This is a genomic window from Haloferula rosea (genome assembly GCF_016595525.1).
GTDB classification, from domain to species: Bacteria; Verrucomicrobiota; Verrucomicrobiia; order Verrucomicrobiales; family Akkermansiaceae; genus Haloferula; species Haloferula rosea.
The window spans coordinates 1-113,866 of sequence record NZ_JAENII010000005.1 but is presented as its reverse complement, the minus strand read 5'-3'; the positions used below and the strand labels follow the sequence as shown (position 1 = coordinate 113,866).

Sequence of the window (113,866 nt, the reverse complement as noted above, 5' to 3'; positions counted from 1 at the left end):
GGCAGGACGGCAATACTTCCACAACACCAAGATCGCGACTCCTGAATTCCGCGTAACGGGTCACTTGAACGATGGAGACCCGCTCCAACAGATGGAGGAACTGGCATTCATGTATGGCCTCATGCTCTACACCAAAGGCAGCACGGTCTACGCACTGAGCCCCGCTCAAATGAGCCAGCTGCCAAGCTCGGAGTTTACCTATCAACTTCGCTATCTCCGCCCCACTGACATGGAGCAGATCAAGGACCTCATCAAACCGGTCCTCAGCCCGGGCACGGGCATCGTGAACTTCGAACCCAAGACCAACACCGTCATCATCATCGACACCGCCCACCGGATCGAACAGGCACGCGGACTCCTTCAGAAGATCGACCAACCCAAGGGTCAGATCATCGTCGAAACCAAGATCCTTCGGGTGAACAGCTCTGTTGCTGAACGCACGGGTATCGACTGGTCCGCATCGCTCGGCGAAACCGGCACAACCATTGAAATCGCCAAGAGCCTCAACTCGCTGTTCGGCATCGGCGACGAGTTCACCGATGTCCCCAATGCTGCCAGCGCCATCGGCTACTCCTTTGATCCCACTGCTAGTCTCGTACTGAGCCCGGTGCAGCTTCAGGGTGTCCTTCGCGCTCTCGCCGAAGGAAACACCACCACCCAGATCTCGAACCCGACCCTCATCACCGAGGACAACGAACAGGGCACCATTTCCATCATTGACCGCGTTCCCATCATCACCACCACCAACCAGGGAACCGGTGACGTCTCCAGTGTCAGTGAAGAAGTCCGCTACAAGATTGACGCCGAGGATCCAAGCATCAGTGAGAACCCCGACAAACACCGCGAGATCGGCATCTCGATGGTTGTCACTCCCACGCTGCTTCCGGACGGAACCGTCCGCATGAAACTTCGTCCACGGTCCGCGCAGATCGTGGAAGAAATCAAGAGTGCCCAGACCGGCAACGTCTACCCGCGTGTCACGGAATCGATGATCGAGTCGATGTCCCGCGTTCCGGACGGCTTCTCGCTCGTGATCGGAGGATTCTATGGTGAAGTCGAAAAGGACGGAGGCAACAAGGTGCCGATCCTCGGAGACGTCCCGCTGCTGAACTTCTTCTTCAAGAGCCAGGAAACGACCAAGGAACAGGCCAGCCTTGTTTTCATCGTGACCCCTACTTCTTACGACCCGACAAGCCGGAGTTCCACCGGGCGCCTTTCGAACAAGATTCAGAACAATCTGAATCTGACCCGCGACCACGATTGGGTCGACCCGACCAACCCGGGCCCTGCCCACAAGGCGAACTTCCGCCGGGGAATCCGTGGACTGAAACCCGAGGAAGCCCCCTACTACCCGACCGAGCAGGAGCTTCAGGGAACGACCACCACTCCGATGAGCACTTCGAAGAACAGCCCTGCTCCTGTCAGCACTTCCACCTACTCGGACGACAAGCCCCGCTTCAGCCGCGCTCGCCGCCGCTGAAAGGCCCATCCCAAGAACTCCATGAGTAGCTCGATACCATTCGCGGCCGAAGCCAACGCCCCCAAGTCAGGGGACGAGATCGATGCATGCCTTCAGGAATGCCTTGAGAAAACCATCAAGGCATACACCGCATCAGGTCTGGCTACGACCGAGGAAATCGAGCGACTCAGGGTTCGCTTCAAGCAGAAGGTAGAGGCGGATCAACCTGCTGACCTCGTCGAAATCCTCGCCCGACTTCAGGGTACGGAAGAGGAGCGCATGGGGATTGAGGTCGCTCGCATTTCGCACGGCATCGCCAGCGTGATCACTCCTTCCCCCCCTCTGATTCCCTTCGCGGGCAAACTGATCGCCCCATCCGCCTTTTACGAAGCCTACACCCAGTTGCACGAACTCTCCAAGGCGCTGCTCTCACCGGTGATCTTCGCTGAAGACACGGACGCCATCGGCACGGGTGGGCTGAATCCCATCGCGTCGCTCATCATGTCGGACCGGATTCTCCAAGCGGTCAATCGCCGCTTCGCCATCCGACCCTTCGTCACCGCGGTTCGACTCGACTACGAGAGCTGGAACTTCCTTGGCCGCAAACACTACGGACTATGATCGACTTTGATGGCATGACCTTCAACGACATGATCAGCGGCCGCATCATGCAGGCGCTGGCAAGTCACGATCCACAATACGGTGAACTTCCCCACGATCAGGTCGGAAACCGGGTAACCCGCAACTGCTTCATGGCGGCGGTCGCCCAAATCAACGGCCTTCCCTTCTTTCCGAAGGTCGCTGAGTTCTGTGATGCATCACTGCACACCTATTGCGACCCGACCGCCCTGACACGCGGCTTCTTCAGCCCGATTTGCACTTCCGGTGACAAACTCATTGTTGCCATCGCGAATCCTTGGAGCCCACTCGCCGACGAATACCTCGCTCCGCGTTTTCCCGACCTTGAGATCGTCAAAATCGTCACGCTGGCGTCCGAAATCAGCCGCGCCATCGAATCGGTCGCGTCGAACTCAGGCCCCAGCCGATCCGACCTCGAAGCCATCGACGTTGAGGACAACGACGTTGAGGACAACGAGGACGAGATCCGGGACTTCGACGTCACCACCGACTACTCCGAGCCGATGGCGCAGTTGGTCGCCACCATCATGGCGGACGCCGTCAAGACCCGGGCTTCGGACATCCACTTCAAGGTCGAGAAGGAAGTGTTCTACTACACCTTCCGGGTCGATGGCGACCTGCAGCAGAAGGTCGAGATCCCGATGAAGCTGAAGGACCGGCTCGACGCCTTCCTTCTCAACCTCATGAAGCTGCCGACCGAGATCCGGAATACCACACCGGGCATCTCCGGACGTTTCACGATCTCCTATTTCCACCGGCCGATCGATATCCGTTTCGAACGCCACCGGACCTACCGCGGCTACCACGTCACCATGCGTCTCCTCGACAAGGGGCACATCAACGTGACGCTTGGCAAGGGCACCCTCGCCTTCGACGAAGAGACCCTATTCGAACTCTACAAGGTCATGAAGGTTCCCGCGGGGATCATCGTGATGAGTGGTCCCACCGGTTCGGGCAAGTCGACGACCCTGAACGCCATTCTTCGTGAACTCAATCGCCCGGAGGTCAACATCCTCACCCTCGAGAACCCGGTGGAGGATGAGGTGGCCGGAATCACCCACTGCGACTTGAAGAGCGCGGCTGAGTTCAAGCCGATGATCAGCTCGTTCATGCGGAGTGACCCCGATATCATCCTCATGGGTGAGGTGCGGGACATCGAATCCGCCGAACTCGCCATTGAAGCGGCGGTTACCGGTCACAAGGTCCTCACCACGATCCACACCCCGCGGGCTTCCCAGATCATCGAACGTTTCGAGCAGTTGGGAATCGAACGCTGGAAGATCGCTCAAACACTCAAGGCGGCGTGCGCCCAGCGTTTGATCAAAGTGCTCTGCCCCTACTGCAAGGAGCAGCAGAGCGGTGTCAGCGAGAAAGACCGCCGCGTCTTCTGCCTCGACGAAAGTTGGTCGACCATCCCCGTTTTCACTGCCGCCCAGGAAGGGTGCGCGGAGTGCCGGAACACCGGCTACAGCGGACGTACGGCGATTCTCGAGATCATCCCGATCACACCCAAGGTTTCCGACCAGTTGTCGAAGGGCGAAATCTCACCTTATGAGCTGGAAGTGAAGATCCAGGAAGAAGGAGTCCTGCCCAATCTCCGGAAGAGCGGCCTCCGCCTGCTCAAGGAAGGAAAGACCGACCTCGCCGCGGTCTCCAAGGTAATCGACATGACCTACTCAGATGACTAGCGCCACTGCCACCGCCAAACCAAGCTCCCCTGCTGCCAAGTCCCTCGCCCAAAAAGGGAAAGGAAAGGATGCGCCCAAGCAGTTCACCCTCTTTGGAGTTGGGAAGACCAAGCAGTTCAAGAAGAAGGAACTGATTGGAGTTTTCCGTGGTCTTGGCTCAATGCTCCGCGCTCAGATCAACACCGCCGACGCACTCAAGTACTACAGCCAAGGACTCCCGAACAAGGTGATGGTCGATACCCTGACCCAGATTCGGGAAGATATCGCTTCGGGTATCAATGTCCACGAGGCATTCCGTAGAACCGGACGGTTCAACGACATGGTCATCGGCCTGATCCAGGCGGGCTCCGATGCAGGACAGTTGCACCAGGCATTCGGCGCGCTTGCCGGCAGATTCACCAGCGAGCTCTACTTCACGAAAGCAATGCGCAAGGCCACCATGATGCCTGCGGTCGTCATCTCGGTCCTGACCGGCGCATTCATTGTCTCCCAAGTCAAGATCGTGCCCCAGGTGGAAGACATGCTCGGATCGGTCAATCAGGAACCGGACGGACTCACCGCCATTTCTTTCGCAGTCTCCCACACGACCCAGAAGATCTGGCCTGTTGTTGTGGCCATCATCCTCGGATTGATTGTCGTGATCTGGCAGTCCTCGAAGATCCGCAACATGATCCTTGGCCTCGCCATGTCGAAATGGCGGCTCCTGCGCCTCCTGATCATGAGCCTCCGGCAAATGACCTTCCTCTCCACCATCAAACTCCTCCACTCGAACGGAATCAACCTGGCAAAATCGATCCGGGTTTCGGCCAATAGCGTGAAAGGCACGCCGTTCTACAAGGAACTCCGCGATGCGGCGGACAAGTACGAGAACTCCGGTGTCCCGCTCTCGACCGCATTCTCGAAATACACCTCGGTCGACACCCAGGTGGTCCACATGATGTCGATCGGTGAAAAGTCGGCCTCCTTGGACAGCCAGTTGGAAATGCTCACCACCATGTATGAGGAGGACGCGGAGACCCACATGGCCACCTTTACGGCCACCGTCAATTTCTTGGTGCTGCTGATCGCTGTCGGTCTGATTGCCGCCGTCTTCATCGGCACATTCCTTCCAATCTTCCTCATGGGTCCGAAGATGATGAACGCCGGAGTCTGACCCACTCCCCCTCCAAACCAAACCGCCGTCATGCAACTCACACGCTTCGATCGTTGGCTGCGCGAGAAGTTCGTGCATGAAACCCACATCTACTCCCTTCGCCCGCCGGAGTTCATTCCGACCGGCATTCAGGCGGAAGACCTGCCCGAAAAACCCGGCACCCGATTCCGCCACCGCTATGTGGCGCGGGACACCAAATCGGCCATGGCGGTCATCGACAGTCTCAAGGAACATAACCAGATGTTCACGACCCGAGTCGTCGACCGCAAAGCTTGGTATGTCCGCTATCTGGCGCCGGAAGGCAAATCCGTGACCTGGTGGTGCGCTTGGTTGGTTCTCTTCATCATTGGGGCATTCACGGTTGGCACAGCACTCCGATCACTGTGGCTGAACCCCACATTTCGCGAGAACTTCGACGATGCAATTCGGGTTCTTCAAGGCTAATTCCTTAAGATTTCCTGCTTTTAAGGTTCTATAAATCAAACTAGTATTCCACCTGTCCATGAATTTGCCCCGCCAAAGTTCCCAATGCCGTCCCCCAGGCTTCACGCTTGTTGAGATGTCCTTGGTGATCTTCCTGCTCGTCGCGTTGATGACCACGGGGCTCTACTTCTCGACCGCCGTCGGCGACTGGAAACTCGGGCGATCCGCATCCGAAACACTCCGTTCGGTCTATGTCGCCCAACGCACCTATCTGGCCGACCATCCGACTACTCCGGTCACTTCCCTGACGGAATCCGATCTCCGCCCCTATCTCCCCAACAACGCTTCGACCTTCCCCAAAGTGGCCGGTCTCGACGGCGTCGAACGGTCGATCAACGTCAAAGTCTCCCCCCCAGTCATTCTCAATGGTAGCAACGGGATCTATGATCCTTCCGGCAACCCGAACGATTCACTCTGGGACGTGGGCGAATGAAGGCACTCTTGGTCACAGTTCTGATCGGCAGCCTTGTATCACTCGATGCATTGGCGGCCGAGTTCCGCCACATCGGGGATTTCATCATCCGCTCCAGAGTGAAGGTGTCCGCGGGACAAACCATCCCGACGACGATCAAGCCCCTGCGCCTGAGTGCGTTCACAGACGGCATCAGCGTCCGAATCTCTACGGAAGGCGTCGTAGATCAGGCCAGCGAATATCAGATCTACCGGTCCGACGGCATCGGCCGCCAGAGGAGCTCCGGAGGGGCGCTTGAAGTGGTACCCGGCGTTCAGGCCACATCAAAAAAGGGAGGCGTGTTCCGCCAACTCCGTCTGACTGCTGACACTCTGACCATCACCACCTTTCCCGGGGTTTCCAATCAAACCATCATCACCTACGCGGTGGTTGCCCCTCCACCCAAGGCAGTCCCGGCGCCGAAGCCAACAGAACCGGATCCAACGGCCAAACTGGCACCCTGAACCACTCATGCGTCCTCTGCCTACCAATCCCGAACCTCTGCAGACTTCCCGCCCCGAAGGGAAGCGGATCGGTTCGGCCCGCACACTCGAACTCGGACCGACCGCACCCGCGACCAATCAGCGCAGAAACTCCTGCGCCAGTCAGAAAGCCTATCCCTGGCTACTTCTCACCAGCACGGCCATGGCTGCCGTCTTCTGTGGACTCTACATCACGAAGCCGGTCATTCAGGCCGCTCCGCTTCCTCCGATTGGATTCGCCGTGGAGCCCCAACAACCGGCAGCCAAAGAAGCGGACGCCCCCGAGAAGATCGCCGCAGTACCGGCGGACACGTTGCCAGGTGATTCCATCAATCGCCCCGCCGCCGTCGAACCTCAGGCCCTAACCACCTCAAGCGTCTCAGGATTCGAGGAAACCAACCTGCGTATCCAACACGTTCTGGGTGCCACGGGACCGGCGGGAGAAGATCTCGGAAGAATCACGCTTGAAGTCCCCGTGCTCTACCAAAGTGGAGGTATCCGCTGGACCCGTGAAGACGTCTCCAAGGCGCGCTCACTGCTTGCCCGGATCGATGAATACCAACTCAAGTCACGGGAGCTTCGCGACGAAGCCGTCCACCTGATCTCCGAGTGGGACGCCCTCATCATCAAGTCCATTCCTGAGTCCACCCTGCGTGCGGATAGCCCGACCCTCCCCGAGAATCAGGGAGTCGGAACCGCCACCAACGCCCCGCTCAAGTCCACCGAAGCCATCGAGATCGACGCCCGATGAAATCGCTTTTCCCATACATCATCCTCGCCGGCGCACTGAGCGCTCAAGACATCGCTCCCAAGGATGCCGAGCGTGATCCGGTACTCAGCGCCCTCCTCGAGGACAGCGAGTTCATCGAGGTCGAGGACGTCCAGCTGGACACCGCGGAAGCGGAACCGGTTCTGGTGACCGGTCAGGCACCCGAAGATGCCGAAGTGGTCGAAACGAATGCCACGGCAGAGACGGACCCGGAGGAATCCAAAGGAGTTCGGGTGGAGGTCGAGGGAGGTTCCACCACCTCCACCTTCAAAGCAGAGCAGATCCGACTCGTTGCCCCATTCCCCGCCAAACCTCTGACTTCGCCACCATCCGGCTGGGAACTCGAACACCCCAAGGATGCCCCTCCGCTCTCCGAGAAGGTCCTCCTCGCCAACGGCAGTGAACTCGTTTTGTCCATCCGGCCCCATGTGCTCGTGCCCGCAGCGGATGGCTCAAGCATCTTTGCCCTCTCGGAACCTGGTTTCGACGCAGCGGAAGGCTACGCTCAGACCCAAACGATCGGAGCGGTCCTTGCTGACTCGATTCACCAACTCGACGAACAGAGCCGCCGACTCGGTTCTGCATCCCGTCGCCTTTCCGAGCTTCTCGATTCGCTTCCCCACCACGTCCCAACCGATTCAGCGTCCACCACACCCGACCCATGAAACCTGCCATCGTACCGATCGTCTGTGGGGCTGCCCTTGCCATCATGGCGGGCGCCGCAACCACTCATTTTGCTTCTGTCCAGCAGATCATCCAGCTGGCTGGAAACCCGACTCCTGCATCCATCGCCCCTCTTGCCCAGCCAGGCGATACGGAGGCGATGATCGCCCGACTGCAGCAGGAGAACCAATCACTTCAGGGAACCCTGGCAAACTCCCGGGCGATCCTCTCGGCAAGCACACAAGGTCAGCATGCTCCTCAAGCCGCACCGACGACCAAGACCGAACAGCTTCTCGCCGAACTCGTGTCGATGAACCGCGAGCTTCGCAATCAGGTGGCTGAGACCAACCGCGATTTGATGGAGCTCCAGTTCCGTGTCGACACCCATTCGGAGCAGTTCCGACCACTCAATGTGACCGAGCAGTCCTACAGTGACCCACTCGGACCACCCGAGTATGACACGTCCATTGGAGTGCTTCCTCCGATGGACATGCAATAGGCAGATCCAAACACGGGCTCCGACAATTTCAGCTTCATTGGCAGCCTGACCAGGCACGCTGGCGCCCGCGATCCACCGGGATTGTCCCTTGAAAGGAACGACCGACTCACGTGGATCCAGAGCGCGTGGGACAAGGTTCTTCCAATCCCGGACGGGATGCAGGAAGGTCCTCGGCCATGAACGACATCGAGGCCATCCACAAGACCCTCCTCGGCTTCCCGGAGACCACGGAAGAAACACCGTTCGGCCCCGAAGTGCTCGTCTACAAGGTCGCAGGGAAAATGTTCGCGACCATGAGCCCTGATGAATTCCCCGTCCGCATGAACCTGAAATGTGATCCAGAGAGAGCGGTGGAGCTCCGCGATGAGCATCCGGCCATTCTCCCGGGCTATCACATGAACAAGAAGCACTGGAACACCCTCGTCCTTGATGGAACACTGCCCGATACCCTGGTGAGCGAGCTCATTGGACACTCCTTCGATTGCGTCTTCCGGGAACTCCCCGCCCGCACCAGAAACAGGCTCAAACCGGACGAATGATTGACGAATCGATCCAATCAATCCTCTCCTGGAAACCGCCCCCACTTTATGAGTTGCCATGCCATGGGACACCGCGCAAAAGCGCGACCCATGAACTCATCCGATTCGCACCTGCGACCCTTGTTTGAACCAGCACCCCCAACCGGGCGATGATGACGAATACTCGGGCGGACAAGGCTTGCCGCAGTATGCCTTCCATGCTCAGCGAGGGCATCGACTTCGCGCGTCTTGATCAGGCCCAATCCCGGTTCACCGAAGCCTCGAAGTCGTTCCTCGGATACCCCACCAACCTCAAGTTTGACTATTCCGACCTCGCTCCGTTCCTCGCATTCGCACTCAACAACGTCGGCGACCCCTTTCAAAGCAGCCACACCCAACTGAACACGCTCGATTTCGAACGTGAAGTCATCGACGCCTTCGCTTGGATGACCGGAGCCGATGAAGACGACTACTGGGGTTACGTGACGTCCGGAGGCACGGAAGGCAACATGTATGGTCTCTACCTTGCCCGGGAACTCCACCCCGAGGGAATGGTATATTTCTCCGAGCACACCCACTACAGCGTCCCGAAGATCCTCCGCCTGCAACATACGCCGAGCATCATGCTCAAGGCGCAGAACAATGGTGAGATGGACTACGACGACCTGCGGGAATCCCTCAAGATCAACCGGCACCGGCCACCGATCATCTTCGCGAATATCGGCACCACCATGACCGGGGCGATCGACAACCTCGACCGCATTCAGGACATCCTCAAGGATCTCGCCATCCCACGAAGCTACATCCACGCCGACGCGGCACTTCATGGCATGGGTCTCGCCTTCATGGAGAATCCTCCACCGTGGAACTTCAAGGCAGGCATCGACAGTATTTCAGTCAGCGGCCACAAGTGGCTTGGCTGCCCGCTTCCATGCGGAATGGCGATGGCACGGCGCCAACATGTCGACCGCATTGCAAGGGCCGTCGAATACGTCGGAGTGAACGACACCACCATCACGGGCTCGCGAAATGCCCATGCCCCACTGATGTTGTGGTATGCCCTGCGCAAACTGGGTGAGCCCGGCCTCCGGGCCACGGTCACCGCAAGCCTGCGGATATCCGACTACGCCATCGCCGCATTCAAAGCCCGGGGAGTCTCGGCATGGCGCAATGAGAACTCCCCCATTGTCGTGTTTCCCCGCCCCTCCCACGACCTCATCAAGCGATGGTCGCTGGCTCCGGACCGCGAAATCGCCCACATTGTCTGCCTCGCCCACGTCGAAGAACAAACCATCGATCGGTTTGTAACCGACTACTGTGCTGACATGAATCGCAACCATTCCTGATCCCATGAAAAAAATCATGCTCCCCCTCGCCAACCAGCCCGGACAGTTGGCCGTTCTCACCAGACTGTTAGGCGATGGCGGTGTCGACATTCGTTCACTCGATGCCGATCAGGCGGAAGGCCAGGACTTCGGGATCATCCGGATCGTGGTCGATCGCTATGACGAAGCACTGCAACTTCTCCGTGACGCAGGCTACGCTCCGGTCACCGAGGATGCGTTGCTGATCCGCGCCCCGGATGAACCCGGATCGCTCGCCCGCGTCGCCGCCCGGTTCTCGGATGCAGGCATCAACGTGAAGAGCCTGCATATCCTCCACCGACAAGAGGGTGAGTCCCTTGTCAGCCTCGTGACGGATGACAACGAACTAGCCCGCGATACCGTGGCAGACCTGCTTGTCGATCAGCACCCCTGATTCATCGAACGCCATGGGATGCCTCCACACCTCCATCCGCGGCCCGGTCCTGACCGTGGTCGGACTCCTCGCCTGCCCCTTGTGGTCGGAAGACACCTCTCCTCAAACCCGGCCTGACCGGGAAACTCGTGGAGCAAGTGCCTTCCACCTCCAGATCATCCACCAAGAACCACTCGACGGCGAGTTGATGGATTTCCTCCCAAAGCTATCCAAGGAAATCACGACCCGCCCACCGTCTGCGAACCTGACCATCGAAATGGTCGATCTCAGCAGTTCGGATTCCCAAGACCCATCGGCCATCCCGCACATCGGCCAGGTCCGATTCTGGCCTGCGGCGATGCTTCACCCGCCCGCCAGCTGGGACGGAGCCACACCTTGGGTCTTTGGAGCAAGCAAGGGCACGGTCGAGCGGATCATGCACTCCCCCGTCCGCCAGAGGATTTCCGATGAACTGATGAGAGGAGCCCCGGCCGTATGGTGTCTTGTCGAATCCGGAGACAACACGGCGGACGCACAGGCGCTCGAATTGCTGCAGGCCTCCATGGACAAGGTCAACGCTGCACGCACAGAGGCAGGCGAGTCATCAGAATTCCTGATCGAGCGCGTGCGACGTGACGACCCAGCGGAGACGACATTCCTCAAGATCCTGATGGGGCCTGACCGACGCCCCATTACGGGCCCCCTTTTCGTACCTGTCTTCGGCCACGGCCGGACGACCGGGCCGCTGCCCGCTTCTGTCACGACCCACGAACGACTTCGCACTGCCTGCGATGCCTTGGTCGACTCCACCCAGGAAACGAAAGCCTACGACTTGCTCTTCGCCACGAACTGGGATGCACCAGAAGAGAAAAAACCCGATAGCTCATCATCACTTTCCGAGGAGGCACCAAGCCAAACGGAAACTCCATCACCTCCCCAAGCCGCCGGTCCGTCCGTTTCACGGGGCTGGATTGCCGCGCTGGTCGGTGGTGGCATCCTGCTGCTCGGCGTCCTGTCGATCGCCAGCCTGAAATTCAGATCCTGAAGACCGGCACCGGCTGTTAGCGGGGCAGGAGTTCCACCGATGCGCGCGGAACCCACGCATGACTCCCGTCGGGAAGAATCGCTTCGACCCAATCACCACGCCGTCCGCCACGCCGGAACTCCAAACCTTGATGAAGGGCGGTTTCGTAGGCTGGTTGATATCCATACCCTGGACCCTTCCTTCCCTGAACCTCCTCGACCACGATCACTCCATCCTCCTGATCGAGAATGACCATTGTTAGAAGAGAGCTGCCGAAAACACCAAGGAGTGACCACAAGATCACTCCGGCAACCTTGATGCCTTTCCAGCGAAAGCGAAGTCGCACCAGCAGAAGTAGCCACAGGCACACCCACAGCAGCGCCACGGTGGCAAGCTGCCATCTCAGGGGCCAGGACAGCGGCCAGCGCAACCATCCCGGCGCCGGCGCCGGCGGGACCACGTCCACACACAGCGCCCTCGCAGCCGCCAGGCTCTCCTGCAGTTCCTCGTCGAAGGGTCGATGAATCCCGGCCCTCCGGTAGGCGGCAATCGCACGTCCGACCTCCCCCGCCTTGAACCACGCGTTTCCCGCGTTGGTCCATGCCAATCCCTCAAGCCGATGGCCATTCGCACATTGCTCAAAGGCCAGCGCCGCCTGGACAAAAACAGGCCGGGCATCGCCGTCCACCGGCATCTCAATCGCCTGACCAAACAACTTTTCCGCATCATCCCAATCCCCACCATGAACCTGACCAAGGCCGCCTACCGCGAGAAAAAAGAGGAGCCCGACGAGCAACTGACGCTGCACCCGTGAAGCCAGGGAAACCCAATCCCGTTCACGCATCGGAGCATCATCCGAACCGCCGTAGCGCTTCAGGTCCGCTTCTTCAAAGGCCGACGAAACATCAGCCACCAAATCTTCATCCGCGCCTCCGCCTCGCAGCACCCCGACCACTTCGTCTCCCGTCATCGCCTCGCCATCCCGGTCGAGAAGTTCGGCGACATACTCACGGAACATATCCAGACCGGGCCGCTTCCGGAACTTCCGCAAGGCCGCAACCCGGCGGGCATGAGCCGGATCGAGCGATCGCCTTCTCCACTCGATGACCCGGGGGCGTAAAAGGAGGAAAAGCAGAGGCCCGAACAACACCCAAAGCCAGAAGCCACCGACCAGGATGGAAATCAACGTATCGAATAGCTCGTTCATCAATCCTGATCGCTTGTTCGCCCAGACCCCGCCGGATTCGGCGACCAGCACATTGGCCGCCCCCGGAATCGAACGCACATCAAAATGCGCCCCGTTCTCGCCGGAACGGATCGTCACTGGAATCGGATCGGTATTCAACAACCGATAGCGACCCGACTGCGGATCAAAGACCTGGAACTCCAGTGGAGGCACCGCCTTCACCGCTGTGGTGAGAGCCCGGAAGCGGGTCGTGAACTCGCGACCATCCACCTGCCATCTCGTGGCGGTATCAGGACTCACCCAGAAATGGTTTCGCAGACCGCGCTGACTTCCGAAGGAAGGGATCTCCAACAAAGCTCCGTCCACATCCGAGAACACCCGCACCCGAAGGCTCATCACCTGACCCACTTCGGCCGCCGTGGGCTGGACCTCAGTCTCGATACGCACCGGTTCAAACAAGCCACTGAAGCTTTCCAAGCGCCCTTCCTCAGGGAGCGGCAGCACCTTGATCTCGTGAGCCTCTGAGCGACAGTAGATGCGCTCGTAGCGCACATCGTCACCGGGAAGTTCAAACAGGCTGTTGTTGAAGTAAGAAGCGTAGTTGGTGAAATCCGACCACTTCTCGAGCACCCTCGCACATTCAAGTTTCGCCGGCTCCAAACTCAGGGTTCCGGACTCAGAAAAGCGCAGGTAGAGGGAAAACCGAATCACACCCACGGATCGCTCCGACCCACCCGACTCATCCCCGACAGGTGCTTTCCTGGCGATCACGCGTCGTCCACCGACCGGCAGGCCGATCTGCTCGTCATCCGGATAAGTTGGCCGGGGGACCACGACTTCAATCCGCGGATCATTGAAGAAGGATGGATGCAAGCGAAGCCCCCGCAGCGCCCCGAGCCGGAGGTCGCTCCGCCATTCGATGTCCACGCGCAGCGGTTGACCGACATAGATCTCGCGACACTCGGGATTCAGGCTGAGTGACATCTCGTCGGTTTCAACCGGTTCGGAGATGGCAATCTGCTTCTGGGGTGACTGCACCACTTCCTCACCCATCAGGAACGGGATCGAAGGGATGGTCAGCAAGCCGACCCGCCGTGGCACCCAGAGCATGTTCACCCGGTAGGCGCCCGAATCATCACCCGGGGAGTCCACCACCACATCCACCAGCTGGAAATCCCCACCCTCATCCGGCCACTCGACTTCGGGCTCCTCCTTGCCCGGGAGCTGGAACGAGGTCTCCACCGTTTCCCCCACAAACCAGCTCTTGCCGAGCACCTTCATGACCGGTTCGACAGGCTCCACGTCCGCAAAGGCGTGGCAGATCAGGAAAGCAACCATGCAGAGAACCCTCATCACCAATCTCTTTTCACCTCCCCGGCATTCGCCTTCGCCCGCTGCTGCTGACGAAACTGCTGATTTCCAATCTCCTCCTTCAGAATCTCCTCCGCACTCAAGTTCGGAAGAGGAAGCGGCTGGGTCGAGTTCCCCGCACTGAAGTCCCCGTCCATCGCCATCGAGCTTGGATCACCTTCGCCTTCGGCCGACTCATCCCAGTCTTCGTAGTCGCCCTCGTCCTCATACTCTCCATCCTCGGACTCATCCGAGCTGCTGTTGGCGAGCAGCGAAAGCACTTCCTCGATCAGTTCAATGCACCTTCGTTGCAAAGGTTGGGTCGCCGGCCAGGCTTCCCATGCCCGGAGCCCGTCCTCGACGGTCAGCTGAGCGTTCACCGCCTGCGACATGAGCTTCACCGGTTGTACGAGCACCCCGGGAGCTCCGGGAACCGCCAGCTGGATTTCCAGTTCCTTGAGCTCATTGGAGATCGATTCCGCCTCGATGCGCAAATTTTTCTGCCGCAAGCTGGCCTGGCGCGCACGGTCCACTGCATCAGCGGGCACCGGTGCCGCGGCCGCATTTCCCCTCCCCCTCGCCGGGGGCCCTTGGGCCCGTGTATCGGCCAGCAAGTTCTGCTGCCCTTCCAGCAGCTTCTCAAGTCGTTCGATCAATGCTGCCAGCGCCTCCTGGATCTCTTGATCCTGTCGTTCCTCCTCGGCGACCTCGGCTTCGATCCCCGCCACCAGCACCGCGGCCTCATCCAAGCGCATGGCCGCCCGCTGCAGCCCCGGGTCCAACCGAATGGCATCAAGGAAATCTCCCTGCACCTGCCGCGCCATCTCCAACCGCTGCCGCGCTGGCAAGCCGGCGTCCTTCTCAAGCTGCAGCGTCAGCGCCAAGGCCCGGTTGAATGCAAGCACGCCAAGCTGTCTCGGAGTCAGTCCATCCTGAGCCGCCAGTTCTCCGAGGATCGGAACCGCCTCGCCCGGTCGCCCGAGATCCATGAGCCGGACCGCTTCGGAAAACTCTCCTGGAACGGCTTCATCCCCTCGGACCTGCGGAGTGGAAAGCAGAAGTGCGGCCATGCCTCCGACCAACGCACCCCGGCCCCGCCATTCAGGCAGGAGCAGCAGGATCAATCCGATCGGCATGAGCCAGTAGGCGCCCTCTCGGTAAACCACGAAATCATCATCTCCGATCCGACCTTCGGTCGGTTTCCCTTCACTGAAACCACGATACACATCACCCAGATGAAACGGCGAAGTGCCGGCCCCGAAATACTGCCCACCTCGTACCAACCCGCACAATTGACGAAGCGACTCATCCTCCAGCTTCGTCCTCACCACCTCACCCTCATGTTCGAGATAAGCGGCTTTTCCCTCATCATCCAGCACAGGAATCCTGGCTGCCACGTCCGCGTCGCCCAGACCCACGACCAGCAGCTCGACCCCATGCTGGTTCAGCAGCTCAGCGACCTTGTCCATTCCCGGTCCATGGTCACCTCCGTCGGTCAGCACGATCATGTCCTGAAAACCCCGGCGTTCATCACTGAACACCTGATCGACCACCTTCTCCACCGCAGACTGGAGAAAGCTTCCACCGAAGTCGACCGACCTCGGTTGAGCCTGATCAACCATGAAGCGAACGAACTTCGAGTCCCTCGTCAGAGGACAAGCGATGTTCGAGCTGCCGGCGTATACCACCAACCCCGCTCGCTCGGAGTCGAGCGAGGCAAGGCAATCGCGGATGCCCTGCTTGGCGCTCTCAAGGCGGGATGGATGCACATCCTCCGCCAACATGCTCCGCGACACATCCAGCACGAACACGACGTCACGCCCGGCGGTCGAGACCGACTGACGAACCGGAGCGTAACCGGGCCTTGCCAGTGCCAGCACCAGGCAAACCATGGCCAGCCCGCGCAAGCGTGCGGAGATCGCCGAACCAGCGACCGGACCCGCCCCCAGAGCAGAGCGAACCGCCTCCTTCTCGACGGAAGAGCGTCGCTCAAGCAAATACAGCGGAACCAACCCCACCAGAAGGAGGAGCATCCATGGCCACTGGAAAACGAAGTACGACATGTTCAGGGGACGATTCTCAGCCAGGTGGTCTCCACCACGATCAAGACGACGAACGAAGCCAGCGCCACGGAAAGAGGAAGCCAGAACCACTCGGCCACGATCTGATGGGTTCGTGTTTCAATGCGGGTGGTTTCAAGCTCGTCGATCTCCTCATAAACCGACAACAGGGACTCATAGTCGCCGGCCTGGCGGAACAAACCACCCGTTTCCTCGCTGATCCGCTCAAGCACCTGCTCCGCGGCCGTGAGTTCAGGGGCCATCCCACCTTCGGTCGCCTCGTCCTGACCGAGACTGATCACATAGACCCGACATCCCCACTCCTTGGCCAAAGCCGCGGACTCCAATGGAAGATGATGGCCCGAATTGTTCTCACCGTCGGTGAGCAGCACGATAACGCGGCTCTTGAGTTCGCCACCGAGCGACGTGGAATCATCGGCTTCCAGTTCATCCAGGCGTTTCAGTCGGGCCGCTGCCAGAGCCAGGGCATCCCCGTATGCCGTGCCATCCTCATTCGGGCGGTCCTGGATCTCGAGGTCGCGGATGATTTGCACCAGTGCCGAGTGCCCGGATGTCAGCGGACTTCGGGTATCCGGGTAGCGGGCGAAGGTGATCAATCCAATCAAGTCGTGGGGCCGCCCACCGAGCCGATCACCGTCTCCGGCCACGAAGCGTTCCACGATCTCCTTGGCGACCTCCATGCGGGTCATCCGCTCACCATCAGGCCGATCGACCCGGAAATCCATGCTACTGGAAATGTCGACCAACAACTCGATGGCGATCCCCTCCGTCGACTCGAAACTCCGGGTGCTCCCTGCCTGGGGCCGGGCGATCGCCACCACCAACATGGAGAAGCCCACCAACTTGAGCACCGTGAGAAGCGGAAGAAATCGGGCTCGCCCCTCGCCCAGCCCGGGCCAGAGGTCGGTGGACGCCAAGGTGATCGACTGGTGGCTTCGTTTGCGCAGCAGCAGCCAGCCGATCACGGGGATCAACACCAGCACCCAAGGTTGGTTCAAGCTCATCGAGCCACCTCCTTGTCGAGTTGGCCGAGCAGGCTTTCCACATCCAGACTGCGGGCATACGCCGCCTTCTCCAATGCCTGCCGCAAAGACGGCGAACAGCTCTCCCCATGGCGTAGGAGATACCCCTGCAACTCACTCCGCGTCACCTCACCACGACGGACCTTGCTCACGAAATCCACCTCGGATGCTGCCGAAGCCACTTCATCCACTCCGCTCCCTTCCGGCCTTTTCTTCAGCCACCAGAAACCGACCGCAAGGACAAGACCTACTAGCCCGACAATGATTGCCCACCGAGGCACCGTGGACTCGGACTCCTCATCCGGCCAAGCCTCGGGCTCGTTGCTGGTGGCAGCGATCGGAAAGGGCAAAACCACCAAGGAAACATCCTGCAAAGCCACGGACCGGGAGTCTTTCCCGTCCTCGGTACGGACCGCCACCCCCTTGAGATCCACCTTCCCCGATCGCACGGCCTGCAACACCCACCGTTCCCCGCTCACATAAAGATCGTCTTCGTTCTTTCTGACCGGGATCTCCTCGCGAGCGACCAGTCTCAGCATCGCATGCCTCGGCACGCTCCACTCCACCTTCTCGGGAACATCGCCGGTCTGGGTCAACTCGAGCACCACCAGCCCCCCCGGCTTCGTCTCCTCCGTGTCGAAGGCGGCATCAAAGCGCGCCCCCAAGGACTCTGGACAGGCCAGAGTGAGAAGCACGGAAGCCAGCAGACCCAGCGCCTTCATCACCCGCCGGTTTCCTCCGCGACCCTCCTTTGCCGCGAATGGAAAAAGTCCAAGAGCGCCGAAACCGCATCCTCGCCGACCGCTGTCTCGAGCAGGTCCACGCCTCGGGCCATCAACTGTTCCTGTAGTATTTCCCTCCGCGGTGCCCCGGCACGGCCTGCATGCATCGCACGGAAATCGACCACCCGCTCCCGACCGTCCTCAGCATCCCTGATCCGGACCAGACCCCGCCGTGGCGGATCGATTTCATGAGGGTCGAGCACATTGACCGCCACCAGATCATGCTGCCATGCCAGCACCTGAAGGTCATCGAGGTAATCATCGGCCAGAAAGTCCGAAATCACGAACGCCACCGACGGTTTCCCCGCCAGCTGCCCGAGCGTACTCAGCGCCAATCCAAGGTTCGTCCCCTGCCCCTTGGCTTCCACCGTAAGCAGGGCTTCCATGATCCGCCGCGCATGAAGGCGCCCCTTCGCAGGCCGGATGATCTGCTCGATCCGGTCGCTGAAAAGCACCAGTCCCACCCGGTCGTGGTTTCCCACCGCCGACAGGGCGATCATCGATGCGAGTTCTGCAATCATCTCCCGCTTCGCCCCGCCCGCCGTGCTGATGACCGATGCCGAAATATCCACCAACAGGTGGAAGCACTGCTCACGCTCCTCGATGAAGCGCTTCACATGAGGCACCCCGGTCCGCGCAGTGACCTTCCAGTCCATGCTGCGAACGTCATCTCCGGGTTCATAAACCCGGACATCCTCAAACTCGATCCCCTTCCCCTTGAACACCGAGCGATAGGCACCGGCCAGGAAGTGTTCGACCGGACGCCGACACCGCCACTCCAACCGGTCCAACCGCTGATCGATATCATCCATCACTCAATGGGCACTTTGCCGAGAATCTGCTGGATCAATGCATCCGAGCCGAGGCCTTCCGCTTCTGCCCGATAGGAGATTGCCAGACGGTGACGGAGAATGTCCGGAGCCACCGACTTCACGTCCTGCGGCGTCACGTAGTCGCGCCGCCTCAGCATCGCCTCTCCCCGCGCCGCCAGCGAAAGGTAGATCGTCGCACGTGGCGACGCCCCGAAACGGACATAGCGGTCGATCTCCAGTCCGTAGTTCGACGGATTCCGCGTCGCATCGACCAATCGGAGAATGTAGCGCTCCACCGCTTCATCGATGTAGATCTCGTCCAGCAGGGCACGCATCTCCACCACCTCGTCGAGGTTCACCATCGGCTCGACGTCCAGCACCGGTTTGGAACGGGCCATCCGCCGCATGACTTCGTGTTCTTCATCCATCGTCGGGTAACCGACCTTCAGCTTGAACATGAACCGGTCGACCTGCGCTTCCGGCAATGCATAGGTGCCTTCCTGCTCGATCGGGTTCTGCGTCGCCAGAACGAGAAACGGATGAGGTAACGGAAAGGTCTCCTTCCCTAGTGTGACCTGCTTCTCCTGCATCGCCTCGAGCAGCGAACTCTGCACCTTCGCCGGTGCGCGGTTCACCTCGTCGGCGAGCACGATGTTGGCAAAAACCGGCCCCTTCTCCGGAGTAAACTCATGACTCTTCGGGTCGTACACCAGGGTTCCAGTCAGATCACTCGGCAGCAGGTCCGGGGTGAACTGAATCCTGCTGAAGCTCGCGTGAAGCACCTGAGCCAGAGTATTCACCGTCAAAGTCTTGGCCACTCCCGGCACCCCCTCGATCAGGACGTGTCCACCGCACAGCAAGGCCAACAACAGTCGATCGACCAATGACTCCTGGCCAACCACAACCTCGGCGAGCCGTTCACGGATTCCTTGCAGCTTCTGGCAGGTCTGGTCGATTCGTTCTTGCATGGCAATGGACTGGGTCAGGCCGCGGCCGACGCCGCATGGTAGGAGGAATGCCCCCACCGGTCAAAACCAGCAGTGGTCATCTTCACCCGGGCCCGACAGCGGAGCCAATCAACGGGATCCCATGATCGAATCTCTCACGAATTCCCGCCCCATCCGGGAAAATCCACGATGACGGGAGAGTGGTCCGATCCCATGGCAGGTCCGACCCGTCGATCCACCGGAACACCCAGGCCCCGGGAAAAGACATGGTCGATCGGGATCGCCAGCACTCCGGTGTGCCGCATCCAGGTGGCCTGATAGCCAAACCCCTCGCTGGTGTCCCGGAAACCTGCCTCGAACAGCGGTCGGAGCGCATGAGCCCAGCGGCTCGCATTCAGATCACCCACCAGAAGGACTGGATCCTCCGCCTCCACAGCCTGCTGAATGGCCGCTCGCAGACAGGCCCGGTTGAGAGCGGCAAGCCTCCGCCTCGTCGGCGGCATGGGGTGGGTGCCAACCACGGTCAAATGCCCGCCCGGAGTGAGCAAGCGCACCTTCACGATGGGTCCGTCCATTTGCAGTTGTCGGACTTCCTCGACGGGAAAGCGGGAGAGCAGGCAATACCCCCGATTGAGCAGCCCGCCCTCCTCCACCCGATGAGGGTAGCGCGAGTGCAGTTCACTCAACGACCGCAGCCAGCCATCATTGGTTTCGCACAGGTAGATCACATCGGCATCCACCTGACCCAGCCAGTCGATCACCGCAGCGTGGCCATCGTTCACCCCGAGCACGTTGTAAGTGACCACTCGAAGTTGTTGCTCCCCATCACCCGCGGGGCCTCCCCGATAAAGCGATCCGATTCTCCACGCGGGAGAAATCAGCAAAAACACGCAGACCAGCACACCTCGCCACGACTTCAGCAGGACAAACCCCGCTCCAAGGATCGCAGCAGCCACGGCATACTGGATCTGGTAGTGAACAAACAGTTCAGCCGCCCAATGAAAGCGGCCCAACCATCCGAGAACCAGACAGAGCGCAAGACCCAAGGCTGCGCACCCAAAGAGCCAGACCCATGCCGACCTCGCGGTCGACCGGGGCGCGGATTTCTCGTTCACCTCTCGTCAAGCCGTAGCCGCGCTCAGGGAGCGGGAGCTTCAAGCTCGGGTATTTCGATGGATTGAATCTCCATCGACTGTCGACGCATTTCATCGCCGACCGCAGCACTCGCCGAAGCGATCAGCACCCCGTAGAGAACTCCGACCAGGATTGCCAGGATCGTCCAGCCGACCATGAGCTTGGTGATGCCCCACTTCTTCGCGTGGATCCAGCCGATCACGAATCCACCCAGAGAGCAGAGAACGATGGAAAGGATTCCCATCAGTGGCTTCTCCTCCTTCTTGAAGGCAGTGACGACTTCGATAATCCAACAGACCAGAGCGCCAAGCCCGAGCAAGCCGGTTAGCGCCAGCAGGACCGGGCTGACGACGGCTTCAGGATTCATTGCGGGGTCGAAGGTGGGTTGCATATTGGTGTGGGGGTTGGATTGGATGCATCGACCTCCATCGGACGATGCTCACTACTGCTAGAGGAATCCCGGAACCGATACAAGCTCAAGCCGTCCGCTCCTTGTCGAGCTCCTCGAGAGCCTTGATCGTCCCTGCCACCGTCCCGAAGGTCGGAGCAAACATCCACCCGATGATGGGGATGAACATCAGAAGCATGTATCCCGCACCCAAACCGATCGACAAGGGGGTCCGGGCTTTCACGAATGCATCACTTTCCCTCAGGGTCAGCCCACGGTGCTCCAGCGGGAAATCCATCAGACCATACCCGAGGAATTTCGACTGGCTGACAAACATCCCCACCGCCGAAATCATGGACCCCACGACCGGGATGATGCCGCAGACCAGAAACAGCCCGTTGGCGATCAGCTCGCGGATGACATACAGCAGGTTGACCTTCGTGCTGCGCATCAGCGACTGACCGAAGGTCAACTCGGACTGGGCATACTCATCTCCCTTGACCGCCTTGACCGTCTCCTCGGCGATCTTGCCGAGAAATGGGGAGAGCACGATCAGAACAAGGTGCTTGTGAACAAAGATGAACCCAGCCAGCAGGATCAGGAATGTCAGCACCGCCATCGACACGGTGATCGTCTTGTCCAGCCAAGCGGTCTCAAGCTGGATCAAGCCATCCAACCAACCGGCAAGTCCATCCGCGGCCAGGTAGAAGCCGAAGAACAGGGTAACACTCATCAGCAGGCTGATGAATGCAGGAAGCATCTGATAGGGCCACAAACCGTGCCGGATCAACACACCGGGCACACGACGGTAGGCCGCCAACCCGGACACTGCTTCCGATACCGCCTTCATCAGGAAACCTTCTTCACGAAACAGGCTTTGAGCCCCACCGTCATGCCCTCCATCCTGCAGGTGATTTCGTGATCCCCATCGACCAGACGGATCGGCTTCGACTTGGTTCCCACCTTGAGGACCTGGGAACTCCCCTTGAGCTTCAGGTCCTTCACCATCGCGATCACATCACCATCCGCCAGCACGTTGCCGTGCGCATCCTTGACCACCCGCACCTCGTCCTTGGCCTCGGCTTCCCATTCGTGCCCGCAGGTCATGCATTCGTATTTGTCGGCATGCTCGAGGACATCGTCCATTTCACACAGGGGACATTTCAGTTCGCTCATTCCGGAAACCTGCACCCTGACACTTCCTCGTGGCAAGCCCCGCACCGCAAACCTGCTCTCATGGCCAGTTCGACGCCATGGCCTCACCGGCGATCCGGCTGGTCGTCCACGCTGCCTGGAAATTGAACCCACCGGTGACCCCGTCGATGTCGAGCACCTCACCCGCGAAGTAGAGGCCCGGCTCAATCCGGCTCTCCATCGTCTTGAAATTCACATCCCTCAGGTCCACCCCACCACAGGTCACGAACTCATCCTTGTTCATGCTCTTCCCGTGCACCTCGAAGCGGCCATCGACCAACTGCCGGGCCAACTCCCTCGCATGATCTTTGGTGAGATGAGGCCACGTTACCTCGGCGCTGCCCAGCACGCCCTCGACCAATCGTTTCCACAGGCGGGATGGCATCCCGAAGCACGCGTCATTGATGATCTTCCTGCGGGTCTCACCGCGCAGGCTCGAGAAATGCGACACCACTTCCTCGTAGCCCATTGAACCTGTCCAATTGACCTTCACCTCAAACCGGTAGTCCTGCTCAAGCAGCGTCCGCGCCCCCCACGCGGAGACCTTGAGAATCCCGGGACCGCTCAGCCCCCAATGCGTCACCAGCACCGGCCCTCTGGCACACAACTTGGTCCCCACAATCGACACCTCGGCATCCTTCACCGCCAGCCCCTGCAGGCCGTCGATGCGGGGATCCGCGATCTTGAAGGTGAAGAGCGAAGGTGCGGCCGTCTGCACCCGGTGGCCGAACTGCTCGGCCAAGTCCGCCCCGATCCGGTTTCTCGTCCCTCCCAGCGTGAGAAGCAACTGCTTCGATCGGATGACCTCATCGCTCGACGTCCGGATCACGAAGCTGCCATCGCCATCCTTCTCCACCGTCTTCACGCCGCATGAACGCCTGACCTCCACCCGGGCTTCCTCGGCGGCCCCGAGCAGGCAATCGATGATGCTCTGGGAACTGTCCGACTGCGGAAACATCCGCCCGTCCGACTCCGTTTTCAGCGGGACTCCCCTGCCCTCGAACCACTCCACCGTGTCGCTCGGACCCCAGCGGTGGAAGGGCCCGATCAATGGTTTCGATCCCCGCGGATAAAATTGGCTCAACTCCCGGGGATCAAAGCAGGCGTGGGTCACGTTGCAGCGACCCCCACCCGAAATCCTCACCTTTCCCAGCACCTCCCGGCTCTTCTCGAGGACCAACACCCGGGCTCCCGGGGACAGTTCGGCAAACGTGATGGCTCCGAAGAAGCCCGCTGCTCCGCCACCCGCCACCACGAGGTCGTAGCCCTTGGCCTGATTGTCCCTGTCCGGCATCGCACGGACCATGCGATGCCATCCCCCGACAATCCAGCCCTCATGATCGACCACTCGCCACCAATCCAGCCGCGGAAACAATTCGGCTTGTCGCGGCCCCATGCCGCCGCAAGCCTGCCGAATCCCCGACGACTCCCTAACACCCGCTGCCATCCCGGCGGTTTCCGCACCCCCTCCGATGCCGGGGCGGCAACCGACCAAGGCGTCGGCCCGCATCGCAAGCTTGGACATCCTGCGAGGCATGGCCGTGCTCGGCATCCTGCTCATGAACATCCAGTCGTTCGGGTTGGTGCAGGCAGCCTACGAGAATCCGTTTCATGCCGGCCCCCTGGACCCGGTCGACCACGCGGCGTGGTCACTCACCCACTACCTCGTGTCAGGACGGGCCATCAGCACCTTCGCCATGCTCTTCGGCGCCGGCATCATCCTGTCCACCCGCCGCGAGGACGAAGCCGGGCTTTCCAGTGCACCCAAGTTCTACAAGCGCTACGCCATCCTCGCTGGAATCGGACTGCTGCACGCCTACTTCCTCTGGTTCGGCGACATCCTGTTCAGCTACGCCATCACCGGGTTCATCGTTTACCTGATGCGACGGATCCGGGTATGGCTTCAAGTTGCCATCGGCCTCGTTTCCATCCTCGGCTCGATCCTGTTCAATACCTTCCTGTTCGAATTCCTCGGTCAGTTCCCGGATTCAGCCGATTACCTTGACGAGCTCTGGTATCCCGGACCCGAAGCCATCCAAGCGGAGATCGCAGCAGTCACCGGACCGTGGCAAGGGTGGTTCCTGCACAACGCCAAGACCGCGGCAGTCCTCCAGTTCTTTGCCTTGCCCTTCGGCCTCGCTCAGTTCTGCGGCGGCCTGATGCTCATCGGCATGGCCCTGCTTCGCACCGGATTCTTCGAGATGAAGTGGGCACCCATACACTACCTCACGGGCGCACTCACTGGAATCCTGACAGGCTTCCTGCTGACCCGATCCCCCGCCTCCATCGCAGCCATCAACGACGGACACCATTCCGCCTGGGCATACCTGTTAGGTGAATGCAGTGCTCCTCTCATGGCATTCGGCTTCATGTGCCTGGTGATTCGACTGCTCCAGAAGCAACACCCTCCACGATGGCTGGCATCCTTCGCGCCGGCGGGCCGCATGGCCCTGACCCTCTATCTTTCCCAATCGCTCATCGGCTACCTCCTTTTCACCGGGGCCGGGCTGGGGCTCTTCGAGAAGCTCGGTCATGCCGAACTCCTCGTCCTTGCCCTCGCCATCTTCGGGCTGCAAATGGCATTCGCCCATCTCTGGCTGAAGCGCTTCAAACTCGGCCCCCTCGAGTGGCTCTGGCGCCGCATGTCCTACGGCAAACTCCGAACCGCCTGAGCCCCCTACTTCGGCCGCGCCACGTAGATCCGGTGGCGGAATTGCTTCGACCGTTCGTGCGGCTTCGTCTTGGTCTCCTCCACGTGGAACCCGGCCTTCATGAGTGACTTCACGAACTTCGGCATTGGTGCGCCGAGCCAGTAGGCGAGGCATCCACCCGGGTTCAGGGAGCCCTTCAACTTGGCGAGAAACGACTGGGTGTAGAGCTTGCTGTTGTCCTCCGTGATGAGCATCTCAGGGGTGTCATCGATATCGATGAGGATGGCGTCGTAGCGATCCTCCGGACGCTTCGGCAGGCAGTCGTAGAGGTCCGCCAGATGGACGTGGGTCCTCGGGTCATCCATGAGCGGACCATTGTGCTCGGCGAGGAAGGTCCGATTCCACTCGATGATTTCGGGAACCAACTCGGCGACGTCGACGTGAGCCGGACGACCCACCACCTCCAGCACCCGTTTCAGGGTGAACCCCATGCCGAGACCACCAATCAGCACCCTCGGACAGGCGGGACGCTTCGGCGCCCCTTCCGCAATCGCCTGACAACCCAGATCCGCCAATTGCTGCTCGGAGTACGTCAGCGACGTGCTCATCAGCTCCAGACCGTTGTACTTCAGATAGAACCGGCCGTCATGTCGGTGGAGCGAATACAGGGTACCATCGTCCAATCGGACCTCGGCGAGTTGCACATACGGCTTCATGCGGCGACCATTGCCGAAACCACGGGACAAACAAGGCCAACCCGCCCGCTGGCCGCTTCCGTCCTCCAGCCTTGATTCCCCACGCACCTTCCGCAAACATGGTTCATGCTCACTACCACGCGGATTCTCCTGACTTCGACCGCCCTGCTGACCTGCGCGTCGGCCGAACCCGTGATCAAGAAGGAGATCCGGATCGAGAACGACAAGAAGGTCGAATACATGTTCATCGACGGCATCAAGGTCCACGAGACGGACCCCGCCAAACAACCGCAACCCAAGGTCGTCACCCCTCCGCCCTACGATGCGGAAAAGGCCAAGGCCCCGGCATCCGCCAAGGTGCTCTTCGATGGCTCCGCCGAGTCGATGGCGCAGTGGGTACCGACCAAGAAAGGCGACAAGGAATGGAAGCTCGTCGATGGCGCGATGGAGTCGGTCAAGGGCGCCGGCTACATTCAAACCAAGGAAGAGTTCGGATCCTGCCGCCTTCATCTCGAGTTCGCCACTCCCGCGAAGGTCAAGGGTGCCGGCCAGGGACGTGGCAACAGCGGGCTCTTCCTGATGGGCATCTATGAAGTCCAGATCCTGGATTCCTACGAGAACCAGACCTACCCCGATGGACAGTGCGGTGCGATCTACGGCCGGGCCGTCCCGAAGGTGAATGCAAGCCGCCCACCCGGAGAGTGGCAGACCTACGACATCACCTTCCACCGCCCCATCTTCGACAAGGATGGAAAGGTCACCCGCAAGGCACGCTTCACCGTCATCCACAACGGCGTGACCATCCATGATGACGTCGAACTCTCCGGCGGCACGGGCTGGCGTGGACCTCACTCGGTTTCCGAATACAAGGCCCACGGCGACAAGGGACCCATCGCCCTGCAGGACCACGGCAATCCGGTGAGATTCCGGAACATCTGGATCGAGGAGATCGAAGACTGAGTCCCTCTCCTCACCCAACCCATCATGGCCTTTGGAAGTCTCCTGACTCTGTTAGACGACATCGCGTCGATCCTTGACGACGTGTCGGTCATGACCAAGACGGCGGCATCGAAGACCGCCGGTGTGCTGGGTGACGACCTCGCCCTCAATGCGCAACAGGTCAGCGGCGTTGTCGCCAAGAGGGAGCTGCCCGTCGTCTGGGCCGTCGCCAAGGGATCCTTCGTCAACAAACTCATCCTCGTCCCGGTTGCACTCGGCATCAGCGCGGTGGCCCCGTGGTTGATCACACCTCTCCTGATGGTCGGCGGCACCTACCTGTGCTTCGAGGGCACCGAAAAGCTCATCCATCACTTCTTCCACCGCAGTAAGAAGATGCCGGAGCAGGTCGCGAAGGAACTCGCTGCCCCACCCGCCCCGGTTGACACGGAGAAGGCCAAAGTCAAGGGCGCCATTCGCACGGACTTCGTCCTATCCGCCGAAATCATCGCCATCACGCTGGGCATCGTCGCCGACTCGACCTTCTCCACCCAGCTCCTCGTCCTGTCCATCATCGCTGTCGTCATGACCGCCGGGGTCTATGGACTGGTCGCCGGGATCGTGAAGCTCGATGACCTCGGGCTTCATCTCAGCCAGAAAACCGGGGCCGCCTCCCGCTCCATGGGCCGCGGCATCCTGTGGTTCGCACCCTTCCTGATGAAGGGCCTGACCATCGTTGGCACGGCTGCCATGTTCCTCGTCGGTGGAGGCATCATTGCCCACGGTCTCCCTTGGCTGCATCACTCCATCGAAGGCATGGTCCACAAGATCGGGGCCATCGAAGATGTCGGCACCTTCCTCAGCGCCCTCTCCGAAGCCCTACTCAACGGAGTCGTCGGACTCGCCACCGGGGCCATCGCATGGCTGGTGGTCACGGGCGTGCAGAAGGCTCGCGGCAAAAGCCATTGAGTCCGGCCCCTGCGAAGAATGAGTCTGCACCCTTGACACCCATGAGGCGAAAGGTCGATGCATGGTGGCATGAAAACACCAATCCTGACCGGCTTTGCCTGCGTCGCCCTCACCTCCTTCGCCAGCGCCCTGGAGGCGAAGGCCTTCGAAGTGGCCCCGGTCCTTCAGGCATCCCAAATCCTGCCCGCCGAACTCCTTCAGGGCCCCCACCACCGGGTCCGTGAGATGGCGCCCAGCGATGGATACCTCACCCACTACACCATCGATTCCGACTTCGGCGTGTTCAAGTGCGTCGGCCGACGTCAACTCGAAGAGAGAGTCCAGGAACTCGGCGCCATCGCCAAGCTGGCCGCCGTCAGCAAGAGCGACCTCTTCGCCGATGGACTCAAGAAATCCGTCGAGGCACCGATTGATGCCGTGAAGAACATCGTCGACGACCCCCAGGAAGCCATCAAACAGGCACCGAAAACCGTCGGCCATTTTTTCAGCAAAGTGGGTGACTCGATCGGCAACGCCGCGCGCAAGGTCGGGCGTAAGATCGACGAGTCCGGTGAAGAAGAAACCAGCGAGGCACTTGCCGACACCGGACGCGGCATCGGCGAAGCCGCCAAGAGCGTTGCCGGGTTCGATCTCGCCAAGTTGGACACCGCCCGCCAACTCGGGGTCGACCCCTACTCGGATAACCAGCGCCTTCAGGACGAGATGGAAAAGGTCACCTGGGCCTTCTTCGCCGGCGGCCTTCCTCTTCGGGTCGGAGCCGCCGCGGCATCAGGAGGAGCCTCCGTCGCCCTGACAGCCACCAAGGCAGTGGGCCTTCCCGAGGACATCTACGACACCACGCCCGGCGAACTCAACCTGCGCGATCGCGAAGCGCTCGTCGCCATGGGAGTCTCGGAAACGGTGATCAATGAAGTGCTCCTCAACCCCGCCATGACCATCTCGCTTCGTCACTCGATCGTGGAGTCCTTGAAGAAACTGCCCGCCGGCCCCGCCAAGGCGGAGGTCATCGGCATCGCCCAAGGACTGGCGGAAGTCCGCCAGGTCGAGTTTCTCAACCAAGCGCTGGAAGAGCTCATCAAGCGGCACCGCCTCGCCCCCTATCAGGAACTCAAGGTCTTCGGTCGTCTCCCGGCCGGCATCACGGCGGATGGAGTCATGGAAGTTCCGGCACCGGTTGATGAAGTCTTCTGGACCGCCCAGGTCGCCGAGTTCGCAGGCCGACAGGACCTGGGCGCAGGCAAGCGTCGCCTTCTCCTCGGTGGTTCACTCAGCCCCGCCGCCAGCGCCGGCTTCCAATCGACCGGTTGGGAAGTGGTCGCCGTGCCTTGATAGCGCCATCCAGCCATGAGCCGAAGGAAGGCTCTTCCGCTTCCCTTCTCCCTGTGACCCCCGGGCTTGAACCCGGCGACCGTCACCAGCACCCTCCTCCGGTGCCCGAATCTCCGAATATCGCCATCATCGGCGGAGGCCCTGCAGGTCTTCGTGCGGCAGAAGCTTGTGCCGCTGGCGGTGCCAAAGTCACCGTGTTTGAAGGCAAGCGATCGGTGGGACGCAAACTCCTCGTGGCAGGCTACGGCGGGCTGAACATCACGCACGGGGAGGACCTCGATCAGTTCGTCACCCGCTACTCGGGCCCCGGCATGCCCGCCGAACATTTTGCCCGGATCATTCGCTCGTTCTCACCGACCGACCTGCGCAACTGGGCCGCCCAGCTCGGCATCGAAACCTTCGAGCAACGAACCGGACGCGTCTACCCGAAGGAAATGAAGGCCGCCCCCCTGCTGCGAAGGTGGGTGGAGAGACTCCGCAAACAAGGCGTCCTATTTCAGGTCAACCACACCCTCACCTCGCTCGATGCCAACGAGCAGGTCACGCTCCAGTTCAACCACGGTGATCCACTTGTCTTCGACGCCGCGATCCTCGCGCTGGGTGGTGCCTCGTGGTCGAAAACCGGGTCAGACGGCAAGTGGACCTCGCTCCTGCAAAGTCATGGCATCGTCATCACCCCGCTCCAACCCGCCAACTGCGGATGGGAAGTCGACTGGCCCGCGGAGCTCGTCGGCCGCATCGAAGGCCAACCGATGAAGAACCTCGCCGTGTCGGCCGGCCCGATCCGGATCCAGGGCGAGTTGATGCCCACCCGCTATGGCTTCGAGGGAGGCGCCATCTATCAACTTGGTCCGTTTCTTCGCGAGATGCCGGCACCGGTCATCGAGATCGACCTGAAGCCGGAGGTCCCCCTTGAGGGGCTGCTGCGCAAGATGGAGAGCGTGCGGAAGGACTTCCTCGACAATGCATGTGAGCGACTGAAGCTCACCCGCCACGCCGCGCTGATCCTCGATCATGTCGCCGGGCCCTTCGACAATGTGGACACCCTTTGCCGCGCCGTGAAGGGACTCGTCATCCCGCTCACCCGACCGCGGCCCATCGACGAGGCAATTTCCTCGGCGGGCGGCATCGCCTGGAGCGAGCTCGACGACTCCCTGCAGCTTCGCCGGCTTCCCGGCGTCTACGCATGCGGGGAAATGATCGACTGGGAAGCACCCACCGGAGGCTACCTCATTCAGGGATGCTTTGCCACGGCCACCCATGCCGCCCGCGGCGCCCTGAAGTTGGCCGATCAGGAGTGATGCGGGTTGCAATGCAGCGCTCACTGGCCGTTGATCTCGCCCGCATGTCCGCTCTCCTATCCGCCAACGAAATCCGGCTCGCCTACGGACCCCAGACCCTCCTCGATGGTGTCACCCTGGCCGTCTCGGCAGGAGAGAAGGTCGGACTGGTCGGCCGCAACGGATGCGGCAAGACCTCCCTGCTCAAGATCCTCGCCGAAGAGTCGGCCCCGGACTCGGGTGACATCTCTCGTCGCCGCCAGTTGCGGGTCGGATACCTTCCCCAGGAGTTCGAGTTGGATCCGACTCGATCCATCCACGAAAACATCGCCGCCGGAGCAGCCGATGTCGTCGAGGCCATCCGCAGATACGAGGAAGGCGACGGCAGCGAAGACGAGCTCGCGGAACTCCTCCACCTCATCGAGCATGCCGACGGCTGGAACCTCGATGCCCGGATCCAGTCCTTGGCCAACAAACTCGGCACCCCACCTCTCGAGTCCGAAACCGGCCCGCTCTCGGGTGGAGAAAAACGCCGCGTCGCCCTGTGCCGGGCGCTCGCATCCCAACCCGACCTGCTCCTGCTCGATGAGCCAACCAACCACCTCGATGCCGACTCCATCCGCTGGCTTGAGGACTTCCTCAAAACCTACACGGGCGCAGTAATCTTCGTCACCCACGACCGCTATTTCCTCGATGTCATCGCAACCCGCATCGTCGAGATCGATCACGGCACCGCCTTCTCCCACCCGGGCAACTACACCGCTTTCCTCGAGGCCAAGGCAATCCGCCAACAGATCGCCAGCCAGACGGAACGTCGACGCCAGCGCTTCCTGCGCGAAGAGCTCGAGTGGGTGCGGGCCGGCGTCAAGGCGCGCACCACCAAATCCCGCCATCGCCTCGACAAGTTCTACGAGATCGATGGGATCGAAGCCCCTCCCGAAGAGCGCGAGATGGACCTCCTCATCCCCCCGCCGCCGGAGTTGGGCAATACCGTCGTCGAACTCGAGAAAGCCGGCGTCAACGTCGGCAGCGAGCAGTCGCCCCGTTGGCTGTTCCGCAAGCTCGACCTCATACTCCGCCCTGGCCAATGCACGGGCATCGTCGGACGCAACGGCGTCGGCAAGACCACTCTCCTCAAGCTGTGCCTCGACCAGATCCAGCCCAGCGAAGGGAAAGCCACTCTCGGAAAGCGGGTGAAGGTGAACTACATCGACCAAACCCGCATGGTTCTCGATGGATCAGGATCGCTTCTCGATGAAGTCGCCGACGGCAACGAAAAGCTCCACTTCGGCAACGAACTCCTCGGAGCTCGTGCCTACCTTCGGCGCTTCCTTTTCTCCGATGACCGGATCAATGAACGGGTCGACCTCCTCTCCGGTGGCGAGCGTGCCCGGCTCATGCTCGCCAAGGTCCTGAAGACCGGCGGCAACCTCCTCGTCCTCGACGAACCCACCAACGACCTGGACCTCCCCTCGCTGCGCATGCTTGAGGAAGCCCTCGCAGACTTCCCCGGCAGCGTGCTGGTCGTCTCCCACGACCGCTACTTCCTCGACCGCGTCTGCGACCAAATCGTCGCCTTCGAGGACTCGGGCGTGCACATCACTCCGGGCAACTACTCGTATTACCTCGAGAAGCGGCAGCAGCGGGAGAACGCCGAGCGAATCCAAGCCGCAGCCGCCGCGCGCGACGCGGAAGCCCGCCGCAAGGCCACCCAGCCGCGCCAGGCAAAGCCGCGCAAGCTGACCCTCGCCGAGCGCAAGGAACTCAAAGGCATGGAAGAGCGCATCATGGAGGCCGAGGCCGAGGTCGAAGCCCTCGAAAGCAAACTCAACGACCCCGCATTCCAAGCGGAGAATTTCAACGAGGTCCCCAAGGTCGTCGAGGCACTGGACACCGCCAAAACCCGCGCCGCCGAACTCTACAATCGGTGGGAAACCCTCGAGGAACTGGCTGCGAACTCCTGACCCATCAGCACCGCAGCCAACGGAACAAAAACTACGACATCCACCGTAATTTAAGAAATCGCACTACCATCCGCTCGATCCATCTCCCGGCTCGGAAACCGCTTTCGACGCGCGATTCCGACACCCCGAGCGGGCCACAAGATAAAACAGAATTCCGAGCCCTGGAATGGTGATCAGGAAGAAGTTGACCACCCGACCAGGGAAATCGTCCTCATACCGACAAAGATAGACTCCGTAGAGGACACACGACGTGAGCTGCAGGAGAGCGATCAGCGTCAGAAGGGCTACCATTTCCATGACATCATCGGAATCACCCGGAAGTCAGCGCCCTCACTCCCCTTGCTTCTCGTTGATCACATCCGGTTTCACGATGTTTGCATCGAGGATCCGCGGCTGCCTGCCCGATAGCGACAGGGTGCCGTTGACGGTCACCCAATTCCCGCGGCGGAGCTTCAGCAACGACTCCCGCTCCTCCTCACCGAATACCGCCGTCACATTGAGCTGACTGTAGCTGCCACCGCCACCGCGATGACGAATGCCGTAGGTGATCACGAAATCGGCCACCAGTTCATCGCCCGGTCCAGAGCTCACATCCTCGAGTTTCATCGTCCATGCCACCGGGGCACCATCTGCCCGCTCGCGAAAGTTCTCCCTCGCCAATTCCGTGGCCGTCGTGTCGATGGTCGAAATCAGATAGTGGTCCCGTGAGACTGCATCACCCGGCTTCAGCGGCTCGAATACCGGCCAGTCCGACTCGTCGTAGAGCAGCCGTCCGTCCTCATCGAGAGAGGCAATGGCGGAATCCCGGATCGCAGCCGACTGGGCCATCGCGACCTTCTCCTCCACCTCCATCTTGCGCGCCGAGAACATCCAGTAGAAACCGAACACCGCGAGCACGATGACTCCGAGGATCAGCAAGCCCCCGATCAGCGCGGCGATCCCACACCCGGACATTTTCTTTTTCTTCTGCATGAGAACTAGAAGACACCCCACCCCGCAGATATGCCATTCCAAATTCGCCCGCGAATTCTCCCCCGGCCGGTTTTCGGCGTTTCATGTTCGGAAATCGATGCTCATCCTCGCCGCGTGCCGACCGTTTCGATCAAGACCGTTTCCTTCCACCCGTCCATCTGGCCGAAGATGATCGGCGAGGTGTCCCCCGACGCCAAACCCGGGGACCTCGTGGAGGTGCTCGACAAGCAGGGCGAGACCTTCGGTTGGGGATTCTTCAATCCCCGCTCAAACATGCCGCTGCGCATCGTCAGCCACGGCAAGGACCCGATCGACGAGGATTTCTTCATCGATGCCATCCGCGATGCCGCCGAACTTCGCAAAGGAATCTTCCACTTGGGCGAACACACCTCCGCATACCGCTGCATCCACGCCGATGCCGACCGCCTGCCCGGCCTGGTCGCGGATCGCTTCGGCGACATCCTTTCACTCGAAATCACCACCCTTGCCGCCTGGCAACGGCTCGACACCTGGATCCCCGCCCTGCACGAAGCCTTTGGCACCGAGCGCACCCACATCCAGATCGATCCGAAGCTCGCTCGGATCGAGTGCATCCCGACCAAACAGGCCCACCCCCTCGCCACTCCCGGGATCCGCAAAGTGAAGATCGATGAACATGGGGCCACCTTCGAAATCGACTTCGCCGAGGGCCACAAGACCGGCTTCTTCTGCGATCAGCGCGACAACCGACTGCGACTCGCCAAGCTGGCAAGCGGCAGGTCCATGCTCGATCTTTGCTGCTACTCAGGAGGCTTCAGCGTCCACGCCGCCAAGGCCGGAGCCAAGGAAATCCATGCGGTCGATCTCGACGAGAAGGCCATCGCCATGGCCCAACGCAATGCCAACCTCAACGGTACGCGCATCAAGTTCACCCACGCCGATGCCTTCACCTGGGCCCGAACCATGGTGGAGAACGGGCGCGAATGGGACCTCGTGCTCGCCGACCCTCCGAAGTTCGTGACCGGCAGGGACGACGAGAAAGGCCGTGGCAAATACCACGACCTCAACAAGCTCGCCGCCCAACTCGTTCGACCCGGGGGCTTCCTTGTCACCTGCTCATGCTCGGGCATGCTCAATGAGTTCGAGTTCGAGAAGCTCGTGACCACCGCCGTCCACAAGCTCGGTCGACGCCTGCAGATCTTCGACCGCACCGGCCCCGGACCCGATCACCCGACGCTCTCCAATTACCCCGAATCCCGCTACCTCAAGGTAATCTGGGCGCGCGTTTGGTAGACGTTCCAAGAAGTGCCATCATCGAGGCGCTCAGGAGCTCTCCCTGACGGCGAGCGTCACATCCTTGATGCCCGATTGCTGCGCCAATCGCACGAACCGTACGAAGGGTGCCGCGGGTCGATTAGCCGCCACCCGCATCATTCCCTCCCAGAACGGTTGGCCACCGGACTTTCTTGGGCCATGCGTCCACTAGCCTGAAAATTAGGAGCCACCACGGAATGCCCCACCCGAACGATTCATGAAATGTGGCCACCCAGCCCCCCGTAGAATCGCCCATCAGGAAACGTTTCCTTTACTACCCAGTCATCATGTCAATCTCTCGCCTTCTCGTCGTCCTCAGCGCGGCTCTCACTTTGGGGGCTACTGCCGCACCCGCTGGAGCCCCACTCGATGTGCGCAGCGCCGTCGAGGGAACCAAGCAATTCAAGATTACCGAAGCGGGGATGATCGAAATCACCGGCCCCCATTCGATCATCGTAACACCCAGCCAAGCCGCGAAAGGCCAGAACCTGGTACTCTCGATGGACTACTTCTGCGTCGGTGGGATGCCGACCTACGCCGTCCTCCCCGGGCCACCTTTTGAGCCGAGAACCGCCCGCTACCTCCCCGAGCTGACCCACAGCGAAGCATGGACCCCCTACGTGGCGCGCCTGAGCCAGCCCGGCAAACCCCTGCCAGCCGGCTGGAACGCGCTTCGGCTGGATCTCCCCCTCCCCGCAGGCCGGGTGCTCCAACTCCGGAACATGCAGATCCGTGCCGAGCGCCCCGGCGACTTCAAGGCCAAATCATCCCGGCCCTCTGCCTCTTCCGAACAAGCCCTCCGCGACTACCTGAACCTGGACTTCCCGGCGACCATCGAGTCCGTGGAATTGACCGAAAGCAGCGTGATCGTTCGCGGAAGCGCACCCGCAGGCGAAGGCGAGCTGATGCTTGCCGACATCCCCATGGATCTCCTGATCGAGGACCCCGCTTGCTTTGAAACACTCGTCGCCATCCAGACGGCCGACGACGGCCGGTTCGAAACCGAGCTACCCCGGAAACGCAAGAGATCGAACCGGGACTACGACCGACTGACGTCGCGCTGGCAACTGGTTCGCAAGAACGGGGAGCTCATCACCCCGGTTTCCCACGCACGCTACGCGGAAAAGGTCGCCTGCATCCGTCCCGGGCTCGCCGCTGAAAAACCGCGCCATAAGAAGGGCCTCGGCGGCTGGAGCCATGGACGACTGCCGAACGAACTCGAGGAACTCGACATCTCGGCCGTCACCGTGAACATCCTGGCTCACACCGTGCTGTCCCCCACTGCCGGCCCGAACACCCGACCCTTCCAGTGGCAAGGCCGGACCTACCACGCCAACGAACAGGTTCTGCAGCGCTACGACAGAACCCTCATCGAGGCCGCCAAACACAAGGCCGTCGTCTCCGGGGTGCTGCTCGTGTCCAATCCCGCTCGCGGAGGCAATGCCGTGGTCCGCAAGCTGGGCCACCCGGACGCCGTGAAGGAAGGCACCTACGCCCACCCCGACGTCGTTTCAGAAGAGGGCATCGGCATCTACGGCGCCATCATCCACCTGATGACCGAGCGCTGGACCCGCCCGGATGGCAAATACGGCCGCCTCCACCACTGGATCATCCACAACGAGGTCGACGCCGCATGGACGTGGACCAACGTCGGCGAGAAACCCGCCCTTGTCTTCATGGATCTCCATCAGCGCTCGATGCGGCTCGTGGATCTCATCTCCCGCCAGTACGACCCCCATAGTCGTCCATTCATTTCACTGACGCACCACTGGGCAAAGGCCGGCACGCCCCGCTTCTATGGCTCCAAGCAGATGCTCGATCTCCTCGCCACCTACTGCCGTGTCGAGGGCGACTTCCCGTGGGCCCTTGCCTACCACCCCTATCCCCAGAGTCTACGGGTTCCGACGACATGGAAGGACCATCAGGCAACCTTCGAATTCGAAACCGACAAGGTCACACCACACAACCTGGAAGTCCTCGATGCCTACATGAAGCTTCCACGCTTCCTCTATCAGGGACAAATTCGTCCAATCCACCTGACCGAGAACGGATTCAATTCACCGACCTACTCGGCCAAGGACCTGACCGAACAGGCGGCGGGCATGGCCTACGCGTGGAAGAAGATGGCGAAGATCGACTCCATCGAAGTCTGGCACTACCACAACTGGATCGACAACCGCCACGAAGGAGGACTCCGCATCGGTCTCCGCAAGTTCCCTGATTTCAAGGACGACCCTTACGGAAAGAAACCGATCTGGCACCTCTACAAGGCATTCGCCACCCCCCGTGAGGATGAAGTCGCCGCGCCCTACCTGAAAACCATCGGGATCGAGTCGTGGGATGCCGCCCACCACACGGGACCCATCCGCTGACTCATTGCGAGGCCTCCAGTTCCCTGAGCTTCTGCCACTCGTCGAGGAGACTGGAGTCCACCCCGCGCACCAGCTTCTCGAGAAAGGTTTCCATCTCCTCGACCTCCGGTGTCTTCGCCGCCGGCGGGACAGTTTGCGCCAGCACCTTCCACACCTCCGACAGGTGCCGTAGCAGGACCCCTTCACTGCGCTCCAGGCCGTAGCGTTTCACGTAGTCCTCGAAGCTCTCATGGCGCTCGACCATCTCCCGGGCAATCGACTTCGGCCGCACCCCGGCCTCCCGTGCCCATGGGTGCTCGATCACGAACTCGTTGTAGGTCGCATAGATGAATTCCTTCCCGGGTTTGGGGATCTCCACCTGTTCCAGCAACTCCATCCGCTCGTCGTACTCGACCCCATCCGCCTTGAGTTCCGCAAGCAACTCCCCCTTGGCCTTGTCCAGCTGCTTGCGGACCACGGCCGTCGGATCCTCAAGGATGGCTTCCACCAGTGACAACAGATTCACCGGATACTCCGCATCCTCCACCTCGAGCTGCGGGATCGCATCCAGCAACCACAGGCCCAGCGCCTGGTGCATCGAGAAATCCTCCTGCATGTCGATATGGAGCTCCACTTTCCATGGACCTTCCCGCTCCTCCTTCGGCACGATCGTCAGCACCCCACCCTGGACCAGCCCCTTGAAGAGGGCAAAGGCACGCCGTCGGTGATCGCGCTTCTTGCTCGGCGTCTCGTGGCACTCGTTGATCAGCCGCCGCATTTCCGCGCAGCCGTCGAGATCACGCCGCCCCAGCACTTCGAGCAGCATCCCGTGGCTCACCCGGAAACTCGATACCAGCTTCTCGGGCGGAGCGCTCTGGAGCTTGAGGTAGGTCTTCTCATCCCAGTTCACAAATCCCTTCTCCGGGGGCTTCTTTTTCATCGCCTTGCTCTTTTTTCCCTTCGCAGCCGCCTTCTCTTCGGCGCGCAGGTTCTCGATCACATGCTCCGGCGCCTGCGCCACGACATAGCCCACGTCATCAAATCCACGCCGCCCCGCACGCCCGCAGATCTGACGGAAATCACGCACCGCGAGAATCTTCGTACTCTCACCGCCGTACTTGAAGAGCTGGGTGAACACCACCGTGCGGATCGGCACATTCACCCCCACCCCGAGCGTATCCGTTCCGCAGATCACCTTGAGCAGCCCGCGCTGCGCCAGCTTCTCGACCAACACCCGGTACTTCGGCAGCAGACCGGCATGGTGGATACCCAGACCATGACGGAGCAATCGCTTCATCTCCTTCCCATATGGACTGCGGAAATCCGCATCCTCCAACACCTCGGCAATCTGCGCCTTCTCATCCTTGGTGCAGAAATTCCTGCTCGTCAGACGCTGTGCCGTCTCAGCGCAGGAACGCTGTGTGAAGTGGACCAGATAGATCGGTGCTTTTCCTCCCTCGGCCAGTTCCTCGACCTTCTCCTCCAGCACGGTCGTGCTGTAGTCGAACTCCAGCGGCACCGGACGCTCCTCCGATTTCACCAAGGCCGTCGGCAGACCGTTCAGTTCCGTCAGCCCACGCTCGAAGAAGATCGTCTCACCCAAGGTCGCCGACATCAGAAGAAACTGAGCTTGGGGCAAGGTCAGCAGGGGCACCTGCCACGCGACCCCCCGTTCACGGTCCGAGTAGTAGTGGAACTCGTCCATGATCACATCGTCGACCGCCGCCAACGCACCCTCGCGCAGCGCGAGGTTCGAAAGGATTTCCGCCGTACAACAGATCACCGGCGCATTCGGATTCACCGTCGCATCCCCCGTGATCATCCCCACCTTCTCCGCGCCGAAGGTCTTGCACAGGGACAGGAACTTCTCGTTGGCCAGCGCCTTGATCGGCACCGTGTAATAGGACCGACGCCCCTGGCACACGGCCCTGAATTGCTGCGCCAGCGCAACCAGTGACTTCCCCGATCCCGTCGGCGTGTTGAGGATCACGTTCTTCCCCGCATACAGCTCGAGAATCGCCTCCTCCTGATGGTCATACGGCTCGATCCCCGACTCGATCATGAAATCGAGGAACGCCCCGAGCACCTCATCGTTCGAGTCCCTGTCTGCCACCCTGTCTGGATCAAGTGCCGCCATGAGCTGCGGACCCTGACCCAGCTCAGCCGGTCTGCAAAGGGTTTACCCCCCAGACACCCCGCGCCCCCTCCACAATTGTCTTTGCCGATCGCACCTCCCCCAACTATGGGCTCCGCATGGAATTCACCAACGTCACCGCATCCGCCCTCGCGAACATCTACTTCGACGGAAAAGTCATCTCCCACGCCATCACCACCGCCTCCGGTGAAAAGAAGACCCTCGGCGTGATCCTCCCGGGCAGCTACCACTTCGGCACCGAAGCCGCCGAGCGCATGGACATCGTCGGCGGCCGTTGCACGGTCATCCTCGACGACAGCGAGGAAACCCTGAATGTGGAGTCAGGCTCCCACTTCGACGTTCCAGCCAACTCGGGCTTCACGATCAAGGTCGAGGACGAAGCCTGCCACTACGTCTGCTCGTTCCTGAGCTGAGCTGCCAAAAAAAAATTGGGGGACGGCGACCGGGCCCACTCAGGCCACATCCCACCGTCCCCCATCCCTCTCCTGTCGGAAATCCAATTCAGGCATCCAGCCTGAGGGCCGCCTTCTGCGCGGCACTCTTCGCTTCGCCCTTCTGTTCGTCGCTTGCGGCGGTCATCCGCATGCCCACCGGCTTGGAAACACCGAACTCCTCCATCGTCACCCCATACATCACATCCGCACGGTTCATCGTGCGCTTGGAGTGGGTCACGATGATGAACTGCGAGCTGCCGACGAAGCGGTCGAGCACCTTGACGAAGCGACCAATGTTCGACTCGTCCAGCGGCGCATCGAGCTCGTCGAGCACACAGAACGGACTCGGCTTGATCATGTAGATCGAGAACAACAGGGCGACCGCGGTCATCGATCGCTCACCACCCGAAAGCAGCGCGATGGATTGCAGCTTCTTGCCCGGCGGCTTGGCAATCACGTCGATGCCCGACTCGAGCGGATCGCTCTCGTCCACCAACTCGAGGTCCGCCTTGCCCTTCTCACCGAAGAGCTCCTTGAACATATCGCGGAAGTTCTTGCGAACCTGCGTGAAGGTCTCGGTGAAACGACGCTCGGTCTCTTCGTTGATGCGCTCGATGACCTGAAGCAGCTCTTCCTTCGAGGAAACGAGGTCTTCGTAGTTGGTCCGCACATCGTTGTGGCGGGCCTCGAGCTCCTCATATTCCTCGATGGCGTCCACATTCACAGGACCCATCGAGTCCAGGCGACGTTTCAAATCTGCCACGCAGGTTTCCACGAAGTCCCAATCCGGCTCCCCTTCCATCACGGGAGGCAACTCGATCTCGTCCGTCGCGGCGTCGACGACAGTCACCGACACGTCGTCTTCACCATCGTCCTCACCCTCGGAATCGGAACCCTGCACCACACGGGTCCGGCCCCGGCCGCTGCCATTCTTCTGAGCATCGATGCACACCAGCAGGGCGTGGGCATCCGGCTCGAACTTCTCAAGCTCAACGTCGTGGCGCTCCAGCACCGCGTTGACCAGGTTCTCCAGCCGCAGTTCGACCTTGGTGATCGCCACCTCTTCACGGCCCCGCTGCTCGGATGCCTTGGCATACTCCTTGCGCGCCTGCGAAAGAGCCCCTTCAGCAAGGTCGATGGCTTCCAGCAACTCGGCACGGCGGCCAGCGCGGGATTCCAACTCGGTTTCCAGATCCTCCGATTCAGCCCGGTGCGTTTCGATCTGTTCGGCCAACTCAGTGTTCTCCGAACCAGCACTCTCGATACGCTCGAGGAATGAGGCAATTTCGGTCTCGCGCCTGATCGAGATCTCGCGCAGCTCCGCCAGACGAGCCTCCATCGGCTGCTGTTGTTCCTCCTGCGCTTCCTTCGCCCGTCGTTCCACGGCAAGTGCCGTACGAATCTCGTTCAGCGTCTCCGCCAACTCGGCCTCATCGCGGATCGCACCCTCGAGTTCGGTCTGCAGACGGGACTGATCGGCCTCGCTGGCCTCCATCCGTTCGCGCGCCGATGCCAGCTCGGCCTCAAGCGTGCTGCGTCCCTCGGTGGCGGACTCTTCGCGCTCGGCCAGGTCACCCCGTTCCCAACGCACGCTCTCCAGCTTGTTCTCCACGCCTTCGACTTCGCGCTTCGCCAGCGACTGCTGTCCGTCCAGCGTCGACAGCTCCACCTTGTGGCGTTGCTGGCGCTCGCGAGCCACTTCCATGGCTTCCTGCAGTCGCACCAACTCCTCTTCGAGTTCCGTCACCCGGGCCTTCGCCTGTTCTTCCTGTTCGGTGAGAGCCTCAACCTCTCCTTCGAGCTCACGGACTTCGTTCTGGCGCTCGAGCACCGAGACATTGCCCTTGCCCGCGGCACCACCACGCACCACGCCTTCCGCACCCAGAAGCTCGCCGCCCTGGGTCGCAAAGGTCACACCCGGATGGTCGCCACGCAGCTTCAGCGCCGTACCCAGATCCGGCACCACGAGCACACGCTCGAGGAGATGTTCGATCACACTGCGCACGCCGTCATCGACCTTCACGCGGTCGAGCGCCCAACCGATGGCCCCCTCAGGAACTGCTTCCATCTGGGTGCCGCTGGAAGTCTCGACGAAATTCTTCGGCAGCACAGCCGCGTGCCCGAGTTTCTTCTCGGTGAGTCGATCGATCAGCGCTTCGGCCAGCGCCGAATCCTCGACCAGCACGGCCTGAAGGTGGGAGCCCAAGGCCGCTTCAATCGCTCGAGCGCTATTCTGCTCCGCATCGAGGAAGCCTGCCAGCACGCCGTGAATCCCCGGCTTGAAACGATCCGGTTCGTCCAGTCCGTCGAGCACCTTGCGGGTTCCGGCTTCAAATCCCTCGCCACTCGCCACGAGCTGGCGGAGCACCTCGAGACGCGATGCACGCTGGGTCAAGGTCCGGTGAGCTTCCGCAGCCGCAGTGCGCGCCGCATCGAGATCACCCCGATTGTGTTGATACTGACGCTCGGCGGATTGAAACGCCTCCTCCAGCTCCTCGGACTTCGCCGCCTGCTCCTCGAGCTGAGCCACGATTTGCTCGAACTGACTCCGCGCCTCTTCCAGCTCCACGCTGAGCCGCTCCTCCTCGTCGGCCAACTGCCGGGCCCGTTCGCGGCTGTTCTCCAGCTGGGCAAGCGAGCTTTCGATCTTCGCCTGCATCGATGCGATCATCGTCTGGGTGCGGTTCGCCTCCGAGCGCGCATCGCGAAGTTGCGCTTCGAGGTGACCCCGCTGCGAGCGCGCCTGATTGGTGCGCTCTTCCTGCTCACCCACCTGGATCTCCATTTCGGCGATCCGGCGAGCCAGCTGATCCAAGGCTTCGTTCGCAGCAACGAAGTCGAACTCCTGCTTCTCGAGCTTCTCCTTGGTCGCTTCGATCTCCTCGCGGTTCTGACTGACCCGACCCTCGAGTTCCGAACGGCGCTCGTTGTTGAAAGCCATGCGGCCTTCCGCACTGGCCAACAGGTTGCGGTGCTCATTGAGCTCCTGGCGCAACTCCGCCAGTTCCCCTTCGAAATTCCGTGCTGTTAGACGAGCATCAGCGACTGCTTCCTCCTTCGGCTCCATCAAGCGCTCCAACTCGCACTCGGTGGCCTCCAGTGATCGGATCGATGTCTTCAACTCGTCGCGCTCCGCGCCGAACTCCACATAACGCTTGTGCGCCAGATGGGTATCGAGCACCCGAACGTCTTCCGAAAGTGCCTTGTAGCGACGCGCCTTCGAGACCTGCCGCTTGAGCGAATTCATCCGGCGCTCCTGCTCGGCGAGCACATCGCTCACACGCAGAAGGTTCGCTTCCGTGTAGTCCAGCTTGCGCAGTGCGTCCTTTTTCTCCCGCTTGTACTTCGTGATGCCGGCCGCCTCCTCGAACACCGCCCGGCGTTCTTCCGGCTTCGACGAGAGGATCTGGTCAATCTGACCCTGCGCCATGATCGAGTAGGCTGTGCGGCCGATCCCGGTATCCATGAACAGGTTGTGAATGTCCTTCAAACGGCACAGCGTGCCATTGAGCCGATACTCCGATTTGCCGTCGCGGAACACCCGGCGCGTGATGGCGACTTCATTGTAGTCCACCCCGAGCGACTCCTCGCAGTCCGCCATGGTCAGAGTCACCTCGGCCATGCCGAGTGGCTTGCGTCGCTCCGTGCCGCTGAAAATCACGTCGGCCATTTCCCCGCCACGCAGTGCCTTGGCGGAGGTTTCGCCGAGCACCCAGCGGATCGCATCGACCACATTGGATTTGCCGCAGCCATTGGGACCGACAATGCCGGTTACGCCTTCGTGAAACTCCAGGTGCGTCTTGTCCGCAAAGGACTTGAAGCCATGGATATCGAGAGATTTTAGATACATCGACAGGAGGTGGGTTAGAGGTGAACCGGGAGGGATCCGGCAAAACCGCAGCCTAGGCGAGCCACCCGACGGGAAAAGCCTCGGAGCGCAAAAACACCACATGTGGTATCATTTTCCACATTAAGGCGCTTCATCTTGTGCTTAAGGGTAGTTAACAGAGCCAAAATATTCTGCACCTCAGTAGCCTTCGATACGCCCGTTTCCCTTGGAGTGGCGGGGTTTTTCGTCGCTTATTCGAGATCGGCCCTTGATTTGTCATACAGCCTCGTTGCATGACTCGGCCCAACCATGTCCGAGTTCCTCACCGTCTCCCGCGCCGACCACGACCGTCTAGTTTCCGCCGCCTACCGCCAACGCGGTTTTTCGGAGGATGAGTCGGCCGAAGGAGCCCGTCTTGCAGCCGAGGCCGCCCGCCACGGCATCCGCACCCACCACGCCCTGAAAGCCCTGCACCTCGACCATCTGTTCGGGTCCGCCGCCGGTGGCTGTGTCCCGAGTGCGGAAATCGAAGTGATCGACAGCCCGTTCAAGGCCTCCGAGACTTGGAACGCCAACCGCAAGCTCGGCCAGTCGGTCGCCTACCGCGCGATCGATCGCTGCATCGAGCTTGCCGATGAGTTCGGCATCGGCCAGGTCTCCGTCGACAACGCCTTCCACTACCTCTGGGGTGGCGGCTACGTCATGGCCGCCGCAGAACGCGGCTACATCGCCTACACGAACTGCACCTCGGCCCTCGCTGAAGTGGTTCCCTTCGGCGGCAAGTTCCCAACCCTCGGCACCAACCCCCACTCATGGGGCTTTCCTACGATGGATGCCGTAGGTTTCCCGCTGACCATCGACTGGGCCACCTCCACCGTGGCCATGGGGCGCGTGCAGGCACTCAAGCGCGAAGGCAAGGAGCTTCCTCCGGGCGCCGCCGTCGATGCCAACGGCAACCCGACCACCGATCCCAACGAAGTCGCCGCCCTCCTCCCCTTCGGTGCCCACAAGGGATACTCGATGTGCCTGCTCAACGAACTCTACGGCGCGCTGATCGGCGGTTCCCTGCCCACCATCCGCGGCCGCAAGGCCGAGGCTCCCGCCGACGAGAAAACCTCCACGACCTTCTACTTCCAGGTCATCCACCCGGACGCCATCTCCGGCGGCGATTTCGCCAAGGGACGCGACCAGAAGGCCAACCTCACGAAGGTGGTTCAGGACATCCTCGGCCACGGCAACGAAAAGTGCATCCTCCCCGGTCAATTCGAGGCGGAAGCACGCAAGCGCTCCGACGAGGCAGGCGGACTCCACTTCACCGCTGCCGAGCTGGCCGAGTTCAACGAGCTGGCCGCCGAGATCGGCGAGCAGGGCCTGACCGAAATTTGATCGGCATCCGGTCCGCCGCACCCCGTGTGGCGGACCAGCAGGCTGCAGGCCATCTGCCGACCACGGCGCCCTTCCCCTTGACCGCAGGCGTCCCAGAGACGAGCCTCCGGCACCCAGATGGCCACCGCACTCGACTTCAGCCCCATTGACGAAATCATCGCCGACATCGCCGCCGGACGGGCGGTGATCGTTGCCGACGACCCTGAGCGCGAGAACGAGGCCGATCTGGTCGCCGCCGCGTCCCTCTGCACCCCGGAGATCGTGTCCCTGATGGCCGTCCACGGCCGCGGCCTCATCTGCGCCCCGATCACGGCGGAGCGCGCCGAGGAACTCGACCTTCCCCCCATGACCCGCCGCAACCGCGAGGGCATGAAGACCGCCTTCACCATTTCGGTCGATGCCGCCACCGGCATCACCACCGGGATCTCCGCCGCGGACCGCGCCCGCTGCATTCAGATTCTCGCCAATCCGGAAAGCACCGCCAACGACCTCGTCCAACCCGGCCACGTCTTCCCCCTCCAAGCCATGCCGGGTGGAACACTGCGCCGGGCCGGCCACACCGAGGCCGCCATCGACCTCGCACGCCTCGCCGGACAACCACCCGCCGGCGTGATCTGCGAGATCATGAACGACGACGGCACCATGGCCCGCGTCGGCGAATTGGGAGACTTCCAGAAGACCCACCAGCTCAAGGCCTGCACCATCGCCCAGCTGATCGAATACCGCAGGAAGAAGGAGAAACTCGTCGAACGCGAAGAGACCATCAAGCTGCCCACCGATCATGGTGAGTTCGACTGTCACCTCTACCGGATCGAAACCGACGGCTCCCACCACCTTGCCCTCAGCCGGGGTGAGATTTCCAAGGATGAGCCGATCCTCGTCCGCGTGCACTCGGAATGCCTCACCGGCGATGTCTTCATGTCGAAGCGCTGCGACTGCGGTGGCCAGCTCGACGCCGCGCTTGAGAGGATCTCGAAAGAAGGCGGCGTGCTCCTTTACCTCCGCCAGGAAGGCCGCGGCATCGGACTCGCCGGGAAGATCCACGCCTACAAGCTTCAGGAGCAGGGCCTCGACACGATCGAGGCGAACGAAAAGCTCGGTTTCTCCGCCGACCTGCGCGACTACGGCATGGGCGCCCAGATCCTCCAGGATCTTGGAGTGGGGAAGATCCGACTGCTGACCAACAACCCGAAGAAGGTCGTCGGACTGGAAGGATACGGTCTGGAAATCGTCGAGCAGCTGCCCATCAGCCTGCCCTCGAACCCCCACAACGAGCGCTACCTCGAAACCAAGCGCGACCGCATGGGCCACAAGATTTGAACCGCGCTTGGCCCGCCTTGGAAAAACCCGGCAGCGAACTGCTGCCATCGGTTGACTTTTCCACCACCTCCGCCCATATCCACGAGCATGTCCACGGCGCTACCGCCCAAGCCCAGAATGATCGGACCCCGGGTCCGTGTCTGCATCGTTGCGGCCAAATACAACGAGCAGTTCGCCGATGCCCTCGTCGATAATGTTGTCGAGGAGATCGGTGAATTGATGCCATCGACCCGCATCGATTTGGTCCGCGTTCCGGGAGCTTTTGAAGTTCCCGTCGCCGCCGCCGCCGTGCTCCAACGCCAGAAACCCGCCTGCGTGATCGCCCTCGGCGTCATCCTCAAGGGCGCCACCGCCCACGCCGACCTGGTCGCGCGCTCGGTCACCGACGCCCTCCAGAACCTCGCGGTTTCCACCTGCGTTCCGGTCATCAATGAAGTCCTTCTCCTCGAAGACGAAAAGCAGGCCTACGCCCGCTGCATCGGTGCCAACCTGAATCGCGGCAAGGAAGCCGCGCGTGCCGCCGCCGCCATGGTCGATGTCTTCATGGAGCTCGACCGCACCATGCCGCTAGACGGAAGCACCCCAGTGAAATCCTGAGATGCCAAGTCGCCGGCAGATCCGCGAATCCGTGGTGCAATTCCTCTATTGCTCCGACCTCGAAGGCGGAGCATCCCCCGCGTCCCTGCGCGAGCCCTTCTGGCAGTTCATCACCGAGTCCGATCGCAAGGCACTCGTGCTCGCCACCTGGAAGACCATCCAGCACCTCAACCTCGGTCGGGAAAACCGCCACGCGGAGTATCTCAAGCGACTTCCCATCGCCCAAGCGGCACTCCGTTCATCCGAAGACCTGGAACCGACCGCCCGTCTGCTCGAGCGGATCACCGACCTCGAGGACCGCTGGACCGACGTCATCGTCAAGCTCTCCCGGCTCAACAAGGAGGGTGACGACGACGCCATCAGCCGCCGTTTCTCCGACAGCTTCGAGGATCTATTCAGCCTGAATCGCGACCTTACCGCAGCCCGCACGGAATTCATCCGCTCCACCGAGGACCTGCCCAAGCTGCGCCCGCAGCTGGAACCCATCCTCGGAAGCATCCACCGTCTCGAGCGCATCTCGGACCGCCTCCGCATGATCGAGCGACCGGAGGACTTCCCGGACCACGCGGAGCTCAAGAAGATCCGCGATTCGCGTGCCGACATGGAAGCGTTGCGGATCGAGACCGATCAGGTTGTCGACGCAGTGCTCAGCGAACGGGAAGCCATCGATGGGGCGCTGGAGCAGATCGTCGACAACTTCGCACCCGAGCGGATCGACCCGATTGACCGGGCCATCCTCCGCCTGGCCACCTGGGAAATCCGACACAATCCCAACGTGCCCAAGCCGGTCGCCATCAACGAGGCCATCGAATTGGCCAAGAAGTTCGGCACCACCGACTCCGGTCGCTTCGTCAACGGCATCCTCGACAAGGTCAGCGAGTAGCGGGAAGCCGGACGACTCCGGATTCTCCAGCGCCGCGACAGCTCCAAACTCGGGTGACTTTTCCATCCACGAGGGGGCATGATCTCTGCTAGACCCAATCCGCGACCATGCGAACCTACCCGACCCACTTCCAAGTCCGGACCCTCTGGAATGCTGCGACCGGCTTCTCGATCCTGGTGCTCGGAGCCCTGCTGACCGGCTTCATCTATCTGACCGGCTCGGTCCTCGGCTTCCTCCAACCCGTCGTCGTCCCTCTCGCCGTCGCCGGCATCGTCGCCTACCTGCTCGACCCTGTCGTCGTTTGGTTCCAGAAGCGCGGACTCTCGCGCATGCGCGCGGTCATCAGCACCTTCGGTCTGTTCACCCTGCTCGCAGCGATCCTGATCTCCATCATGATCCCCCTCGTCGGCTCCCAGATCGCCGAGTTCAGGCGCCAGAAGGCCAGCCAGGTGGAGAATGGAGAAAAGCGTTCGGCCGACCAGGCCGTCATCGACATCCTCATCAAGGAACGAAACACCCGACCATGGACCCAGCCCATGATCGACCCCCTGCTCTCCGCCCCGGACGATCTGGAGAATCCGAATGCCCTGCGCGGCGAGGAACTCAGCGACGCCCTTGACCTTGCGTTTGAGAACAAGGAACTGAAGAACCCCCACATCGAGATCTACCAGACCAAGCTCTGGAGCACCCTGCTCGGGTTTCAGGACGAAGTGCTCGGTTGGATCGAGGGCGGCACCACCAAGGTATTTGGCTACATCGGCCTGATCATCGGTTTCATGATGGTTCCCATCTACCTGTTCTTCTTCCTGAAGGAGAGCGCCGCCATCAAGGAGCACTGGCACGAATACGTCCCGCTCAAGGCCTCCCGCTTCAAGACAGAGCTGGTCGAGACGCTCACCGAGGTCAATGGCTACCTGATTTCCTTCTTCCGCGGCCAGGTGCTCGTGGCCTTCATCGACGGCATCTTCATCGCCATCGGTCTTTGGCTCTTCGGACTCCCCCTCAGCATGCTGATTGGCCTGCTGATGGCCATCGTCGGAATCATCCCCTTCGTGGGCAACATCATCACCCTGATTCCCGCATGCATCATCGCCTACTTCCATTTCTCAGTTCCTGAGAACCAGACTTTCCTCGGCGACAACCCATGGGCCTACGTGGCTGGCGTCGGCGTGATTTTCTTCATCGCCCAGCAGATCAATTCCATCATCACCGCACCCAAGATCGTTGGCGACTCGGTCGGGCTCCACCCGATGACCGTGATCTTCTCGATGATCTTCTGGTCGCTCATCCTCGGAGGCTTCGTCGGAGCACTGCTTGCCGTCCCACTGACGGCCGCCGTCAAGGTCCTCCTGCGCCGCTACTTCTGGGAACGCAAGATCAAGGCCGTCGACAAGATGCCCGACGACGAACTCACCGACAGCGGAGCCGAGGCCGAGCCCGCCTGACGCACTCCGGGAGATATTGCGACTTTTCAAATTTGTCGCGACACGGTGAATTCCTGCCGTGTCACACCTCCGTCGGATCACCGCTTGTGCCTTTGTCGCCCTGAGTAGCACGCTGCATTCCCAAATCCACGCCGACATCCAGATCTCCCAGGGGGGCAATCCGATCGGCACCGTCCGGGCACGCTTGGACTACGACAAGGCTCCACGCACCTGTGCGAATTTCATCGGACTTGCCACTGGTGAACGCGCGTGGATCGACGTCGAGACCAACGAGGTCATGGTGGACACCCCCTACTACGACGGACGCATCTTCCACCGCCTGGTCCACAATTTCGTCATTCAGGGGGGCTCATCGGATGGCAGCGGCTTCACAGGCTCGGGCTGCAACATTCAGGACGAGTTCCATCCGGATCTGAGACACTCCGGACGCTACATGCTGTCGATGGCGAAAAGCAGCTTTCCGGGCACCGGCAACTCCCAGTTTTTCATCACCCTGACCGCGACCCCATTTCTCGATGACAAGCACTCGGTCTTCGGTGAGATCATCGCAGGTCGGGACATCATCGATGGTTTCACCAACTCCTCGATCTACCCCACCGACGGCAGTGACAAGCCGATCACTCCCATCACGATGGACTCCGTGACCATCAGCGGGCCATCGCTGGCCGGCTTCGACCTCCACGACCCGGCGCTCGAGTTGCACACCATCCGTGCGGTCAACCCCATCCCCAGCAGGAACTCGGCCGCGAGCACCTTCGTCGTAACCTTCAACCGGCAAGCCAAGCACGACTACATCTACAGCTACTCCTTCGACCTGGCATCGTGGACGGCATTCCGGAACATCCTCAGTGCCGACACCTTTCCCGGCTACACCTTCACCACCACGGGACTGACCGCGAACCGGTTCTTCACCCGTCTGGCCGTGGTCGACTACTCGGCACTCGAGAACCCCGAGCCAGCGGTGCTCGGCACAGGTTCCACCATCACCTTCACCACGAGGTCGGGTTCAAGTCTGACACTGGCACCCGACGGCGCGGGTGGCGGGACCTGGACGGACAGCGACGGTGATTCAGGCGCCATGACATCCTTCTCCGTGACCGACCTGGCTCCCCAGACCGGTGACTTCATCAGCTCCGCCAGCCAAGCATTCTACCTCCCCCTGCTTCGGATCAACTTCGCGCTCGACGGAAGCGGTGGCCCCGCCAACCGAACCACCCACCAGCTCAACCTCGATTTCCGAAGCCCTCTCGCCGGATGGAGCGATGGACAGGGGTGGAATTCCATCCCTCAGATCGATGGCGTGAACTTCCTCCACGCCTTCAGCATCACTCCGGCCCCATGACACTCGGAGGGGAGATCCCCAGCCACTCCGGTTTCACCAAGTAGATGCAGTAGACGAAGTAGCCGACGACCATCACGCTTCCTTCGATCCGGTTCAGTCGCCGCCCACGCATCAGGAAGGGAACGAGGAGCAAGGTGAATCCACTCATCACGGCCAGATCCACCCAGTTCAGCACCTTCAGCGATATGGGCTTCACGGCCGAAGTGATGCCCATGACGACGAGGATATTGAAAAGGTTCGAGCCGATCAGATTTCCGGCAATCAGGTCAGTCTCCCCCCTCCTCGCCGCGGCAACCGTCGTCGCCAACTCCGGAAGTGAGGTGCCGATCGCCACCAGCGTCAATCCGATCACCACCTGAGGAACCCCGAATAGGGTCGCCAGTTCGACACCACTCGTCACCAAGCGGTCGGCTCCGAAAATCAACCCGAGCAGCCCGAGAATCACCCAGCCGACGCTCTTCATCGTCGAACTCGATACCGCCGCCGCGCCATCGATCGGTAAATCATGTGGAGCCGCCGGGTCGTCAGGATTGGCACGGGCGAGGCGAATGCTGACAACCACATAAACCACGATCGCCGAAGCCATGATCAACCCTTCCACCCGGGTGAGCTCGTAGTTCCAGATCATCCAGACGAATCCACCCGTCACCACCAGGAGAATGGGCAACTCACGCTTCACCACTTGGCTGTGAACCACGAAGGGCCGGATCAGGGCGGCCAGCCCCAGCAGGAGCGCGATATTGCAAACATTGGAACCCACAATGTTTCCGACCGCCAGGTCTGCCGCGGAGTCAGGCTGGAGGTTCGCCTTCAGGCTGACGATCAACTCCGGCGCGCTGGTCCCGAAGGCCACCACCGTCAGGCCCACGACCAGCGGCGTGATGCCCATCTTCACCGCCATCTCCGAGGCTCCCTTCACCAGCCAGTCCGCGCCGAACGACAGCAATGCAAGGCCGAGCACCAGCCAACCGAGGTGGGGTAACAAATCCATTCCCGGCAGACTGGCCTCTTTCCCCTGCTTGCCAACTGGAAATCCGCGTTCGTTTTCCAAACCCTCCTCCGCTATTCCCGTCACCCGCGCCTTTTTCTCTGGCATCCGCTTTCACCCCTCTGGTTTCTTCCCCGCATGTCTCGAACGCATCGCATCGCAGTCCTCGCCGGCGACGGCATCGGCCCGGAAGTCATGACCGAATCCCTCCGCGTGCTCGACGCCGTGGAGTCCAAATTCGGATTCACCACCGAACGCTCCGAGGCACTCGTCGGCGGCGCAGCCATCGACGATGGCGGCCACCCACTTCCGGACGCCACGATTTCCGCCTGCGAAGCCAGCGATGGCATCCTGTTCGGCTCGGTCGGTGGCCCGAAATGGGAAAACCTGCCGCCCGACACCCAGCCCGAGCGCGGCGCACTCCTCCCCCTGCGCAAGCACTTCGGCCTGTTCGCCAACCTGCGGCCCGGTGTTTGCCTTCCCTCACTCACCCACGCCTCCCCGGTGAAGAACGAGCTCATCCCGAACGGCTTCGACGTGCTCTGCGTCCGCGAGCTCACCGGAGGTGTCTACTTCGGTAGCCCGAAAGGTCGCGAGGAGCGCGATGGCGAAACCGTCGCCTTCGACACCATGATCTACAAGCGCAGCGAGATCGAGCGCATCCTCCATGTCGCCTTCACCGCCGCGATGGGTCGAGGAAAACGCCTCGTCTCCGTCGACAAGGCGAACGTGCTCGCCTCCTCCGTCCTCTGGCGTGAGGTCGCCACCGAAGTCGCCAAGGATTACCCGGAAGTCGAACTCGAGCACCTCTACGTCGACAACGCCGCCATGCAGCTTTGCCGCCGCCCGGATTCCTTCGACGTCCTGGTCACCGAGAACCTTTTCGGCGACATCCTATCCGACGAGATGGCCATGATCTCCGGCTCCCTCGGCATGCTCCCTTCCGCCTCCCTCGGGTCCAAGAAAGAAGGCAGCGACCTCTACTTCGGCATGTACGAACCATCCGGTGGCTCGGCCCCCGACATCGCCGGTCAGGGCATTGCCAACCCCATCGCCCAGATCCTCTCCGTCGCCATGCTCCTGCGCTTCTCGCTCGGCGAGGCCGACGCCGCCCAGGCCATCGAGGACGCCGTGGCCAAGGCCATCGACGACGGCTACCGCACCGGTGACATCGCAACCGGCGCAGCGAGCGAAAAAAAGGTCGGCACCAAGGAGATGGCCGATGCCATCCTCGCCAATCTCTGAAGACCCGGATCTGGGCCTTCGAGCCATTTCACCGACCCCCTGCAAACGCCCCACGTGTCCTCTTGGCCGTGGGGTTTTTGTTTGGGAAGTTGGGAATTTCAGGAGTTCCCGCCGACCCTCCGTCTCCACCCTTGCCCTCGCCGCGTCTCCGCTCCAAATTCCCCGCCAATGAGCGACGCCGACCACTCAGCCATTCCCGTCTGCATTGCAGGCACAGGTAGCTATCTTCCCGAGAAGATCCTGACGAATGCCGACCTTGAGAAGATCGTGGATACGGATGACGAATGGATCGTCACCCGCACCGGAATCCGCGAACGCCGCATCGCCGCCGACGGTGAATTCACCTCGCACATGGCAGCCAAGGCCGGCGAGAAGGCGCTCGAACAAGCAGGGATCGATGCCGCTGACGTCGAACTCATCATCGTCGCCACCATCACCCCCGACACCCTCACCCCGGCCACCGCCTGCTACGTCCAGCAGCACATCGGTGCCCAAGGAGCCGTCGCGTTCGACATCTCCGCCGCCTGCTCGGGTTTTCTCTATTCCATGAAGATCGCCAAGCGGCTCATCTCGGATGGAGCCTTTTCCAACGCCCTGATCATCGGCGCGGAGAAGCTGTCCTCATTCATCAACTGGGAAGACCGTACGACCTGCGTTCTGTTCGGCGACGGTGCCGGTGCCGCCGTCTTGCGCAAGGCCGGGCCGGACGACGGTGAGATTCTCGCCACGGAAATGGGGACCGACGGTCGTCAGACCCACCTTCTCAACATTCCCGGAGGTGGATCCGCCTGCCCGATCACCATCGAGAATGCCGACAAGCGCCTCGCCACCCTGGCCATGCTCGGCAAGGAAGTCTTCAAGCATGCCGTGACCCGGATGCGCCAATCCGCCGAAAAGGTCATCGAGAGATCCGGCCTCAAACCGGAAGACATCGCCCTCGTCGTTCCCCATCAGGCGAACCTGCGGATCATCGATGCCATCGCTGATCGGCTTTCGGTGCCGAAGGAACGCGTCTTCACCAACCTCCAGCACTACGGGAACACCTCGGCAGCCGCGGTTGCCATCGCACTGGATGAAGCCAACCGGACCGGAGCGATCAAAAAAGGCGATCACGTCGTGCTCGTCGTGTTTGGTGCCGGCCTGACCTGGGCCGCTGCGGCGGTCCGATGGTAGGTTCATGAAACAGCCGTCCCCGGGAACGTTAAGGAAAACGCCGATCCTCTTGCTCGGCTCCTCCATGGTGCTCGGCATCGGCTGCCTCATCATGCATACGCTCGGCATCCTCGGACTTTCCGAGGAATTCGGTGTGGCATTCAGCCCCAGTTCCCTCACGGAAATCTCGGCCAGACTGGCGGCAGGCCCCGCCATGACGACCCTCGTGGCCGGCATCCTGCTCATCCTTCACGTCGGCAGGAAACCGATGCCCAAGTGGCTCGCCCTCATCGGTGGACTGGGTGCGGCCTACTCGGTCAACGCCCTGCGTGGCGGCCTCGCCCACGATCTGGGCCACGTCGTTTTCAATCGCTGCGCCGGCAGCCCCTACGGAGCCATCGTTTTCTGGTCGAGCCTGGCATCCGCCACTTCCATCGCCCTCGCCACAGCGCTCTCGACTTCATTCCGACCCCATCCGTCCTCCGGATCCCGTCCCCTCTAGCCCCCAAGACTCCATCACCATGGCCACTTCCTATCGCACCACCCCGACCGAAACCAAGGGGATGCCCTCAGGCATTCCCTTCATCATTTCGAACGAAGCGGCCGAACGCTTTTCGTTCTACGGCATGAAGGCCGCTCTCGCGATCTTCCTCGCCAACTACCTCGTCGCCCTGGGCGGAGACAACCTGAACGAAGCGGCGGCCACCTCCTACGTCTCCTACTTCAACTCGGCCGTCTACCTCACCCCCATCCTCGGAGCCTTCCTCGCCGACCTTTTCTACGGAAAGTATCGTACCATCATCACCCTCTCCATCGTCTACTGCCTCGGCCACCTGAGTCTGGCCATGATGGGCGTCGGAGGCATGGTCGAGGTCTGGCTCCTCAGCGGACTCGGGCTCATCGCCCTCGGAGCAGGGGGCATCAAGCCCTGCGTCTCCGCCCACGTCGGAGATCAGTTCGGCAAGAGCAACCAGCACCTGCTCACCCGCATCTTCAACATTTTCTACTTCTCCATCAATGCCGGCGCGATCGTCTCCAACCTACTCATCCCATGGGTCCTGAAATGGTACGGACCCCACTGGGCGTTCGGCATCCCGGGAGTCCTCATGGCACTCGCCACCCTGTTCTTCTGGATGGGCCGACGACGTTTCATTCACGTCCCCGCCAACCCCGGCGAGTTCCTGCGTGAACTCTTCAGCGCCGAAGGTCTGAAAGCGGTCGGCAAGCTCACGCCGCTCTACCTCTTCGTCGCGATCTTCTGGTGCCTCTTCGACCAGACCGCCTCGAGTCTGGTGTTCCAGGCGGAGAAGATGGATCTGAACATCCTCGGCATCGAAGTCCTCCCGTCCCAGATCCAGGCCTTCAATCCCTTCCTGATCCTCATCTTCATCCCCCTCTTCACCCTCGTCATCTATCCGACGGTGAACCGCTTCATCAATTTCACCCCGCTCCGGAAGATCGGCACCGGACTCGCCCTGATGGTCGTCTCCTTCGCCGTGCTGGCCTGGGCCCAGGAAGCCATCGACCGCGGCGAGACTCCCAGCGTCGGCTGGCAGCTTCTCTCCTACCTCATCTTCACGGCCGCGGAGATCCTCATCTCCATCGTCTGCCTCGAATTCTCCTACACGCAGGCACCGCGACGCATCAAATCCCTCATCATGGCATTCTTCCTGGTCTCGGTATCGATCGGCAATGCCATCACCGGCCTGATCAATGGCTACATCCAGATTCCCGAACCCGCTCAAGCCCAGCTCGAAGCAGCAGTGGCCAAGCTTGAACCCGGATGGGAGCAGTCACCTCGAAGCATCGCCCTTCCCGGGTTCGACGGAGTAACCGGCACCGAAGACGATTTCATGGCCCGCCTGAAGAACGGCGAACTGGACGAGATCGAACTGCCCGTGGAGAACATCCTGAAGTCTCCTGCTGAGAAGGTCGAAGCACTCGTCCTTCAACGCATGGCTGCGACCGGAGAAAACGAAACTCTGGCCCCTTCCCCTGAACAGGTCGGCGACCTCGGCACGGATCCTTGGGGAAATCCGATCGAATACCGGATCATCAGTGCCAAGAAGCTCCAGGTCCGTAGCGCCGGCCCCGACAAGACCGCTGGCACCCAGTGGGATCAGGTGGCCGAACTAACCATCACCCCTCCCTCCGCTCCTCCCGCCAAGTCGTGGATGGACGCCTTCCGTCCATCCTCTCCATGGCTCGATCGCCATGGAGTCCAGAACCAGGATGAGGTTTCGGCCACCAAGATCAGCTACCAGGTCGGGGGAGGAACCCGGCTTGAAGGCGCAGCCTACTTCTGGTTCTTCACCAAACTGATGGCAGTCACCGCCATCCTGTTCATCCCGTTCGCATTCGTCTATCGTCCACGGACCTACATGCAGCACTGAGATCGAACTCCCCTCTCCCCATGTTGACCGACTCCCATTGTCACCTCGCCTCGCACAAATTCCCCGCAGACGAACTCCCCACCCTGATCGCCGATGCGATGGCGTCGGGCGTCACCCGCTTGGTCACATTGGCAACCTGCCTGGGAGACCTGGAAACGAATCTCTCGATCTGCCGGGACCACCCTTCCGTCAGGTCCTGCATCGGCATCCATCCATGCGATGTCCACGAGGCACCGGACGATGCCGTCGACCAACTCCGCTCCCACCTCACCGACCCCCGCGTTTGCGGCATCGGAGAGACGGGCCTGGATTACTTTCATCCCGCACCCGGGACATGGAGCGAGGAAACTTTTCGGGATCGGCAGAAGTTGATGCTCGATCAGCATTTCACGCTCGCTGCTGAAGCGGGCCTGAATGTGGTCATTCACACCCGCGATCGCACAGGTTCCGCCTCCTTTGAGGAGGCACTCGCCATTTACCGCAAGCACGCCCACCACGCCCGCGCGGTCTTCCACTGCTTCATCAGCACCCGGGAGAATGCCCGGCGGGTGATCGACCTCGGAGGACTGGTGTCCTTCGGTGGGGTCGCCACCTTCAAGAATGCGAAGGACGTGCTGGACGTCGCTGCCGACCTCCCGACCGGCACCTTCATGGTCGAGACCGACTCCCCCTACCTCGCCCCCCACCCACATCGCGGCAGCAGAAATGAACCGGCCTTGGTCAGGGTGGTCGCGGAGAAATTGGCCGAAGCCCGGGGCGAAACTGTCGCCGACCTTGCAGGGCACACCACCGCGACCGCGGAAGATTTCTTTCGGCTATCTTGAATAAATGGGCCCCTCTGCGGCGTTAGTGATTGCGATACGCGTTGAATCCATCTTTATCGGAGACGAACCTTCCACCCCTAGATCATCATGTTCAAACCTACCTACCTTCTCGGCTTGTCCGCCCTCATCATCTTCCCGTCCTGTGGGCTGGGTGGAGGCGACGAAGACTATGACACCTCGGACCCCTATGGTGTCCCTGATGCAGGCGGCTACGAGTCCGCCCCCTATCAGGATGTGAACCCGCCGGCATCCAATCCGACCTACGGTAGCGCGGCCTACGAAGAGACGGCACCCGCGACCGCCACACCGACCGCACCGACCCCTCCACCTGCCGTGGCCTCGACCCACACTGTGGCCAAAGGCGATACGCTCTGGGGCTTGAGCCGGAAATACAACGTCACCGTCGATGCCATCCGCGCCGCGAACGGCATGGCTGCGGACGACAACAACGTGCGCCTCGGCCAAACGATCAACATCCCGGCTCCCTGAGCTCGACCCCTCGGTCTCATGCGACGCCCCCTTCTGATCAGCCTGCTCGTTGCCGGATTCTTCGTCGCTCCCGCCTTCGGGCAGGACGAATCCCAGCTGCCGAGCAGGCTTGATCAGGCGCTGCAGGACATGCTTTCGGAACGGGAATCTCCCGGAGCGCTGGACGAACGCATCGAAGCAGCGCGGAAACTGGGTGCCACCGAACAGGCCATCCTCGAAGCACGCTTCCTCTATCACGTCGACCGACGCGAGGATGACAAGCTCGCCGCCATGCTTCCGGAACTCGAGGCGCAGGCAAAAAACTTCAAGCTCTCCGAATCCCAGATCTTTGCCGTCGAGGAAGACTGGTTCGCCATCCTCGAATACGTCCGCGCGATCAAGGCCCTCGAAGAAAAGGACCGCGACGGTTTCAAGAAGCACATCACCGAAGCTTTCTGGCTGAGCCCGCAACAGGGTGCCGCCTTCGCCCCACACATCGAACGCCTCCGTCTCGAAGAGGCCATGAAAAAGGTGAAGGTCGACTTCAGCCTCTCCGTGCAGGACCTCAACGGCGAGACCGCGCTACTGCAGTCCCTGGCCAAGGATCGGAAAGCCGTCCTCCTCCACTTCTTTTCTCCCTGGAGCCGCGAATGTGAGGAAAGTCTTCCGGACTTCACGGCGAGTGCCAAAGCATTGGAACAGGCGGGCATTGCGGTCGTCACCATCATTGGTGAATCCATGCCCGAGGCCATCGCCGACACCCGCGCCATCCTCGAAGCGACTCCCGGACTGACGGGAAGCTGGCTGATCGACCACGACACATCCCCACTCTCCCGGACACTTCGGATCCAGGCGGCACCGACCATGGTCCTCGTCGAACTGGACGGGACCATCCGCTTCAACGGACATCCGTCCGACCCGTCGTTGTGGTCGGAAGTCAAGGGCATCGCCCCCGGCTTCAAGCGTCCCGAAGTGGACGGTAACGGCCACTGATCGTTTTACGATAGACATCGTACTTTGAGCTTCCTCATTGGATTCCGGACTAACACCGGAGGTTCGTTTTCTTAACAAAGCTGAATTTGTTCTTGACGCGACATGCCACTATCAGCTTCATGATGCGTGTAATTTGAATTACACCCCCTCATGGCCAAGGCAACCCAACCCTCCAACCTCGAACTACAGGCACTCTCCGTGCTGTGGCACGAAGGTCCATCCACGGTAGGCGCAGTACTAGAAGCACTGCCCGACGGCAAAGACCGAGCCTACACCACGGTGCTCTCGGTGATGCAGAGCCTCGAACGAAAGAAGCTCGTCAAGCGGACACGGTTCGGACGGGCACACGTCTACGAAGCATCACACTCCCAGGAAGAGATCGCTGGCAAGGCGACATCCGATTTCCTGACCAACGCTTTCGGGGGCCGCCTGGCTGAGGCGATCCTCGCACTCCTCTCCGCCGGCAATCTCACACCGGAAGAGAAATCAAACATCGAACGCGAACTCAAACGACACAAAGCCATGGCTGCAAAGAAATCCACCAAGAAGGCCGCACGGAAAAAATCCGTGAAACGCGCCGCCAAAAAGGTGACCCGTAAAAAGGTCGCGAAGAAAAAGTCCGCCAAGAAGGCCACCAAGAAGAAGGTAGCCAAGAAAGCCGCCAAGAAAAAGGTAGCGAAGAAGGCGACGAAGAAAAAGACGGCAAAGAAAGCCGCCAAGAAGAAGTCAGCCAAGAAGGCTACCAAGAAAAAGGCAGCCAAGAAAGCCGCCAAGAAAAAGGTAGCGAAGAAGGCGTCGAAGAAGAAGGCAGCCAAGAAAAAGGTCGCCAAGAAAGCTTCGAAGAAAAAGGTCGCGAAGAAAAAGTCCGCCAAGAAGGCGACCAAGAAGCGCGCGCGCCGCAAGTAACATTTCCCAACCCCCCGCACCAGCTGCGTCACCAAGGTGATCGCCTGTGCGTGTTGAGTTGACGTTTTAAGAGGCGGAGGACCAGTTCCTCCGCCTCTTTTTCGTGCCCGGTCTTCCACTTTCATACAGCCCGATCCCAGCCTCAGACAGAGCGCTGCTTTTTCCGCGGAAAAAGCATTGCATCGATCCGGCCTGCTCCCTAATTTCCCGCACCTGCCCGGGGCACCTGCCTCATCAGGCCCTAAAGCGCGGTTAGCTCAGCGGTAGAGCACCTCCCTGACACGGAGGGGGTCACTGGTTCGATCCCAGTATCGCGCACCATTTCTCCGCGGCATTCACACTTCGATCCGCACCGATGCCCACCCTGCTTCCAACCGCAGACACGCTGTCGACCCTGCTGAGATTGATCGACGATGAAACCCCTGAGGTTCGGCAATCACTCGCAGAAGCGCTGGAAGTCTTTGAGGGTGATGTCAGCGAACTTCTCACCCAGACCTCCTACCCGGCCTCGGACGCAGACCTGAAGGTTCTCTCCGACCTCCTCCGCTCGGCACGCCGTGAACGCTTGCGCCGCGAATGGGTCGTCCCCTCCAATGGCATCAATGGGTTGGCCGATGACTGGGACCGAGTCGAGTCCCTGTTCCGGGTGCTCTCCGACTACCTCCACGACGGTACCACCGTCCGCCAACCTCTCGGCGATGCCTTGGACCTCCTCGCCGAGGAAACCGAGGCAATGACTGAAGGACGCAACACCATGGAGCTCTGTCAGTATCTGCTGAAGGGCAATCCATTGAAGTGCGAAACCCGGACTGACCTCCAACCCGAATTTCTCGACCTGGCGCGGGTGGCTGCCGGTGGAAGCACCTGCCCCCTTGGTGCGGGCGTGGTCATCCTGCTCGTCCTTCGTCGACTCCGCATCGAGGCGGACGGCTTGAGCCTTCCCGGCACCTTCTTCCTGAGGGTGGACGGACCGGATGGTCCGGTCATCCTGGATCCGGAACATGGGGGTGAGGTACTCCGCCCAAGGGACTTCGAACACCGCATCCGGCGTTACCCGAAGGAGATTCAGACCCTGTGCCGACGTGCTGCGACACCCGGTGAGCTCCTCGTGCGAACGACGGAGGAACTGGCGATGGCCCTCGCCTTCCGCGGCGACGGAGTTGATGGCGATTTGATGGAGGAGCTGGTGGAGAGCCTCGTTCCCGTCCCCTTCTGAATTGGCTTCAGACTTCTCCGTCCGGATACAGCTCGTGATACTTGATCGCCTCGACGGCGACTGCAGCAGCTGTTCCGAAAATCGTGTCTTCGGAAGCCGTCCGCGGGACCTGCGCCGCGGGTCGTGCCAGCCCCACCAGGAACTGCCCGTAGTTTCGGGCCCCACCGCAGTGCTGCAGCAACTTCATCGCGATGTGCGCCGAGTCGAGGTTCGGAAACACCAGCACGTCCGCTGATTTTCGGACCTTGGAGTCCGGAATCTTCACTTCAGCTGCCGCAGGATCGAGAGCCACATCCGCTTGAAGTTCACCTCGAATCATCAGATCCAACCCGGGGGCCAAGACCTTCTCACGGGCCAGTCCGACAGCCGCAGCCACCCGTTTCGAAGAATCACTTGGCGAAGAACCTTTGGTAGAGTGACTGAGGAAGGCCACCTGGGGCTGACGCCCGAGGAAGTGCTGCGCCAATCGCCCGGTCTCCACCGCGATCTGAGCCAACTCTTCCACCGAAGGCTCGGGAATGAGACCGCAGTCGGCGAGAAGAAGCAGCCCATCGCCACCGAAATGATCCAGATGCGGAGCGGACAGGACCGTGACCCCGAACATTTTCTGGATGCCCGGCATCGGCTTGATGGCCTGCTGGAGTGCCCGAAACAGCAAGGCGGGAACCGCCTGATTCCCGCCCACCAAGGCGTCGGCCTGACCATACTGGACCATCAGGGCTCCGAAGTAATGGGGCAATTTGACGAGCGCCGCAGCATCCACGTCACGCCCTTTCCGGTAGCGCTCGATCTTCGCATAGCGCCGACAGAACAAATCGAAGTCCGAGGATTTCTCCGGCTCGAGGACCTTCACGAACTGAAGACTCACCCCTTCCGCTTCCGCCAGCGCCACGATCCGCTCACGGGATCCAAGAAGGATGGGCACGACTGCTTCAAGCTTCACCAGGCGCTCGGCGACCCTCAACACGCGGATGTCCTCCCCTTCGGTGAAAACGACACGCTTGGGATGCCGCCGAAGCTTCTCCACAAGAGGGTCGATAAAACGGGCTGCAGCTTGAGCTTGGCTAGATTCGTCCATCGTCGAGAATGCCGCAGCGTCGTGCGACCATGCTGTATCCTATGTCGCCCGAGCTTCGACCCGCAACCCGAAACACGATCTTGCCTGCAGACTATCACACCCACACGCCGCTGTGCCAACACGCCGAGGGAGAACCCGAGGATTACGTCGATGCCGCGATCCGAGCCGGCTTGACCGAATACGGCATCTCGGATCACGCCCCGGCTCACCCCGAGCCCTTCGATGACTGGCGCATGTTGGAGGCTCAACTCCCCGATTACTTTGATTGGATCCAGCGAGCTGAGCGCCATGCGGCGGGACGTCTATCCATTCGCGCCGGCCTCGAATGCGATTGGTTGACCGGATGCGAAGGATGGATCGAATCCCTCGCCCAGCGATACCCATGGGACTATCTGATTGGATCGGTCCACTACCTCGACGACTGGGATTTCGACAACCCGGCCTGGCTGGGGCGTTGGGCCGAATGTGATGTGGAAGCGGTCTGGTCCCACTACTGGAAGAGCTACACCTCGATGGCCCGCAGTGGGCTGTTCGACATCCTGGGACACCCCGATCTCATCAAGAAGTTCTCGTACCGCCCCGAGGGCGATCTACGACGTTTCTACGAGCCGTGCATTGAGGCGATCGCGGACCAGGGCACCGCCATTGAGCTCAACACCGCAGGTCGCCACAAGCCATGCGCGGAGGCCTATCCCGAACCGTTGTTTCTCGAGCTCGCTGCCGCAGCCGGCATCCCCATGGTGATTTCCTCCGACGCCCATGCCCCGGACGAAGTGGCCCGCGACTTCCCCGAGGCCATCGCCATCGCCAAGAGCGCCGGCTATCGGGAAACGCAGTTGTTCGAGAAACGACAGCGCCGGGCTGAACCGCTGGCCTGAAACCCCGCGTATCCAAGAAACCCCGAAGTCTCCACTTCCACGGACTACTTCTTCTTCGCCTGGTTCAACGCCTGACTGAACCAATCGTTTCCGCCGGAAGAGGGACGCGCTTCACGACGATCGCGGCGCTGTGCCGGACGACGGTCGTGCCCACCGCCACCGCCTTGACCACGACGCGGGGTCCCGCCCCCGAGATCCGGAGCCGACTTCATCGAGAGTGAGATCCGATTGCGCGCCATATCGACCTCCATGACCGTGACGTTCACCTTCTGACCGACCTTCACCACATCATTGGGATCCGAAACGAACTGGTCCGAGAGCTGGCTGATGTGAACGAGACCGTCCTGGTGGACCCCGACGTCGACGAATGCCCCGAACGCGGTGACGTTGGTCACGATCCCGGGAAGCTTCAGCCCTTGGGTCAAATCGGATGGTTTCTCAATGCCTTCGGCAAACGAGAAGACCTCGAAGGCTTTCCGCGGATCGCGGCCCGGCTTGTCCAGCTCGGCCATGATGTCCTTGAGCGTCGGCAGCCCGACCTCGTCATCGGCATACTGTCGGAGATCGATCTTCTTCCGGCGCGCCGGGTCCCGCATCAACTCATCGACACCACAGCCCAGGTCCGAGGCCATGCGCTCGACCAGGGAGTACCGTTCCGGGTGCACGGCGGAAGCATCCAGCGGGTTCGCCGCTTCGCGAATCCTGAGGAACCCGGCCGCCTGTTCGAATGCCTTCTCTCCCAATCGAGAGACCTCCTTCAGCTGCGCCCGTGACTCAAACGGGCCGTTCTTCGATCGCCACTCGACGATGTTCGCCGCCAGACTGTCATTCAGCCCCGAAACATAGGCCAGCAGCTGCTTGGAAGCGGTATTCAGCTCGACACCCACCCCGTTCACGCAGCTTTCCACGGTATCATCCAGACTCCGCTTCAAGGCGCGCTGGTCGACATCGTGCTGGTATTGTCCCACACCGATCGCCTTGGGGTCGATCTTGACCAGCTCGGCCAATGGATCCATCAGCCGGCGACCGATGCTGACCGCGCCACGCACGGTGACATCCTCATTGGGGAATTCCTCACGTGCCGCCTCGGACGCAGAATACACTGATGCCCCACTCTCATTGACCATGAGAACGGGAATCGAAGCAGGCAGTTTGAGCTTCCGCACGAAGGTCTCGGTCTCACGGCTCGCGGTGCCATTGCCGATCGCCACCGCCTCGATGCGATATTTCTTGATCAATCCCGCCAGCTCAACCGCCGCTTCGTACTGCTGCGAACTCGAGCCTGCGGTCGCGTGCAGCACGGTATGATGCAACAACTGCCCTTGGGCATCGAGCACCACCGTCTTGCACCCCGTCCGGAATGCCGGATCAATGGCCAGCGTTCTCTTGCGGCCGAGCGGCGAGGCAAGCAGCAGCTCGCGCAGGTTGTCCGCAAACACCTGGATGGCAGTCTCGTCCGCAGCCTTCTTCCCCTTCAGACGCATCTCGGTCTCCATCGAAGGCATCAGCAACCTCTTGCACCCGTCTTCGACGGCCATCCTCACCTGCTCGGCAGCACCACCAGCTCCCTTGACCCAATCGCCCACCGCCGGGGTAGCCACCCGTTCGAGCGGCACCTCGATCCGCATGATGAGGAAGCCTTCCTTCTCGCCACGGCGAATCGCCATCATGCGGTGGGAAGGAATGGCCTTGAGGGGTTCACTCCATTCGAAGTAGTCGCGGAACCGAGCCGCCTCCTTGTCCTCATCCTTGCCATACATGACACGGGATGAAACGACGGCCTCCTCCTCGTAGATCGTCCGCGTTCGTCCGCGGAGGTCCGCATCATCAGCGACCTGCTCAGCGATGATGTCACGGGCACCTGCAAGCGCCTCATCCTTGTCATTGACCTCCTTCGCCGCATCCACGAACTCAGCAGCTTTCTCCGACGGATCCGCATCCTGATTCTCAAGCAACCAGACGGACAAGGGCTCCAGGCCCTTCTCCCTGGCTTTCGTCGCCCTTGTTTGTCGCTTCGGGCGATAGGGCGCGAAAACATCCTCAAGGGCACTCATCGTCTTCGCCGCGAGCACCTTCTTCTTCAGCTCGGGAGAAAGCAGATTCCGTTCTTCGAGCGACTTGAGGATCGAACCCCGACGGGTATCGAGCTCCGCCAGCTGCACCATCCGGTCGCGAACCGTCTGGATCTGAACCTCATCAAGGGACCCCGTCGCTTCCTTCCGGTAGCGGGAAATGAAGGGAACCGTAGCCCCCTCGGCAAGCAGCTTGGCGGTTGAGGAAACCGATGAAAGTGGAATGCCCGACTCTTGGGCAATGATGTCGAGATGGGCGGAAGAAGTCGCTTCAGTCATGGGTGAAGCGCACTTCTAAACGCGTCCCGTCCACCGTGGCAAGAGGTGAAGTTTTGCAAGCGGAATCGACGCGAAACGACGCCGATTCCCGCCCCTCAAGAAGCCGGTTTCTCGACGTGTTTCTCAATCACGGCATAGGCCTGATGATTGTGGATCGACTCGAAATTCTCCGCTTCGACCCGATACCACGTGATGTCGTCGTGGCTGTTCGATCGTGACGCCACGTTGCGCACCAGATCCTCGACGAAAACCGGATTGTCGTAGGCACGCTCGGTGACTGCCTTCTCATCCGGACGCTTGAGCAGGCTGTAGAGTTCACAGCTGGCCGAGCGCTCGACCAGTTCGATCAAATCCTCGATCCAAATCGGCTCACGCGAGCGCACCGAGTAGGTGACGATCCCACGTTGATTGTGGGCACCACGGTCGCTGATCTCTTTCGAGCAGGGGCACAGTGTGGCGACCGGCACCATGACCGTGACCACGAAGTCCAATCCTCCACCCTTGCTTGCCTCCACCTCGAAACGCACCTCGTAGTCCAGCAAACCGGGCTTCCCGGTCACCGGAGCCGCCTTCGAGCGAAAGAAGGGAAATTCGAACTCCACGTGCGCCTTCCCCGCGTCGAGACGCTCCAGAAGCTCCCGAGGCAGTCCTGCCATGGAGCGCACATCGAGGCAGCTGCCATGGGCATTGAGCGCCTCCACAAAGCGACTCATGTGCGTGCCCTTGTAGTGCTCCGGCAGATCGACCGCCAGGGCGACGGTCGCAATCGTCCGCTGGACCGATTCATCCTTGTCCCGGACTTCGACCGGGAAACGCAGTCCCTTCACACCAACCCGATCAATCGGAAGCTGGCGGTCGTCCCGTTCATTCTGCGTGTCCTTGAGCTCCTTCATCGCTGTGCATAAAAAAGGCCTGCCGCGCAAATACGGGCAGGCCTTCCTAAAAGGTTCGTAACCCGCGGGATTACTGCATCAGGTTCACAGCGCGGGCGCGCTTGATTTCCCGAGTGATCTTGCGGTGAAGCTTGGCGGAAACGCCGGTCACGCGACGAGGAAGGATCTTGCCCGTGTCCGAGGTGAACTTCGAAAGGATCTCCGGATGTGTGTAGGTCACCTTGTCGACAGGAATGTCGAGGCGACGGCGGGGCATGGTGCGGTTCGCCTTACGGAAGGCGATCCGGCGTTCAACGGTCTTCGGTTCGGACATGATGATTAGCGGAGTTCGCGGTGAATCGTACGACGTTTCAGCGCTGGATTGAATTTGACCTTCTCCAAACGACCAGGCGTCCGAAGGCTCTTTTTGTTGCGTGTCGTCACGTAACGGGACGGCGATTTGCCCTCAGCGCGTGCTTCGGTGCATTCGAGGATGATGATGTCGCGTGGCATGGAAAACGGGTCGGAAAGTTGGGGCGCGGAGCCTAATTCAATCGTCGGAGCCGTCAAGCGAAACCGGACCAGATTCTTCATCATCGGTCAGACGGCCATTGCTGAAGCCCACTTCGCTGGGCAGTCGGAAGCGCTGATTGCCGTATTCCTTCTCCCATTTCTCCTGACAATCGACGGTCAGGCGGGCGAATGGAATGGCCTCGAGGCGCGCTTGGGGAATCTTGGCTCCGGACATCTCGCAAACGCCGTAAACACCGCGCTCGATCCGCCGCAGGGCCTGCTCGATCTCGTAAAGGGCGTCCTGCTCCTTGGCCAGCACACTCAGAGCGAAATCGCGGTCATAGGCATCGCTTCCCGCGTCTCCCTGGTGCATCCCACTGCCCGAAGCGTCACTGCCATCGGCTGCGCTGCGGATTTCACCGGTCACACCGGACATGGCATCCACCAGTTCATCGCGCAGATCGAGGAGACGCTGACGTTGTTTCAGGGCAAATGCGGTCAGTTTGACGGGTTTTGCAGGGGCTTCCTCTTTCTTGGCCACCACCTTCTTCACGGCCACTTTCTTGGCGGGCGCCTTCTTCGCTGCTTTCTTGGCGGGGGCCTTCTTCGCGGGGGCCTTCTTGGCCGGAGCTTTCTTCGCGGGGGCTTTTTTGGCTGCCTTCTTGGCTACCTTCTTGGCGGTGGATTTCTTCACCGCCTTCTTAGCGGTCTTCTTTTTTGCAGCCATGGATTGAGGAATTGGAAGCTAGGTTTCCCGGCACTTCCTCTAGCGAAGAAACAACCGGGGCGCGGTCGATTAGCGCCTCATACCCTCGCCTGCAAGTTGAAATTTCATCGACCTTTGCCGATCTTCGTCCCAATCACGCAGCACGCTTGAACTGGCGGGCGTCTTGCCTAAGCTGCGCGCCCTGTCATGGAACTCGCCTCAATCATTGAAGCTCTGGTCACCGCCTCCGACGAGGCGCTGAGCAGCGAAGACCTCGCCCGACTGATCCGGTCCCGCGTCGCCGAAGCCGAGGATGCCCGCGCTGCGGCCATTGAGGATGGGGAAAGCCCGGCTGAACTCCCTGAGTGGCTCCTCTCTTACGCAGAAGTCACTCCAGATCAGGTCATTGCCGCGATCGCCAAGCTCAACGCGGAATACGACGCGACCGGTCGGGCATTCAACCTGACGGAGCGCGCGAAGGGCTGGAGAATCTTTACCCGCACCGACTACGGCGAGTTCATCAAGCAGCTCTTCCCTGGCCGACGTCCGGAGAGGTTGAGCGCTCCCGCCATGGAGACGCTCGCCATCATCGCCTACCGCCAACCCATCACCAAGGCCGCCATCGAAGCCGTCCGCGGGGTCTCGTGCGACGGCATGCTCCAAAAACTCCTCGACCGCGAACTCGTCCGCATCGGGGGCCGGGCCGAACTCCCCGGGCGCCCACTGCTCTACGAGACCACCGAGGTGTTCTACGAGCATTTCGGCATCCGCTCGATCGAGGACCTGCCGAATTCCGATGAGCTTCGGCGTGTCAAACTCCCTGAACCGGAGGAAGAATCCGCTGAGGCCAGCCCGGAAGAACAACTCGCTCTCGCCGCCACTGGAGCCAAAACCACCGAGGCCGAGGAGTCCTCGACCGAATCGGAAGCATCCATCGAGACCCCGCCAGCTGACGACACCGCTGCCGAGGAAACCTCCGGGGAAGAACCCTCTGCTGATCCCATCCAATCGTGAACCTCGACGACATTCGCATCGGCATCGACAAGATCGACCGCCAATTGCTCGACCTCCTCAGCCAACGAGCCGACCTCGTCCATGAAGTGGGCGTGGTCAAAAAACGCGACGGCCTCCAGATCTACGCTCCGGAGCGCGAGGAAGCCTTGCTTCGCAAGCTCGTCGAGATGAACGAGGGTCGGCTTCCGGAAAAATCGATTCGCGCCATCTACCGCGAGATCATGTCCGCGGCTCTCGCTCTCGAGGATGATCTTCAAATCGCCTACCTCGGCCCTGAAGGCACCTGGACGCATCAGGCCGCGATCAAGAAATTCGGTCACTCGGTCGCCTACAGTGCTCAACCGAATTTTGCCGAAGTCTTCGATCAGGTCAGCCGCCGCAAGGCCGACTATGGCGTGGTTCCCATCGAGAATTCGACCGAAGGTGCGGTGTCGCACACCCTCGACCTTTTCGTCGACTCGCCGCTCCAGATCTGTGCCCAGATCCTCCTGCGGATCGAAAACGGCCTGATGGCCTCGATCCCACGTGAAGAAATCCGAACGCTCTATTCCCATCCCCAGGTCTTCGGTCAGTGCCGTAGCTGGATCCTTCAGAACTTCCCCGATGCCGATTTGGTCGAGGTCTCCTCGACGACCCGCGCCGCGGAGATCGCACGCGACAAGGCGGGCGAAGGGGCCGCCGCCATGGGAGGCAAGCTTGCAGCCGAACTGCACGGCCTGACCATGCTCGAGGAGTGCATCCAGGACCGGGCCACCAATACGACCCGCTTTCTGGTCATCGGAGAGAAGACCTGTCCACCGACGGGTGACGACCGGACTTCCCTGCTCTTCGCCATCCATGACCGACCCGGATCACTGGTCCGCGCGCTGCAGGCCTTCGAGCACTTCGACATCAACATGTCGAAGATCGAGTCCCGCCCATCCAAACGGAAGGACTGGGAATATGTGTTCTACGTCGACCTCGCCGGCCATTGCGATGACGATGCCCTCAAGGAAGCGCTTGGTGCCCTCGAGAAACACTGCTCAATGGTGAAGATCCTCGGATCCTATCCCGACACGAACGAGTAATTCAGGACTGGGTTCAATCGACGGATCCGCGGTCCCCGGGTGGATTCGATCTTCACCAGCATCGCACCCACCTGCCGTGGAAACACCCACGGCCCGGTGCCACAACGAGCGACCGGCTCATCTACCGTGCTCGTCGTAGCGGAAGGCACTGCGGCTCGAATCATCGAGACATCAAAGGGGCCGTCGAAGCCGGATCACAAACAGACCTCGAGAGTCCTTGGCTACTTAAGCCAACCGACAAGCCCGATGATCGTGAGGATCAACAGCGGATGAACCACCCCGACGGAAAAAGGCTTTCCACCTCCCGGCTCAGACCTTCATCACTTCCGCTTCCTTGGCGGCGCTGATCGTGTCGATCTCCTTGACGAAACGATCGGTCAGCTTCTGGACTTCGGACTCGTGGTCCTTCTGACCATCTTCGGTGAGGACATTGTCGGCCTTCATCTTCTTGGCGGCGTCCATACCCTCCTTTCGGATCGCACGGATCCGGACTTTGGCTTCCTCACCGAGCTGCTTCACCATCTTGACCATCTCCTTGCGTCGTTCCTCGGACAGCTCGGGGATGGGCACCCGAATCGAGCGCTCCGCCGCGGCCGGATTGAGGCCCAGCTTCGATTCACGGATGGCCTTCTCGATCTCAGGCGTGGTCGATGGGTCGAATGGTGAGACCGACAGCATGCGTGGCTCCGGCGTGCTGATCACGGCAAGCTGCTTGAGCTTCATCTGGCTGCCGTAGCTGTGGACGAACACATCGAGATTCTCGATCAGCGAAGGAGAGGCTTTCCCCGTCCTGACAGAGGCAAATTCGTGGCCGAGATGCTCGACGGTTTTCTGCATCGTATCTTCGGTCTCAAGGAGTGATTCTGCTGGGTCCATGGCTTTGTTCGGTTGAATGAGGAGGAGGCTCTCAGGCGTCGCCCGAGTCTACGACGGTTCCAATGTCTTCCCCAAGAAGTGCCGCAGTCACATTGCCGGGCTTCTCAAGATCAAACACGATGATGGGAATCTTGTTGTCCATGCACAGGCTGAACGCCGTGGAGTCCATCACCTGCAGCTGCCTGCTGATGCACTCCTGGAAGCTCACACGATCGTAGCGCTTCGCATCGGGGTTCTTCTTCGGGTCGGAATCATAGACTCCGTCGACCATCGTCGCCTTGAGCACTTGATCGGCACCCATCTCGCTGGCGCGAAGGGCCGCGGTCGTATCGGTGGAAAAGAACGGGCTTCCCGTGCCGGCTGCGAAAATCACCACATGACCATTGGCGAGCTGCCGGGATGCCTTACGGCGGATGAAGGTCTCCGCGACATTCTTCATCTCGATGGCCGACTGCACGATGGTCGGGACTCCCTTCTCTTCGAGAGCACCCTGCAGAGCGAGAGCATTCATGACCGTCGCCAGCATGCCGACGTAATCGGCGGTGGCACGGTCCATACCGCGCGCACTCGCAGAGGCTCCACGCCAGAAATTCCCTCCACCGACAACCACCCCCAACTCCACCTTGCCGGTGTCCATGGCGGCCTTCACCTCACACGCCATCCGATCCACGATCTCAGGCGAAATGTTGTCCTTGCTGCCCGCCTCACGGAGTGCTTCGCCACTCAGTTTCAGGATGACCCGTCGTTTGGAGGAAAGCTTCTTGGCACTCGTCATGTGAATGGCTTGATCCAAGCAGCAGCGACCTCGACTTGCAAAGGCAAAAGCCGGTCAGGAGCCCTCCAATTCAAACTCGGCATCAAGATCCTTCAACGAGGCCGTTCCCTCATCCGTGCCCGCCACACGCAAGCGCACCTTAAGTGCTTCATGCTGCGGCTTCTGGTAGAGCTCGAGGGTGGAACGAACCGCTCGAAACCCAAGTTCCAGCACCTGCCGGATCGTCAATTTGACCTCCTCGGGAATGGCTCTCTTGGACACATCCAGTCGAACCTCCAACCAACCATCTTCCATCTCGGCCGTCAGCCCGATCCGGCACAGCTCAAGCAGGTTCACTTCCTCGACCGTGTAATTGGGGTCGTTCGAAGGCATTCGATGCGGCGACCTCACGGCTTCCACCAGCGTTTCGGGCAGTGCCCCGCTCAGAACCATCGGTCGTGCCACCACCGCCGCCTGCAGGGTCTCACCCGACTTGCTGACCGCATCGTCCACATCGGTGCCGTGCAGACTGATCGGTTCAAACACGGAGACCAACGACAGGGTCGTTGCAAATGCCGGAGCACAGAGGAGCAGAAGACAGGCGAGCAACTTCATCGATTGGAGGACCCTGACAGGTTGGGGGCTGGCAATCAATGGAGACCTTTCGGCCCGTCACCCCTCATCCCACGCCACCAGTCGCCCGCCGCCATGCGCCGCGACCCGTCCGGCTGAACCTCCGCGAGCGCCAGTCCCCCATCGCCACAAGCGACACACAAACGGCCATCCAGCTCATGGATCGACCCTGCCTCGGCATGCAGTTCGACGAGTTCCGCCACCGGGAAGATCTTGATTCGTCGCATGGTCCCGGAATCGTCGTATTCCGCCCAACAACCCGGCCATGGGTCGTAGGCACGCAGCCGTCGTTCGATCCGCGCAGCCGACCACGACCAATCCAGCCGACCATCGTCCCGACCAAGCTTCGGCACATGGCTGATCTCGCCCATCTCCGCCTGCGATCGCCGCTCCGCCGAACCGTCGAGCAATCCCGGCAAACCTGCCTTTAAAGCGTCCACCGCCACCTCCGCCAAGCGGTCGTGAATCGAGCCACCCGTATCGGTCGCCCGGATCGGAGTCTCACATGCCACGATCACGTCGCCGGCATCCAGTTGCTTGACCACATGCATCAGGGTGACCCCCGTGGAGGCATCCCCGGCATCAATCGCCGCCTGAATGCACGCCGCACCTCGATACTTGGGAAGCAGGGACGCGTGAAGGTTCACACATCCCAGCGGCGCCATCTCGATCAGCCTCTGCGGCAGGATCTGGCCATAGGCCATGACCACCATCAGGTCGGGAGCCAGGCCTTCCAGTTCGTCAAGAAAGCCACTTTCCCTGACCCGTTCGGGTTGCAGCACCTCGATGCCATGTGCCAGAGCAATCTCCTTGATCCTCGGTGCCTTCATCTGCCGACGCCTCCCCGCTGGCCGATCTGGCTGGGTCACCAGAGCGACGGGCACCCTGCCCGACTCGATCAACCATTCGAATGACGGGATGGCAATATCCCCCGTTCCAAGAAAAATAATCCTCTCCGTCTCCATCACACCTTTTCCCTCGCGAACTCGGCATAGGCCGGTAGCTCGATCACCCGTTGGATGATGTCGCCGAGCACCTCGACCGGTTGTTTGGTGGCATCGATCTCGGTGATGATGTCGTCCGGGTAATGCTCGAGAATCGGCTTGGTCTCCGCCTCATAGAGTGCAATCCGGTTCTGGATCACCGTCTCATTCGCATCGTCCAGGCGGTTATCCTTCAGCGCACGCTTCCGCATCCTGCGCGCAAGCTCGCTCCGCTCGGGACACGACAAATGGAAGACCTGATGCACTTCAAGGAACTCCTCCAGCATCTTCGCCTGCTCGACATTGCGAGGGATGCCATCAAGCACCAGGAAGTCGATGTCCGGCTTGTAAACGTGGGAGTCCGCCCAGTTGTCCACCTGCGCCTTCCACAGCTCGACGGTTAATTCGTCGGGGACCAGATCACCGCGGCTCGAGTACTCGACAAAGCGCTGGCCGATCGAGGTCCGGGTGTCGAGCGATCGGAAGACATCCCCACAGGCACAGTGGAAAAAGCGAGGGATCGCACCCAGGATCTTCCCCTGGGTTCCCTTGCCGGATCCGGGCGCACCAAGGAAAAGGAGGGCGGGTCTACGGACTGAAAGCGCCTTACTCATGAGAGGCGGGACGGTAGGCAGCCCCATGAATCCGGGCAAGCTCAGCCTGCCGCGAATATCACAAACAGCGGCAAGGGGGCGATCATCGCACCATCCGCCAAAGTCCGCTGGGCATCCAGTGAGAACCGGCTCCTCGTCCGGTTGATGACCTGCAGCAACGCCGCGGCCACGAGGATGGCATAGAAAAACGGACGATGCTCGGTTCCATCGGCTCCGTCCGAGAAGATTCCCGGGTTATCCTGATAAGCGAAGACCAGGGAAACCCCTGCGACGACGAGCAGAGGAAAGGTCAGCGTCATCTCATCGGCCGCCTTTTGCTCAGGATCATCCGACATCCTCGAATGCTCCCACAGGTGGATCGCGGTGATGTTCAGGACACACAAGATGGCGAAGCCAAGCATTTCCCGAGAGAACAAGAGGGAATACATGCCCTGCGTCGGCACATAAATGTGGGCCATCATCGCCGTGCCGTAGCCGAACGCCAGGCCAGCGACCAGATTCCGCATATACGGCACCTCCTGGCTCTGCGCCGAGGTGAGCACCATTCCGAAGAAGGCAATGACCAGGCCAACCGCCGGACCGGAATAGGAAACCAGCAACTCCACCGGCAACACCGTCAGTACGATCGCCACGATGGATGCCAGAGCCCCCACCACACCGACAAGAAAGGCCGTCTGATACTTCGCGTGAAAGTCGTGGCGGTCACCAATGAGAGGGTCTCCCGGATTTCGAACCTGCCGATCCAACAACCGGTCCAGCACGTAGATCACCCACACGCCCAGCCCGAGGGCAAGGTAGGCCTGCCACGGCAGGTAGTTCACCTGCCACGCCTGCGCAAACATGTAGAGCCATGCGACAGCCACCAGCGGGGCGTCGAGGCTCAGCAGGTTCGGCCAAAGCCAAAGCGGTGTCTTCCTGTCGGACATCGGGCGCCGGAACTTCAGTGACCCCCGCCCCAATGGCAAGCTTGAGATTCCCGGCAAGTCCCCCATCCTCGCGCCACCTCATGCCCGTCCAGCCGTCAGACTGCCCCATCCGCGACTTTCGTTTCGCGGGCATCGACTTCGAGTCTGCCGGAGCAAGCCGCGGTCGCACCGACGTTCCGGTTCAGATTGGTCTCGCCTGGTGGTCATGCTCGGAGGGCCATCAGGCCCCCTTCGTCTCATTTCTCGCAAGCGACGCCCCGATCACCTGGTCGGCCCGGAAGGTCCACGGCATCACCGACGAAGACGTGGTCGGGGCCCCCCGGCTATTGGAACTCTGGCCGACCGTGAAACGCTACCTCGGCCAGAGCGTCGTCGTCGCTCATGGAAAAGGCACCGAGAAGCGGTTTCTCCGCGCCTTTCCCGGTCATGGATTCGGGCCCTGGGTCGACACCCTGCTCCTTGCCCGCTCCGCATGGCCGGAGCTCAAAGATCACTCCCTGTCCGCGATTTGTGACTCCCGCGGGCTGAGCGATCGCATCGCCGGGATGATCGAGGATAAAACGTGGCACGACGCGCTCTTCGACACCGTCGCGTCACTTGTCGTCCTCGAGGACATCGTGCAGGAATTTGGATTATCCGACCTTCCGCTCAGCCACCTGACCCATCCCGACACCTCCCGCTGGCATCGTCTGCGGCACGGTTGAGATGACACGTCGTCATCTTTTCACTGGCATCCCGGAGCCACTCTCTCAACTCTCCGCGCATGCCGACCGTTCATGTCGATCTCGCCGACCGGGCCTATCAGGTCATGGTGGAAAACGGGCTACTTGTCCGAGCTGGAGAAGCCATCGCCCCCTTGCACTCAGGAAAGCGTGCCGCCGTCATTTCGGACTCCAACGTCGATCCACACCATGGCGACACCCTGATCGCCTCCCTCACGGCCGCCGGCATCGAGAGCACCCGCCACATCGTCCCGGCGGGAGAATCCTCCAAGTGCTTCACCCAACTTGGCAAGCTGTGCAGCGAACTCGCGGCGGAACGCCATGATCGGTCGTCCTTCATCGTCGCCCTCGGCGGAGGCGTGATCGGAGACTTGGCCGGCTTCGTCGCCGCGAGCTTCTTCCGGGGCATCCCCTTCGTGCAGATCCCCACCACGATCGTTGCCCAGGTCGACTCATCCGTTGGCGGCAAAACCGGAATCAATCTCCCGGAAGGAAAGAACCTCGTCGGTGCATTCCACCAGCCCAGCCTCGTTCTGGTTGATCCAGACACACTGACAACCCTTCCTCCCAGGGAGTTCCACGAAGGCTTCGCCGAGGCGATCAAGCACGCCGCCATCCGCGATGCCGCCATGATCGGCGAGCTGGCCGCTCTGGACCCGGACAACCGACAGGTCCCCGCCGAACTGATCGCTCGGAACATCGCCATCAAGGCACGCATCGTCGAAGAGGACGAACTGGAAACACTCGGGACCCGCGCGCTGCTCAACTTCGGCCACACCATCGGCCATGGCATCGAAGCCGCCGTTCCTTACGGTGAGATGCTTCATGGCGAAGCCATTTCACTGGGTCTTCGAGCCGCCCTCTTTCTGAGCAAAAAACTGAGCGATCTACCGGCTGCCAAGGCGCAGGAAATCGAAGATCTGCTCAAGCAATACCACCTGCCGGTCCAGCTTCCCGATGCCATCACCACCGAAACGGTTCTCGACCGTCTGGCACGCGACAAGAAATTCCAATCCGGTCAAATTCGATTCGTGCTGCTCCGCGATGCCGGCGACGCCTTCCTATCGAAGGACGTCACCATCGAACACCTGCGCGAAGCAATCGAATACCTCCGATCCTGAGATCGGAGGTTTGAAAAACGCCCCCTCAAAGTAGGGGGCCGATTGTCACATTCCCGGGACCTCGACGATCCGCGAGTAGTGGTAGACCTGGCGGGCGTAGTCCTTCTCGTTCAAACCATTTCCAGTCGATCCCATGCGGGCAAGTCCCGCATCCGAGATCACCGAAATGCTGATCTCCACGCCTGTCAAACGGCCTGCCTTGATCTCGTCCAGGCTGACCCCGGTCGATGTCAAATTCGTGTCCAGACCATTACCGGTGATGCTGAATTCCCCGGATGGGCTGCTGCTCCCGAGGGTCACGCGGACGACTTCCTGGGTCGTTCCTCCACCCGATGCTTCCTTCGTCACCTCGACCAGATAGGTCAGGGTAAACTGGTGGACGTTTTCACAGATGAAGTTCTCCTGATCATCGACCGCCGATTCGTAGCCGCTGAATGCCTGATCCAGATCTTCCTGCCCGAGGAGATCGGTGAAGGTCTTGTCTGGATTCACCAGCGAACGGTAGAGCACAAAAGTCGAATTCTTGCCACCGGTTCCACCCTCGATGGGATCGCGATACTTCAGGCTGTAGGAGACGCAGGAGATGTCGCCCCCCTTGTCGAACTGGGAATCCCCGACCTGACCCAGGTAGCGGTCGGTGGCGGCGGTCAGGAAAGTCACCTTCGCCGCTGCAGAGGCACCACCCTGCCGCTCGGACACCTTCGGGAAGTTGCCGTCACTGACGATCTCGGAGTGGAGCCATTCGAAGTTGTTACCGCGGCGGGAGACCAAGGACTCGAAGTCCTTCGCCATCGTCTCGATCATGGCCTTCGCCTGGCGGGAAGCACGGATCTCGGAGCGACTGCGCGTCCACGTGTCCGTGGCCACACCGGTGATCGTCACCAAGACACCTACGATGATTGCCGTAATGCCCATGGCCACCATCAACTCGATGAGGGTGAAACCACCGGCCCGACGGCGGGGATGAGTTGCAGAAAGGGTTTTCATAAGCGTGGTGATTTAGCGACGAACGGCCAGGTTGCGCGTGAAGATGGGCTTCGCGTTGGCGAAAGTCGCCGCATTTATCTTCGTGGTGATGTAGGAATAGGAGGAGTTGGGAACGGCATAGAACTCGGCAGCGAAGGCAATCACGGCTTCCGGGTAGCCATCGACACCGGATCCGCCGCCGGAATCTCCATCACCCGGCGTCGGGTCGACGATCTCTCCTGCAGTCCCCTTTGCCAACTGGCCGCCATTGAACACCAGTTGGGTCATCTGAACGGTGTAAACCCGTCCTTCAATGGCTTTCAAGTCGTCTTCCAACTCGGTTGAATCCTTCGGGCGAACCACTGGCTGAACGATGAAATCCTGCCCCGCCACACCATTTCCGGTGTAGGGCTCCATCGTCCCATCGGAACGGAGTGAATTCGGATCACCACGATACTGATAGATCAGCAGCGCCTTGGATGAATCGTTCGAGTCAATGATCCACTCGTAAGCCTTCTCGAATCCAGTCTTGTAGTCATCGGAATCACCACTCCGCAAGGTGACGAGTTCACGTTCGAGCGTGTAGGCGAGGCGATCCGCCTCCTGCACACTGATGGCTTTCCGGATCCCCTGCGCCGCAGGAGCAAACACGGCGAGGAAGGCAGTCAATAGAACCGCGAGCACGCCAATCGCGATCACGGTTTCCATCAGGGTAAAGCCCCTGTTCGTGCGCATGCTTGATTGAGTCTTCATGAGAATTAGAAAGTGGTTGGTGTCGCGCCACCGAGGATTTGGTCGGGGCTGCGGAAGATCGAGGTGGAACCATTCCGCCAGATCACAAAGCCACCGAAGTCACGCTTGCCATCACCTGCAGTCTTCGGGTCCTGGCCCTTCGGGCGGATACCGTTGCCGAGCACGAAGCTCGGACCCGTATAATCTCCGCTGTTGTTGAGTCCGGTCGTGCAGATCCCTTCGGAATTGAATTCGTAGTAGAGGTATCTGCCGTCGTAGAGACCGCTGACACCCACCAAGGTCATCTCCTGCAAATCACCGGAGCCACCTTCATGGTTCCGCTTGCTGTATTGTCGACTGAAGTAGGTCCTGTCGGGCAGCGAGTATCCACGTCCGACCAGTTCCCACGAATTGGTGACCGGATTGCCTTCATCGTCGAGTTCCTCGAAAGCTACAACCACACGGCGAAGATACGTGTCCGAGTTCACATCGTCGACATCGACCAGAACCCGGGCTCGGGTTCCCTTGCCGACCGCAATGGATCGAGCTTCGTCAAAAAGCGCTTCCGTCGTCGCCAGAGCGGATGTGACTCCTTTACCGCCGGCTCCCTTGAAGGCAACCGAGCCAACCGTAAGAAGGATGCTGATGATGAGGGTGACGACCAGCAACTCCACCAGGGTGAAGGCTCGGGGTTGTCGATGGGTATTTGATTGCATGAACGTTCGTTGAGTTTTGTTTAAGAAAGCCTACAAAGGGATCGGCATCAAGCCGTAAGGTGATTACAACGCAATTACCGATCAGGAGCTATTTTTCGTATCGTCCCTTCTGCGGGCCACTCATCCATGACCACGCCGATCGGACCATGTCATGGACGTCCTTGAACTGGGCCTCCCAGCCCAGTTTTTCCTTGGCGTAGCTAGGATCGGCGAGCAATTGCGGGGGATCTCCCTCACGCCGGGGTCCATACTTGATCGGGACCTCCTTGCCGGTAACCTCTTCAGCTGCCTGAATGATCTGCTTTACCGAAACACCAACACCGGTGCCGAGGTTGCAGCGAACGGAATCGCCTCCGGCGGCGAGATGGTCGATCGCTTTCGCATGCGCTGAAGCCAGATCCTCGACGTGGATGTAATCCCGGATGCAGGTGCCGTCCGGAGTCGGATAATCCGTTCCGAAGACATCCAAATGGGAGATTTCCCCCGTAATGGCCATCAGAACACGAGGGATCAGGTGCGTCTCCGGATCATGATCCTCGCCAATTTTTCCGTCCGCCGAGGAGCCACTCGCATTGAAGTAGCGCAGGCAAGCACTCTTGAGACCCCACGCCGAGTCGCAGTCGCGCAGGATCCACTCCACCATCAACTTCGACCGTCCGTAGGGATTGATCGGGTCCTGTGGATTGCTTTCCACGATCGGCACGGATTCCGGCACGCCATAGGTGGCGCAGGTGGAGGAAAAGACGAAGGTCTTGCAGCCATGCTTCTGCATGACCTCGAGGAGGGTCAGGGGCTCGGCGGTGTTGTTCCGATAATATTTGAGAGGGTCCGTCACGGATTCACCCACATAGGCAAAGGCCGCAAAGTGCACCACCGCGTCGAACTTGTGCTCGGTGAACAGGCGGTCCACCAGTTCCCGGTCTCCCACCTCGCCCACGACCAGTTCCACACCTTCATCGACAATCGCGCCCTCGTGGCCGAATACCAAACTGTCGAGAACCACCACCTTGCGACCCTGGGAAGCCAGAAGCCGGACCGTGTGGGAACCGATGTAGCCCGCTCCACCTGTGACAAGTATCGAATTTTGTGCGCTCAATGGGCACTCAGAAAACGAAGCTATCCTCCGACTGTCAACGCCCTCGCGCCCGAATGCCGACATTTGATGAAAGACGGTTTGCCCAATCCGATTGAATGATTCTCCGGATCCTTCGTCATACCCGCATGACGATTCACTTTCGACGACTGGCGCTCGCCGCCTTGGCCGCGACGTCCCTCGCCTCCTGCTACTACCCGGGGGGATACGACAGCGGTTACAATTCCGGCTACTCGGACAGCTACGGGTTCTCCGGCGCCGGAACCTCGTTCATTTACACCAGCAGCGACCGCTGGTTCTACGACAGCAGTGTCCGCTGCTACTACGACCGGACCCGCCATTGCTACTACGACCCCTGGCTCAACGGATACTATCCGCGTGGCTATTGCCCGCGTCCCGTTGCCCATGTCCCCCATCCCTACGGCTGGAACGGACGTGGAGCGTGCCCTCCACCCCGCGGCGTGAACAACCATCAGATTGACCGCTACAAGGACCGGATGGCCCTCCTGCGGGCAAAGAATCACGCCTGGGCCCGAAACGTTCAGGAAAAGCGCAGTGAGACCGCCCACAAATGGCAGGAACAACGCGCCCGTCAGGCAGCCACCTTCGCAAACAATCGGACTCAGCCTTCGCGGGGAAACAACGGGGCATATCGCCCGACTCAGCCGACTCAGCCAGCATCCGGCAATATCGTGCGTCGCGGCCGCCCCACTCAGAGTTCCGTCCAGCCCGGATTCTCGAGCCCGCAACCGACCCGACCACAGATCCAGTCCTCGGGCCGCAACCGCCCACAAGCCACTCAGCAACCCCGTCAACCCTCCCGACCTTCCGTGAAAACCACAAGACCGGGATACAACCAACCGGTTGCGACCCGCTCGACCCCACCCGCCAGCAACCGGACCCAGGCACAACCCCAAGCGCCAAGCCGTCCTCCGGCACCTGCTGCCAAGCCGTGGTCATCGCCGCGTGGGAATCCAGCCGCAGGCCTGCAGAACGTGAAGCCCCAGAGCGGTCGGGGACAGCGCCGCTGAGCCCAGCCCGGACACCCTTGGACGGATCAGCCACACGGGCCTTCCCGGCGGCGGCGGTCGGCCTGCAACTGTGCCAGAGACACGCGGGGTCGCAGCAACCGGTGCGCTGCGACCAGTCCGGCCAAGGCTCCACCCAAGTGGCAGGCATGGGAGGTGCTGAACACCAAGCCGCCACCCAGGTCATCGAGCTGTCGACCCCAATCCGACCAATCACCCAGGCGTAGCCGTGGATTCAAACTGGCAAGCACTGCGGACGCAATCAGCACCCCATAGCCGAAATTTTTTCCCGAGATCGGCAGCGGCCACATGCGGGACCCCGGCGAAATGCCACTCAAACACAGAACTCCCGCGAAAACCGCTCCCGAAACCCCCACCAGCACTTGGGAATCCGACCCCGAGAGTGCTACGTGAAAAACGCCACCACCGAGCAAACCGACTGCCACGGTCTTGAGCACCATCTCAGGCCCGCCGATCCGCTCCAACCGGGCACCAACGGCCAGCAACGCCAGCAAATTCAGGCCCAGGTGCAGCCAGTCGCCATGCAGAAAGCCATAGGTGAACAGCTGCCAGACCTGCCCCTGCAACAACCCCTCGCGGCTCAACCCGAAGGTCAAATACCATGCGGAGACTCCTTCGGGGCCGCCGCAGACTTCAACCACCCCATGGACGACAAGGAGTAGCGTTGCCAGAATCAGGGTCACGCGAGCCGTAACCAGATCTCTCGCTCGATGGATCAACATGGGCCTCCTTCCGAGGTGATGGCACCCGATCGCATCGGAGCAATCCTGAAAGCATCCTTCACGAAGGCATTCAATCCACTCAAAGCGATACCCGAACGCAAAAACCCGTGATTCGTCGGGAATTCACACAGCATGGGCAGTCCTGCCCGAGTCACTCGAACTCCCTCGACCGGGGCTCGCGCGTCACAGGATCACCTTCTCCCGGGCTGGTCACGAATGGGCCGCCCTCAAGGGGTGCCACCCCGGTGAACGCCACGTCGGGCATTTCACTGGGTCTGCCAGCCAGCGGGAAATCCTTCCTCAGGGGGTAGAATGGATACCCTTCCCACATCAGAATGCGCTTCATGTTGGGGTGACCGGAAAACCGGATTCCCATCATGTCGTAAACCTCGCGCTCGTGCCAATCGGCAGCCGACCAAAGTCCGGTTGCGCTGGGAACCTCTTCCTCTTCGCCGACCTTCGCCTTCACACGCAGGTGCTTCGAGTCATCCGCCGTCGCCAACTCGTAAACCATCTCAAAACGCGGATCCTGACCGAAATGATCCAAGCTCGAGATATCGAGCAGGAAATCATAGCCGAGTTCCTTCCGTGCATGGGTGAGGATCTCCAACAACGAGTCCAATTTCACGCTGACCGTGTGCTCACCGCGGAATTCCTTGGTGCCAACCACGGCATCCGCCCACTTGGCTTGAATCGCTTCAATATCGTTCACCGCTGACATCGTTCTCAGGAGGAAAGCTCTTCGAAAAATTCCTTTTTCTGCTCGGACAGGGCTTCCACGCCCTCGATCTTCGCCTGCACCTTCATCAACCCTTCGATCAGAGCTTCAGGACGCGGCGGGCAGCCGGAAATGTAAACATCCACCGGGATCAACTGGTCGATTCCTTGCAGCACCGCGTAGCTGCGATACATGCCACCACTCGACGCACAGGCGCCCATCGCAATGCACCACTTCGGCTCAGGCATCTGGTCCCAGATCCGCTTCACCGCGAGGGCCATCTTGTAGGTCACCGTGCCGGAGACGATCATCACGTCCGCCTGACGTGGGGAAAAGCGCATCACCTCCATGCCGAAGCGAGAGAGGTCAAAGCGCGAACACGCCGTCGCCATCATCTCGATCGCGCAGCAGGCAAGACCCATCGGCATCGGCCATAGCGAGTTCTTCCGCATCCAATTCATTGCGGCGTCCACACGAGTAAAAATCACGTTGCCCTCGATCTTCGAATCGTAGGCGGTGTGGGTAATCTGTCCGTTCTCGGTTTCCATGGCGGGCGGCGGGACCATGTCCTCCACCCGCGCCATCCTCAAGCGGTTTGTGAAAGTTTTCACAAGCCCCCGGAGCCTGAGCAAACGGCGCCGACGGGCCAAATCATGCCATTCCCTTTCAGATCACTTGATTCCCGGTCCCGAATTCTGCTTTCTAACCGGATGAAATCCGCCGTCCTACCATGGATTCTCGCCCTCGCGGGCGTGCTGCACGCCGCCCCACCCGACGACGTCCGCACGTGGACCGGCAAGAACGGGCGCTCCTTCCGCGGCCAGCTCGCCCGGATCCTCGACGAGCAAGTGGAGATTATCTCCACCTCGGGCAAAGCCTACAAGATCGGCATCCATAACCTCTCCGAGGCCGATCAGCGCTTCATCCTCGAGCAATCCAGCCCCAAGAACGACGAAGATGGTCCCGCCGCACTCCCCACCTGGGAGAGCTCCGGAAAGTTCAAGCCCCACACCATCGATCGCAGCAAGATCCCCATCATTTCCCAAGGCGACTTCGGCCAGAAGGCCAGCGACTGCGTGCCGAGTGCCTTCTGCAACTTCGTCCTCTGGTGGGACACCGAAGGCTACCTGGAGATCCCGAAACGCGGTGACTTCGAAGACAAGGCCGAGTGGATCCACAGCCAAATGGCGCGCCACTGCGGCACCCGAAACACCAGCGGCACCAGCCTTCAGGAAGCCAAAGAGGGATTCACTGAATACTTCGAAAAGCGGCTCGAAGACACCGCCACCCTGCGCTTCAAGGCAGACTACGACATTCGCCCGCAAAATCTGGCCCGCTACACGGTGGGCGCCAATGCCACCATGCTCGGCATGAGCATTCGCCGGGGACCCCGCCACGACTCCGGCCACTGGGTCGCCCTGATCTCCGCCAGCCCGGATGGCACCATCGTCTTCCACACATGGGGCCAACGTTTCATCGGCAAGATCACCGTTCTCGAAGAGGACCCCACCGACGTCACCATCGGCGGCCAGACCATCCCCAGAACCTCCTACGAAATCAAAGTGCAGAACCAAGAGGACCTGCCCGAGCGCATGAAGGAGGACTCGGTGCAGTTCCTCCTGATCCCGGAGCAATGGGACGGCATCTACACCCTGCGCCCCTACGCATTCGCCGAGGAAGGCAAACCCTCTCCTCCTCCACTCGATCCCCTCATGCTCTCGGAGAAAGCCTCCCGCTAACCCGGTTTCCCAGCCCCATGAATCTCAAAACGCTCGCCGCGCTCCTGCTCTGCATCATCGTCGCCCACGGCGACAACCTTCGGGAGGAACGAATCTGGACCGGCAAGAACGGCAAGACCTTCCGTGGCATCTTCCTCCAGGTCACCACCGATGAGAAGAGCGCTCAAATCGCATCCAATACCGGCAAGGTCTTCACCATCGCGCTTGCCAATCTGAGTGACCCCGATCGCCAGCTGATCCTCGACAGCCGTCCCTCCTCGCGAGAACCCGCTGCAGACCAGCCTGCCGAGGCCGGGGAAAACAATCTCGACGGATTCAAGAACCCACCGCCCATGCCGCGGAGCACCATCATGCCCACCACGCCGGAAGCGGTCGGCTCGCGGAAATCCGACGAACTCGTCGATCCCTTCTGGCAGTTCATCGGCTGGTGGGACACCGAAAAAGTCCTCCCGATCCCCCGAGAAGGCGACTTCGATGAACGCTTGGAATGGGCCCACGAACGCCTCGCCCGCTACTGCAAAATCCGGACCGGAGGCAGCGTCATCGACGTCGAAAAACTCCGCGAAGGCCTTGAGGAATACTTCGAAGAACACCTGAAGGACAAGGCCACCATCGTCGTCCGGGAAGACACGGATTTCAGCCCTGCCAGGCTGCACCAGTACGCCAGCGACATGAATGCCGTCGTCCTTCGCTTGTCGATGATCTACGAGTCGGGTCGACGCTATCGCGCCTGCGCCGCAGTCGAGTCCGTCGAGCCGAATGGCGACGCCGTCCTCCACCTGTGGGGGTGCCGGAAGAAGGTGCGCATCGAGATCGACAAACGCCGACCTCCCAAATCGATGGGGAGATCGCTGTCGTCATCGATGGACAGCTACAAGATCATCCCCGAGAACCTCGACGGCCTCCCCGATTTCGTCGGCGACAATGAGGCGAAACTCTACGTCGACCCCAAGGAATGGGACACCGTCGTGATCGCCAAGCCCTACCTGTTCGCGACTGAAGGCAAACGCCGCACTCCACCCACAGACGACCCGCTTTTCAAACCGGCCGTTTTCAGGAAAGCACCCCCGGTCAACGCCCAGACAGCGGGACGCATCGAGCTGCCCCTCGATTTCCGCTCCAGCACCACCCCATCCCGCCCATGGCACTTCGCCGATGGCTCCTCCTTCGAAGGGAAACTGAGCTTCGACCGCACGGGCGAGCCATCCCTCCGGGACAATTCCGGGAAAACCCGCCCCCTGGATGTTTCCTCGCTCACCGAGGAAGACCAAGCCACCTACCACTTCGCCCACGGCTGCTCAGGGGCCGCCGCCACCCCTGAAAGGCTCGAGTTGCACTATCAACTCAAGACCCAACACGGCGACGACTACGAGTTCATCATCACCACCGAGGGCTCCCTCGGCCGGGTCGATTGCCCGCAGCTGGCCTCCAGCCTCATCTTCGACCTGAAGGATCAGGCGTATTCGTGCATCCGGAAATCCCGCCGCTACTTCGGCCGCTGGGGCGGCACCGGACTGGTCCCGCTGCAACGGTTCGCTTCGATCGATGAATCCAAGAAACATGAGGCATTCACCGACACGGTGAGAGGCGCTCCGGCATCCGACTCGTTCCGATTCCCCGCCCGGTCCGCCTCATTCTCGGTCGCGGGGAAAACCTTCACCCAGCCCCGGGTCGAATTCACCCTCATCAAGGAGCCCACCGCGATGACCGCCATCTACCAGATGCTCAATGCCGGTCCACCCGCCGACCGCAATCCAGACAACCCCAAGGACCCTACCCGCCAACGGAGCATTGTCTTCAGCCTCAGCACCGAAGTCTCGAATCACAACGGGCTTCGCGAAATCGGCCCCCGGTTTGTCGACCACTACCTGCTCCCCCTCCGGATCCATTGGACGAACCTGAGGAACACCAGCTGGGTGCAGGAGGAAGATCGCCTGAAGAGCTCCGGGCAGTTCTCGCTGAGCCTTACCTCCGCAAAAGTCCCGGGAGCCTTCCCTGCCGATCACTTCCGCATCCCCGACGAAGCCCACAAGGCCGAGATCGGCACCTGCTTCGTGGCCAAAGAGTGAATGAAGCCGATCTGCCCCACCCGGTCGGGAACGAGACGCACGGTTGCAAAACCCCGCCGCCGCGCCTATCAAGCGCCGCCGCCATGAATCGAATCGATGCCGTCTTCCAACAGCTCCGCTCCAAGCAGGAGAAAGCCTTCGTCGCCTACGTCGCCGCCGGTGACCCATCGTTCGATGTCTCACTCGAAGTGATCCGCACGATCGCCGATGCCGGCGCCGACGTGATCGAGCTCGGTCTTCCGTTCTCCGACCCGCTTGCCGATGGCATCGTCAACCAGATGGCCGCGGACCGCGCCCTCAAGGCGGGCATGAATACCGCGCGCAGCCTCGACCTCATCCGCGAATTCAGAAAGACCCACGAGACCCCCATCGTGCTCTTCACCTACCTGAATCCCGTCTTCACCTACGGCTTCGAATCCTTCCACAAGGACGCGGCCGCAGCCGGGGCTGACGGCATCCTGCTGCTCGACCTGCCACCCGAGGAAGCCGCCGCCAACAAGGACCTCGCCAAGGGTGAAGGCCTCCATCACATCCGCTTGATCGCGCCCACCACCCCGCAGGAACGGGTCGAGCTTCTCGCCAAGGATGCCGAGGGCTTCATCTACGCCCTTTCCCGTACTGGTGTCACCGGAGGTCATGGCGCTCCTTCGGACGACATCGCCGCCCAGGTGGCACGCATCACCCCTCACACCCAAACCCCCATCTGCGTTGGATTCGGCATCAGCAACCCGGAACAGGCATCGATGGTCGCCAAGGCCGGCGACGGAGTGATCGTGGGCTCCGCCATCGTCAAGCAGATCGAGCTGAACCCCGAACGTGCCGCAGATGCCGTGCGCGAATTCATCACCCCGCTGATCGAGGCCACCAAGTCCGCCTGACACCCCTCATTGACCCCAGCGCCTCCAGCCCTAGCTTTCCCCGACCATGCTTCTCCACTTCTACAAGATGAACGGCGCCGGCAACGATTTCGTCGTCGTCGACAACCGTGACCTCTCACTCAAGCTGACCCCCGAGCAGATCGAGTTCATCTGCGACCGCCACCGCGGTGTCGGAGCCGACGGCTTGCTTGCCGTCGAGCCAGCCGAGCACGGGGCCGACTTCAAGTTCCGCTACTACAATGCCGACGGCGGTGAAGCCGAGATGTGCGGCAACGGAGCACGCTGCTTCGGGCGCTTCACCTCCGCCCTGATGGAGGGCGAGCCCGATCAGGTCACCTTCGAAACCATCGCCGGCACCCTCGCCGCCGAGAACGTCGAGGAGAACGTCCGCATCGCCATGTCCGATCCCTTCGACCTCGTGATGGACACTGGTGCCTCGGTCGACGGCCTCGATGCCACCCTCCACTCAGTGAATACCGGAGTCCCTCACGTTGTTGCCTTCGTCGACGACCTGGCAGCCACCGATGTGGTCCGGAATGGTGCAGCCATCCGCTACCACGAGCGCTTCGCGCCGAAAGGAACGAACGCCAATTTCGCCCAAGTGCTCGACCCCGGCCACATCGCCATCCGCACCTACGAGCGCGGGGTCGAGGATGAGACGCTGGCCTGCGGCACCGGCATGGTCGCCTGCGCCCTGATGCACCACCTGAACGACGGAGCGCCTTCCCCGATCAAGGTCGACGTCAAAGGTGGCGACACCCTCGAGATCGGCTTCGAAAAAACCGGCGAGAATTCCTTTGCCAAGGTCACCCTCACCGGCCCGGCCGACTTCGTCTTCGAAGGCGACATCGAGCTCTGATCCACGCAGCGGTTGGAGCTTGTCGCCGATTCGGCGATCTCCCATCCTTCAGCATCATGAAAAAGCTCATCGGTCTCTTCCTCACCGCATTCGTCATCGGAACTGCCATTGCCGGTGACGCCCCTCGTGGATTCATGGAGTCCGACGAATTTGCGGAAGCGCAGGAAAAGGCCCGTAAGGCGAAGAAATTGATCGCCGTCGCGGTCAAGGGAGACGACGGCTGTCCTCGCTGTGCCGCCGCCATGGAAAACGGAACCAAGGCGATCAAATCGGATTGCGTGATGGTCTTCATGCGCGTCCCCCAGGCTCGCTCGGGCAAGGACATCCCCGCCTCAGTCCACCAGCAGGTGAAGAATTCTCCCGGTGGCGCTTCGGTGACCTTCTACGTCTTCGACCCTGAGCTCGAAGGAGTCATCGCGAAAGCGGGGCGAAGCGAACTCGAGGCCAACCGCGACGCCACCAAGGCCTTCAAAAAGAAGGTCGATGAGGCACGCGACGAATTGAAGGGCTGAGCCCGAACCTGCAGCAAAGCAGGATTGGACAAATGCCCGGAGCCGTACATCCTCCCCGGCCATGAGCTTCCGTGGCACCTACACCGCCCTCATCACTCCGTTCCGCGACGGCGAAATCGACCGCACCGCCTTCCAGGCCCTGGTCGAACGCCAGATCGAAGCCGGCGTCGATGGCATCGTCCCCGTCGGCACCACCGGCGAGTCCCCCACCCTCCGATCCGATGAACACATCGAGGTCATCAAGCTGGCGATCGAATACGCGGCGGGTCGCTGTCAGGTCGTCGCCGGCACCGGCGCCAATGCCACCGCCGAAGCGATCGAGCTGACCCAGGCCGCCGAAAGAGCCGGCGCCACCGGATCCCTGCAGGTCTGCCCCTACTACAACAAGCCTTCCCAGGAAGGTCTCTACCAGCACTTCAAGGCCGTGGCCGATGCCACCAGCCTGCCCATCATGCTCTACAGCATTCCGGGGCGCTCGGTCATCGAGATCAGCATCGAGACGGCCGTCCGACTGGCCACCGACTGCGAAAACGTGACCGCCATCAAGGAAGCCGGCGGCTCGGTCGATCGTGTCAACCAACTGGCCCAGGCCCTCCCCGAGGATTTTGCCATCCTTTCCGGGGATGACCCGTTGACCCTGCCCTTCATGGCATGCGGAGCGACGGGACTCGTCTCCGTCGCAGCCAACATCATTCCTGACATTATGGCCCGCCTCGTCCGCGCCTGCCTGAACGGTTCCTACGACGAAGCTCTCGCCCTGCAGAAGCAATACTACCCGCTTTTCCGCGGACTCATGTCGCTGGAAGTCAACCCCGTGCCGATCAAGGAAGCCGTCGCCCTCCAGGGCCACTGCACCAACGAAATCCGCTTGCCCATGGTGCCGCTCAGCGAGCCTCAGCGCGCCGAGTTGACCACCCTCCTCGAAGATTTTTCCCTTCTTTGATCCATGAACCAAATTCTCGTCACAGGAAAGTCCGGCCGCATGGGCCAGACCATCATTCAAGCCGTCGAAGAGAATCCCGACGCGGCCCTCGCTTCGACTCACGACGCCGGTGAAGACCTCGCCGCTGCCATGGCTCCAGCGGACACCGTCATCGACTTCACCATCCACTCGTTCACCGGCGAAGTTCTCGCCGAGGCGCTGAAGACCAACACACGCCTGGTCATCGGCACCACCGGTCACAGCGACGAGGAACGTGCCGCCATCGTCGAAGCCTCGAAGACCCTGCCCATCGTCTTTGCGCCGAACTACTCGATCGGCGTCAACACCCTGTTCTGGCTCACCCGCAAGGCCGCCCAGGTTCTCAAGCAGGAGCGCTTCGACATCGAGGTGACCGAAATGCACCACCGCCACAAGATCGATGCCCCCTCCGGCACCGCACGGCGCCTCCTTGAGATCCTCAATGAGGAAACGGGCACCAACTACGAGGACGACATCAAACACGGCCGTGTCGGACTCACCGGAGCCCGCACCCAACGCGAGATCGGCATGCACACCCTCCGTGGTGGCGATGTCGTCGGCGACCACACCGTCATGTTCGCCGCCGACGGCGAACGCGTGGAACTCACCCACAAGGCATCTTCCCGCATGACCTTCGCCGCCGGCGCGGTCCAAGCCGCCGTCTGGCTCACCGACAAGCCCGCCGGTCTTTACGACATGCAGGACGTCCTGGGTCTCCAGTAGGCTGCACCCCACTCAGGAACGCGGGTTTTCAACCCGCCCCATCATCCATGGCCTGCCGCACCGCCATCGCACTGGGCTCGAACCTCGGGGACCGCCTCGCCCACCTGCAGGCGGCGCGCGATCGGCTCCAGCAACTCGCCCTTCCCGGCGATGCCTTCCTGCAGGCCTCCATCTATCAGACCGCACCGGTCGCCTGCCCGGACGACTCCCCGGACTTCCTGAATACCGTGGTCGAGTTCAGCTACCCGGGCAGCCCCAGCGAACTCCTCGCTCACACCCAGTCGATCGAACTCGCCCTCGGCAGGGTGCGCGACGGCACCCCGAACGCCCCACGCACGCTCGATCTCGACCTGCTCTACTTCGGCGATCAGCAGATCCACCTCCCGCAGCTCGAGCTGCCCCATCCGCGTCTCGCCCAGCGACGATTCGTCCTCGAGCCGCTGGCTGAAATCCGGCCCGACCTGATCATTCCCGGCCAATCCCAAACCACCCGGCACCTGCTGACCACCCTTCCCTCGAGCGAAGCCCCACTCGAAAAACAGCACAGCCGCTGGTAGTTGGATCACCCTCCGCCTTGCCGCCCCCTCCATTCCCCTCCAATCTCCCCGCGTGACCGGCTCAGAAAAAGCCAGCGCCCTCAGGGCTCGAAAGTCCGGCGAACCCATCGCCGCACTCACCGCATACGACTACCCGACCGCCCGGCTCCTCGACGAAGCCGGGGTCGATCTGATGCTGGTCGGCGACTCCCTCGGCATGGTCGTGCTCGGCTTTCCCGACACCACCCATGTCACCCTCGAGCACATGCTCCATCACACCGCCGCCGTCGCACGGGCCCAGCCCAAGGCACTCGTCCTCGGCGACCTCCCCATCGACAGCTATCCGGATCCCGCCACCGCCCTCGAGTCCGCCAAGCGACTCGTCGCTGCCGGGGCCGATGCCGTCAAACTCGAAGGCGGCATCCGACAAGCCGAAAAAGTAAAGGCCATCACCGCAGCCGGCATCCCCGTTTGTGGTCACCTCGGCATGCTCCCCCAGCGCGTCATCGAGGAAGGTGGCTACAAAAAGAAGGGCAAGACCCCGGAGCAGGCGGAGGCACTTCACGAAGGTGCCAAGGCGCTCATCGAGGCTGGTGTCTTCGCCATTGTGCTCGAAAGCGTGGTGGCCGACACCGCCCGCGACCTGAGCCAGGCAATCGAAGTGCCCACCATCGGCATCGGCTGCGGCGACGCTACCTGTGACGGCGAAGTCGCCGTGATCACCGACCTGATCGGCTCCTACCCGTGGTTCGTCCCTCCCTTTGCCCGGCCTGAAGCCGATATCGCCCCGCAGATCGTCTCCGCGGCCAAAGCCTACGTCTCGCGGGTCCACTCGGCATAGCCCGCCTCATTCGAAGTTGGACGCGCGACCTTCGGTATTCGATGTTCGGTCGTGATCAGCGCCGAGAAACAAGCCTCTCTCGAAGCAAGGATGGCCCGGATGGGAATCCTTGAGGCCGATCTCGTCGAAAAGTTCATCCTCGGCTCCGGAGCCGGCGGACAGAAGATCAACAAGACCCACAGCTGCGTCTATCTGAAGCACGAACCAACCGGGATCGAGATCAAGAACCAGTCGTCGCGCTCACGCGAAACCAACCGCTATCACGCGCGCAAGGAACTCTGCGACGAACTCGACGAACGACGCCTCGGCAAGGCTTCCAAACGGCAGCAGGAGATTGAAAAAATCCGCCGTCAGAAACGCCGGCGATCAAGACGCTCCAAACAACGATCGATCGCCGACAAACGATTGCTCTCCAAAAAGAAGCAACTCCGCAAAGGCCCGGGCCGGGACGATTGAACCGGTCCGCCACTCCAGCGGACCGCACCTCCCCCTCCACAGAACGGAACTACGAGGCGTCCGCGCTTTCCACTTCCTCACCATCCTCCGCGTGACGGATTCGATGCCTGCGTTTCAAGTCATCCAGACACGCATCGACCAGACCCTCATCCAGATGGTGCACGTCCTGCCCCCGACCGAGCTCACGCAGCAGAAGCACCGTCAACTCCCCCCCGAGATGCTCGCGGAATTCCTCAAGCCCCTCATGAATCAATCGCCGCCCGGAGGCATCCCGCTGGTCCATGTCGTCATGCCAGATCGGCATTCCGAGACCATCGAGCACATCCATCACCCGCTCGGCATCACACTCACGAAGCAATCCGCAACGCGCTGAATACAGCGTATCCAGAGCCAGGCCGATCGACACCGCCTGCGCATGGCTCACACTGAAGCCACTCAGCTGCTCGAGCTTGTGCGCCGCCCAGTGACCGAAGTCCAAGGGGCGACTGCTTCCCGTTTCAAAAGGATCTCCGCCTTGCGCGATGTGGGTGGCGTGGGCAAGCGCCGAACGCTGCACACACTCCTCGAGAGCCTCCCGTTCCAATTCGGCCAGATCCTCCACCTTCGACTGGATCCACGAAAAGAACTCCCCGTCCTTCACCAGCGAAACCTTCACCGCCTCGATCAGCCCATCGCGGCAGGTCGTTTCATCCTGGCTCTGCAAGAACTCGAAATCGTTCACCACCGCATAGGGAACCGCGAATGCACCAATCCAGTTCTTCTTGCCGAATCCATTGATCGCGCACTTCACCCCGACCCCACTGTCGTCCTGCGAAAGCGTGGTCGTCGGGAAACGCACCAGCCGCACACCGCGGTGAGCCGTCGCCACCGCATACCCCGTCGCATCGAGAAACGCGCCACCACCGATCGTGATCACATAGGAATGGCGATCGATGTGCTGACGATCGATGATCTCCCACACCCGGTTGACCAAGGCATCGTCCACTTTCACCTCCTCACCGCCCGGAAGCACCGTCAACCCACGCCAATCGAAGCCGAGGTCCGCGAAGTAACCTTCCACCTGCTTCGACAGCTCAGGCCACGCTTCCGCCACGGCTTCCTCGACGAGAACCAGCACCCTTCGGCCACCCCCCTCGCTCAACAAATCCGCGAGCAGGGCATTGCCCGTCGCGAACGCCTCGCGCGTGAAACAAACGCGGTGCTTGAAGCTGACGGGAATCTGGAAATCGTGTCGGGACATCGGGCGCGGGTGAAACTGCCTCCTTTTACGTCTCCAAGCCAACGATTCTTAGACCGAATGAGCGAAATCCTGTTTGAAACACGCTGGCTCAGCGTCCGCCGCAACGGTCACTGGGACTACGTCCAGCGCCCGAATTCGGAGGCCGCCGTCGGCATTCTGGCCATCACTCCCGATGACGAGCTCCTGCTGGTTGAGCAATTCCGCATTCCCCTCCAACGTCGCGTCATCGAAATCCCCGCTGGCCTCGTTGGCGATGAGGAGGAATTCCACGGTGAAGATCTCGCCGAAACCGCCCGTCGGGAGCTGCTCGAGGAGACCGGCTACTCGGCCGAATCCGTCACCCTCCTTCTGAGTTCCCCCACCTCCGCCGGCATGACCAGCGAGGTCACCCACATCTATCAGGCCACCGGCCTGACCCGCACCGGCGAAGGCGGAGGCGTCGGCAACGAGGACATTCAACTCCATCACGTGCCACTCAGCCAGGTCCGCCAATGGCTCCAAGACAAGGGATCCGAGGGCACTCTGATCGACTTCAAGATCCACTCGGCCCTCTGGGCGGCGAAGCTCTGAACCAAGCCCCACCTCCCAGGCGACGGCTGCAGCGCCCGGATTCAGGCTTGAGTCAGCAACCCTCAGATCCTATCCACTAAAGCCTACGATGGTCCATCCGACGGCGCCCGCCCCACCAGGCATCCTGGAAGGCTTGACCGTTTCCATGGGGCATTTCCGATGAGCCCCGAAAAACCGATTCTCCCAGAGCCATCGACCCAACCTGAAAGACAATACATCCATGAAACTGAAACTCGCCCTCCTCGCACTCTCACTCACTTGCGCCACCATCCCATTCAGCTCCTGCGGGGCCGTCGCGACCGCTGCCGTGCTCAACGAAGCTTCGAACGACTCCGAACGCAAAGCCTTTGACCAAGGGGTCATGATGGGCCGCAAGGACGCCAAGTCAGGACGCCAGAACAACTTCGGCAAGTACAGCACCATGTACAACTCCTCGACGAAGGACGCCTTCGCTCGAGGCTATCGCTCCGGCTACGCAAGCCGCTCCTGAGCCGGATCGACCTGAACCCAACAGGCTTTTTCATCACCCCCTGGCATCATCATGCCACGGGGTGTTTTCTTTTCAGCGACCATCCGGACAGGGAAGACCAGCTGAATCACCACCCGGCGCCGCCCGCTCACTCAGCAGCTTCACCGAGCTGTTCGGCCCATTCGCCGAACTTACGATACTTCTCGTATCTTTGATCAAGCAGCTTGGAAACCGGCAGGGCTTCGAGTTCTTCCAGCTGTGCCAGAATGGCCTGCTGCAAACCCAGCGCGGCCAACTCGTGGTTCTGGTGGGCACCGCCCTCCGGTTCTGGGATCACCGCATCGATCAACTCGAGCTTGAGCAGATCGGGAGCGGAAAGTTTCATGGCCTCGGCTGCCTCCGGAGCGTGCTTGCGGTGCTTCCACAGGATCGCAGCGCACCCTTCCGGGCTGATGACCGAATAATAGGCATTCTCCAGCATCAGCACCCGATCGGCGACACCGATGCCCAGCGCCCCACCGGATCCACCCTCACCGAGGACGACGGCCACGACCGGCACCTTGAGCAGCATCATCTCACGCAGGTTGAAGGCAATCGCCTCGGCGATGTTGCGCTCCTCCGCACCAATCCCCGGATAGGCGCCCGGCGTGTCGATCATCGCGATCACCGGCAGGTTGAATTTCTCGGCCAGCTTCATCAGCCGCAACGACTTCCGATAGCCTTCCGGGTGGGCGCTGCCGAAGTTGCGCTTCAGGTTCTCCTTCGTATCGCGGCCCTTCTGATGGCCGATCACAACCACACTGCGACCGCCGATATGGGCGAATCCACCCGGCATCGCGTGATCGTCGCCCACATGACGGTCACCATGCAGTTCGTAGAAATCCGTGAACGCATGCGCGAGGTAATCGAGCATGAACGGGCGCTGGGTATGTCGGGCGATCTGCACGCGCTGCCACGGAGTCAGGTTCTGATAGATCTCGCGCTTCGTCTCCGCGAGCTTGGCTTCCATCGTAGAGATTTCACCGGACATGTCGATATCCTGTGAGTCCGCCTTGGCGCGGAGCTTCTCCAACTCGCGTTCGAGTTCAACGATTGGCTTTTCAAATTCGAGCAACTGCATCGGTTCGGTAGGGCGGCTGGCGGGACTCTATCGGGCGGACGAGCGGATTTCCACCTCATTCCCTGTTCTTGTCAGGAGAGCGAGTTCCTCCATGTCTTCGGGGGCGAGGTAGAAACCCCTCGCCAGTTCGTCAACAGCCGTCTCTTCCGGCAGTGCGGCAATCAGGAGCGGCATCCGCTCGACCGTGAGAACCTTGGACGCTCCCCGGTAGCCCTCGGAGGCCGGAGGGTAGCGTCTCCCGTCCCTCACCGCGCTTTTCCCGTTGATCTTGGTTTTCTGGTCCCCTCCCGGGGCTCCCACGACAGCCAACAAGGGATAGGCCTTGATGAACCGCCCTCCGTCCCAGAGCGACAGAAGTTCCTTCTTTGGCTCGACGAGGATGCGGAAATTCAGCGGCATCACGATCAATTCATCCCCGGGCTGCAACGACTTGAGGTCCATCAGCCCGTTGAAATGCATGATCAGGTCCAGGCTCGTGTCGTGCTTGCCGGCAATGCCCAGATACGAATCACCCCGGACCACCTCGTGCACCACCTTGTTCTCCATCCGACGGGTTGAAAGCAGGTCATCCAGATTCATTTCCCCGACGATCCGGCGTGCTTCAGGCGCAGCCTTCGAGCGCGGATAGATGCTGACCACGGTCCGGAAGCGGTCTCTCGCCCCGACCAAGTCGCCGACGGCAACCAACTCACGCCCCTTCTCAAACACCTTGGCCCCCGGGTCAATCTCCGGCAGATCACCCTCCGCCGCGGGAAGCGCCAACATCGGCTGGGCCTCGAAATCCACCGGTATCACCTGCGAAAACCACCCACCAAGCGGTTCCTCGCGCACATGGCGAACCATCAGGGCGGTGAAAATGATCACCGCCACCACCACAAGACCGGCCACGATCCGGATCAGGGTCCAAAGGCTCATCTGCGCTCCATCATTCAGAGAAGCCCCCGCCGCTGGAAGTCGAATCGATTGATCGGCACCGACTGGTGGATCATTTCCAGAGTAAACTTGAAGATCGAGACCTCCCACGCGTCATCCACGCCTTCGATGATGACCTGGGCCGGATTCCCGACCTCTCGGGCCTCCTCCAGCACCCGGTCCCGGACGGCCACAAGCGAGTCATGCACGAGTTCCTCACGCACGTCGCCACGCTTGAATCGGAACCCGTAATTCAGGAAAGCCAGTTCCTGACCCTGCTGCCGCATATGGGCCACCAGACGATCGAAACGCTCACGAGCTTCCTCACCGAATCCCTCGAGCTCGATGTCGGCCATGCCATCCGGCTTGACCAAACGGGGACGCATCGCTTCCACGCCCCCCGTTCTGACCCGGATCTTCCCAGCATCGTCCATCAGCTCGCTGAGGAGCAGGAACTCGAAGTTGGTGTCCCCAAAGGTATCGATGCGCCGGTCCGGCTCCAGCAGGACCCGGGTGGTCTCCATCGCATACTGTACGTCGTCGGGTGAATGCATGGCTTCAGTCTCCTCCAGAACCAGAGGACTGCAAAGAAAACGGGCGGACCCGGAAATGGGGACCGCCCGTTGAAAAAATCAATCCGTCGGTCGGATCAGCCGAGTGCCTTGGTCACATACGCGTTCACGTCACCCACGGAAGTCAGCTTCTCAGCTTCTTCGTCCGGCACTTCGATTTCGAACTCTTCTTCGAAAGCCATCACGAGCTCAACCGTGTCGAGCGAATCAGCGCCGAGGTCCTCAATGAACTTGGCGTCCGGATTCACTTGGTCTGCGTTGACGCCGAGTTGGTCGACGATGATGTCCTTTACACGCTCTTCGATGGTCTTGTCTGACATAAATGTTGCAGGGGTAATTGCGTTGGCAACGGCTTACGCGATGGGGGCCGATCTTGGCAACCCCGAAAAGTGGCAGAAGCCGCGCTCCGGGACCCACCCGGGCCGTGAACTTCAGCTTCCAGCAGCCTCCGGCGCCTCCGCCGACTCCTCCTCGCTCTCGTACTCGATGAGTTCCCCGCTGAAGCCGGCCTTCAGGCCTTCCATCAATTTCTCAGCCGGCTCGCCCTCCTCTTTCTTGAATCCACCGTAGGTCAGCCCGTCGATGCGGATCTTCCTCTCCGGCCCGTTCCCCGATCTGGCCCACGCAAATGCCAGACCCTTCCGGTCCCAACGCCGCAGGTCCAGACGCACCAGATCCTCGATATCGACCGGCTTGCCACCGGCAGGTTGGAAGGTCGTGCCATGAAGCACCATCTTCCGCGAAATCGTCCGCAGCAGCACAATCAGAGCTCCCAGCGTCAGCACCAGGCAAATCCAGAACACCACCCACTGCTCGAAGATCTTGCCCGCCGTAAAGTCCTTGTCAGGGGCGTCGTATTTCATTCCCACCTCGTCGCGGTAGCGGTCGAAAAGGAGTTTCTTGGGATTCGCCATTCCCTCCTTCATGACGTCATAGTCGGCCAACAGCGCGGGCCACGGCAGGCTCTCCGGTGTCCCAACAGGAAGGATGCTGCGATCCTCGGGCAAATCGAGCGTCTGGCTCTCCGCGTATTCCTTCCACTCGGCCGGGGTCATCTTCGACTGCTCCTCGCCGAACTTGGCTGCCGCTTCCTCGACCGCGCGCCACGTGTAGTACGACACGTTCTTTTCGCGATACCCCCATTTGCCGTCCTTGAAAAACATGCCGGCAAAAATGCCGAACATCAGCAGCATCGCCGCGGCCCTCAAAAGGAACCACTGCGTGGGTTTGCACTCGATCCGCTCACTCATGGGTTACTCCGCCAGAAAAGACCCGCTAGACCCGCTTGGCAAGCCCTCCCCCGTGGATTTCCCATGAAGTCACCGATCGTGCGAATCGCATTTTGACCTGCCCGCCGGACCGCTCCATGCTCCCGCCGCTCCATGGCCACCTTCTCCAACCAGTTTCAGGAATCCCTCGCCACGCCCTCGCCGCTACTCCGCCGGTTCCAGCGCCTGATCGCTCCGTGCAGCGATTCCCAACTCGAAGGGATGGCCCACCAGTCCCAGGAAATCACCCGCCGGCACTTCGGCCGCACCATGCGGATCTTCGCCCCGCTCTATCTCTCGAACGAATGCGTGAACAACTGCAAATACTGCGGTTTTTCCCGCGATAACGCGATTCTCCGGACCACCCTGACCGTCGATCAGGTCGTCCGCGAAGCCCGACACCTCCACGACCTCGGCTTCAGAAACATCCTCCTCGTCGCAGGGGAACACCCGAAATTCGTCTCGGAAGGCTACCTCCAGGAATGCCTCGACGCCCTCAAGAGCTTCATTCCCACGCTGGGCATCGAAGTCGGCCCGATGGAGGACCCCCAATACGCCGAAATCGTTGAACACGGCGCCGAGGGCCTCATCGTCTACCAGGAAACCTACCACCGGGAAACCTACACCGAGCTCCACACCGCCGGGCCAAAGAAGAACTTCGATTGGCGACTCGACTGCCCCGAGCGCGCCTACAACGGCGGCTTCAGACGGATTGGCATCGGCGCCCTGTTCGGCCTCGCCGACTGGCGCCATGAAGCACTCTCCCTCGCCGCCCACCTCGAGTATCTCTACAAGCATTGCTGGAAGGCCCAGTTCACCGTCGCCTTCCCACGCATGCGCCCCTACGCCGGGAATTACGAATACGAGCCGGATCCCGATCGCCTGCTGTCCGACCGCGCACTCGTCCAGCTCGTCGCCGCCTTCCGCCTCTGTTTCCCCCAGGTCGGCATCGTCCTCTCCACCCGTGAGCCCGCCCCCCTGCGCAATGCCCTCGCCCCACTCGGCATCACCATGATGTCCGCAGGCGCCCGCACCGAGCCCGGCGGCTACACCGGTGCCGGCCACGACGACCTCCACCTCACCGTCCGCGGCCGCCGCGTCGAAATGGAACAGAGCACCGGCTGTGAGCGCGCCACCGAGCAGTTCAAGATCGACGACACCCGCTCCGCCGCCGAGATCGCGGAAATGCTGCGCTCCAAGAAACTCGACCCGGTCTGGAAGGACTGGGACGAAGCCATTCTCTCCCACTGACCCCGACCCATGACCCTCACCATCAATGGCGAAGCCCGGGAATTCGACGCCACCGAGCCCACCCTGACCGCCCTCCTCAGCGACCTCGGCATGGCCGGGAAACCCGTCGTCGTGGAGTTGAATCAGGAGCCCATCCTTCCCGGGGCGCATGAAACCACCCGCGTCAGCGACGGCGACCGCATCGAGATCGTCACCATCGCCGCAGGCGGTTGACGACACGCCCGCCCGTCAGACCGGCAAGCGTTCCGGCTCCCCCAGATGCTTCGGCCGGGTCCGCAGGATCCTGACGTCCAGCCACATCTTCACCCGCGCGGCAACCTCCCGGAGCTTCGTCTTCAGCCCGCCCTGCCCGTCCACGTCCTTGGCATTGTAGCCGACGAAATCCAGATCGTTCGCCTTCGCCAGATAGGCCGCCCGTTCGTTCTGGAATCGCTGGGTGATGAAAGTCACCTCATCCACCCCGAAAATCTCCTTGGCGCGCACCACCGAGTCCAAAGTACGGAGACCGGCGTAGTCACAGACCACCAACTCCCCCGGCACACCCCGCTCGATCAAGGCCCGGCGCATGCTCTCCGGTTCGTTGTAATACTTCGTCCGGTTGTCTCCCGACACAATGATGCAGCGCAGCTTCCCGGCATCCCACAGCTCGACCGCCGCATCGATCCGATAGCGGAAATACAGATTCTCGCGCCCTTGAATCCGGTCGTCGCAGCCGAAGACCAGACCCACCCGGTCACCCGGCACCTCGGACACCCGGTCGAATAGCTTCCCCGAACCGGCAATCACCGCGGCCACATTCGGCCACACCACCGCGAGCAGGCCCACCACACCGATCGAGATCAGCGCGATGCCCACACGCCTTTTCCAGGCGTGTTTGCCGCCCTTCTTCAATCCTGGGGTGCTACGACGTTTTTGGTCCATGCCATCATGGATTTCAGGGCTTCCTCAAACCGGGTGCCGATCGGCTCACGTGGTGCCAGCACCCGCAGCTTCTCCGGCTTGTCGTCGCTGAACACCACCTCGTTGGTGCGCCCGACCAGCTCACCATCGACCTCCAGCGGCACCTCGCGATCCGCGGTCACCCGCAAGGACTCAGCCTGGATGTACGACACCGTCGACTGATCAAAATCAATCGCACCGAGAGCCAGACCACGCAGTGAGTCACGGACCAGCTTGTATCCGGCCTCCTTGAAAATGAGGACATCCAGCTTGCTGTCCTGGTTGTCCGCGCGATGGAACAACTTGATCTGTCCGCCGTACAAGGACCCGTTCCCCGCCAGCACCACGGCGCCTTCCTCCCGGCGTCCGTCTCCGGTCTCCACCACCATCTTCGGTGGTGATTCACCAAGAACCTTCACCGCCGACAGCAGATAGGCGAGAGGTCCGAGCACCTTCTTGCTCTCCCAGGTCGTCTCTTCGATGACCGCCGCGTCAAACCCGAAACCCGCCATCTGGACGAAGGGCGTGCCATTCGCCTCAAACAGATCCACCTCCTTCACATTGCCCTCGAGGATCACCTCGAAAGCACGCTCGAGATGGTCATAGGGAATGCCCAGCTCACGGGCGAACACATTCATCGTGCCCGTCGGAAGTACGCCGAGCGCCGTTTGAGATCCGGCCAAGCCCTTGACCACGGCATTCAGGGTGCCGTCGCCACCGGCCGCCACCACCACCGGCTCACCCGCCTCGGCGAACCCAGCCGACAACTCCTGCGCCTCCTCGATCGACCGGGTCGCGTAAAGCGCCAGCCCCGCGGCATTGTCCATCAGGAACTCCAGCGCACGACGCCCCCGTTGGCTGCGCGCCTTGGGGTTGAAAAGCACCGGGTAACGACGGGGAAGACTCATGCCCCAATCCAATCAGAACTGCTCGCCCCCGCAAGCCTTGAGGCGCTCGAGAACCGCCGCCACCGGCAGCCCCATCACGTTGTCGAAGCCACCGGAAATCCCCTCCACCAGCATCTCCCCATGCTCCTGAATCCCATACGAACCCGCCTTGTCCAGCGGGTTCACCTTCGAAAAATAGTCCTCGATCACTTCCTCCGAAAGCTCCCGGAACCGGACCGTCGTGATCTCGTGAAACGCCTCCGCCCCACCATCGGGCCCGACCACACAAACCCCCGTGCAGACCGCATGCTCCCTCCCTGAAAGCCGACGCAGCATCGCCCTGGCCTCATCCAGGTCCTTCGGTTTGCCAAGCGGCTCGCCGTCGATGAAAACCAAGGTGTCTGCACCGATCACCGCCGCTCCCGGAACCACCACCGCCCGGGCCTTGAGCTCCGCATTCCGCTCGCACAGCACCGCAGGATCCAGCGAGGCATCGTGGATTTCTTCCGCCGGAGACGGCCTGACCTCGAACTCCACACCAGCACCCGCCAGCAACTCACGCCGACGCGGAGACCCCGATGCCAAAACAATATCCATGGCTTCCCCTACCGCCAAAAACCCCAACGCACAAGTTCTGCAAACGCAATTCACTTGCATTTGAGTTCATCCTGCGCATCTTCCGGCCATGCGTCTCGCCACACTCTTCCTTGCCTTCTCCTCCTGGGCCGTTGCCGCCGAGCTGAAGGTTGCCACCTTGCACCCCCTTCTCGCCGACCTTGCCGGGCAGGTCGGCGGTTCCCGGGTCACGGTGGTCGAACTGGTCGAGAAAAATTCCGATCCCCACCATTTCGAGCCCACCCCTCAGCAGATTCGGGCCGCAGGAGATGTCGATCTCTGCCTCGCCTCCGGCATGGGCCTCGAAAGTTACCTACCCGCACTTCGCTCGCTCCTCCCGCCGACCACCAAGCTCATTGAAATCGGCAACTCACTGCCCGCTCTCGAGGGAGGCTGCGATCATCCTGACCACGCCCACCATGGCGATCACAGCCACGGCCTCGACCCCCACTGGTGGCACTCCATCGATGCCTTCCGCCGGGCGACCAACCTCACCGCCCAGGCCTTCGCCGAGGCCGATCCAGCCGGTGCCGAGTTCTACCGCAACAATGCCCAACTCTACCGCGCCGAGCTCGACGCCCTCGAAAAGCGTACCAAACGCTCCCTGGCCCGCGTTCCCCGCGACCTGCGCATCCTTCCCACCGCCCACGCCGCCTTCGCCTACTTCTGCCGCGACTTCGGATTTACGGCGATTCCCGTACAAGGAATCAACCGCGAACAGATGCCGGATGCGGGATCCCTCGCCAAACTCATCGCGCGTCTGAAAAAGGACAAGGTGCCCGCCATCTTCCCGGAAAAAAGCAGCAACCCGAAAATCCTCGAAGCACTCACCGCCGATACCGGCATCCGTCTCGCCCCCCCGCTCATCGCCGATGGCACCACTGCCGACAACTACATCTCCATGGTCGACTACAACGTGGGAACCATCGTCAAGGCGCTGACGGAGTAGAAACTAAGAGCAAATCTACTCCTTTTCGCGCACGATGACTCGGTTGGCAGGCAAGTCGTTCGCTCCACCCCTGCCACGCACGACACGGGGCCTCGGGAGGGGACGTTCGGACTGGTTCGGAAACTCGCCTTCCACCCCCAGCGAACGCATCACCGAAGTGCATTGCTTGTCCGATAACACGCGCATGAGGTGCAGCTCTGCACCGCGTTCTTCCAGTTCAAAACCATTCAGAAGCAACAAGGCGTGCAGGACCTTCAGGGTCTCCTCTTCTGTAGCCTCGGGAAGCATGAGGGAGCTGACAATCAGGAGCACACTCGGATCCTCGACGATGACCGGTTTCTTCTCCAGCTTGGCGATCAAAGAGAGCATTTCGTGCAGCGTCAGCTTTGGAAATACCTGATCGATTCGCTTTTCGTCGGCGTCGACCGACAGTGTCAGCAGACCGACCATCCAACACAGGATCCATGCTCGCATCATAACCGCATGGCCTAAACCCTTCCCACGGGAATGCAAGCTTCCGCTCGCATTCACCCTTCCACACGGATCGACACCGACCGCCCGTGGGCGTCGAGGCCCTCGATCCGGGCAAATTCCTCCACCGTCTCAAGCGAGTTCTTCACCGCCTTGGCAGTGAGTTTCACCACACTGGTGCGGCGTTGGAACTGATCGGCACGCAGACCGGAGAATGAGCGCCCCGCCCCACCCGTAGGCAGCGTGTGGCTCGGCCCGGCTAGGAAGTCGCCGACCGCCACCGCAGAGAGGGGACCTAGGTAGATGGCTCCCGCCGTGCGCACCTTCTTCAGCCAGCCGTTCTCGTCCTCACAGACGAGTGACAAGTGCTCGGGAGCGAAAGCATTGCAGATCTCAATCGCATCCTCGAATTTCTTCACCAGCAGGGTGAAAGCCCCCTTGTCGAGGACTTCACGAATGTAGTCCGCCCGCGAAAGGGTCTTCAGTTGACGCTCGATCGCCCGCTCGACCTTACCGATGAGCGCCTTCGAGTTCGTCAGGAAACCGATCACGCTGTCACCTCCGTGCTCCGCTTGAGCAAGGAGATCCGCCGCAATGAAATCCGGATTGCCGGTCTTGTCCGCAATCACCAGCACCTCGCTGGGCCCCGGCAGCAGATCAATCGACACCGCACCCACCAGTTGTCGCTTCGCTTCGACGACGAACCGGTTGCCCGGGCCGAAAATCCGGTCCACCGGGCGAATCGTCTTCGTCCCCAGGGCCATGGCGGCAATCGCTTGGGCGCCGCCGACCTTGATGATTTCGCTCACCCCCGCCGCAGACAGTGCATAGAGAAGCTCCGGGTTCACCGTGCCATCGGGACCACAAGGAGTCGCGCCCAGCACCTCGGGCACCTTCGCCGCCTTCGCGAACCCGGCCGTCATCAGCGCCGTGGAAACCAAAGGAGCCTTACCGCCGGGAACATAAACGCCCACCCGGTCGAATGGTGTGAAACGTTCGCCCACCCGGGCTCCTTCCGCATTCCGATAGGACCAGTCCTTGCGCATGCTGCGCTTCGCGAACTCGGTGATGTTCTTCAGGCTGGCTGCCACCGCACGCTTGGTGCTCGGAGCCACCAGCTTCCGCGCGACCGCGATCTCATCGGCCGTCACGAAAAGCTCGCTCGGCTTGAGTTTCACCCGATCAAATCGTTCGGCGTAGTCGACCAGCGCCTTGTCGCCGCGCTTCGACACCTCGTCGATGATTCCACCAACCACCTCGCGGACATCATCCCCGGGGATCGCCCGGCGATTCAGTCCCGCCACAAACCGCTCATAGCCGGTATCTCGAAAGCTCAGTATCTTCATGGTTGCTCGAACGCCGGGACTCTGCCCCCGACACCCCATCCCGCCAAGTGAAGATTGCCGCATCCTGCGAGCCTACTTGCGATAGCCATACTCGAAGGTATCGAAGATCTCACCCGCCGCGGTCATCGCATCGTAGGTCGCCCCGTCCGCGTTCATCGTCACGCGGATCAGGTGGTTCTTCGGTGCCTGATGCGCCAGCCAATCGCGCTTCTTCAACTCTTCTGCGGGAATCACCCGGACATTGACGCCCCAGGCGCCATCTCCAATGTAGGGAATTCCGTTCGACTCATCAACCTTGCCCGCCAGCAGCGGCTTCGTGCGCTTGTAAACGTGGTGGTCATTCTCAAACACCGCATCCACCCCATACTGTTCAAAGAGGGGTCCCCACTCGTCCTGCACATCCACCGCATCCGGCTTCACCCCGGTTCCCCAGGCCGGCCGATGGTAGCAGACATACGTCCGCTTCGCACCCTGCCGTGCCTGCAGGGTTTCACGCAGCCAGTCGGTTTGCGACGAAATCGACTGGGTATGCCCGGAGTCGAGCATCACCAGACTCAGGCTCTTGCCGAAATCCAGACTGTAGTTGCTCACCCCCTCCGGCAGTTTGAACAAACTGTAGAAATACGGAGCTTCGCTTGTTGGAGGCGGGTTCTTCGGCGCATAGGCCATGCCCTTCACCTCGTGATTCCCGATTGCCACCACCATGGGGATCATCCGCCCATCGGGTGCCACGGCTTCCCGCGTCCAACTGTCCACCCACTGATACCAGCGACTGGCCGACAGCCCGTTGGCGTAGGCCAGATCTCCACCCAACAATGCGAACATGGGGTCCTCCTTGCCCGCCCGGCGATTCATCGCATCGAGCAGTTCGACGGTGTGCATCATATCACCCCCCGTGACGAAACTCGTCCCGTCCGGCACCTCGGTGGGCGCCGTCTGGAACCATCCCTTCGAGCCCCCCTCAAGCTCGAATTCGTATGAAGAGGCAGGCTGCAACCCATCCAGATCCACCGAATGAACCCACGCCCCGGAATCCCCGAACAAGCGCCGCTCGGATTCCCTGGTCACCCAATCACCCGCCCCTTTCGGGCGGAATTTCAATTTCTGGGCCTCCGGCAAATCCGCACTTGGGTCAACCCCGATTTCACCCGCCCGCATCTTCCAGCCATCTCCGGGCACCGCGCCGTAGAGATACTCCCAACGACTCCCCGGCTGGAGCAGCACCTTGCGCTTGCCTCCCGCCACCAGCACCAACGAAACATCAACCGACAGGTCGGAACTGTTCAGCCCCTTGTTGTGGCACTCCACTGCGATCACATTCTTCCCCGCCTTGAGCAAACCGTCCGCCGCTCCCACATCAAACCGTTCCCACTTGGTCGCTTCATGGTCGTCGACGCGCTGGACCACATTCCCCTCGCCCTCGACCCGCTGCCGCACGACCTCCTTGCCATTCAGATACACGATCAAGCCGTCATCATAATAGCCGCGAACCAACAGCTTCGCGTCCTTCGGGATCGATTTCAGTTCGAGGCTCTTGCGCAGAAACACCGAGCGATACTTCCCCTTCATCCCCTGCAGCACCGTCTTGTCGTCATCGTCACCGTAGCCGAAGCCCGCCTGCCCGACCGCCCACGCTCCCGGCTTCGCCGCCACCGCCTCATGCTCGATCCAGAGCAGGGCCGCCGAGGTCGACGGGCTGCGATACCACTGGACGATGGGGCCATGCGTTTCCGCCACGAGCGGGGCGACGAGGACACCGAGAGCACTGAGGATCAATCGATTCACAACGCCACCATCGGCATCCGCAGCGGCAACTCAAGCACGAAGCCAAATGCCCATTCCATGCTGCACTTTACGCATAATAGGGCCGCAGCATCAGGTAGCAGACCGGCCCGGTCACCGCCACATACAGCCACAGCGGGAAGACCCAGCGTGCCAACCGGCGATGCGCATCGAAGCGATTCGTCCACGCCGCGATGAAGGTGAAGAGAATGAAGGGAAAGCTCACCGCCGCCGACACAATGTGGGTGATGAGAAGGATGAAATACACCGTTCGGATCGGACCTTCGCCCGCATATTCCGTGGGATCATTCGTGATGTGATAGGCCACATACGAGAGCAGGAAGAAGACCGACAGGACCATTGCCACCATCATCGCGGCGCGGTGCAGCCCCACACGGCCCATTTTGATAAACACCAGTGCCACCACGAGAACGAGAGCCCCGAGGGCATTCACCGACGCATGGAAGGGTGGCAGCATCGAAGTGTCCCATCCTTCCGGCAGATCGATCCGGATCCTCTGCATGGCGCCGACCAGCAACAGCACCACCGCCGAAACCACCCACGCGACCACCCGCAGTTTTTTCCACAGGGCCTCATTGGCCGGCCGACTCAGCCACTCGTTCCGGTCACTCATTTTCCAACTCCTTCGTCAGGCGGTCATACATCTCCTTCTTCTGGCGCTCGTAGCCACCGGGAAAGTTGCGCTTTCCTTCATCGCTACGCAGATCGGGCAACGGCCACTTCCCGATCACATTGTGATCCCGATCAATCACCAGAAAGCCCAAGTCATGGGCGAAGCGACCGTTCGACGCGATGTCCACCGGATCACGGCGCTCACGGATCTTGAAGAAGCCGAGCTCCTTTTCCAGATAGTCATGCGTCGCCTGCTTGTCCCCGGCGGTCGTGAACCACCAGTCCTCCGGATCGGCACTCAGCGCCTCGGCATAGGCTGCGAGTTCCTCCACTCCATCCGTTTCCGGATCCACGCTGATGCACACCATGCGGAAGTCCGGATGATCCTTGAAGGTCGCGTAAATGTCGCCGAGCTCCGCCCCATTCCGCACCGCACAGTGCGGACATACTGCGAAGAATTGGGCCAGCACGGTGACCTTGCCCTTCAGGTCGCTCATCCTCACCTCCTCGCCGTCTTGTCGGGTCATGACGAGGTCCTCCTCGATCGGGAAGAAATTCTCCGCCTCCTCCTTGCCGAGCTCCGTCGCGATCGGCCCATCGGTCTCAGGCACGTCGTGGGCCAGCGTGCGGAAGAACAGGATCATCGCCACGGAGGCGACAAACACAAAAGAGTAGATGGCAACGATCTTTTTCTTGGAGGTCATCAGTCAGGAGTCACGGGTTGCGCCAACAGCTCGTCGATGGTGACAAAGAGCAAGTCCTTCATCGTCTCGACATTGGATTTTTCAAGCCCTTCCGAACGACCTTTTTCATCCCACTCCGCCGCCCCTTCGAAATCAAAGGTCACACGGTTCCGGTAGTTCAGTTCCTTCCCGGATGCCTTCCTCGCCCTCACCGTCGGCTGGCGGATGTGACGGTCCCGGTCGATCACCACCAGGCTGGCATCATAAACGATCTCACCATCCTTCCGGTGAGCCATGATGTTCGCCTTCAGCACGTTCTTGAAAAACTTGTGCACACTCTCCTCGCGGGATCCCGCCAGCCACCACTTCGGCAACTCCGCACCCAGCTTCTTTGCCTCCTCCGCCAGCAACTCCGGCGGCTCGTTCTCCGGATCCTGGGTCACGCACACGATGTGCAGGTCGTCGCGCGACTCATACCGCTTCTCCAGCTCGAGCAGCACCTCACGCGTCGTGTCCCACGAGTCGGGTTGGGAAAAAACCACCGGCACGATCACGAACACATCGCCGCGCAAGTCGAGCAACCCGGCTTCGGTTTCGTCCTGACGCCAGACCTTGAAGTTCTTGTTCAGACGCCCCGTGATGGCCGGGCGCGTATCCTCCGCGCGCCGCGCCGCATCACGATTGTAGGCGATCAGGATGAAAACCGCCCCAACCAGCATGATCCCGATCAGAATCAAGGCGGTTCGCCTCAACTTCTTGGGATCGCGAACGGCGGGCTCGAGGTCTTGGGCCGGGTAGCGCTTCATCAGGGCGCGGACGCTAGCCTAGGCCCACGCAAAGGCAAGCAATCCAAGTTCGATCGGCAGATAGAGCAGCGTAAACAGGAACAGCCGCCGGAACGAACTGCGCTCACCATCGCGCATGAAACGCCCGGAAAGCGCCGCCATCATCAAGCCAAGCAGCACCCCGCCACCCAGCGCGATGTAGCCGGGCACCCCCGGCGTCCACCCCGCCAGCCACGGCCAGATCGGCAGCACCGCCAGCACCAGGGAAAAAACCGCACTCAGCAATCCGCTCCGCTTGCCGCTGACATCACCATTGCTCCACATCCGATAGCCCGCCGTCTCATATTCCTCCCGGCACAGCCAGCTGATCGCCACGAAGTGCGGCAGTTGCCAGAGGAACAAAAAGGTGAAGAGGAAGGCCGCACCCTGATCGAGTTCATGGCCCGCCACCGCCGTCCAGCCGATCACTGGTGGAATCGCCCCGGGGATCGCGCCCACCAGCGTGTTGATGCTGCTCATCCGCTTCAGCGGCGTGTAGATGAACACGTAAATGGCCACCGTCGCCGCCGCCAGGATCGAGGGCAGCGCCCCCACCTTGACCGCGAGGTGAATGATCCCCGCCGCCGAAAGCATCCATCCCACCCCGAAGGCAAACAAGGGGTCCATCCGGCGCGAAGGAAGCGGTCGGTCCGCCGTCCGCTTCATCCGCGCATCCAGATCCACCTCCATCAGCTGGTTGAAGGCCGCCGAGCCGAACGCCGCCAGCGCGGTGCCGATCAGCGTGTGCATCAGGATCGACAGATCGAACCCCGTCTCCTTCGAAGCCAGCAGGTAGCCGAAGCACGTCGTGATGAGCACGAACACGTTCAGACGCACCTTCATCAGTACCATCAGGTCCTTGCGCAGACCCGGCGCGACCGGCTGCTCAACTTCTACATCGATGACTTCGGGTTCACTCATGCCTCAGGTCGCCCCGAACAAACGCCGCAATCCTCCATCACGCACGGAAAATCGGAACAAGCCAACCGCTCACCCCCCACCCCGGCCCTGCCTCGCAGGTTCAGATCCCACCCGCGTACATGCAAACGCCAAGCCTCGGCGGCTTGGCGTCATCGCGGCTCACCCGCAGATCCGATGCCTCACTTCGCCAGGTCGCGCTTGTAATAAATCTTCACGAATTTCATCCCGCGCTCCTCGTCGTAGCCGTTCTCGATGACGGGCACCTTCTGCTCGATCGCCTTCGGCGAAAGCCGCAGCTCCACCCCGGTGTCGAGCTTCATGATCGACTTCATCATCTTCTTCGCCTTGGTGACATCACGCTGCGAGATATCGAACTCATCCTCGATCTTGACGCCTTCGTCCTCCTCCATGCGCCGGCGTTCCTCAGCGAACTTCGCCTTGGCCTCCGGCGTGCGCAGCGCCTGCTCCTCGAATTCCGCCAGACTGAACTTCTTGTTGTCCTTGAAGTATCCCAGCGCCTCGCTCGCCGCCCGGTTCGCCTCCCACGGCGGAGAATCATCGCCACCATCTTCCATCGATGCCCCGGCCGTCGTCGCCACGGCAGCCACCGCCATCTCCGCCACCTTCTTGCTGAGCAGCGCGGCATCGCTGATCGGCACCACACTCAGGAAATCCCGCACCCAGAAACGCGATTCGGAGCCCGCCCGATCAAAGGTCAGCACGTAGTAACCTTTCGCCGGGAAGTGATCGACGATCAGGCAGCCCTTGTCGATTTTCTCGGGATTGATGCCGTGCTCGGTGAGCAACTGCAGGTCGCCGTCCTTGGACGAAATGCTGAGGAAAGGCGTGACACTCTCGGACTTCAGGATGCAGATCGCCTTCTTCATCTCACCCTCCACTTCGATCCCCTCCACCAGCGCAATGCACAGGTCCCCCGACTTGATGTTCGGGTGGTTGGACTTCGAATAAAGACGGTTGGCGATTTCACAACCCCGCTCGAGCAACGTCGCCTCATCCTTCAGAATGGAATCCGCACACTCGTTGAGCTCATGCTTCTCCAGCGACGTATGGTGATGGAAGCGGTGCCCCTGCATCCCCAGCCCCTTGAATGGGCGCAGGAAAATCGACGACAACATCCCTTGATCCTCGTCCTCCACCTTCAGGACCTGCTTGGAAGTCTGCAGCGCTTCGTCACGCGACGGGTTTCCCACCTTGGCCAACACCAATCCGGCAATCCGGACTCCCTCGAAGTTCATTTTCAACGTCACGCGCGACGGTCTATCCGACCCACTTCAAATGTCGAAGTCAAAGCAACCAAAGCCCACGAATCCTCCTCAACCCGCCAAACACCAGCCACGACCTGTAGAAAATTTTCCGATTTCATCGTCAGAAACGCCCGCATCACACGTATTAAAGCGCATCAACTCATGAATAAACTTTGCTTTTACGCCATCGCCGCCGTTTCGAGCTGGGGATCCTCAGCCGGAGCCTCCGAACTCCTGATGTGGTTTGATCGGCCGGCCGAGGCCTATGGCGTGAAAAGCCCGCTCCAGAGCTGGACCGTCGAGAACCCCAAGCGCACCCACAAGCCGAACCCGGATCAGGCCTGGGAAAAATACTGCCTCCCGCTCGGCAACGGCTTCATCGGCGCGATGATCTACGGCGACGTCAGCCGCGAACGCATCCAGTTCAACGAGCACAGCCTGTGGAGCGGCGGCCCCGGATCGGAAGGATTCATCGCCGACCAGAACCATCACGACGCCCACAAGCACCTTCCCGAAATCCGTGCCCTGCTCCTCAAGGGGGACAAGGCCAGCATCAAGAAGGCCCAGGACCTGAGCACCGAACATCTCCGCGGACTCGGCCACGACGACCGCGACATCGCCGACAAGAACTTCGGTCGCTACCAGACCTTCGGCGAGCTCCTCATCGAAACCGGGCACCCGGCTTTCGACCCGGCCATGGACTATCGCCGCCAACTCGATCTTTCCACCGGAGTCCACACCGTCAGCTACACCCACGATGGCACCCGCTTCGAACGAACCGCCTTCTGCTCGAATCCCGACCGCGCCCTCGTATTCCGTTTCGGAGCCGATCAGCCCGCCAAGCAAGACCTCTCCCTCAGCTTCTTCACCCCCCACTCGATCCACACCAGCGCCGAAGACGGCATCTTCATCGCCGCCGGTAAGGTCGAGAACAATGGCCTGCAGCTGGATGCCCGCATCGGCGTCCTTCATGAAGGCGGATCGGTGACCGCCAGCACCAAGGGCATCCAGGTCAAGGGAGCCGACACCGCCACCTTCATCCTCGTGGCAGGGACCGACTACGCCCAGAGCTACCCGCACTACCGCGGCAAGCACCCCGCGGGACCGAATGCCGCCCGCCTGGGCAAGGCCATGAGCACCGGCTTCGACCAGCTCAGGAAACGCCACATCAAGGACCACACGGACCTGCATGGTCGCGTCAGCCTCGACCTCGGAACCACCGCCGAGAAAACCCTCAAGCTCCCACTCGATGAGCGCATGAAGCTCAACAAGTCGCAGGCCGACCACGACCTCGAAGAGCTGTATTTCCAGTTCGGTCGCTACCTCCTCATCGGCAGTTCCCGTCCGGGTGGCCTGCCCGCCAACCTCCAGGGCATCTGGTGCAATGAAACCATCCCCGCATGGAACAGCGACTACCACCTGAACATCAACCTGCAGATGAACTACTGGCCCAGCGGGCCCTGCAACCTGCTCGAATGCCAGGAACCCCTCGTCGACTACATCGACTCCATGCGGAAACCCGGCGCCATCACCGCCCGCGCCTACAATGACGCCGCAGGGTGGACCGCCCACCTGTCAGGCAACCTGTGGGGATACACCGTCCCCCACCCGGGCAAGAACCGCCCGCGCTACTGGGCCTACTTCCCCCTCGGCGGTCCGTGGCTCAGCACCCACGCCTTCGAGCAATATGCGTTCGGACTCGACCAGAACTACTTGAAAAATCGTACTTGGCCCATCCTCTCCGGCAGCGCCGACTTCGTCGCCGACTTCCTTTTCGAACTCCCGTCCGGCGAACTCTCCAGCACCCCCAGCTGGTCTCCCGAGCACGGCCCGATCTCCCTCGGCGCCACCGCCGACATCGCCATGGCCCGCGAGACACTGAAGAATGCCATCGCCGCCGCCGAATCCATCGGTGAGTCCGGCCCACGCGTCGAACGCTGGAAGACCACCCTCGGCAAGCTCGTCAAATACCGGGTCGGCAAGCACGGCCAGCTCCAGGAATGGTACGAGGACATCGACAACCCCAACGACAAGCACCGCCACATCAACCACCTCTTCGGGCTCTACCCCGGCAGCCAGATCAGCCCGGTCCACACCCCCGAGCTCGCCGACGCCGCGAAGACCACGCTGATCCAGCGGGGCGACGGCGCCACCGGCTGGTCGATGGGATGGAAGATCAACTTCTGGGCCCGCATCCACGATGGCGACCACGCCTACCTCATGGTGCGTAACCTTCTCAAGGAAGGTACCAACCCGAACCTGCTCGACGTCCACCCACCCTTCCAGATCGATGGCAACTTCGGCGGCTGTGCCGGCATCGCCGAAATGCTCATGCAGAGCCACTACCGGGATGACGGTGGCGAGATCGACCTCCTTCCCGCCCTCCCCACCGACTGGCCCGATGGCTCATTCAGCGGCCTCCGCGCCCGGGGCGGATTCATCGTCGATCTCTCGTGGAAAGACGGAGCACCCGATCAGGTCTCCATCACCGCAACCCATGACGGCAAGCTCGTCATCCGCTCCGGTAAGGATTCCCAACAGAAGCAATTGAAGGCCGGCGAAACCTGGCAGCCCGCCTTCTAACAAACCCTCCAACGCTTCCCAAAGAATAGCCACTCAGACCCGAATGGCGCTGCCCCAAGAGCACGGTTGGGCCCACCTGCCAGTGGGGCCCCATTGGGGTCGCCATTGGGGTCGTCGCCATTGGGGTCTCGCCATTGGGTGGTATGAGCCGGGCACATTGGTGACTCGGTTTCCCAGGGCATTCATCACCCTGATCTGTCACCCATGTCCCCGGTCAACGTGTAACCCATGTGCCCGGCTCATACCACCAAGCTTCTTCACCTGATCTTCGGTGTCCTCAGATCCGGAAAACTCTTTGATCCAACCCGCCATCTCCAGCATCAACCTCAACCCGAAATATCCCGAATATACCCCTTGATTCCATCACCGTAACTGACCCCTTTCAGATCCCTTACATAGCCATTTCGAACTGACCCCGAAAGGATTCCAAGGCCGTTGGTTCATAGAGAGATGGAAAAACCTTGGCGGTTAGCCAACTAGGGCAGGGTCACTGCCACACGAGTGAAGCATCTGGTATCAGCACTTGTGTTGCAGGGCTCATCGATCGTCACCCGTTCCCAAGTTCCGCCAAGGTCATCAACTGACACAGCCCCGGTGAGTGATGTGAAGGATCCTGGTTCCAGCGTCGAGGACTTCTCCGGCGAGTAGATCAACCCGCTACTCCTGCGCCGCACAAACTCCACCCTCCAATAGCTTTGGCCATCGACACTCACCAGTCGCCCCAGCGGCAAGCCTGAGGATCCGCCGGGGACCATGGTGGTGACATCGGGCCCACCGAGGTTCATGTTGAAGGCATACTTCAGCAAATTCTCGACACCATCGTTGAAAGGGATCGCCGTAGGCTCAGCGTCTGAACCAGTGAGTGTCGGAGCCTGACCTGCGATAGTGTTCTCGAAAGCCTCCAATGGGTCCGGCGCAGATGCAGTGACCGTAACCTCAAACGAGGCCGGAGGGGAAAGATTGGACTGGTCATCAGTCACAACGAGAACACCGTTGGTAGTGCCAACTGGGAAACTAAGGGTGGGGTTACTGGTGGTTGCAGCACCGATTCCATTGTCGAAGGTCCAGGCATAGGAAACAATCGAACCATCAGGATCAGAGGACCCCGAACCATCCAGGGTAACATCTGCGGCCATTGGGGTCAGTCCCGTTTTTCAAGCATTCGCTCGCAATCCTTCAACATTCTTCCCAGCCTTTTCTCTTCCCTGACTCGCCTCACGGCCCGTGTCACATTTCCCTCCATCCCCATTCCGAGGCGATCCGCCACCCAGGCATTCCGCACTCCTGTCCGCGCCCGGATCAGACTCGCCAGCACCGCCTTCTCATCGAGCCAGCGGCCACGCCCCACCAGATCCTTCGCTTTCAGCGGCAATCTCATCCACTCCAGCCCCGCCTTCGCCAGGCGCTCCGC

The 113,866-nt window shown here is 61.2% G+C and carries 114 protein-coding genes, 1 tRNA gene and 1 pseudogene (1 of these 116 cut by a window edge); 61 read left to right on the top strand and 55 right to left on the bottom strand.

Features of this window, described 5'->3' with window-relative positions:
- The 14 genes from JIN81_RS08430 to JIN81_RS08365 all read left to right on the top strand — a co-directional run.
- Window positions 1-1,480 carry the 3' portion of a type II secretion system protein GspD gene (locus JIN81_RS08430; protein WP_200278490.1) on the top strand. Its footprint begins 404 nt before the window's first position, so the window shows 1,480 of its 1,884 coding nt (coding positions 405-1,884); its start codon lies beyond the left edge, outside the window; its stop codon occupies window positions 1,478-1,480.
- Between the two features lie 21 nt (window positions 1,481-1,501).
- Window positions 1,502-2,080 carry a hypothetical protein gene (locus JIN81_RS08425; protein ID WP_200278489.1) on the top strand — a complete coding sequence of 193 codons (579 nt, stop codon included), beginning with the start codon at window positions 1,502-1,504 and terminating at the stop codon, window positions 2,078-2,080.
- Window positions 2,077-3,786 (top strand): GspE/PulE family protein, encoded by a 1,710-nt coding sequence (locus tag JIN81_RS08420; RefSeq protein ID WP_200278488.1) that lies wholly within the window; start codon window positions 2,077-2,079, stop codon window positions 3,784-3,786. Before JIN81_RS08425 ends, JIN81_RS08420 begins: the two co-directional genes overlap by 4 nt.
- Window positions 3,779-4,939: a type II secretion system F family protein gene (locus tag JIN81_RS08415; RefSeq protein WP_200278487.1), complete on the top strand. Its 1,161-nt coding sequence runs from the start codon at window positions 3,779-3,781 to the stop codon at window positions 4,937-4,939. Before JIN81_RS08420 ends, JIN81_RS08415 begins: the two co-directional genes overlap by 8 nt.
- A gap of 30 nt (window positions 4,940-4,969) precedes the next feature.
- Window positions 4,970-5,383 carry a hypothetical protein gene (locus JIN81_RS08410; protein ID WP_200278486.1) on the top strand — a complete coding sequence of 138 codons (414 nt, stop codon included), beginning with the start codon at window positions 4,970-4,972 and terminating at the stop codon, window positions 5,381-5,383.
- 115 nt (window positions 5,384-5,498) lie between these two features.
- Window positions 5,499-5,855: a hypothetical protein gene (locus JIN81_RS08405; RefSeq protein ID WP_200278485.1), complete on the top strand. Its 357-nt coding sequence runs from the start codon at window positions 5,499-5,501 to the stop codon at window positions 5,853-5,855.
- On the top strand, window positions 5,852-6,337 hold the full coding sequence (locus tag JIN81_RS08400) for a hypothetical protein (protein WP_200278484.1): 486 nt from the start codon (window positions 5,852-5,854) through the stop codon (window positions 6,335-6,337). Before JIN81_RS08405 ends, JIN81_RS08400 begins: the two co-directional genes overlap by 4 nt.
- A gap of 7 nt (window positions 6,338-6,344) precedes the next feature.
- Entirely contained in the window at window positions 6,345-7,106 is a 762-nt protein-coding gene (locus tag JIN81_RS08395; RefSeq protein WP_200278483.1) for a hypothetical protein, read from the top strand.
- Entirely contained in the window at window positions 7,103-7,789 is a 687-nt protein-coding gene (locus JIN81_RS08390) for a hypothetical protein (RefSeq protein WP_200278482.1), read from the top strand. The genes JIN81_RS08395 and JIN81_RS08390 overlap by 4 nt, the downstream gene beginning before the upstream one ends.
- Entirely contained in the window at window positions 7,786-8,286 is a 501-nt protein-coding gene (locus tag JIN81_RS08385) for a hypothetical protein (RefSeq protein WP_200278481.1), read from the top strand. Before JIN81_RS08390 ends, JIN81_RS08385 begins: the two co-directional genes overlap by 4 nt.
- Window positions 8,287-8,462: 176 nt before the next feature.
- On the top strand, window positions 8,463-8,825 hold the full coding sequence (locus tag JIN81_RS08380) for an MmcQ/YjbR family DNA-binding protein (RefSeq protein WP_200278480.1): 363 nt from the start codon (window positions 8,463-8,465) through the stop codon (window positions 8,823-8,825).
- 188 nt (window positions 8,826-9,013) lie between these two features.
- Entirely contained in the window at window positions 9,014-10,150 is a 1,137-nt protein-coding gene (locus JIN81_RS08375) for a histidine decarboxylase (RefSeq protein ID WP_234044598.1), read from the top strand.
- 16 nt (window positions 10,151-10,166) lie between these two features.
- Entirely contained in the window at window positions 10,167-10,562 is a 396-nt protein-coding gene (locus JIN81_RS08370; protein ID WP_234044597.1) for an ACT domain-containing protein, read from the top strand.
- 13 nt (window positions 10,563-10,575) lie between these two features.
- Window positions 10,576-11,586 carry a hypothetical protein gene (locus tag JIN81_RS08365; protein ID WP_200278477.1) on the top strand — a complete coding sequence of 337 codons (1,011 nt, stop codon included), beginning with the start codon at window positions 10,576-10,578 and terminating at the stop codon, window positions 11,584-11,586.
- Between the two features lie 16 nt (window positions 11,587-11,602).
- On the opposite strand, the gene JIN81_RS08360 is transcribed toward JIN81_RS08365, so the two are convergent.
- From JIN81_RS08360 to JIN81_RS08310, 11 genes are all read right to left on the bottom strand, one after another.
- Window positions 11,603-14,104 carry a tetratricopeptide repeat protein gene (locus JIN81_RS08360; RefSeq protein ID WP_200278476.1) on the bottom strand — a complete coding sequence of 834 codons (2,502 nt, stop codon included), beginning with the start codon at window positions 14,102-14,104 and terminating at the stop codon, window positions 11,603-11,605.
- On the bottom strand, window positions 14,104-16,164 hold the full coding sequence (locus JIN81_RS08355) for a VWA domain-containing protein (protein WP_200278475.1): 2,061 nt from the start codon (window positions 16,162-16,164) through the stop codon (window positions 14,104-14,106). The genes JIN81_RS08360 and JIN81_RS08355 overlap by 1 nt, the downstream gene beginning before the upstream one ends.
- A gap of 2 nt (window positions 16,165-16,166) precedes the next feature.
- A complete protein-coding gene (locus JIN81_RS08350) occupies window positions 16,167-17,186 on the bottom strand; it encodes a vWA domain-containing protein (RefSeq protein WP_200278474.1) in 1,020 nt (339 codons plus the stop codon).
- On the bottom strand, window positions 17,183-17,926 hold the full coding sequence (locus JIN81_RS08345; protein WP_200278473.1) for a hypothetical protein: 744 nt from the start codon (window positions 17,924-17,926) through the stop codon (window positions 17,183-17,185). The genes JIN81_RS08350 and JIN81_RS08345 overlap by 4 nt, the downstream gene beginning before the upstream one ends.
- Complete coding sequence (locus tag JIN81_RS08340) at window positions 17,926-18,798, bottom strand: DUF58 domain-containing protein (protein ID WP_234044596.1); 873 nt, start codon at window positions 18,796-18,798, stop codon at window positions 17,926-17,928. Before JIN81_RS08340 ends, JIN81_RS08345 begins: the two co-directional genes overlap by 1 nt.
- Entirely contained in the window at window positions 18,798-19,766 is a 969-nt protein-coding gene (locus JIN81_RS08335; protein ID WP_200278471.1) for an AAA family ATPase, read from the bottom strand. Before JIN81_RS08335 ends, JIN81_RS08340 begins: the two co-directional genes overlap by 1 nt.
- A gap of 134 nt (window positions 19,767-19,900) precedes the next feature.
- Window positions 19,901-20,758: an endonuclease/exonuclease/phosphatase family protein gene (locus JIN81_RS08330; RefSeq protein WP_200278470.1), complete on the bottom strand. Its 858-nt coding sequence runs from the start codon at window positions 20,756-20,758 to the stop codon at window positions 19,901-19,903.
- Window positions 20,759-20,883: 125 nt separating this feature from the next.
- A complete protein-coding gene (locus JIN81_RS08325) occupies window positions 20,884-21,246 on the bottom strand; it encodes a hypothetical protein (protein WP_200278469.1) in 363 nt (120 codons plus the stop codon).
- A 109-nt stretch (window positions 21,247-21,355) separates the two neighbouring features.
- The gene (locus tag JIN81_RS08320; RefSeq protein ID WP_200278468.1) at window positions 21,356-22,117 is read right to left on the bottom strand and encodes an EI24 domain-containing protein; all 762 of its coding nucleotides are present in this window, start codon (window positions 22,115-22,117) and stop codon (window positions 21,356-21,358) included.
- Window positions 22,117-22,443, bottom strand: a complete 327-nt coding sequence (locus JIN81_RS08315; protein WP_200278467.1) for a zinc ribbon domain-containing protein YjdM — start codon at window positions 22,441-22,443, stop codon at window positions 22,117-22,119. The genes JIN81_RS08320 and JIN81_RS08315 overlap by 1 nt, the downstream gene beginning before the upstream one ends.
- 58 nt (window positions 22,444-22,501) lie before the next feature.
- Window positions 22,502-23,986, bottom strand: a complete 1,485-nt coding sequence (locus JIN81_RS08310; RefSeq protein WP_234044595.1) for a BaiN/RdsA family NAD(P)/FAD-dependent oxidoreductase — start codon at window positions 23,984-23,986, stop codon at window positions 22,502-22,504.
- Between JIN81_RS08310 and JIN81_RS08305 the strand changes: the two genes are divergently transcribed.
- Window positions 23,979-25,133, top strand: coding sequence for a DUF418 domain-containing protein (locus JIN81_RS08305; protein ID WP_200278466.1), 1,155 nt, complete (start codon window positions 23,979-23,981; stop codon window positions 25,131-25,133). The genes JIN81_RS08310 and JIN81_RS08305 overlap by 8 nt on opposite strands.
- 5 nt (window positions 25,134-25,138) lie before the next feature.
- Here JIN81_RS08305 and JIN81_RS08300 read toward each other — a convergent pair whose 3' ends face one another.
- Window positions 25,139-25,828, bottom strand: a complete 690-nt coding sequence (locus JIN81_RS08300) for a spermine/spermidine synthase domain-containing protein (RefSeq protein ID WP_200278465.1) — start codon at window positions 25,826-25,828, stop codon at window positions 25,139-25,141.
- 105 nt (window positions 25,829-25,933) lie between these two features.
- On the opposite strand from JIN81_RS08300, the gene JIN81_RS08295 reads away from it, so the two are divergent.
- The 5 genes from JIN81_RS08295 (at window position 25,934) to JIN81_RS08275 (ending at window position 32,285) form a co-directional block, all read left to right on the top strand.
- On the top strand, window positions 25,934-26,767 hold the full coding sequence (locus JIN81_RS08295; protein ID WP_200278464.1) for a 3-keto-disaccharide hydrolase: 834 nt from the start codon (window positions 25,934-25,936) through the stop codon (window positions 26,765-26,767).
- A gap of 24 nt (window positions 26,768-26,791) precedes the next feature.
- On the top strand, window positions 26,792-27,712 hold the full coding sequence (locus tag JIN81_RS08290; RefSeq protein WP_200278463.1) for a DUF808 domain-containing protein: 921 nt from the start codon (window positions 26,792-26,794) through the stop codon (window positions 27,710-27,712).
- Between the two features lie 69 nt (window positions 27,713-27,781).
- Window positions 27,782-29,041, top strand: coding sequence for a hypothetical protein (locus JIN81_RS08285; RefSeq protein WP_200278462.1), 1,260 nt, complete (start codon window positions 27,782-27,784; stop codon window positions 29,039-29,041).
- A 101-nt stretch (window positions 29,042-29,142) separates the two neighbouring features.
- Complete coding sequence (locus tag JIN81_RS08280; RefSeq protein ID WP_200278461.1) at window positions 29,143-30,342, top strand: BaiN/RdsA family NAD(P)/FAD-dependent oxidoreductase; 1,200 nt, start codon at window positions 29,143-29,145, stop codon at window positions 30,340-30,342.
- 44 nt (window positions 30,343-30,386) lie between these two features.
- Window positions 30,387-32,285 (top strand): ABC-F family ATP-binding cassette domain-containing protein, encoded by a 1,899-nt coding sequence (locus JIN81_RS08275; RefSeq protein WP_200278460.1) that lies wholly within the window; start codon window positions 30,387-30,389, stop codon window positions 32,283-32,285.
- Between the two features lie 63 nt (window positions 32,286-32,348).
- On the opposite strand, the gene JIN81_RS08270 is transcribed toward JIN81_RS08275, so the two are convergent.
- Window positions 32,349-32,576 (bottom strand): hypothetical protein, encoded by a 228-nt coding sequence (locus JIN81_RS08270; protein WP_234044593.1) that lies wholly within the window; start codon window positions 32,574-32,576, stop codon window positions 32,349-32,351.
- A 39-nt stretch (window positions 32,577-32,615) separates the two neighbouring features.
- Window positions 32,616-33,257 (bottom strand): hypothetical protein, encoded by a 642-nt coding sequence (locus tag JIN81_RS08265; RefSeq protein WP_234044592.1) that lies wholly within the window; start codon window positions 33,255-33,257, stop codon window positions 32,616-32,618.
- A 114-nt stretch (window positions 33,258-33,371) separates the two neighbouring features.
- On the opposite strand from JIN81_RS08265, the gene JIN81_RS08260 reads away from it, so the two are divergent.
- Together JIN81_RS08260 and JIN81_RS08255 are read left to right on the top strand one after the other, a co-directional pair.
- Window positions 33,372-34,529, top strand: a complete 1,158-nt coding sequence (locus JIN81_RS08260) for a class I SAM-dependent rRNA methyltransferase (protein ID WP_200278457.1) — start codon at window positions 33,372-33,374, stop codon at window positions 34,527-34,529.
- Between the two features lie 308 nt (window positions 34,530-34,837).
- Window positions 34,838-36,922 (top strand): DUF5722 domain-containing protein, encoded by a 2,085-nt coding sequence (locus JIN81_RS08255; RefSeq protein ID WP_200278456.1) that lies wholly within the window; start codon window positions 34,838-34,840, stop codon window positions 36,920-36,922.
- 1 nt (window position 36,923) lies between these two features.
- Here the strand turns inward: JIN81_RS08255 and JIN81_RS08250 are convergent, their stop codons facing one another.
- Window positions 36,924-39,014 carry a DEAD/DEAH box helicase gene (locus tag JIN81_RS08250; RefSeq protein WP_325100863.1) on the bottom strand — a complete coding sequence of 697 codons (2,091 nt, stop codon included), beginning with the start codon at window positions 39,012-39,014 and terminating at the stop codon, window positions 36,924-36,926.
- 140 nt (window positions 39,015-39,154) lie between these two features.
- On the opposite strand from JIN81_RS08250, the gene ppnP reads away from it, so the two are divergent.
- Window positions 39,155-39,469 carry a pyrimidine/purine nucleoside phosphorylase gene (gene ppnP / locus JIN81_RS08245; RefSeq protein ID WP_200278454.1) on the top strand — a complete coding sequence of 105 codons (315 nt, stop codon included), beginning with the start codon at window positions 39,155-39,157 and terminating at the stop codon, window positions 39,467-39,469.
- Window positions 39,470-39,557: 88 nt separating this feature from the next.
- Here ppnP and smc read toward each other — a convergent pair whose 3' ends face one another.
- Window positions 39,558-43,340, bottom strand: a complete 3,783-nt coding sequence (gene smc, locus JIN81_RS08240) for a chromosome segregation protein SMC (RefSeq protein ID WP_200278453.1) — start codon at window positions 43,338-43,340, stop codon at window positions 39,558-39,560.
- A 288-nt stretch (window positions 43,341-43,628) separates the two neighbouring features.
- Between smc and JIN81_RS08235 the strand changes: the two genes are divergently transcribed.
- The 6 genes from JIN81_RS08235 (at window position 43,629) to JIN81_RS08210 (ending at window position 50,292) form a co-directional block, all read left to right on the top strand.
- A complete protein-coding gene (locus JIN81_RS08235; protein WP_200278452.1) occupies window positions 43,629-44,705 on the top strand; it encodes an Ldh family oxidoreductase in 1,077 nt (358 codons plus the stop codon).
- Between the two features lie 117 nt (window positions 44,706-44,822).
- Window positions 44,823-46,025, top strand: a complete 1,203-nt coding sequence (locus JIN81_RS08230) for a bifunctional 3,4-dihydroxy-2-butanone-4-phosphate synthase/GTP cyclohydrolase II (RefSeq protein ID WP_200278451.1) — start codon at window positions 44,823-44,825, stop codon at window positions 46,023-46,025.
- Between the two features lie 87 nt (window positions 46,026-46,112).
- Complete coding sequence (gene ribH / locus JIN81_RS08225) at window positions 46,113-46,622, top strand: 6,7-dimethyl-8-ribityllumazine synthase (RefSeq protein WP_200278450.1); 510 nt, start codon at window positions 46,113-46,115, stop codon at window positions 46,620-46,622.
- Window position 46,623: 1 nt separating this feature from the next.
- Window positions 46,624-47,505, top strand: coding sequence for a transcription antitermination factor NusB (gene nusB, locus JIN81_RS08220; protein ID WP_200278449.1), 882 nt, complete (start codon window positions 46,624-46,626; stop codon window positions 47,503-47,505).
- Between the two features lie 107 nt (window positions 47,506-47,612).
- Entirely contained in the window at window positions 47,613-48,950 is a 1,338-nt protein-coding gene (locus JIN81_RS08215; RefSeq protein ID WP_200278448.1) for an AI-2E family transporter, read from the top strand.
- Window positions 48,951-49,008: 58 nt separating this feature from the next.
- Window positions 49,009-50,292, top strand: a complete 1,284-nt coding sequence (locus JIN81_RS08210; protein WP_200278447.1) for a peptidylprolyl isomerase — start codon at window positions 49,009-49,011, stop codon at window positions 50,290-50,292.
- Here the strand turns inward: JIN81_RS08210 and JIN81_RS08205 are convergent.
- Window positions 50,276-51,283 (bottom strand): calcium/sodium antiporter, encoded by a 1,008-nt coding sequence (locus JIN81_RS08205; RefSeq protein ID WP_234044591.1) that lies wholly within the window; start codon window positions 51,281-51,283, stop codon window positions 50,276-50,278. The two genes, JIN81_RS08210 and JIN81_RS08205, sit on opposite strands and share 17 nt — an antisense overlap.
- Before the next feature lie 135 nt (window positions 51,284-51,418).
- Between JIN81_RS08205 and leuB the strand changes: the two genes are divergently transcribed.
- The 10 genes and pseudogenes from leuB (at window position 51,419) to JIN81_RS08155 (ending at window position 60,477) form a co-directional block, all read left to right on the top strand.
- Window positions 51,419-52,525: a 3-isopropylmalate dehydrogenase gene (gene leuB / locus JIN81_RS08200; protein WP_200278445.1), complete on the top strand. Its 1,107-nt coding sequence runs from the start codon at window positions 51,419-51,421 to the stop codon at window positions 52,523-52,525.
- 168 nt (window positions 52,526-52,693) lie between these two features.
- Window positions 52,694-53,698: a beta-ketoacyl-ACP synthase III gene (locus JIN81_RS08195; RefSeq protein WP_234044590.1), complete on the top strand. Its 1,005-nt coding sequence runs from the start codon at window positions 52,694-52,696 to the stop codon at window positions 53,696-53,698.
- A gap of 4 nt (window positions 53,699-53,702) precedes the next feature.
- Entirely contained in the window at window positions 53,703-54,179 is a 477-nt protein-coding gene (locus JIN81_RS08190) for a hypothetical protein (protein ID WP_200278444.1), read from the top strand.
- 19 nt (window positions 54,180-54,198) lie between these two features.
- The gene (locus JIN81_RS08185; RefSeq protein WP_200278443.1) at window positions 54,199-56,070 is read left to right on the top strand and encodes a POT family MFS transporter; all 1,872 of its coding nucleotides are present in this window, start codon (window positions 54,199-54,201) and stop codon (window positions 56,068-56,070) included.
- Window positions 56,071-56,090: 20 nt separating this feature from the next.
- On the top strand, window positions 56,091-56,894 hold the full coding sequence (locus JIN81_RS08180) for a TatD family hydrolase (protein WP_200278442.1): 804 nt from the start codon (window positions 56,091-56,093) through the stop codon (window positions 56,892-56,894).
- An 87-nt stretch (window positions 56,895-56,981) separates the two neighbouring features.
- The gene (locus JIN81_RS08175; RefSeq protein ID WP_200278441.1) at window positions 56,982-57,383 is read left to right on the top strand and encodes a LysM peptidoglycan-binding domain-containing protein; all 402 of its coding nucleotides are present in this window, start codon (window positions 56,982-56,984) and stop codon (window positions 57,381-57,383) included.
- Window positions 57,384-57,401: 18 nt separating this feature from the next.
- A complete protein-coding gene (locus JIN81_RS08170; protein ID WP_200278440.1) occupies window positions 57,402-58,355 on the top strand; it encodes a TlpA family protein disulfide reductase in 954 nt (317 codons plus the stop codon).
- A gap of 150 nt (window positions 58,356-58,505) precedes the next feature.
- Window positions 58,506-58,853: pseudogene (locus JIN81_RS18975) on the top strand (BlaI/MecI/CopY family transcriptional regulator); the annotation flags it as partial.
- Window positions 58,854-59,507: 654 nt separating this feature from the next.
- Window positions 59,508-59,582, top strand: a tRNA-Val gene (locus tag JIN81_RS08160).
- Window positions 59,583-59,616: 34 nt separating this feature from the next.
- Window positions 59,617-60,477 carry a transglutaminase family protein gene (locus JIN81_RS08155; RefSeq protein WP_200278438.1) on the top strand — a complete coding sequence of 287 codons (861 nt, stop codon included), beginning with the start codon at window positions 59,617-59,619 and terminating at the stop codon, window positions 60,475-60,477.
- A 7-nt stretch (window positions 60,478-60,484) separates the two neighbouring features.
- Here JIN81_RS08155 and JIN81_RS08150 read toward each other — a convergent pair whose 3' ends face one another.
- On the bottom strand, window positions 60,485-61,555 hold the full coding sequence (locus tag JIN81_RS08150) for a phosphate acyltransferase (RefSeq protein ID WP_200278437.1): 1,071 nt from the start codon (window positions 61,553-61,555) through the stop codon (window positions 60,485-60,487).
- 80 nt (window positions 61,556-61,635) lie between these two features.
- Here JIN81_RS08150 and JIN81_RS08145 point away from each other — a divergent pair, with 80 nt between their 5' ends.
- Entirely contained in the window at window positions 61,636-62,433 is a 798-nt protein-coding gene (locus tag JIN81_RS08145) for a histidinol-phosphatase HisJ family protein (protein WP_200278436.1), read from the top strand.
- Between the two features lie 44 nt (window positions 62,434-62,477).
- Here JIN81_RS08145 and JIN81_RS08140 read toward each other — a convergent pair whose 3' ends face one another.
- The 5 genes from JIN81_RS08140 to JIN81_RS08120 all read right to left on the bottom strand — a co-directional run bounded on the left by JIN81_RS08140 (window position 62,478) and on the right by JIN81_RS08120 (window position 66,896).
- Window positions 62,478-64,784, bottom strand: a complete 2,307-nt coding sequence (locus tag JIN81_RS08140; protein WP_200278435.1) for a Tex family protein — start codon at window positions 64,782-64,784, stop codon at window positions 62,478-62,480.
- 95 nt (window positions 64,785-64,879) lie between these two features.
- Entirely contained in the window at window positions 64,880-65,677 is a 798-nt protein-coding gene (gene folE2, locus JIN81_RS08135) for a GTP cyclohydrolase FolE2 (protein ID WP_200278434.1), read from the bottom strand.
- Window positions 65,678-65,747: 70 nt separating this feature from the next.
- Window positions 65,748-65,990 (bottom strand): 30S ribosomal protein S18, encoded by a 243-nt coding sequence (gene rpsR, locus JIN81_RS08130; protein WP_325100862.1) that lies wholly within the window; start codon window positions 65,988-65,990, stop codon window positions 65,748-65,750.
- A gap of 5 nt (window positions 65,991-65,995) precedes the next feature.
- Entirely contained in the window at window positions 65,996-66,169 is a 174-nt protein-coding gene (gene rpmG, locus JIN81_RS08125; protein WP_200278433.1) for a 50S ribosomal protein L33, read from the bottom strand.
- 37 nt (window positions 66,170-66,206) lie between these two features.
- The gene (locus JIN81_RS08120) at window positions 66,207-66,896 is read right to left on the bottom strand and encodes a TraR/DksA family transcriptional regulator (protein ID WP_200278432.1); all 690 of its coding nucleotides are present in this window, start codon (window positions 66,894-66,896) and stop codon (window positions 66,207-66,209) included.
- A gap of 186 nt (window positions 66,897-67,082) precedes the next feature.
- Here JIN81_RS08120 and scpB point away from each other — a divergent pair, with 186 nt between their 5' ends.
- Together scpB and pheA are read left to right on the top strand one after the other, a co-directional pair.
- Entirely contained in the window at window positions 67,083-67,889 is an 807-nt protein-coding gene (gene scpB / locus JIN81_RS08115) for an SMC-Scp complex subunit ScpB (RefSeq protein WP_200278431.1), read from the top strand.
- Window positions 67,886-68,956, top strand: a complete 1,071-nt coding sequence (gene pheA, locus JIN81_RS08110; RefSeq protein WP_200278430.1) for a prephenate dehydratase — start codon at window positions 67,886-67,888, stop codon at window positions 68,954-68,956. The genes scpB and pheA overlap by 4 nt, the downstream gene beginning before the upstream one ends.
- A gap of 309 nt (window positions 68,957-69,265) precedes the next feature.
- On the opposite strand, the gene frr is transcribed toward pheA, so the two are convergent.
- From frr to JIN81_RS08080, 6 genes are read right to left on the bottom strand one after another with little or no spacing between them, the layout of a single operon-like run.
- The gene (frr, locus tag JIN81_RS08105) at window positions 69,266-69,832 is read right to left on the bottom strand and encodes a ribosome recycling factor (protein ID WP_200278429.1); all 567 of its coding nucleotides are present in this window, start codon (window positions 69,830-69,832) and stop codon (window positions 69,266-69,268) included.
- 31 nt (window positions 69,833-69,863) lie between these two features.
- Window positions 69,864-70,607 carry a UMP kinase gene (gene pyrH / locus JIN81_RS08100; protein ID WP_200278428.1) on the bottom strand — a complete coding sequence of 248 codons (744 nt, stop codon included), beginning with the start codon at window positions 70,605-70,607 and terminating at the stop codon, window positions 69,864-69,866.
- Window positions 70,608-70,661: 54 nt separating this feature from the next.
- The gene (locus JIN81_RS08095; RefSeq protein WP_200278427.1) at window positions 70,662-71,201 is read right to left on the bottom strand and encodes a hypothetical protein; all 540 of its coding nucleotides are present in this window, start codon (window positions 71,199-71,201) and stop codon (window positions 70,662-70,664) included.
- A 35-nt stretch (window positions 71,202-71,236) separates the two neighbouring features.
- Window positions 71,237-72,184: a methionyl-tRNA formyltransferase gene (gene fmt, locus JIN81_RS08090; RefSeq protein WP_200278426.1), complete on the bottom strand. Its 948-nt coding sequence runs from the start codon at window positions 72,182-72,184 to the stop codon at window positions 71,237-71,239.
- Window positions 72,184-72,816, bottom strand: a complete 633-nt coding sequence (locus JIN81_RS08085; RefSeq protein WP_200278425.1) for an adenylate kinase family protein — start codon at window positions 72,814-72,816, stop codon at window positions 72,184-72,186. The genes fmt and JIN81_RS08085 overlap by 1 nt, the downstream gene beginning before the upstream one ends.
- A gap of 41 nt (window positions 72,817-72,857) precedes the next feature.
- Entirely contained in the window at window positions 72,858-73,742 is an 885-nt protein-coding gene (locus JIN81_RS08080; protein WP_200278424.1) for a hypothetical protein, read from the bottom strand.
- 80 nt (window positions 73,743-73,822) lie between these two features.
- Between JIN81_RS08080 and JIN81_RS08075 the strand changes: the two genes are divergently transcribed.
- The gene (locus JIN81_RS08075) at window positions 73,823-74,446 is read left to right on the top strand and encodes a 3'-5' exonuclease (protein ID WP_200278423.1); all 624 of its coding nucleotides are present in this window, start codon (window positions 73,823-73,825) and stop codon (window positions 74,444-74,446) included.
- A 59-nt stretch (window positions 74,447-74,505) separates the two neighbouring features.
- On the top strand, window positions 74,506-75,585 hold the full coding sequence (gene aroB, locus JIN81_RS08070) for a 3-dehydroquinate synthase (protein WP_200278422.1): 1,080 nt from the start codon (window positions 74,506-74,508) through the stop codon (window positions 75,583-75,585).
- A 45-nt stretch (window positions 75,586-75,630) separates the two neighbouring features.
- Here aroB and JIN81_RS08065 read toward each other — a convergent pair whose 3' ends face one another.
- The 4 genes from JIN81_RS08065 to galE form a co-directional block, all read right to left on the bottom strand.
- Window positions 75,631-76,572: a PulJ/GspJ family protein gene (locus JIN81_RS08065; RefSeq protein ID WP_200278421.1), complete on the bottom strand. Its 942-nt coding sequence runs from the start codon at window positions 76,570-76,572 to the stop codon at window positions 75,631-75,633.
- A 12-nt stretch (window positions 76,573-76,584) separates the two neighbouring features.
- On the bottom strand, window positions 76,585-77,286 hold the full coding sequence (locus JIN81_RS08060) for a type IV pilus modification PilV family protein (protein ID WP_200278420.1): 702 nt from the start codon (window positions 77,284-77,286) through the stop codon (window positions 76,585-76,587).
- Between the two features lie 23 nt (window positions 77,287-77,309).
- On the bottom strand, window positions 77,310-77,999 hold the full coding sequence (locus JIN81_RS08055) for a pilus assembly FimT family protein (RefSeq protein WP_200278419.1): 690 nt from the start codon (window positions 77,997-77,999) through the stop codon (window positions 77,310-77,312).
- 88 nt (window positions 78,000-78,087) lie between these two features.
- Window positions 78,088-79,095, bottom strand: coding sequence for a UDP-glucose 4-epimerase GalE (gene galE / locus JIN81_RS08050; protein ID WP_234044589.1), 1,008 nt, complete (start codon window positions 79,093-79,095; stop codon window positions 78,088-78,090).
- Window positions 79,096-79,220: 125 nt separating this feature from the next.
- Between galE and JIN81_RS08045 the strand changes: the two genes are divergently transcribed.
- Window positions 79,221-80,123: a hypothetical protein gene (locus tag JIN81_RS08045; protein WP_234044588.1), complete on the top strand. Its 903-nt coding sequence runs from the start codon at window positions 79,221-79,223 to the stop codon at window positions 80,121-80,123.
- 26 nt (window positions 80,124-80,149) lie between these two features.
- Here the strand turns inward: JIN81_RS08045 and JIN81_RS08040 are convergent, their stop codons facing one another.
- The 3 genes from JIN81_RS08040 to nuoB form a co-directional block, all read right to left on the bottom strand.
- Window positions 80,150-80,863, bottom strand: coding sequence for a rhomboid family intramembrane serine protease (locus JIN81_RS08040; RefSeq protein WP_200278416.1), 714 nt, complete (start codon window positions 80,861-80,863; stop codon window positions 80,150-80,152).
- A 151-nt stretch (window positions 80,864-81,014) separates the two neighbouring features.
- Complete coding sequence (locus JIN81_RS08035) at window positions 81,015-81,584, bottom strand: NADH-quinone oxidoreductase subunit C (protein ID WP_200278415.1); 570 nt, start codon at window positions 81,582-81,584, stop codon at window positions 81,015-81,017.
- A 5-nt stretch (window positions 81,585-81,589) separates the two neighbouring features.
- A complete protein-coding gene (nuoB, locus tag JIN81_RS08030) occupies window positions 81,590-82,129 on the bottom strand; it encodes an NADH-quinone oxidoreductase subunit NuoB (RefSeq protein WP_200278647.1) in 540 nt (179 codons plus the stop codon).
- A gap of 162 nt (window positions 82,130-82,291) precedes the next feature.
- Here nuoB and JIN81_RS08025 point away from each other — a divergent pair, with 162 nt between their 5' ends.
- From JIN81_RS08025 to JIN81_RS07980, 10 genes are all read left to right on the top strand, one after another.
- Entirely contained in the window at window positions 82,292-83,320 is a 1,029-nt protein-coding gene (locus JIN81_RS08025) for a hypothetical protein (protein WP_200278414.1), read from the top strand.
- A gap of 17 nt (window positions 83,321-83,337) precedes the next feature.
- Window positions 83,338-85,389 (top strand): hypothetical protein, encoded by a 2,052-nt coding sequence (locus JIN81_RS08020; RefSeq protein WP_200278413.1) that lies wholly within the window; start codon window positions 83,338-83,340, stop codon window positions 85,387-85,389.
- An 83-nt stretch (window positions 85,390-85,472) separates the two neighbouring features.
- Window positions 85,473-86,267, top strand: a complete 795-nt coding sequence (trpA, locus tag JIN81_RS08015; RefSeq protein WP_200278412.1) for a tryptophan synthase subunit alpha — start codon at window positions 85,473-85,475, stop codon at window positions 86,265-86,267.
- A gap of 46 nt (window positions 86,268-86,313) precedes the next feature.
- A complete protein-coding gene (gene dapF / locus JIN81_RS08010) occupies window positions 86,314-87,126 on the top strand; it encodes a diaminopimelate epimerase (RefSeq protein WP_200278411.1) in 813 nt (270 codons plus the stop codon).
- 56 nt (window positions 87,127-87,182) lie between these two features.
- Window positions 87,183-87,638 carry a hypothetical protein gene (locus JIN81_RS08005; RefSeq protein ID WP_200278410.1) on the top strand — a complete coding sequence of 152 codons (456 nt, stop codon included), beginning with the start codon at window positions 87,183-87,185 and terminating at the stop codon, window positions 87,636-87,638.
- A 61-nt stretch (window positions 87,639-87,699) separates the two neighbouring features.
- Window positions 87,700-88,581, top strand: a complete 882-nt coding sequence (dapA, locus tag JIN81_RS08000) for a 4-hydroxy-tetrahydrodipicolinate synthase (protein ID WP_200278409.1) — start codon at window positions 87,700-87,702, stop codon at window positions 88,579-88,581.
- Between the two features lie 3 nt (window positions 88,582-88,584).
- Window positions 88,585-89,322 carry a 4-hydroxy-tetrahydrodipicolinate reductase gene (gene dapB / locus JIN81_RS07995; RefSeq protein WP_200278408.1) on the top strand — a complete coding sequence of 246 codons (738 nt, stop codon included), beginning with the start codon at window positions 88,585-88,587 and terminating at the stop codon, window positions 89,320-89,322.
- Window positions 89,323-89,369: 47 nt separating this feature from the next.
- Window positions 89,370-89,879, top strand: a complete 510-nt coding sequence (gene folK / locus JIN81_RS07990) for a 2-amino-4-hydroxy-6-hydroxymethyldihydropteridine diphosphokinase (RefSeq protein WP_200278407.1) — start codon at window positions 89,370-89,372, stop codon at window positions 89,877-89,879.
- Between the two features lie 52 nt (window positions 89,880-89,931).
- A complete protein-coding gene (gene panB / locus JIN81_RS07985; RefSeq protein WP_200278406.1) occupies window positions 89,932-90,699 on the top strand; it encodes a 3-methyl-2-oxobutanoate hydroxymethyltransferase in 768 nt (255 codons plus the stop codon).
- A gap of 51 nt (window positions 90,700-90,750) precedes the next feature.
- The gene (locus JIN81_RS07980; protein WP_200278405.1) at window positions 90,751-91,155 is read left to right on the top strand and encodes a peptide chain release factor family protein; all 405 of its coding nucleotides are present in this window, start codon (window positions 90,751-90,753) and stop codon (window positions 91,153-91,155) included.
- Window positions 91,156-91,204: 49 nt separating this feature from the next.
- Here JIN81_RS07980 and JIN81_RS07975 read toward each other — a convergent pair whose 3' ends face one another.
- Entirely contained in the window at window positions 91,205-92,395 is a 1,191-nt protein-coding gene (locus tag JIN81_RS07975; RefSeq protein ID WP_200278403.1) for a 3-dehydroquinate synthase, read from the bottom strand.
- A gap of 57 nt (window positions 92,396-92,452) precedes the next feature.
- On the opposite strand from JIN81_RS07975, the gene JIN81_RS07970 reads away from it, so the two are divergent.
- Together JIN81_RS07970 and JIN81_RS07965 are read left to right on the top strand one after the other, a co-directional pair.
- Complete coding sequence (locus tag JIN81_RS07970) at window positions 92,453-92,965, top strand: NUDIX hydrolase (protein WP_200278401.1); 513 nt, start codon at window positions 92,453-92,455, stop codon at window positions 92,963-92,965.
- A gap of 220 nt (window positions 92,966-93,185) precedes the next feature.
- Window positions 93,186-93,455 (top strand): hypothetical protein, encoded by a 270-nt coding sequence (locus JIN81_RS07965; RefSeq protein WP_200278399.1) that lies wholly within the window; start codon window positions 93,186-93,188, stop codon window positions 93,453-93,455.
- Window positions 93,456-93,582: 127 nt separating this feature from the next.
- Here the strand turns inward: JIN81_RS07965 and JIN81_RS07960 are convergent, their stop codons facing one another.
- The 5 genes from JIN81_RS07960 to JIN81_RS07940 all read right to left on the bottom strand — a co-directional run bounded on the left by JIN81_RS07960 (window position 93,583) and on the right by JIN81_RS07940 (window position 97,288).
- On the bottom strand, window positions 93,583-94,554 hold the full coding sequence (locus JIN81_RS07960) for an acetyl-CoA carboxylase carboxyltransferase subunit alpha (RefSeq protein ID WP_200278397.1): 972 nt from the start codon (window positions 94,552-94,554) through the stop codon (window positions 93,583-93,585).
- 27 nt (window positions 94,555-94,581) lie between these two features.
- Window positions 94,582-95,469: a LysM peptidoglycan-binding domain-containing protein gene (locus tag JIN81_RS07955; protein ID WP_200278394.1), complete on the bottom strand. Its 888-nt coding sequence runs from the start codon at window positions 95,467-95,469 to the stop codon at window positions 94,582-94,584.
- Window positions 95,470-95,483: 14 nt separating this feature from the next.
- The gene (locus JIN81_RS07950) at window positions 95,484-96,020 is read right to left on the bottom strand and encodes a hypothetical protein (RefSeq protein WP_200278392.1); all 537 of its coding nucleotides are present in this window, start codon (window positions 96,018-96,020) and stop codon (window positions 95,484-95,486) included.
- Window positions 96,021-96,115: 95 nt separating this feature from the next.
- Window positions 96,116-96,358: an acyl carrier protein gene (gene acpP, locus JIN81_RS07945; RefSeq protein ID WP_200278391.1), complete on the bottom strand. Its 243-nt coding sequence runs from the start codon at window positions 96,356-96,358 to the stop codon at window positions 96,116-96,118.
- 111 nt (window positions 96,359-96,469) lie between these two features.
- The gene (locus JIN81_RS07940) at window positions 96,470-97,288 is read right to left on the bottom strand and encodes a hypothetical protein (RefSeq protein WP_200278390.1); all 819 of its coding nucleotides are present in this window, start codon (window positions 97,286-97,288) and stop codon (window positions 96,470-96,472) included.
- A 132-nt stretch (window positions 97,289-97,420) separates the two neighbouring features.
- Here JIN81_RS07940 and thiH point away from each other — a divergent pair, with 132 nt between their 5' ends.
- Both thiH and thiS read left to right on the top strand, forming a co-directional pair.
- Window positions 97,421-98,557, top strand: coding sequence for a 2-iminoacetate synthase ThiH (gene thiH / locus JIN81_RS07935; RefSeq protein ID WP_200278389.1), 1,137 nt, complete (start codon window positions 97,421-97,423; stop codon window positions 98,555-98,557).
- Window positions 98,558-98,566: 9 nt separating this feature from the next.
- The gene (thiS, locus tag JIN81_RS07930; RefSeq protein ID WP_200278388.1) at window positions 98,567-98,770 is read left to right on the top strand and encodes a sulfur carrier protein ThiS; all 204 of its coding nucleotides are present in this window, start codon (window positions 98,567-98,569) and stop codon (window positions 98,768-98,770) included.
- 15 nt (window positions 98,771-98,785) lie between these two features.
- On the opposite strand, the gene JIN81_RS07925 is transcribed toward thiS, so the two are convergent.
- The 3 genes from JIN81_RS07925 to JIN81_RS07915 are packed head-to-tail and all read right to left on the bottom strand — an operon-like array spanning window position 98,786 to window position 100,980.
- The gene (locus JIN81_RS07925) at window positions 98,786-99,478 is read right to left on the bottom strand and encodes a SanA/YdcF family protein (protein ID WP_200278387.1); all 693 of its coding nucleotides are present in this window, start codon (window positions 99,476-99,478) and stop codon (window positions 98,786-98,788) included.
- Window positions 99,445-100,404 (bottom strand): diacylglycerol/lipid kinase family protein, encoded by a 960-nt coding sequence (locus JIN81_RS07920; protein WP_200278385.1) that lies wholly within the window; start codon window positions 100,402-100,404, stop codon window positions 99,445-99,447. The genes JIN81_RS07925 and JIN81_RS07920 overlap by 34 nt, the downstream gene beginning before the upstream one ends.
- 12 nt (window positions 100,405-100,416) lie before the next feature.
- A complete protein-coding gene (locus JIN81_RS07915; protein WP_200278383.1) occupies window positions 100,417-100,980 on the bottom strand; it encodes a Maf family protein in 564 nt (187 codons plus the stop codon).
- Between the two features lie 88 nt (window positions 100,981-101,068).
- Here JIN81_RS07915 and JIN81_RS07910 point away from each other — a divergent pair, with 88 nt between their 5' ends.
- Window positions 101,069-101,947 carry a metal ABC transporter substrate-binding protein gene (locus JIN81_RS07910; protein ID WP_200278381.1) on the top strand — a complete coding sequence of 293 codons (879 nt, stop codon included), beginning with the start codon at window positions 101,069-101,071 and terminating at the stop codon, window positions 101,945-101,947.
- Window positions 101,948-101,962: 15 nt separating this feature from the next.
- On the opposite strand, the gene JIN81_RS07905 is transcribed toward JIN81_RS07910, so the two are convergent.
- The 8 genes from JIN81_RS07905 to JIN81_RS07870 all read right to left on the bottom strand — a co-directional run bounded on the left by JIN81_RS07905 (window position 101,963) and on the right by JIN81_RS07870 (window position 109,863).
- Window positions 101,963-102,424 (bottom strand): hypothetical protein, encoded by a 462-nt coding sequence (locus tag JIN81_RS07905; protein ID WP_200278379.1) that lies wholly within the window; start codon window positions 102,422-102,424, stop codon window positions 101,963-101,965.
- Between the two features lie 50 nt (window positions 102,425-102,474).
- Window positions 102,475-103,764, bottom strand: a complete 1,290-nt coding sequence (gene hisD, locus JIN81_RS07900; RefSeq protein WP_200278377.1) for a histidinol dehydrogenase — start codon at window positions 103,762-103,764, stop codon at window positions 102,475-102,477.
- Window positions 103,765-103,836: 72 nt separating this feature from the next.
- Window positions 103,837-105,549 carry a metallophosphoesterase gene (locus JIN81_RS07895; protein ID WP_200278375.1) on the bottom strand — a complete coding sequence of 571 codons (1,713 nt, stop codon included), beginning with the start codon at window positions 105,547-105,549 and terminating at the stop codon, window positions 103,837-103,839.
- Between the two features lie 67 nt (window positions 105,550-105,616).
- Window positions 105,617-106,180, bottom strand: a complete 564-nt coding sequence (locus tag JIN81_RS07890) for a DUF420 domain-containing protein (RefSeq protein ID WP_200278373.1) — start codon at window positions 106,178-106,180, stop codon at window positions 105,617-105,619.
- On the bottom strand, window positions 106,173-106,883 hold the full coding sequence (locus JIN81_RS07885) for an SCO family protein (RefSeq protein WP_200278371.1): 711 nt from the start codon (window positions 106,881-106,883) through the stop codon (window positions 106,173-106,175). The genes JIN81_RS07890 and JIN81_RS07885 overlap by 8 nt, the downstream gene beginning before the upstream one ends.
- Window positions 106,883-107,668: a hypothetical protein gene (locus tag JIN81_RS07880; protein WP_200278369.1), complete on the bottom strand. Its 786-nt coding sequence runs from the start codon at window positions 107,666-107,668 to the stop codon at window positions 106,883-106,885. The genes JIN81_RS07885 and JIN81_RS07880 overlap by 1 nt, the downstream gene beginning before the upstream one ends.
- 18 nt (window positions 107,669-107,686) lie before the next feature.
- Window positions 107,687-108,607: a heme o synthase gene (cyoE, locus tag JIN81_RS07875; protein WP_200278368.1), complete on the bottom strand. Its 921-nt coding sequence runs from the start codon at window positions 108,605-108,607 to the stop codon at window positions 107,687-107,689.
- Window positions 108,608-108,786: 179 nt separating this feature from the next.
- Complete coding sequence (locus JIN81_RS07870; protein WP_200278365.1) at window positions 108,787-109,863, bottom strand: nucleoid-associated protein; 1,077 nt, start codon at window positions 109,861-109,863, stop codon at window positions 108,787-108,789.
- 171 nt (window positions 109,864-110,034) lie between these two features.
- Here JIN81_RS07870 and JIN81_RS07865 point away from each other — a divergent pair, with 171 nt between their 5' ends.
- Window positions 110,035-112,455 (top strand): glycoside hydrolase family 95 protein, encoded by a 2,421-nt coding sequence (locus JIN81_RS07865; protein WP_200278364.1) that lies wholly within the window; start codon window positions 110,035-110,037, stop codon window positions 112,453-112,455.
- Window positions 112,456-112,931: 476 nt separating this feature from the next.
- Here JIN81_RS07865 and JIN81_RS07860 read toward each other — a convergent pair whose 3' ends face one another.
- Window positions 112,932-113,591, bottom strand: a complete 660-nt coding sequence (locus JIN81_RS07860; RefSeq protein ID WP_200278363.1) for a PKD domain-containing protein — start codon at window positions 113,589-113,591, stop codon at window positions 112,932-112,934.
- 5 nt (window positions 113,592-113,596) lie between these two features.
- The coding region (locus JIN81_RS07855; protein ID WP_200278362.1) for a hypothetical protein at window positions 113,597-113,866 on the bottom strand (270 nt) is incomplete at its 5' end.

Coding starts and splice junctions, on each gene's coding strand:
- JIN81_RS08425 (WP_200278489.1), top strand. CDS start 1,502: ATGAGTAGCTCGATACCATTCGCGGCCGAAGCCAACGCCCCCAAGTCA.
- JIN81_RS08420 (WP_200278488.1), top strand. CDS start 2,077: ATGATCGACTTTGATGGCATGACCTTCAACGACATGATCAGCGGCCGC.
- JIN81_RS08415 (WP_200278487.1), top strand. CDS start 3,779: ATGACTAGCGCCACTGCCACCGCCAAACCAAGCTCCCCTGCTGCCAAG.
- JIN81_RS08410 (WP_200278486.1), top strand. CDS start 4,970: ATGCAACTCACACGCTTCGATCGTTGGCTGCGCGAGAAGTTCGTGCAT.
- JIN81_RS08405 (WP_200278485.1), top strand. CDS start 5,499: ATGTCCTTGGTGATCTTCCTGCTCGTCGCGTTGATGACCACGGGGCTC.
- JIN81_RS08400 (WP_200278484.1), top strand. CDS start 5,852: ATGAAGGCACTCTTGGTCACAGTTCTGATCGGCAGCCTTGTATCACTC.
- JIN81_RS08395 (WP_200278483.1), top strand. CDS start 6,345: ATGCGTCCTCTGCCTACCAATCCCGAACCTCTGCAGACTTCCCGCCCC.
- JIN81_RS08390 (WP_200278482.1), top strand. CDS start 7,103: ATGAAATCGCTTTTCCCATACATCATCCTCGCCGGCGCACTGAGCGCT.
- JIN81_RS08385 (WP_200278481.1), top strand. CDS start 7,786: ATGAAACCTGCCATCGTACCGATCGTCTGTGGGGCTGCCCTTGCCATC.
- JIN81_RS08380 (WP_200278480.1), top strand. CDS start 8,463: ATGAACGACATCGAGGCCATCCACAAGACCCTCCTCGGCTTCCCGGAG.
- JIN81_RS08375 (WP_234044598.1), top strand. CDS start 9,014: ATGCCTTCCATGCTCAGCGAGGGCATCGACTTCGCGCGTCTTGATCAG.
- JIN81_RS08370 (WP_234044597.1), top strand. CDS start 10,167: ATGCTCCCCCTCGCCAACCAGCCCGGACAGTTGGCCGTTCTCACCAGA.
- JIN81_RS08365 (WP_200278477.1), top strand. CDS start 10,576: ATGGGATGCCTCCACACCTCCATCCGCGGCCCGGTCCTGACCGTGGTC.
- JIN81_RS08360 (WP_200278476.1), bottom strand. CDS start 14,104: ATGAGGGTTCTCTGCATGGTTGCTTTCCTGATCTGCCACGCCTTTGCG.
- JIN81_RS08355 (WP_200278475.1), bottom strand. CDS start 16,164: ATGTCGTACTTCGTTTTCCAGTGGCCATGGATGCTCCTCCTTCTGGTG.
- JIN81_RS08350 (WP_200278474.1), bottom strand. CDS start 17,186: ATGAGCTTGAACCAACCTTGGGTGCTGGTGTTGATCCCCGTGATCGGC.
- JIN81_RS08345 (WP_200278473.1), bottom strand. CDS start 17,926: ATGAAGGCGCTGGGTCTGCTGGCTTCCGTGCTTCTCACTCTGGCCTGT.
- JIN81_RS08340 (WP_234044596.1), bottom strand. CDS start 18,798: ATGGATGATATCGATCAGCGGTTGGACCGGTTGGAGTGGCGGTGTCGG.
- JIN81_RS08335 (WP_200278471.1), bottom strand. CDS start 19,766: ATGCAAGAACGAATCGACCAGACCTGCCAGAAGCTGCAAGGAATCCGT.
- JIN81_RS08325 (WP_200278469.1), bottom strand. CDS start 21,246: ATGAATCCTGAAGCCGTCGTCAGCCCGGTCCTGCTGGCGCTAACCGGC.
- JIN81_RS08320 (WP_200278468.1), bottom strand. CDS start 22,117: ATGAAGGCGGTATCGGAAGCAGTGTCCGGGTTGGCGGCCTACCGTCGT.
- JIN81_RS08315 (WP_200278467.1), bottom strand. CDS start 22,443: ATGAGCGAACTGAAATGTCCCCTGTGTGAAATGGACGATGTCCTCGAG.
- JIN81_RS08310 (WP_234044595.1), bottom strand. CDS start 23,986: ATGTCCAAGCTTGCGATGCGGGCCGACGCCTTGGTCGGTTGCCGCCCC.
- JIN81_RS08300 (WP_200278465.1), bottom strand. CDS start 25,828: ATGAAGCCGTATGTGCAACTCGCCGAGGTCCGATTGGACGATGGTACC.
- JIN81_RS08295 (WP_200278464.1), top strand. CDS start 25,934: ATGCTCACTACCACGCGGATTCTCCTGACTTCGACCGCCCTGCTGACC.
- JIN81_RS08290 (WP_200278463.1), top strand. CDS start 26,792: ATGGCCTTTGGAAGTCTCCTGACTCTGTTAGACGACATCGCGTCGATC.
- JIN81_RS08285 (WP_200278462.1), top strand. CDS start 27,782: ATGAAAACACCAATCCTGACCGGCTTTGCCTGCGTCGCCCTCACCTCC.
- JIN81_RS08275 (WP_200278460.1), top strand. CDS start 30,387: ATGTCCGCTCTCCTATCCGCCAACGAAATCCGGCTCGCCTACGGACCC.
- JIN81_RS08270 (WP_234044593.1), bottom strand. CDS start 32,576: ATGGTAGCCCTTCTGACGCTGATCGCTCTCCTGCAGCTCACGTCGTGT.
- JIN81_RS08265 (WP_234044592.1), bottom strand. CDS start 33,257: ATGCAGAAGAAAAAGAAAATGTCCGGGTGTGGGATCGCCGCGCTGATC.
- JIN81_RS08255 (WP_200278456.1), top strand. CDS start 34,838: ATGTCAATCTCTCGCCTTCTCGTCGTCCTCAGCGCGGCTCTCACTTTG.
- ppnP (WP_200278454.1), top strand. CDS start 39,155: ATGGAATTCACCAACGTCACCGCATCCGCCCTCGCGAACATCTACTTC.
- smc (WP_200278453.1), bottom strand. CDS start 43,340: ATGTATCTAAAATCTCTCGATATCCATGGCTTCAAGTCCTTTGCGGAC.
- JIN81_RS08235 (WP_200278452.1), top strand. CDS start 43,629: ATGTCCGAGTTCCTCACCGTCTCCCGCGCCGACCACGACCGTCTAGTT.
- JIN81_RS08230 (WP_200278451.1), top strand. CDS start 44,823: ATGGCCACCGCACTCGACTTCAGCCCCATTGACGAAATCATCGCCGAC.
- ribH (WP_200278450.1), top strand. CDS start 46,113: ATGTCCACGGCGCTACCGCCCAAGCCCAGAATGATCGGACCCCGGGTC.
- nusB (WP_200278449.1), top strand. CDS start 46,624: ATGCCAAGTCGCCGGCAGATCCGCGAATCCGTGGTGCAATTCCTCTAT.
- JIN81_RS08215 (WP_200278448.1), top strand. CDS start 47,613: ATGCGAACCTACCCGACCCACTTCCAAGTCCGGACCCTCTGGAATGCT.
- JIN81_RS08205 (WP_234044591.1), bottom strand. CDS start 51,283: ATGGATTTGTTACCCCACCTCGGTTGGCTGGTGCTCGGCCTTGCATTG.
- leuB (WP_200278445.1), top strand. CDS start 51,419: ATGTCTCGAACGCATCGCATCGCAGTCCTCGCCGGCGACGGCATCGGC.
- JIN81_RS08195 (WP_234044590.1), top strand. CDS start 52,694: ATGAGCGACGCCGACCACTCAGCCATTCCCGTCTGCATTGCAGGCACA.
- JIN81_RS08190 (WP_200278444.1), top strand. CDS start 53,703: ATGAAACAGCCGTCCCCGGGAACGTTAAGGAAAACGCCGATCCTCTTG.
- JIN81_RS08185 (WP_200278443.1), top strand. CDS start 54,199: ATGGCCACTTCCTATCGCACCACCCCGACCGAAACCAAGGGGATGCCC.
- JIN81_RS08180 (WP_200278442.1), top strand. CDS start 56,091: ATGTTGACCGACTCCCATTGTCACCTCGCCTCGCACAAATTCCCCGCA.
- JIN81_RS08175 (WP_200278441.1), top strand. CDS start 56,982: ATGTTCAAACCTACCTACCTTCTCGGCTTGTCCGCCCTCATCATCTTC.
- JIN81_RS08170 (WP_200278440.1), top strand. CDS start 57,402: ATGCGACGCCCCCTTCTGATCAGCCTGCTCGTTGCCGGATTCTTCGTC.
- JIN81_RS08155 (WP_200278438.1), top strand. CDS start 59,617: ATGCCCACCCTGCTTCCAACCGCAGACACGCTGTCGACCCTGCTGAGA.
- JIN81_RS08150 (WP_200278437.1), bottom strand. CDS start 61,555: ATGGACGAATCTAGCCAAGCTCAAGCTGCAGCCCGTTTTATCGACCCT.
- JIN81_RS08140 (WP_200278435.1), bottom strand. CDS start 64,784: ATGACTGAAGCGACTTCTTCCGCCCATCTCGACATCATTGCCCAAGAG.
- folE2 (WP_200278434.1), bottom strand. CDS start 65,677: ATGAAGGAGCTCAAGGACACGCAGAATGAACGGGACGACCGCCAGCTT.
- rpsR (WP_325100862.1), bottom strand. CDS start 65,990: ATGTCCGAACCGAAGACCGTTGAACGCCGGATCGCCTTCCGTAAGGCG.
- rpmG (WP_200278433.1), bottom strand. CDS start 66,169: ATGCCACGCGACATCATCATCCTCGAATGCACCGAAGCACGCGCTGAG.
- JIN81_RS08120 (WP_200278432.1), bottom strand. CDS start 66,896: ATGGCTGCAAAAAAGAAGACCGCTAAGAAGGCGGTGAAGAAATCCACC.
- scpB (WP_200278431.1), top strand. CDS start 67,083: ATGGAACTCGCCTCAATCATTGAAGCTCTGGTCACCGCCTCCGACGAG.
- frr (WP_200278429.1), bottom strand. CDS start 69,832: ATGGACCCAGCAGAATCACTCCTTGAGACCGAAGATACGATGCAGAAA.
- pyrH (WP_200278428.1), bottom strand. CDS start 70,607: ATGACGAGTGCCAAGAAGCTTTCCTCCAAACGACGGGTCATCCTGAAA.
- JIN81_RS08095 (WP_200278427.1), bottom strand. CDS start 71,201: ATGAAGTTGCTCGCCTGTCTTCTGCTCCTCTGTGCTCCGGCATTTGCA.
- fmt (WP_200278426.1), bottom strand. CDS start 72,184: ATGGAGACGGAGAGGATTATTTTTCTTGGAACGGGGGATATTGCCATC.
- JIN81_RS08085 (WP_200278425.1), bottom strand. CDS start 72,816: ATGAGTAAGGCGCTTTCAGTCCGTAGACCCGCCCTCCTTTTCCTTGGT.
- JIN81_RS08080 (WP_200278424.1), bottom strand. CDS start 73,742: ATGTCCGACAGGAAGACACCGCTTTGGCTTTGGCCGAACCTGCTGAGC.
- JIN81_RS08075 (WP_200278423.1), top strand. CDS start 73,823: ATGCCCGTCCAGCCGTCAGACTGCCCCATCCGCGACTTTCGTTTCGCG.
- aroB (WP_200278422.1), top strand. CDS start 74,506: ATGCCGACCGTTCATGTCGATCTCGCCGACCGGGCCTATCAGGTCATG.
- JIN81_RS08065 (WP_200278421.1), bottom strand. CDS start 76,572: ATGAAAACCCTTTCTGCAACTCATCCCCGCCGTCGGGCCGGTGGTTTC.
- JIN81_RS08060 (WP_200278420.1), bottom strand. CDS start 77,286: ATGCGCACGAACAGGGGCTTTACCCTGATGGAAACCGTGATCGCGATT.
- JIN81_RS08055 (WP_200278419.1), bottom strand. CDS start 77,999: ATGCAATCAAATACCCATCGACAACCCCGAGCCTTCACCCTGGTGGAG.
- JIN81_RS08045 (WP_234044588.1), top strand. CDS start 79,221: ATGACGATTCACTTTCGACGACTGGCGCTCGCCGCCTTGGCCGCGACG.
- JIN81_RS08040 (WP_200278416.1), bottom strand. CDS start 80,863: ATGTTGATCCATCGAGCGAGAGATCTGGTTACGGCTCGCGTGACCCTG.
- JIN81_RS08035 (WP_200278415.1), bottom strand. CDS start 81,584: ATGTCAGCGGTGAACGATATTGAAGCGATTCAAGCCAAGTGGGCGGAT.
- nuoB (WP_200278647.1), bottom strand. CDS start 82,129: ATGGAAACCGAGAACGGACAGATTACCCACACCGCCTACGATTCGAAG.
- JIN81_RS08025 (WP_200278414.1), top strand. CDS start 82,292: ATGAAATCCGCCGTCCTACCATGGATTCTCGCCCTCGCGGGCGTGCTG.
- JIN81_RS08020 (WP_200278413.1), top strand. CDS start 83,338: ATGAATCTCAAAACGCTCGCCGCGCTCCTGCTCTGCATCATCGTCGCC.
- trpA (WP_200278412.1), top strand. CDS start 85,473: ATGAATCGAATCGATGCCGTCTTCCAACAGCTCCGCTCCAAGCAGGAG.
- dapF (WP_200278411.1), top strand. CDS start 86,314: ATGCTTCTCCACTTCTACAAGATGAACGGCGCCGGCAACGATTTCGTC.
- JIN81_RS08005 (WP_200278410.1), top strand. CDS start 87,183: ATGAAAAAGCTCATCGGTCTCTTCCTCACCGCATTCGTCATCGGAACT.
- dapA (WP_200278409.1), top strand. CDS start 87,700: ATGAGCTTCCGTGGCACCTACACCGCCCTCATCACTCCGTTCCGCGAC.
- dapB (WP_200278408.1), top strand. CDS start 88,585: ATGAACCAAATTCTCGTCACAGGAAAGTCCGGCCGCATGGGCCAGACC.
- folK (WP_200278407.1), top strand. CDS start 89,370: ATGGCCTGCCGCACCGCCATCGCACTGGGCTCGAACCTCGGGGACCGC.
- JIN81_RS07975 (WP_200278403.1), bottom strand. CDS start 92,395: ATGTCCCGACACGATTTCCAGATTCCCGTCAGCTTCAAGCACCGCGTT.
- JIN81_RS07970 (WP_200278401.1), top strand. CDS start 92,453: ATGAGCGAAATCCTGTTTGAAACACGCTGGCTCAGCGTCCGCCGCAAC.
- JIN81_RS07965 (WP_200278399.1), top strand. CDS start 93,186: ATGAAACTGAAACTCGCCCTCCTCGCACTCTCACTCACTTGCGCCACC.
- JIN81_RS07960 (WP_200278397.1), bottom strand. CDS start 94,554: ATGCAGTTGCTCGAATTTGAAAAGCCAATCGTTGAACTCGAACGCGAG.
- JIN81_RS07955 (WP_200278394.1), bottom strand. CDS start 95,469: ATGAGCCTTTGGACCCTGATCCGGATCGTGGCCGGTCTTGTGGTGGTG.
- JIN81_RS07950 (WP_200278392.1), bottom strand. CDS start 96,020: ATGCATTCACCCGACGACGTACAGTATGCGATGGAGACCACCCGGGTC.
- acpP (WP_200278391.1), bottom strand. CDS start 96,358: ATGTCAGACAAGACCATCGAAGAGCGTGTAAAGGACATCATCGTCGAC.
- JIN81_RS07940 (WP_200278390.1), bottom strand. CDS start 97,288: ATGAGTGAGCGGATCGAGTGCAAACCCACGCAGTGGTTCCTTTTGAGG.
- thiH (WP_200278389.1), top strand. CDS start 97,421: ATGGCCACCTTCTCCAACCAGTTTCAGGAATCCCTCGCCACGCCCTCG.
- thiS (WP_200278388.1), top strand. CDS start 98,567: ATGACCCTCACCATCAATGGCGAAGCCCGGGAATTCGACGCCACCGAG.
- JIN81_RS07925 (WP_200278387.1), bottom strand. CDS start 99,478: ATGGACCAAAAACGTCGTAGCACCCCAGGATTGAAGAAGGGCGGCAAA.
- JIN81_RS07920 (WP_200278385.1), bottom strand. CDS start 100,404: ATGAGTCTTCCCCGTCGTTACCCGGTGCTTTTCAACCCCAAGGCGCGC.
- JIN81_RS07915 (WP_200278383.1), bottom strand. CDS start 100,980: ATGGATATTGTTTTGGCATCGGGGTCTCCGCGTCGGCGTGAGTTGCTG.
- JIN81_RS07910 (WP_200278381.1), top strand. CDS start 101,069: ATGCGTCTCGCCACACTCTTCCTTGCCTTCTCCTCCTGGGCCGTTGCC.
- JIN81_RS07905 (WP_200278379.1), bottom strand. CDS start 102,424: ATGATGCGAGCATGGATCCTGTGTTGGATGGTCGGTCTGCTGACACTG.
- hisD (WP_200278377.1), bottom strand. CDS start 103,764: ATGAAGATACTGAGCTTTCGAGATACCGGCTATGAGCGGTTTGTGGCG.
- JIN81_RS07890 (WP_200278373.1), bottom strand. CDS start 106,180: ATGAGTGACCGGAACGAGTGGCTGAGTCGGCCGGCCAATGAGGCCCTG.
- JIN81_RS07885 (WP_200278371.1), bottom strand. CDS start 106,883: ATGACCTCCAAGAAAAAGATCGTTGCCATCTACTCTTTTGTGTTTGTC.
- JIN81_RS07880 (WP_200278369.1), bottom strand. CDS start 107,668: ATGAAGCGCTACCCGGCCCAAGACCTCGAGCCCGCCGTTCGCGATCCC.
- cyoE (WP_200278368.1), bottom strand. CDS start 108,607: ATGAGTGAACCCGAAGTCATCGATGTAGAAGTTGAGCAGCCGGTCGCG.
- JIN81_RS07870 (WP_200278365.1), bottom strand. CDS start 109,863: ATGAACTTCGAGGGAGTCCGGATTGCCGGATTGGTGTTGGCCAAGGTG.
- JIN81_RS07865 (WP_200278364.1), top strand. CDS start 110,035: ATGAATAAACTTTGCTTTTACGCCATCGCCGCCGTTTCGAGCTGGGGA.
- JIN81_RS07860 (WP_200278363.1), bottom strand. CDS start 113,591: ATGGCCGCAGATGTTACCCTGGATGGTTCGGGGTCCTCTGATCCTGAT.